Origin of the sequence: Aminobacter sp. SR38, assembly GCF_014843375.1 — a bacterium.
Taxonomy (GTDB): domain Bacteria; phylum Pseudomonadota; class Alphaproteobacteria; order Rhizobiales; family Rhizobiaceae; genus Aminobacter; species Aminobacter ciceronei.
Map to the genome: position 1 here is coordinate 1 of NZ_CP062112.1, position 113,413 is coordinate 113,413.

General features: G+C 63.1%; 110 protein-coding genes, 2 tRNA genes and 1 riboswitch (1 of these 113 cut by a window edge). Of the genes, 63 read left to right on the top strand and 49 right to left on the bottom strand.

Features of this window, described 5'->3' with window-relative positions; genetic code table 11:
- On the top strand, positions 1-1,302 hold the full coding sequence (locus IG197_RS00005; RefSeq protein ID WP_192316216.1) for a peptidoglycan DD-metalloendopeptidase family protein: 1,302 nt from the start codon (positions 1-3) through the stop codon (positions 1,300-1,302).
- 136 nt (positions 1,303-1,438) lie between these two features.
- Here IG197_RS00005 and IG197_RS00010 read toward each other — a convergent pair whose 3' ends face one another.
- Positions 1,439-2,311, bottom strand: coding sequence for an ATP-binding protein (locus IG197_RS00010; protein WP_154384056.1), 873 nt, complete (start codon positions 2,309-2,311; stop codon positions 1,439-1,441).
- 181 nt (positions 2,312-2,492) lie between these two features.
- Between IG197_RS00010 and yajC the strand changes: the two genes are divergently transcribed.
- The 6 genes from yajC to IG197_RS00040 all read left to right on the top strand — a co-directional run bounded on the left by yajC (position 2,493) and on the right by IG197_RS00040 (position 8,135).
- Positions 2,493-2,834, top strand: a complete 342-nt coding sequence (gene yajC, locus IG197_RS00015; protein WP_067961635.1) for a preprotein translocase subunit YajC — start codon at positions 2,493-2,495, stop codon at positions 2,832-2,834.
- Positions 2,835-2,884: 50 nt separating this feature from the next.
- Entirely contained in the window at positions 2,885-5,440 is a 2,556-nt protein-coding gene (secDF, locus tag IG197_RS00020; protein WP_067961636.1) for a protein translocase subunit SecDF, read from the top strand.
- Positions 5,441-5,443: 3 nt separating this feature from the next.
- The gene (locus tag IG197_RS00025; RefSeq protein ID WP_067961638.1) at positions 5,444-5,830 is read left to right on the top strand and encodes an Mth938-like domain-containing protein; all 387 of its coding nucleotides are present in this window, start codon (positions 5,444-5,446) and stop codon (positions 5,828-5,830) included.
- 34 nt (positions 5,831-5,864) lie between these two features.
- Positions 5,865-6,665 (top strand): phytoene/squalene synthase family protein, encoded by an 801-nt coding sequence (locus IG197_RS00030; RefSeq protein ID WP_192316218.1) that lies wholly within the window; start codon positions 5,865-5,867, stop codon positions 6,663-6,665.
- Positions 6,666-6,747: 82 nt separating this feature from the next.
- Positions 6,748-7,185 carry a hypothetical protein gene (locus IG197_RS00035; protein WP_067961640.1) on the top strand — a complete coding sequence of 146 codons (438 nt, stop codon included), beginning with the start codon at positions 6,748-6,750 and terminating at the stop codon, positions 7,183-7,185.
- Positions 7,185-8,135 carry a sterol desaturase family protein gene (locus IG197_RS00040; protein WP_192316220.1) on the top strand — a complete coding sequence of 317 codons (951 nt, stop codon included), beginning with the start codon at positions 7,185-7,187 and terminating at the stop codon, positions 8,133-8,135. Before IG197_RS00035 ends, IG197_RS00040 begins: the two co-directional genes overlap by 1 nt.
- Before the next feature lie 17 nt (positions 8,136-8,152).
- Here the strand turns inward: IG197_RS00040 and IG197_RS00045 are convergent, their stop codons facing one another.
- Both IG197_RS00045 and trmFO read right to left on the bottom strand, forming a co-directional pair.
- Positions 8,153-8,671 (bottom strand): GNAT family N-acetyltransferase, encoded by a 519-nt coding sequence (locus IG197_RS00045; protein WP_192316222.1) that lies wholly within the window; start codon positions 8,669-8,671, stop codon positions 8,153-8,155.
- Positions 8,672-8,681: 10 nt separating this feature from the next.
- A complete protein-coding gene (trmFO, locus tag IG197_RS00050; RefSeq protein ID WP_192316224.1) occupies positions 8,682-10,091 on the bottom strand; it encodes a methylenetetrahydrofolate--tRNA-(uracil(54)-C(5))-methyltransferase (FADH(2)-oxidizing) TrmFO in 1,410 nt (469 codons plus the stop codon).
- A 90-nt stretch (positions 10,092-10,181) separates the two neighbouring features.
- Here trmFO and IG197_RS00055 point away from each other — a divergent pair, with 90 nt between their 5' ends.
- Positions 10,182-10,775, top strand: coding sequence for a hypothetical protein (locus IG197_RS00055; RefSeq protein WP_192316225.1), 594 nt, complete (start codon positions 10,182-10,184; stop codon positions 10,773-10,775).
- A gap of 570 nt (positions 10,776-11,345) precedes the next feature.
- Here the strand turns inward: IG197_RS00055 and IG197_RS00060 are convergent.
- Together IG197_RS00060 and IG197_RS00065 are read right to left on the bottom strand one after the other, a co-directional pair.
- Positions 11,346-11,486 (bottom strand): DUF1127 domain-containing protein, encoded by a 141-nt coding sequence (locus IG197_RS00060; RefSeq protein ID WP_018427695.1) that lies wholly within the window; start codon positions 11,484-11,486, stop codon positions 11,346-11,348.
- Positions 11,487-11,536: 50 nt separating this feature from the next.
- Positions 11,537-11,677 carry a DUF1127 domain-containing protein gene (locus IG197_RS00065; RefSeq protein ID WP_082496386.1) on the bottom strand — a complete coding sequence of 47 codons (141 nt, stop codon included), beginning with the start codon at positions 11,675-11,677 and terminating at the stop codon, positions 11,537-11,539.
- Between the two features lie 222 nt (positions 11,678-11,899).
- On the opposite strand from IG197_RS00065, the gene IG197_RS00070 reads away from it, so the two are divergent.
- Both IG197_RS00070 and IG197_RS00075 read left to right on the top strand, forming a co-directional pair.
- On the top strand, positions 11,900-13,003 hold the full coding sequence (locus tag IG197_RS00070) for a DUF2157 domain-containing protein (RefSeq protein WP_192316227.1): 1,104 nt from the start codon (positions 11,900-11,902) through the stop codon (positions 13,001-13,003).
- The gene (locus tag IG197_RS00075; RefSeq protein ID WP_192316229.1) at positions 13,000-13,611 is read left to right on the top strand and encodes a GDYXXLXY domain-containing protein; all 612 of its coding nucleotides are present in this window, start codon (positions 13,000-13,002) and stop codon (positions 13,609-13,611) included. The genes IG197_RS00070 and IG197_RS00075 overlap by 4 nt, the downstream gene beginning before the upstream one ends.
- Before the next feature lie 30 nt (positions 13,612-13,641).
- On the opposite strand, the gene IG197_RS00080 is transcribed toward IG197_RS00075, so the two are convergent.
- The 3 genes from IG197_RS00080 to IG197_RS00090 form a co-directional block, all read right to left on the bottom strand.
- Complete coding sequence (locus IG197_RS00080; RefSeq protein ID WP_192316231.1) at positions 13,642-15,213, bottom strand: glycosyltransferase; 1,572 nt, start codon at positions 15,211-15,213, stop codon at positions 13,642-13,644.
- Between the two features lie 93 nt (positions 15,214-15,306).
- On the bottom strand, positions 15,307-16,551 hold the full coding sequence (locus tag IG197_RS00085; protein ID WP_192316233.1) for a glycosyltransferase family 4 protein: 1,245 nt from the start codon (positions 16,549-16,551) through the stop codon (positions 15,307-15,309).
- 51 nt (positions 16,552-16,602) lie between these two features.
- A tRNA-Leu gene (locus IG197_RS00090) sits at positions 16,603-16,687 on the bottom strand.
- Between the two features lie 341 nt (positions 16,688-17,028).
- On the opposite strand from IG197_RS00090, the gene tig reads away from it, so the two are divergent.
- The gene (tig, locus tag IG197_RS00095; protein ID WP_182574136.1) at positions 17,029-18,498 is read left to right on the top strand and encodes a trigger factor; all 1,470 of its coding nucleotides are present in this window, start codon (positions 17,029-17,031) and stop codon (positions 18,496-18,498) included.
- A 106-nt stretch (positions 18,499-18,604) separates the two neighbouring features.
- On the opposite strand, the gene radC is transcribed toward tig, so the two are convergent.
- The 6 genes from radC to IG197_RS00125 all read right to left on the bottom strand — a co-directional run bounded on the left by radC (position 18,605) and on the right by IG197_RS00125 (position 22,934).
- The gene (radC, locus tag IG197_RS00100; protein WP_192316234.1) at positions 18,605-19,357 is read right to left on the bottom strand and encodes a DNA repair protein RadC; all 753 of its coding nucleotides are present in this window, start codon (positions 19,355-19,357) and stop codon (positions 18,605-18,607) included.
- A gap of 122 nt (positions 19,358-19,479) precedes the next feature.
- Positions 19,480-20,307 carry a type I methionyl aminopeptidase gene (gene map, locus IG197_RS00105; protein WP_192316236.1) on the bottom strand — a complete coding sequence of 276 codons (828 nt, stop codon included), beginning with the start codon at positions 20,305-20,307 and terminating at the stop codon, positions 19,480-19,482.
- A gap of 140 nt (positions 20,308-20,447) precedes the next feature.
- On the bottom strand, positions 20,448-21,149 hold the full coding sequence (locus IG197_RS00110; protein WP_192316238.1) for an SH3 domain-containing protein: 702 nt from the start codon (positions 21,147-21,149) through the stop codon (positions 20,448-20,450).
- A gap of 72 nt (positions 21,150-21,221) precedes the next feature.
- Positions 21,222-21,494, bottom strand: coding sequence for an alkylphosphonate utilization protein (locus tag IG197_RS00115; RefSeq protein ID WP_256441228.1), 273 nt, complete (start codon positions 21,492-21,494; stop codon positions 21,222-21,224).
- Positions 21,495-21,521: 27 nt separating this feature from the next.
- Positions 21,522-21,698 carry a hypothetical protein gene (locus tag IG197_RS00120; RefSeq protein ID WP_192316240.1) on the bottom strand — a complete coding sequence of 59 codons (177 nt, stop codon included), beginning with the start codon at positions 21,696-21,698 and terminating at the stop codon, positions 21,522-21,524.
- A gap of 204 nt (positions 21,699-21,902) precedes the next feature.
- Entirely contained in the window at positions 21,903-22,934 is a 1,032-nt protein-coding gene (locus IG197_RS00125; protein WP_192316241.1) for a LacI family DNA-binding transcriptional regulator, read from the bottom strand.
- 275 nt (positions 22,935-23,209) lie between these two features.
- Between IG197_RS00125 and IG197_RS00130 the strand changes: the two genes are divergently transcribed.
- From IG197_RS00130 to IG197_RS00205, 16 genes are all read left to right on the top strand, one after another.
- Positions 23,210-24,544: an ABC transporter substrate-binding protein gene (locus IG197_RS00130; RefSeq protein WP_192316243.1), complete on the top strand. Its 1,335-nt coding sequence runs from the start codon at positions 23,210-23,212 to the stop codon at positions 24,542-24,544.
- A gap of 105 nt (positions 24,545-24,649) precedes the next feature.
- Positions 24,650-25,597, top strand: coding sequence for a carbohydrate ABC transporter permease (locus tag IG197_RS00135; RefSeq protein WP_067961667.1), 948 nt, complete (start codon positions 24,650-24,652; stop codon positions 25,595-25,597).
- Entirely contained in the window at positions 25,594-26,535 is a 942-nt protein-coding gene (locus IG197_RS00140) for a carbohydrate ABC transporter permease (RefSeq protein WP_067961669.1), read from the top strand. Before IG197_RS00135 ends, IG197_RS00140 begins: the two co-directional genes overlap by 4 nt.
- Positions 26,532-26,720, top strand: coding sequence for a hypothetical protein (locus tag IG197_RS00145; protein ID WP_067961671.1), 189 nt, complete (start codon positions 26,532-26,534; stop codon positions 26,718-26,720). The genes IG197_RS00140 and IG197_RS00145 overlap by 4 nt, the downstream gene beginning before the upstream one ends.
- 4 nt (positions 26,721-26,724) lie before the next feature.
- A complete protein-coding gene (locus tag IG197_RS00150; RefSeq protein WP_182574075.1) occupies positions 26,725-27,822 on the top strand; it encodes an ABC transporter ATP-binding protein in 1,098 nt (365 codons plus the stop codon).
- A complete protein-coding gene (locus IG197_RS00155; RefSeq protein ID WP_192316245.1) occupies positions 27,815-28,810 on the top strand; it encodes an ABC transporter ATP-binding protein in 996 nt (331 codons plus the stop codon). The genes IG197_RS00150 and IG197_RS00155 overlap by 8 nt, the downstream gene beginning before the upstream one ends.
- Positions 28,811-28,823: 13 nt before the next feature.
- Positions 28,824-30,443, top strand: coding sequence for a dihydroxyacetone kinase subunit DhaK (locus tag IG197_RS00160; protein ID WP_192316247.1), 1,620 nt, complete (start codon positions 28,824-28,826; stop codon positions 30,441-30,443).
- 172 nt (positions 30,444-30,615) lie between these two features.
- A complete protein-coding gene (locus tag IG197_RS00165; RefSeq protein WP_192316248.1) occupies positions 30,616-31,512 on the top strand; it encodes a helix-turn-helix transcriptional regulator in 897 nt (298 codons plus the stop codon).
- Between the two features lie 219 nt (positions 31,513-31,731).
- The gene (locus tag IG197_RS00170; RefSeq protein ID WP_210346891.1) at positions 31,732-32,241 is read left to right on the top strand and encodes a heme-binding protein; all 510 of its coding nucleotides are present in this window, start codon (positions 31,732-31,734) and stop codon (positions 32,239-32,241) included.
- Positions 32,242-32,251: 10 nt separating this feature from the next.
- A complete protein-coding gene (locus tag IG197_RS00175) occupies positions 32,252-33,301 on the top strand; it encodes an alpha/beta fold hydrolase (RefSeq protein ID WP_192316250.1) in 1,050 nt (349 codons plus the stop codon).
- Between the two features lie 81 nt (positions 33,302-33,382).
- Positions 33,383-34,180: an ABC transporter ATP-binding protein gene (locus tag IG197_RS00180; RefSeq protein WP_192316252.1), complete on the top strand. Its 798-nt coding sequence runs from the start codon at positions 33,383-33,385 to the stop codon at positions 34,178-34,180.
- Positions 34,181-34,182: 2 nt separating this feature from the next.
- A complete protein-coding gene (locus tag IG197_RS00185; protein WP_157097081.1) occupies positions 34,183-35,016 on the top strand; it encodes an ABC transporter permease in 834 nt (277 codons plus the stop codon).
- A gap of 70 nt (positions 35,017-35,086) precedes the next feature.
- Positions 35,087-36,250: an ABC transporter substrate-binding protein gene (locus IG197_RS00190; protein ID WP_192316254.1), complete on the top strand. Its 1,164-nt coding sequence runs from the start codon at positions 35,087-35,089 to the stop codon at positions 36,248-36,250.
- A 626-nt stretch (positions 36,251-36,876) separates the two neighbouring features.
- Positions 36,877-37,779 carry an MEDS domain-containing protein gene (locus tag IG197_RS36115; protein WP_246765277.1) on the top strand — a complete coding sequence of 301 codons (903 nt, stop codon included), beginning with the start codon at positions 36,877-36,879 and terminating at the stop codon, positions 37,777-37,779.
- A 21-nt stretch (positions 37,780-37,800) separates the two neighbouring features.
- Complete coding sequence (locus IG197_RS00200; RefSeq protein WP_067961692.1) at positions 37,801-38,100, top strand: DUF982 domain-containing protein; 300 nt, start codon at positions 37,801-37,803, stop codon at positions 38,098-38,100.
- Between the two features lie 56 nt (positions 38,101-38,156).
- Positions 38,157-38,576 (top strand): hypothetical protein, encoded by a 420-nt coding sequence (locus tag IG197_RS00205; protein WP_192316256.1) that lies wholly within the window; start codon positions 38,157-38,159, stop codon positions 38,574-38,576.
- A gap of 760 nt (positions 38,577-39,336) precedes the next feature.
- Here IG197_RS00205 and IG197_RS00210 read toward each other — a convergent pair.
- Both IG197_RS00210 and IG197_RS00215 read right to left on the bottom strand, forming a co-directional pair.
- Positions 39,337-39,411 (bottom strand) — tRNA-Glu (locus tag IG197_RS00210).
- Positions 39,412-39,490: 79 nt separating this feature from the next.
- Positions 39,491-40,486: a YcbK family protein gene (locus IG197_RS00215; RefSeq protein WP_246765278.1), complete on the bottom strand. Its 996-nt coding sequence runs from the start codon at positions 40,484-40,486 to the stop codon at positions 39,491-39,493.
- Here IG197_RS00215 and IG197_RS36125 point away from each other — a divergent pair.
- Positions 40,479-40,823, top strand: a complete 345-nt coding sequence (locus tag IG197_RS36125; RefSeq protein WP_246765279.1) for a hypothetical protein — start codon at positions 40,479-40,481, stop codon at positions 40,821-40,823. The two genes, IG197_RS00215 and IG197_RS36125, sit on opposite strands and share 8 nt — an antisense overlap.
- 93 nt (positions 40,824-40,916) lie before the next feature.
- Here IG197_RS36125 and IG197_RS00220 read toward each other — a convergent pair whose 3' ends face one another.
- Complete coding sequence (locus IG197_RS00220) at positions 40,917-42,746, bottom strand: alpha/beta hydrolase (RefSeq protein WP_067961699.1); 1,830 nt, start codon at positions 42,744-42,746, stop codon at positions 40,917-40,919.
- 144 nt (positions 42,747-42,890) lie between these two features.
- Between IG197_RS00220 and IG197_RS00225 the strand changes: the two genes are divergently transcribed.
- The 5 genes from IG197_RS00225 to recJ all read left to right on the top strand — a co-directional run bounded on the left by IG197_RS00225 (position 42,891) and on the right by recJ (position 48,883).
- On the top strand, positions 42,891-43,235 hold the full coding sequence (locus tag IG197_RS00225) for a hypothetical protein (protein WP_246670701.1): 345 nt from the start codon (positions 42,891-42,893) through the stop codon (positions 43,233-43,235).
- Positions 43,236-43,283: 48 nt separating this feature from the next.
- Entirely contained in the window at positions 43,284-44,501 is a 1,218-nt protein-coding gene (locus IG197_RS00230) for an LL-diaminopimelate aminotransferase (protein WP_067961704.1), read from the top strand.
- A 52-nt stretch (positions 44,502-44,553) separates the two neighbouring features.
- Positions 44,554-45,870 (top strand): homoserine dehydrogenase, encoded by a 1,317-nt coding sequence (locus IG197_RS00235; RefSeq protein ID WP_192316259.1) that lies wholly within the window; start codon positions 44,554-44,556, stop codon positions 45,868-45,870.
- A 191-nt stretch (positions 45,871-46,061) separates the two neighbouring features.
- Positions 46,062-47,036, top strand: coding sequence for a class II fructose-bisphosphatase (gene glpX, locus IG197_RS00240; protein ID WP_067961708.1), 975 nt, complete (start codon positions 46,062-46,064; stop codon positions 47,034-47,036).
- 56 nt (positions 47,037-47,092) lie between these two features.
- Positions 47,093-48,883, top strand: coding sequence for a single-stranded-DNA-specific exonuclease RecJ (gene recJ / locus IG197_RS00245; RefSeq protein ID WP_192316261.1), 1,791 nt, complete (start codon positions 47,093-47,095; stop codon positions 48,881-48,883).
- A 13-nt stretch (positions 48,884-48,896) separates the two neighbouring features.
- Here the strand turns inward: recJ and IG197_RS00250 are convergent, their stop codons facing one another.
- The 3 genes from IG197_RS00250 to folE form a co-directional block, all read right to left on the bottom strand.
- Positions 48,897-49,862: a patatin family protein gene (locus IG197_RS00250; protein WP_154384154.1), complete on the bottom strand. Its 966-nt coding sequence runs from the start codon at positions 49,860-49,862 to the stop codon at positions 48,897-48,899.
- An 84-nt stretch (positions 49,863-49,946) separates the two neighbouring features.
- On the bottom strand, positions 49,947-50,402 hold the full coding sequence (hisI, locus tag IG197_RS00255) for a phosphoribosyl-AMP cyclohydrolase (RefSeq protein WP_192316263.1): 456 nt from the start codon (positions 50,400-50,402) through the stop codon (positions 49,947-49,949).
- A 37-nt stretch (positions 50,403-50,439) separates the two neighbouring features.
- Positions 50,440-51,081, bottom strand: a complete 642-nt coding sequence (folE, locus tag IG197_RS00260; RefSeq protein WP_067961716.1) for a GTP cyclohydrolase I FolE — start codon at positions 51,079-51,081, stop codon at positions 50,440-50,442.
- A gap of 235 nt (positions 51,082-51,316) precedes the next feature.
- Between folE and IG197_RS00265 the strand changes: the two genes are divergently transcribed.
- Positions 51,317-51,745, top strand: coding sequence for an iron-sulfur cluster assembly scaffold protein (locus IG197_RS00265; protein WP_067961718.1), 429 nt, complete (start codon positions 51,317-51,319; stop codon positions 51,743-51,745).
- Here IG197_RS00265 and IG197_RS00270 read toward each other — a convergent pair.
- Positions 51,727-52,668, bottom strand: coding sequence for a LysR substrate-binding domain-containing protein (locus tag IG197_RS00270; RefSeq protein ID WP_192316264.1), 942 nt, complete (start codon positions 52,666-52,668; stop codon positions 51,727-51,729). The two genes, IG197_RS00265 and IG197_RS00270, sit on opposite strands and share 19 nt — an antisense overlap.
- A 355-nt stretch (positions 52,669-53,023) precedes the next feature.
- Here IG197_RS00270 and yidD point away from each other — a divergent pair, with 355 nt between their 5' ends.
- The 3 genes from yidD (at position 53,024) to thrS (ending at position 56,509) form a co-directional block, all read left to right on the top strand.
- Positions 53,024-53,386, top strand: a complete 363-nt coding sequence (yidD, locus tag IG197_RS00275; RefSeq protein ID WP_192316266.1) for a membrane protein insertion efficiency factor YidD — start codon at positions 53,024-53,026, stop codon at positions 53,384-53,386.
- 147 nt (positions 53,387-53,533) lie between these two features.
- Positions 53,534-54,400 carry a class D beta-lactamase gene (gene blaOXA / locus IG197_RS00280; RefSeq protein ID WP_192316268.1) on the top strand — a complete coding sequence of 289 codons (867 nt, stop codon included), beginning with the start codon at positions 53,534-53,536 and terminating at the stop codon, positions 54,398-54,400.
- Positions 54,401-54,532: 132 nt separating this feature from the next.
- Entirely contained in the window at positions 54,533-56,509 is a 1,977-nt protein-coding gene (gene thrS, locus IG197_RS00285; RefSeq protein WP_192316270.1) for a threonine--tRNA ligase, read from the top strand.
- 93 nt (positions 56,510-56,602) lie between these two features.
- On the opposite strand, the gene IG197_RS00290 is transcribed toward thrS, so the two are convergent.
- The gene (locus tag IG197_RS00290; protein WP_067961726.1) at positions 56,603-57,571 is read right to left on the bottom strand and encodes a hypothetical protein; all 969 of its coding nucleotides are present in this window, start codon (positions 57,569-57,571) and stop codon (positions 56,603-56,605) included.
- A gap of 139 nt (positions 57,572-57,710) precedes the next feature.
- On the opposite strand from IG197_RS00290, the gene IG197_RS00295 reads away from it, so the two are divergent.
- Together IG197_RS00295 and IG197_RS00300 are read left to right on the top strand one after the other, a co-directional pair.
- Positions 57,711-58,295, top strand: a complete 585-nt coding sequence (locus tag IG197_RS00295; RefSeq protein ID WP_067961729.1) for a nitroreductase — start codon at positions 57,711-57,713, stop codon at positions 58,293-58,295.
- Positions 58,296-58,300: 5 nt separating this feature from the next.
- Positions 58,301-58,906: a flavin reductase family protein gene (locus IG197_RS00300; RefSeq protein ID WP_192316272.1), complete on the top strand. Its 606-nt coding sequence runs from the start codon at positions 58,301-58,303 to the stop codon at positions 58,904-58,906.
- Between the two features lie 3 nt (positions 58,907-58,909).
- Here IG197_RS00300 and IG197_RS00305 read toward each other — a convergent pair whose 3' ends face one another.
- Positions 58,910-59,791, bottom strand: coding sequence for a CoA ester lyase (locus tag IG197_RS00305; protein ID WP_192316274.1), 882 nt, complete (start codon positions 59,789-59,791; stop codon positions 58,910-58,912).
- On the bottom strand, positions 59,791-60,246 hold the full coding sequence (locus tag IG197_RS00310) for a MaoC family dehydratase (protein WP_192316275.1): 456 nt from the start codon (positions 60,244-60,246) through the stop codon (positions 59,791-59,793). The genes IG197_RS00305 and IG197_RS00310 overlap by 1 nt, the downstream gene beginning before the upstream one ends.
- Positions 60,247-60,392: 146 nt before the next feature.
- Between IG197_RS00310 and IG197_RS00315 the strand changes: the two genes are divergently transcribed.
- Positions 60,393-61,514, top strand: coding sequence for a DUF2336 domain-containing protein (locus tag IG197_RS00315; protein WP_192316277.1), 1,122 nt, complete (start codon positions 60,393-60,395; stop codon positions 61,512-61,514).
- Between the two features lie 31 nt (positions 61,515-61,545).
- Here the strand turns inward: IG197_RS00315 and parE are convergent, their stop codons facing one another.
- Complete coding sequence (gene parE, locus IG197_RS00320) at positions 61,546-63,606, bottom strand: DNA topoisomerase IV subunit B (RefSeq protein WP_067961737.1); 2,061 nt, start codon at positions 63,604-63,606, stop codon at positions 61,546-61,548.
- Here parE and IG197_RS00325 point away from each other — a divergent pair.
- Entirely contained in the window at positions 63,605-65,038 is a 1,434-nt protein-coding gene (locus IG197_RS00325) for a diguanylate cyclase (protein WP_246765419.1), read from the top strand. The genes parE and IG197_RS00325 overlap by 2 nt on opposite strands.
- A 202-nt stretch (positions 65,039-65,240) precedes the next feature.
- The gene (locus tag IG197_RS00330) at positions 65,241-65,561 is read left to right on the top strand and encodes a hypothetical protein (protein WP_192316279.1); all 321 of its coding nucleotides are present in this window, start codon (positions 65,241-65,243) and stop codon (positions 65,559-65,561) included.
- 74 nt (positions 65,562-65,635) lie between these two features.
- Here the strand turns inward: IG197_RS00330 and gcvP are convergent, their stop codons facing one another.
- From gcvP to IG197_RS00370, 8 genes are all read right to left on the bottom strand, one after another.
- Positions 65,636-68,446, bottom strand: coding sequence for an aminomethyl-transferring glycine dehydrogenase (gene gcvP / locus IG197_RS00335; RefSeq protein WP_192316281.1), 2,811 nt, complete (start codon positions 68,444-68,446; stop codon positions 65,636-65,638).
- Between the two features lie 14 nt (positions 68,447-68,460).
- Complete coding sequence (gene gcvH / locus IG197_RS00340; RefSeq protein ID WP_018427756.1) at positions 68,461-68,829, bottom strand: glycine cleavage system protein GcvH; 369 nt, start codon at positions 68,827-68,829, stop codon at positions 68,461-68,463.
- Positions 68,830-68,834: 5 nt separating this feature from the next.
- Positions 68,835-69,935, bottom strand: coding sequence for a glycine cleavage system aminomethyltransferase GcvT (gene gcvT / locus IG197_RS00345; protein WP_192316283.1), 1,101 nt, complete (start codon positions 69,933-69,935; stop codon positions 68,835-68,837).
- 149 nt (positions 69,936-70,084) lie between these two features.
- Positions 70,085-70,171: riboswitch (glycine riboswitch) on the bottom strand.
- A 119-nt stretch (positions 70,172-70,290) separates the two neighbouring features.
- On the bottom strand, positions 70,291-70,671 hold the full coding sequence (locus IG197_RS00350; RefSeq protein WP_192316284.1) for a helix-turn-helix domain-containing protein: 381 nt from the start codon (positions 70,669-70,671) through the stop codon (positions 70,291-70,293).
- Between the two features lie 159 nt (positions 70,672-70,830).
- On the bottom strand, positions 70,831-71,622 hold the full coding sequence (locus IG197_RS00355; RefSeq protein WP_154384167.1) for a molybdopterin-binding protein: 792 nt from the start codon (positions 71,620-71,622) through the stop codon (positions 70,831-70,833).
- Position 71,623: 1 nt separating this feature from the next.
- Positions 71,624-72,499 (bottom strand): cytochrome b/b6 domain-containing protein, encoded by an 876-nt coding sequence (locus IG197_RS00360; protein WP_371746500.1) that lies wholly within the window; start codon positions 72,497-72,499, stop codon positions 71,624-71,626.
- Positions 72,500-72,616: 117 nt separating this feature from the next.
- The gene (locus IG197_RS00365; protein ID WP_067961752.1) at positions 72,617-73,273 is read right to left on the bottom strand and encodes a DUF1345 domain-containing protein; all 657 of its coding nucleotides are present in this window, start codon (positions 73,271-73,273) and stop codon (positions 72,617-72,619) included.
- A complete protein-coding gene (locus tag IG197_RS00370) occupies positions 73,270-73,743 on the bottom strand; it encodes a YaiI/YqxD family protein (RefSeq protein WP_067961755.1) in 474 nt (157 codons plus the stop codon). The genes IG197_RS00365 and IG197_RS00370 overlap by 4 nt, the downstream gene beginning before the upstream one ends.
- Before the next feature lie 65 nt (positions 73,744-73,808).
- Here IG197_RS00370 and IG197_RS00375 point away from each other — a divergent pair, with 65 nt between their 5' ends.
- Complete coding sequence (locus IG197_RS00375; protein ID WP_067966498.1) at positions 73,809-74,153, top strand: cupin domain-containing protein; 345 nt, start codon at positions 73,809-73,811, stop codon at positions 74,151-74,153.
- A gap of 6 nt (positions 74,154-74,159) precedes the next feature.
- Here the strand turns inward: IG197_RS00375 and IG197_RS00380 are convergent, their stop codons facing one another.
- Entirely contained in the window at positions 74,160-74,633 is a 474-nt protein-coding gene (locus IG197_RS00380) for a GNAT family N-acetyltransferase (protein ID WP_192316286.1), read from the bottom strand.
- Positions 74,633-75,760, bottom strand: a complete 1,128-nt coding sequence (locus tag IG197_RS00385) for an S-(hydroxymethyl)glutathione dehydrogenase/class III alcohol dehydrogenase (RefSeq protein ID WP_067957500.1) — start codon at positions 75,758-75,760, stop codon at positions 74,633-74,635. The genes IG197_RS00380 and IG197_RS00385 overlap by 1 nt, the downstream gene beginning before the upstream one ends.
- Positions 75,761-76,062: 302 nt before the next feature.
- On the opposite strand from IG197_RS00385, the gene dnaE reads away from it, so the two are divergent.
- On the top strand, positions 76,063-79,512 hold the full coding sequence (gene dnaE, locus IG197_RS00390) for a DNA polymerase III subunit alpha (protein WP_185910123.1): 3,450 nt from the start codon (positions 76,063-76,065) through the stop codon (positions 79,510-79,512).
- A 24-nt stretch (positions 79,513-79,536) separates the two neighbouring features.
- On the opposite strand, the gene IG197_RS00395 is transcribed toward dnaE, so the two are convergent.
- Both IG197_RS00395 and IG197_RS00400 read right to left on the bottom strand, forming a co-directional pair.
- Positions 79,537-80,829 carry an RNA polymerase sigma factor gene (locus IG197_RS00395; protein ID WP_192316288.1) on the bottom strand — a complete coding sequence of 431 codons (1,293 nt, stop codon included), beginning with the start codon at positions 80,827-80,829 and terminating at the stop codon, positions 79,537-79,539.
- 33 nt (positions 80,830-80,862) lie between these two features.
- Positions 80,863-81,276, bottom strand: coding sequence for a YciI family protein (locus tag IG197_RS00400; protein WP_192316289.1), 414 nt, complete (start codon positions 81,274-81,276; stop codon positions 80,863-80,865).
- 182 nt (positions 81,277-81,458) lie between these two features.
- Between IG197_RS00400 and IG197_RS00405 the strand changes: the two genes are divergently transcribed.
- Together IG197_RS00405 and IG197_RS00410 are read left to right on the top strand one after the other, a co-directional pair.
- Positions 81,459-82,469 (top strand): methyltransferase, encoded by a 1,011-nt coding sequence (locus tag IG197_RS00405; protein ID WP_192316291.1) that lies wholly within the window; start codon positions 81,459-81,461, stop codon positions 82,467-82,469.
- A 212-nt stretch (positions 82,470-82,681) separates the two neighbouring features.
- Entirely contained in the window at positions 82,682-83,017 is a 336-nt protein-coding gene (locus IG197_RS00410; RefSeq protein WP_192316293.1) for a YadA-like family protein, read from the top strand.
- Positions 83,018-83,057: 40 nt separating this feature from the next.
- Here the strand turns inward: IG197_RS00410 and IG197_RS00415 are convergent, their stop codons facing one another.
- Positions 83,058-84,386 (bottom strand): DNA polymerase IV, encoded by a 1,329-nt coding sequence (locus IG197_RS00415; RefSeq protein WP_192316295.1) that lies wholly within the window; start codon positions 84,384-84,386, stop codon positions 83,058-83,060.
- A 67-nt stretch (positions 84,387-84,453) separates the two neighbouring features.
- Here IG197_RS00415 and IG197_RS00420 point away from each other — a divergent pair, with 67 nt between their 5' ends.
- Positions 84,454-85,029: a GNAT family N-acetyltransferase gene (locus tag IG197_RS00420; RefSeq protein WP_192316296.1), complete on the top strand. Its 576-nt coding sequence runs from the start codon at positions 84,454-84,456 to the stop codon at positions 85,027-85,029.
- Positions 85,030-85,052: 23 nt separating this feature from the next.
- On the opposite strand, the gene IG197_RS00425 is transcribed toward IG197_RS00420, so the two are convergent.
- The gene (locus IG197_RS00425; RefSeq protein WP_192316298.1) at positions 85,053-85,598 is read right to left on the bottom strand and encodes a DUF924 family protein; all 546 of its coding nucleotides are present in this window, start codon (positions 85,596-85,598) and stop codon (positions 85,053-85,055) included.
- 66 nt (positions 85,599-85,664) lie between these two features.
- On the bottom strand, positions 85,665-87,512 hold the full coding sequence (locus tag IG197_RS00430) for a monovalent cation:proton antiporter-2 (CPA2) family protein (RefSeq protein ID WP_192316300.1): 1,848 nt from the start codon (positions 87,510-87,512) through the stop codon (positions 85,665-85,667).
- Positions 87,513-87,777: 265 nt separating this feature from the next.
- Here IG197_RS00430 and IG197_RS00435 point away from each other — a divergent pair, with 265 nt between their 5' ends.
- A complete protein-coding gene (locus tag IG197_RS00435) occupies positions 87,778-88,044 on the top strand; it encodes a hypothetical protein (protein WP_192316301.1) in 267 nt (88 codons plus the stop codon).
- Between the two features lie 66 nt (positions 88,045-88,110).
- Here the strand turns inward: IG197_RS00435 and IG197_RS00440 are convergent, their stop codons facing one another.
- From IG197_RS00440 to IG197_RS00455, 4 genes are all read right to left on the bottom strand, one after another.
- Positions 88,111-88,623: a hypothetical protein gene (locus IG197_RS00440; protein WP_246341006.1), complete on the bottom strand. Its 513-nt coding sequence runs from the start codon at positions 88,621-88,623 to the stop codon at positions 88,111-88,113.
- Positions 88,624-88,737: 114 nt separating this feature from the next.
- Complete coding sequence (locus tag IG197_RS00445) at positions 88,738-89,817, bottom strand: YcjF family protein (protein WP_192316303.1); 1,080 nt, start codon at positions 89,815-89,817, stop codon at positions 88,738-88,740.
- Complete coding sequence (locus tag IG197_RS00450) at positions 89,814-91,286, bottom strand: YcjX family protein (protein WP_192316305.1); 1,473 nt, start codon at positions 91,284-91,286, stop codon at positions 89,814-89,816. The genes IG197_RS00445 and IG197_RS00450 overlap by 4 nt, the downstream gene beginning before the upstream one ends.
- Positions 91,287-91,370: 84 nt before the next feature.
- Positions 91,371-91,874, bottom strand: a complete 504-nt coding sequence (locus tag IG197_RS00455; protein WP_067961778.1) for a histidine phosphatase family protein — start codon at positions 91,872-91,874, stop codon at positions 91,371-91,373.
- A gap of 244 nt (positions 91,875-92,118) precedes the next feature.
- Here IG197_RS00455 and dksA point away from each other — a divergent pair, with 244 nt between their 5' ends.
- Positions 92,119-92,535 (top strand): RNA polymerase-binding protein DksA, encoded by a 417-nt coding sequence (dksA, locus tag IG197_RS00460; protein ID WP_067961780.1) that lies wholly within the window; start codon positions 92,119-92,121, stop codon positions 92,533-92,535.
- Between the two features lie 77 nt (positions 92,536-92,612).
- Here the strand turns inward: dksA and IG197_RS00465 are convergent, their stop codons facing one another.
- Complete coding sequence (locus tag IG197_RS00465; protein WP_192316307.1) at positions 92,613-93,350, bottom strand: flagellar biosynthetic protein FliO; 738 nt, start codon at positions 93,348-93,350, stop codon at positions 92,613-92,615.
- A 207-nt stretch (positions 93,351-93,557) separates the two neighbouring features.
- Here IG197_RS00465 and cckA point away from each other — a divergent pair, with 207 nt between their 5' ends.
- From cckA to IG197_RS00490, 5 genes are all read left to right on the top strand, one after another.
- Positions 93,558-96,158, top strand: coding sequence for a cell cycle histidine kinase CckA (gene cckA / locus IG197_RS00470; RefSeq protein WP_067961785.1), 2,601 nt, complete (start codon positions 93,558-93,560; stop codon positions 96,156-96,158).
- 101 nt (positions 96,159-96,259) lie between these two features.
- Positions 96,260-97,006, top strand: coding sequence for a purine-nucleoside phosphorylase (gene deoD / locus IG197_RS00475; RefSeq protein WP_192316308.1), 747 nt, complete (start codon positions 96,260-96,262; stop codon positions 97,004-97,006).
- Positions 97,007-97,194: 188 nt separating this feature from the next.
- The gene (locus tag IG197_RS00480) at positions 97,195-97,371 is read left to right on the top strand and encodes a hypothetical protein (RefSeq protein WP_182585841.1); all 177 of its coding nucleotides are present in this window, start codon (positions 97,195-97,197) and stop codon (positions 97,369-97,371) included.
- Between the two features lie 335 nt (positions 97,372-97,706).
- Entirely contained in the window at positions 97,707-99,095 is a 1,389-nt protein-coding gene (locus tag IG197_RS00485; RefSeq protein ID WP_192316310.1) for a DEAD/DEAH box helicase, read from the top strand.
- Between the two features lie 104 nt (positions 99,096-99,199).
- Positions 99,200-100,429: an MFS transporter gene (locus tag IG197_RS00490; RefSeq protein WP_192316312.1), complete on the top strand. Its 1,230-nt coding sequence runs from the start codon at positions 99,200-99,202 to the stop codon at positions 100,427-100,429.
- Here the strand turns inward: IG197_RS00490 and IG197_RS00495 are convergent.
- Entirely contained in the window at positions 100,402-101,223 is an 822-nt protein-coding gene (locus IG197_RS00495; protein WP_192316314.1) for an SDR family NAD(P)-dependent oxidoreductase, read from the bottom strand. The two genes, IG197_RS00490 and IG197_RS00495, sit on opposite strands and share 28 nt — an antisense overlap.
- A gap of 217 nt (positions 101,224-101,440) precedes the next feature.
- Between IG197_RS00495 and IG197_RS00500 the strand changes: the two genes are divergently transcribed.
- The 7 genes from IG197_RS00500 to IG197_RS00530 all read left to right on the top strand — a co-directional run bounded on the left by IG197_RS00500 (position 101,441) and on the right by IG197_RS00530 (position 106,805).
- The gene (locus IG197_RS00500; protein WP_192316316.1) at positions 101,441-102,472 is read left to right on the top strand and encodes a cysteine synthase A; all 1,032 of its coding nucleotides are present in this window, start codon (positions 101,441-101,443) and stop codon (positions 102,470-102,472) included.
- Positions 102,472-103,215 (top strand): alanyl-tRNA editing protein, encoded by a 744-nt coding sequence (locus tag IG197_RS00505; protein WP_192316318.1) that lies wholly within the window; start codon positions 102,472-102,474, stop codon positions 103,213-103,215. The genes IG197_RS00500 and IG197_RS00505 overlap by 1 nt, the downstream gene beginning before the upstream one ends.
- Before the next feature lie 16 nt (positions 103,216-103,231).
- Positions 103,232-104,083: a 3-mercaptopyruvate sulfurtransferase gene (gene sseA, locus IG197_RS00510; RefSeq protein ID WP_067961799.1), complete on the top strand. Its 852-nt coding sequence runs from the start codon at positions 103,232-103,234 to the stop codon at positions 104,081-104,083.
- 2 nt (positions 104,084-104,085) lie between these two features.
- Positions 104,086-104,649 (top strand): GNAT family N-acetyltransferase, encoded by a 564-nt coding sequence (locus IG197_RS00515; RefSeq protein ID WP_067961801.1) that lies wholly within the window; start codon positions 104,086-104,088, stop codon positions 104,647-104,649.
- A gap of 92 nt (positions 104,650-104,741) precedes the next feature.
- Positions 104,742-105,299, top strand: a complete 558-nt coding sequence (locus IG197_RS00520; RefSeq protein WP_192316320.1) for an OmpA family protein — start codon at positions 104,742-104,744, stop codon at positions 105,297-105,299.
- A 100-nt stretch (positions 105,300-105,399) separates the two neighbouring features.
- Entirely contained in the window at positions 105,400-106,221 is an 822-nt protein-coding gene (dapB, locus tag IG197_RS00525) for a 4-hydroxy-tetrahydrodipicolinate reductase (RefSeq protein ID WP_067961805.1), read from the top strand.
- A gap of 83 nt (positions 106,222-106,304) precedes the next feature.
- Positions 106,305-106,805 (top strand): DUF1203 domain-containing protein, encoded by a 501-nt coding sequence (locus tag IG197_RS00530; protein WP_154384177.1) that lies wholly within the window; start codon positions 106,305-106,307, stop codon positions 106,803-106,805.
- Positions 106,806-106,871: 66 nt separating this feature from the next.
- Here the strand turns inward: IG197_RS00530 and IG197_RS00535 are convergent, their stop codons facing one another.
- Together IG197_RS00535 and ald are read right to left on the bottom strand one after the other, a co-directional pair.
- A complete protein-coding gene (locus IG197_RS00535) occupies positions 106,872-108,185 on the bottom strand; it encodes an outer membrane protein (RefSeq protein WP_192316321.1) in 1,314 nt (437 codons plus the stop codon).
- Positions 108,186-108,630: 445 nt separating this feature from the next.
- Positions 108,631-109,746: an alanine dehydrogenase gene (gene ald, locus IG197_RS00540; protein WP_067961809.1), complete on the bottom strand. Its 1,116-nt coding sequence runs from the start codon at positions 109,744-109,746 to the stop codon at positions 108,631-108,633.
- Positions 109,747-109,900: 154 nt separating this feature from the next.
- On the opposite strand from ald, the gene IG197_RS00545 reads away from it, so the two are divergent.
- Positions 109,901-110,374 carry an Lrp/AsnC family transcriptional regulator gene (locus tag IG197_RS00545; protein ID WP_192316323.1) on the top strand — a complete coding sequence of 158 codons (474 nt, stop codon included), beginning with the start codon at positions 109,901-109,903 and terminating at the stop codon, positions 110,372-110,374.
- A gap of 171 nt (positions 110,375-110,545) precedes the next feature.
- Positions 110,546-112,522, top strand: a complete 1,977-nt coding sequence (locus tag IG197_RS00550) for a bifunctional 2',3'-cyclic-nucleotide 2'-phosphodiesterase/3'-nucleotidase (protein ID WP_192316325.1) — start codon at positions 110,546-110,548, stop codon at positions 112,520-112,522.
- A 68-nt stretch (positions 112,523-112,590) separates the two neighbouring features.
- Here IG197_RS00550 and IG197_RS00555 read toward each other — a convergent pair whose 3' ends face one another.
- On the bottom strand, positions 112,591-113,413 hold the 3' portion of the coding sequence (locus IG197_RS00555; RefSeq protein WP_192316327.1) for a glycerophosphodiester phosphodiesterase family protein. The gene runs 158 nt beyond the window's last position; 823 of the gene's 981 nt are visible here — the last part of the coding sequence; the start codon falls outside the window, past its right edge — the gene reads right to left on this strand; its stop codon occupies positions 112,591-112,593.

Here is a 113,413-nt window from a genome sequence, read left to right on the forward strand (position 1 = left end):
ATGCGTTTCAGTATATTGAAGGCGAATAGACGCTCTCTGGCGCGCGGCGGCGCCGTTCTGCTGGTTGCCGGCATGGCCGCAGGGTGCAGTTCCGGAGTGTCGCGATTTGGCGGCGGTGGTGTCGATGACATCTTCACCGCATCGACGCCGAACCAGCGTTCGATCATCAACCAGCAGCCGCAGCAGCAGCCATTCCCTGGCGATGCCCAGATCGCGACGCCGGTTGCCTCGGCCAGTGCCGGTTCGGTCAGCCGCGGCAGTCTGCAGCCGGTGTCGTCGCAGCCTCTGCCGGCACCAGTCGCCCAGGCGCCAGCGCTTGCTCCGGCTCCGGTTCGTGCCGCCCAGGCTCCGGCTCAAGCCCCGGCATTGGCGCCTGCGCTGGACAATAGGTCGACCGGCACGATAGCCCAGCCGCAGACGGCGCAGGACAATACGCTCAAGGTTCCGGGCAAAAATCCGCAGCCGGCCACCTTGCCGAGCAACAAGGTTGCGGTGCTGCCGCAGCAGCCCAAGACCAAGGAAACCGCAACCGCGCAGCTCGGCTCGCCGACCGACAGCAATGCCAAGCCGGCAGGTGCCGGCGGCGGCTACAAGGTCGTCGAAGGCGATACGCTCAACCGTATCGCCAAGAAGCTCGGCGTGTCGACGGCGGTACTCAAGGAGGCCAACAGCCTGCAGGACGGCCGCATCCGGATCGGCCAGACACTGAAGGTGCCGGCTGGCGGCGCGACCTCGACTGTTGCCAAGGCTGCACCCGCCGTCGACCCGGTCGTGACCGCAACCGCTGCCACAGCCGCTCCGAAGCCGGCCGTTGCCGCGGCCAAGCCTGCGGCCGAAACTCCCGCCGTTGCGGCCTACACGCCGCCGAAGAAGGACAAGCTGGTGCAGCAGGCCGAGGAATCGGCCGAGGCAGCGCCAAATGCCACCGGTATCGACCGCATGCGCTGGCCGGTGCGTGGCCGCGTCGTTTCCAACTACGGCAAGGGCGGCGGCAAGTCGAATGACGGCATCGACATCTCGGTGCCGGAAGGCACGCCGGTGAAGGCTGCCGAAAACGGTGTCGTCATCTATGCCGGCGACGGGCTCAAGGAATTCGGCAACACGGTGCTGGTGCGCCATGAGAACGGCCTCGTCACCGTCTATGGTCACGCAAGCTCGCTCAAGGTCCAGCGCGGCCAGAAGGTCAAACGTGGCGACGAGATCGCGCTGTCAGGCATGAGCGGTTCGACCGATGCCCCGAAGCTGCATTTCGAAGTGCGCAAGAACTCCACGCCGGTCGATCCGAGCGGCTACCTCGAATAGGCACTGGAGCCACGCATCGCTTTCCGAAAATCGTAAGGGGTTTTCGGATCGATGCCGGCGCGGGTCGCCTGACCTCCATCAGTCCCGCCATATCAGCCCGTCCCGACCAGGGGCGGGCATTTTTCGTTTGGAGGGTTCAGTCTTTCAGCGGCTGCCCCAGGCGACCGGCGAGGTCCTGGATGAACTGCCAGGCAACGCGGCCCGAGCGGCTGCCGCGCGTCGTCGCCCACTCCAGCGCCTCGGCGCGCAGGGTCTCCGGATCATTGTCGAAGCCGTGGTAACGGGCATAGCCGTTGACCATCTCGAGATATTCGTCCTGCGAGCATTTGTGGAAGCCGAGCCACAGGCCGAAGCGATCGGAGAGCGAGACCTTTTCCTCGACAGCCTCCGACGGGTTGATCGCCGTCGAGCGCTCATTGTCGATCATGTCGCGCGGCAGGAGATGCCTGCGGTTCGACGTTGCATAGAAAATGACATTGGCGGGCCTGCCCTCGACGCCGCCTTCGAGGGCCGCCTTGAGCGACTTGTACGAGGTGTCGTCATGGTCGAACGACAGGTCGTCGCAGAACAGGATGAAGCGAAAGGGCGCCGCCTTGAGAAGGTTCATCAGCTTGGGCAGGGTGTCGATGTCCTCGCGGTGGATCTCGATCAGCTTGAGCGGCGTTGCCGTCTTGCCCGAGGCGTTGATCGTGGCATGTGCTGCCTTGACCAGCGACGACTTGCCCATGCCGCGCGCACCCCACAAAAGCACGTTGTTGGCAGGCAGGCCGGCGGCGAAGCGCTCGGTGTTGTCGACGAGGATGTCGCGGACGCGGTCGACGCCCTTGATCAGGCCGATGTCGACGCGGTTGACCCGCAATACGGGTTCGAGAAAGCCCGGATCGGCCGCCCAGACATAGCAGTCGGCGGTGGCGATGTCGGTTTCGGGGACGGACGGAGGCGCAAGCCTGGTTACCGCAGCGATCAGAAGATCCAGCTTGGAGTTGAGCGCTTCGATGGTCTTTTCCATGGCCGATCCCGTTAGTCTCTAGACATTACCTGTGCGCGACGCTGTAACACGCTCAAATTGCGCGGAAAAGCGCCACGGCTTGGGCCAAGCGTAGTTGCATTGGTGGCATGAGCGACTATATTCCGCGCACATTTCCGGGGTCCCGATGTGCGGTATCCCGATACTTTCTCAGGAGACATTCATGTTCGTCACGCCGGCATACGCACAGGCCGCCACCGCGGGAGCGCCCGACGTTCTCATCAGCATCTTGCCGTTTGTGCTGATCTTCGTGGTCATGTATTTTCTGATTATCCGCCCGCAGCGCACCCAGCTGAAGAAGCGCGGCGAGATGCTTACGGCGATCCGCCGCGGCGATACGGTCGTCACCGGTGGTGGCTTCGTCGGCAAGGTGAGCAAGGTCATCGACGACCACGAGCTCGAGATCGATCTGGGCAATGGTCTCAAGGTGACGGCGCTGCGTGCGACGATTTCCGACGTTCGGGTCAAGGGCGAGCCGATCGCCAACCAGAACGCCAAGAAGTAATCGTAGGCGGGCGATAAGCACCGCGATCACGCCTTATCGGACGAGGCCAAATGCTCTATTTCTCGCGCTGGAAGACAATCTCGATCTGGGCCGTCGTGCTCCTCGGGGTGCTCTTCACCATCCCGAACATGCTGACCCAGTCTCAGCTCGATTCCCTTCCGGGGTGGTTTCCCAAGCGCGCACTGACGCTTGGCCTCGACCTGCAGGGCGGTTCGCACATCCTGCTATCCATCGACCGGCAGGACCTGGTCGATGAACGCCTGCAGGCGACCCGCGACGACATCCGCACGCTGCTGCGCGACGCTAAGATCGGCTACACCGGCCTGACCGGCACCGGCACCACGGTGCAGGTGCGCATCAGCGATGTGAACGAGATCGATGCGGCCAAGACGGCGCTCGCGCCGTTGGTTGCGCCGTTGTCGTCGAGCATGTTCGGCACCGGTACGGTGAGCGAGCTGTCGCTTGAGGAGCCCGAGGCCGGGCTTCTGCGCTACACGCTGACCGAAGGCGGCATCGACTACCGCGTCAACAATGCCGTGACCCAGTCGATCGAGGTCATCGGCCGCCGCGTCAACGAACTCGGCACCACCGAGCCGATCATCCAGCGCGCCGGCGCCGACCGCATCCTGGTCCAGGTTCCGGGCCTTCAGGATCCGACCCGTCTCAAGGAAATCCTCGGCAAGACCGCCAAGCTGACCTTCCAGATGGTCGACCAGTCGATGTCGCCGCAGGAGGCCCTGCAGGGCCGCCCGCCGGCAGGCTCGACGGTCATGTATTCGCAGGACGATCCGCCCGTTCCCTATCTGATCGAAAACCGCGTCATCGTGTCGGGTGAAAACCTGACCGACGCGCAGGCGACCTTCGACCAGCGCACCTCGGAAGCCGTTGTTTCCTTCCGCTTCGACGGCAAGGGCGCGTCGCGCTTCGGCCAGGCCACCCAGCAGAATGTCGGCCGCCTGTTTGCCATCATCCTCGACAACCAGGTGATCTCGGCACCGCGCATCAACGAGCCGATCCTCGGCGGTTCGGGTCAGATTTCCGGCAGCTTCACCGCTGAAAGCGCCAATGATCTGGCAGTGCTGCTGCGCGCCGGTGCGCTGCCCGCCGACCTCACCATCGTCGAGGAACGCACCGTCGGTCCGAGCCTTGGCGCCGACTCGATCGCCGCCGGCAAGTTCGCCTCGGTCATCGCCGGCATCCTCGTCGTCGGCTTCATGCTGGTCGCCTATGGCACGCTCGGCATCATCGCCAACATTGCGCTTGCCGCCAACGTGGCGCTCATCATCGCGATCCTGTCCATCCTGGGTGCCACGCTGACCATGCCCGGCATTGCCGGCATCGTGCTGACCGTCGGCATGGCGGTCGACTCCAACGTCATCATCTACGAACGCGTGCGCGAAGAGCGGCAACTCGGCCGATCCCTGGTACAGTCGCTGGATTCGGGTTTTGCCCGCGCGCTGGCGACTATCGTCGACGCCAACTTCACCACCTTCATCGCCGCCCTGATCCTGTTCTATCTCGGTTCGGGTCCGGTTCGCGGCTTCGCTGTCACGCTCGCCATCGGCATCTTGACGACCGTTTTCACCGCCTTCACCCTGACCCGCTGGCTGGTTTCGATCTGGCTGCGCCGCGCCAAGCCCAAGGAACTGCCCAAGGGCCTGGTGCGCTTCGTGCCCGACAACACCAGCTATCCGTTCATGTCTTGGCGGCGCCATGCCTTCACCCTGTCCGCAGCGGCGTCGATCCTGGCGGCCGTGCTGTTCTTCTCGATCGAGATGAATTACGGCATCGACTTCCGCGGCGGCACCAGCATCGAGGTGCAGTCCAAGAGCGGTACCGCTGACTCGGCCGCTGTCCGCGCCAGGCTGAGCGAGCTCAACCTCGGCGACGTTCAGGTGCAGGAGTTCGGCGCCAACAACACGCTACTGATCCGCGTCGAGGGGCAGAATGCCGGCGACAATGCCGAGCAGAGCGTGGTCGAGAAGGTGCGCGGCGAGCTTTCCGCCGAGTACGATTTCCGGCGCGTCGAATCGGTTGGACCGACGGTGTCGAGCGAACTGGCCTGGTCGGGAACGATTGGCGTGCTTGCCGCCATGCTGGCGATGCTGATCTATATCTGGTTCCGCTTCGAATGGCAGTTCGCGCTCGGTGCGATCATCGCGACTGTGCACGACGTGACGATGATGGTCGGGCTCTATGTCATAACCGGCATCGAGTTCAATCTGACCAGTATCGCGGCCATCCTGACGATCGTCGGCTATTCGATCAACGATACCGTCGTCGTGTATGACCGCGTCCGAGAAAACCTGCGCAAGTACAAGAAGATGCCGATCGAACAGCTGCTCGACCTGTCGATGAACCAGACGCTGTCGCGTACCGTGCTGACCGGCGTGACGACGCTGTTGGCCCTGGTTTCGCTCTACCTGTTCGGTGGCGAGGTCATTCAGTCGTTCACGCTGGCGATGATCTTCGGCATCCTGGTCGGCACCTACTCGTCGATCTTCGTCGCTGGTCCGCTGCTGATCCTGTTCAGGCTGCGGCCTGAAGGCGCGGACGACATGGGCAAGCCGGCCGTGCCGGCCGGTGCCCAGCCGACCAAGTCGTAAGCCATGGCGGGAATGATCATCCGCGAGGCGCATTTCCCGGGACGGGCGCCCGTCGACGCTTATGGCGACGGCGGCTTCCGTTTCGCCGACATGTCGCATCGCGGATCGATCCTGTGCCTGCCGTCAGGCATCTATGGCTGGCAGCCGGCCGATGCGCAGGCGCTGCAGCCGTCCGATTTCGACAAGCTGTTCGCCGAGGCAGGGGCTGTGGAGATCCTGCTCGTCGGAATGGGTAAGGAGTTGCGCCGCCTGCCGGAAGCGTTGCGCGCCGCGCTGAAGGCCGCCGGGATCTCGGCCGACCCGATGTCGACGGGGGCAGCGGTGCGCACCTACAACGTGCTGCTTGCCGAAGATCGCGCCGTCGCCGCGGCCTTCATTGCTGTCGACTGACGTGCACGGCGCAACCGACCCGGCGAAAGCCCTGATGGATACGGTGCGCGTTGCCGACCGCGACCGCTATCTTGCCGCGCTCTACGCCCCCGAGGACAAGCGGCCGGCGCTTCTGGCGCTCTATGCGTTCAACGCCGAGATTGCAGCCATCCGCGACCGCGTCAGCGAGCCGATGCCCGGTGAGATCAGGCTGCAATGGTGGCGCGACGTCATTGCCTCGGGCAGTCGGGAAGCCGGCGCCGGACATCCGCTCGCCTCAGCCTTGATGGCGGCGATCGAATCCTATCGTCTGCCTGTCACGGCTTTCGACAACTACCTCGAAGCCCGTATCTTCGATCTCTATGACGACCCGATGCCGTCGCGAACCGACCTCGAGGGCTATTGCGGCGAGACTGCCTCGGCGCTGATCCAACTGGCTTCGCTGGTGCTCGATGCCGACGGCGCGCCGAAGCATGCGGAGCTTGCGGGCCATGCTGGTTGCGCCCAGGCGATCGCAGGGTTGCTGCGCCTGCTGCCGATGCACCGGGCGCGCGGCCAATGTTATGTGCCACGGGACATCCTTGCTGCGGCCGGCCTGACGCCGGAAGAGTTCGTCGCTGGCATCGACGACCAAAGATCGACTGTCGCCGTCCAGGCGATGATTGCCTTGGCGCGCGAGCATCTCCGTGCCTTCGAACGCGGCGCCAAGGCGCTGCCGCAGTCATTGCGGCCAGCCTTCCTGCCGATTGCGCTGACGCCTGCCTATCTCGACCGCGTCGAGCGCGGCAAAGATGGCATGTCTGTGCTGCGCAAGCATTTCGCCATGGTCGCGACAGCTTCCCGTGGGTGGCGCTAGACTATCGTTGACGTAAACGTCAACGATGCTAGTCTGCCGCTGAAATCGCCCGGAGAGCGGTTTCGGGAGGACATCTGTTATCATGAGCTTGCCAATTCTGGTGGCGATGGTCGTCGTCGGCATATCAGCGGTAGTGGCTGCCGTGCATCTTAGCGGCGGCAGTGCAAAGGCGCAGCTGGCGGGCACGGACCATGCGCTGCAGCGGTTTGCCACCGACTTTCCTGATGTCGCGTCTCGCGCGGTGCTGCTGACCGAGGACGGCGGCACGGCGTTCCTGCAGCTCGACAACGGCTCCGTCGGTATCGTCCGCGGCATCGGTGACAAGTTTCTCACGCGTATCGTGACCGGGGCCGATGTGGCGGCCGTAACTGTCCGCGATGACAGGACCGTAGCGCTGAGCTTGCTCGACTTCACCTGGAAGGGCGGAGACTTCCGCTTCACGGATGCCGAGGCTGCCGGCGCTGTGGTCGCCGCGCTTTCGGGCAGATCAGGCGCAAGCGGCGAAGGGGATAAGGCGTGATGGAGAACTACGATTTTCCCAAGGTCACGGAGCTTGCGATTCCGTTCTTCGTGATCGCGATCCTGATAGAGCTTTGGCTTGTTCGCACCGGCCGGGCGAAGGGCGCTTTCGAAACGCGTGACACGCTGACGAGCCTGATGATGGGCACAGGAAACGTGGTTGCCGGCCTTTTGCTCGGCGTCGTGTCCTACTGGGCTCTGCTCTGGGTCTGGCAATTCAGGGTCTTCGACCTTGGCCTGTCGCTCTGGGTGTTCATCACAGCCTTCCTGCTCGATGACCTGCGCTACTACTGGTACCATCGCATCGCCCACCGCGTGCGCTGGGTCTGGGCCGAGCATGTGAACCACCATTCGAGCCAGCACTACAATCTGTCGACCGCGCTCAGGCAAAGCTGGACCGGCCTGTTCACCGGCATGTTCATCCTGCAGATGCCATTGGTGCTGCTCGGCTTCCACCCGGCGGTTATCGCCTTCGTCTTCGGCTTCAACCTGGTCTGGCAGTTCTGGATCCACACCGAGGCCATCGGCAGGATGTGGGCGTGGTTCGAGTTCATCTTCAACACGCCGTCACATCATCGGGTGCACCACGCCACCAACCCGCGTTACCTTGACGCCAATTTTGCCGGCACGCTGATCATCTGGGATCGCATGTTCGGCACTTTCGTCGAGGAACGGGAAGAGGACCTGCCGCGCTACGGCATCGTCCACAACATCGGCACCTTCAATCCGGTCCGCGTCGCCTTCCATGAATGGATTGGCATGTTCAAGGACGCATTCGCGCCCGGGCTCAGCCTGCGCCAGCGCCTCGGTTACCTGTTCATGCCGCCGGGCTGGAGCCATGACGGCTCGCGCGAGACCTCGGAAAGCCTGAAAGCCGCCTATGTCAGGCGCAATCCCGGCGAAGCGGGCAAGCCGGGGCTGCCTGAAGCGGGGCCGATACCTGGCGAGTGACCTCGCGCGCGTGAGCGCTAGGACGAGACGTACCGCTCGCGCCGCGTGAAGAACAGGAAACGATCAAGCCCGCGGGCGTTGACGTAGGAGCGGACGTCATGGTGCAGGCGCCGGGCGACGCTGGCCGATGACGCATTGTCGGTGGCGACAATCGAGCCGATCAGGGGCTCGGTGGTCCTGGCGAAACCGAAAGCCATGGCAGCGCGGGCGGCTTCGAGCGCGTAGCCGCGTCCGCGCCATTGCGACGCTATGTGATAGCCGATTTCCAGCACGCGGGTGCCGCCGGCATCCTGCCAGGTCGGGCCGCAGTCGCCGATCAGCGCACCACTGGTCTTGTCGATGATTGCCCACAGGCCAAAACCGTCGCGCTGGTAGCGTTCGCGGTTGCGGTCGATCCACTCGATCGCCGCGGCCTCGTTCGTCATCTCCGGATAGAAACGATGGGCATAATCGTCATTGAAGACGGACTGGATCGCGACGGCGTCGCCGCGTTCCATTTCCCTGAGCGTCAGCCGTTGCGTTTCCGCAAGCGCCATGGCCTGATGCCTACTCCGCGGCCTGTGCCGCTGGGGCAAGGCCGAGCCAGGCGCGGCAGTCGACGAGCGCGCGCGCCGTCATCGCCTTCTTCTTGGCAACGGTCTTTTCCTTGCCGCGCAGGCGCTTGCCTTCGACTTTCGGCGCTTCCATGACCGGGAACAGGCCGAAATTGACGTTCATCGGCTGGAACGAGCGCTTGCCAGGCTCGTCGTCCGAGACGATGTGCCCGCCGGTGATGTGGTTGAGCAGCGCACCGAAGGCGGTGGTCACGGGTGGCGTGCTGGTCTGTTGTCCCAAGCGCTGGGCGGCGGCGAAGCGGCCGGCCAAAAGCCCGATGGCAGCACTTTCGACATAACCCTCGCAACCGGTGATCTGGCCGGCAAAACGCAGGCCCGGTCGCGACGTGAGCTGCAGCGTCGGGTCGAGCAGGGTCGGCGAGTTGAGATAGGTGTTGCGGTGCAGGCCGCCGAGACGCGCAAATTCGGCGTTTTCCAGCCCCGGAATCATGCGCAGCACATTGACCTGCTCGCCATGCTTCAGCTTGGTCTGAAAACCGACCATGTTGTACAGCGTGCCGAGCGCATTGTCCTGGCGCAGCTGCACAACTGCATAGGCCTTCACAGTCGGGTTGTGCGCATTGGTCAGGCCCATCGGCTTCATCGGCCCGTGGCGCAGGGTCTCGCGACCACGCTCGGCCATCACCTCGATCGGCAGGCAGCCGTCGAAATAGGGCGTGCCTTCCCACTCCTTGAACTCGGTCTTCTGTCCATCGAGCAGCGCCTGGACGAAGGCGTCGTACTGCTCCTTGTCCATCGGGCAGTTGATGTAGTCCTTGCCGGTACCGCCGGGGCCGACCTTGTCGTAGCGCGACTGGAACCAGCAGACATTCATGTCGATGCTGTCGAAATGGATGATCGGCGCAATCGCGTCGAAAAAGGCGAGCGCGTCGGCACCGGTGCTGGCGGCGATCGCCTCGGCCAGCGAAGGTGCGGTGAGCGGGCCGGTTGCGATGATCGTCTGGTCCCAGTCCTCGGGCGGGAGGCCGGTGATTTCCTCGCGCACGATTGATATCAACGGATGCGCTTCGAGCCGTGCGGTGACGGCATTGGAGAAACCGTCGCGGTCGACGGCGAGCGCGCCGCCGGCGGGAACCTGGTTGGCGTCGCCGGCGCTCATGATCAGCGAGCCGGCAAGCCGCATCTCGGCGTGCAGCAGGCCGACGGCGTTGGTTTCGGCGTCATCCGAGCGGAACGAATTGGAACAGACAAGCTCAGCCAGGCCGTCGGTCTTGTGCGCGTCGGTGCCGCGCACGCCGCGCATTTCATGCAGGATGACAGGCACGCCGGCCGAAGCCACCTGCCATGCCGCTTCCGATCCGGCGAGACCGCCGCCGATGATGTGAATGGGTTTTGTGCTCATGGCGCCGGAATAATCCCTTGGACGGGGGAATGCAACGATTGGGCGGCTTGCGAGTTGCGCCCGATGCGGGACAGTCACTAGGATATCGCCATGACGAGACGTGCGATCATCCTTTTTGCTGGCCTCATATCGATCATGGCCGGCGGTCCGGTCACGGAGGCCGTGGCCGCGCCAGCAAGAACCATCGACATCTGCCATGGTTATGGCTGCGCGTTTCGTTCGCGCCTCGATCTTGGCACCAGTGACGACCGGAAGTTTGCAGCGATCATGGCCGCCGGCCGAGCCTCGCCGAAAGCCGAGCGCAAGGCGATCGCCCGGGCGGTCGGCTATTTCGAGAAGCGGGCGCAGCAGGTGACCGGCGTGCGCGACCAGCCACAGTCGGAGTTCGGCGCTTCGAAAATTCGCGGACAGATGGATTGCGTCGATGAGTCGACCAATACCGACGCGCTGCTGCGTTATCTCGCGCGTCGCGGCCTGCTCAAGCATCACAAGGTCGAAGCCCGAGATTCCAGGGGCTTCCTGCTCGACGGCCGCTATCCGCACTGGACGGCGGTGATCCGCGCACCCGACGGCGTCAAATGGGTTGTCGATTCCTGGTATGCGCCGATGGGTGGCGCGCCCGACATCATCCGGCTCAACGACTGGAAGCAGCGTGGTGTGCTGGATAGCGGCGCGCTGAACTAGGGCAGTTCTCTCCCGAGATCGAAGGCGCGGCGCCAAAACGACAATACCCGCCGGGGGAGGACCGGCGGGTATTGGTTTTGGTGGTCAGCCTCTGGGAGGAGGAGGAAGCTGACCTATTCGCCTTTGCCGGGGAGGAGGTCGGCGCAGGCTGAATTCTGTTCGCCAATCGAAGAGGGCGACGCTCTCTACAGCGCAGCGCGTCCATTTGGACGCGCAAAGGACGCTGTAGCACTTATGGTGGGTGCATGATCCTTTCCGAAAATCGATTTCGATATTCGGGATCATGCACCAGGTAACAACACCTGCCGGGGGAGGAGGTCCGGCAGGTGTCGTTATTGGTGGTCAGCTCAATGGGAGAAGAAAGCTGACCTATTCGCCTTTGCCGGGGAGGAGGTCGGCGCAGGCTGAATTCTGTTCGCCAATCGAAGAGGGCGAGGCTCTCGGGCTAACGACACCCGCCGGGGGAGGAGGATCCGGCGGGTGTGTTAAGGTGGTCAGCTCAATGGGAGGAGAAAGCTGACCGGATCCATCGGGGTCGGGGAGGAGGTCGACCCGGACGGAAAGCTTGAATTAGATTGCGCGGCGCGCGATCGACTGGATCTCGCCACGATTGATGCCGAGATCGGCAAGCTGGCGGTTCGACAGACGGCCAAGCTCGTTCACCGTCTCGCGATATGCACGCCAGTTGCGGTAAGTGCGGAGCAAGTTCATTTCAGTTCTCTTTTCGGTTCGGACAGGTAGTTTGGGTAGATCGGCTTCGGTTAGATCGCCTTGCGAGCGACGAAGTGGATATCGCTGCGGGTAATGCCGAGGTCGGTCAGTTCACGGTTCGACAGGCGGCTCAGCTCGGAGACAGTGTCACGGTAGCGGCGCCAGTTGCGGTAATTGCGGATCAGGTTCATCTTCGTTTTCCGTTCGTCTTCTTTTCTCTTCTGTGTACGGGGCGTAGATAGGATGCCCTTGCCTAAAATTGAAGCGCTATGCTCGCATGGCAGCAATGCGTTTTGTGCATTGCAACATTAATGAGCATTAAGGCTTCGGTCATAATTGTGACCGAATCTGAAATTCGCCATGATGACAACGGCTTGGCCCTGGTGTGGGCCGTCGGGCAGGGGAAGCGACATATGGCGAGCTATGCCACCAAGGTGAAGAACGACATCGCCCGTTGGGTCGACAGCGGGCTCGTCGACCGCGCGACCGGTGACGCGCTGATCCGCGATGTCGAGACCAATGAGCGCAACGGGCTCAATTTCGGTTCGATCCTCGCCATGATGGCGGCTCTGCTGTTTGCGGCAGCGATCCTGATCCTTGTCGCGGCCAACTGGGAAGCAATACCGCGCCCGGCGCGAGTGGCCTCGCTGTTTGCCGTGATCTTCGCGGGTTATGTCGGCGGAGCCGTGCTCAAGCAGCGGGACCATGGCGGCTTCGCCGAAGCATTGTGGTTGATCGCTGCCGCGGCCTTTGGCGGTTCGATCGCGCTGATCGGCCAGATGTACCATTTCTCCGGTGACGAGGCGGCGGCGATCGTCACCTGGTCGATAGGCACGGCCATAGCCGCGGCCGCACTGCGTTCGAATGCCCTGACTGTCGCCGCCATCGGCATCGCCGACGCATGGCTGGTGACGAAGGGATTTGAGCTGTTCCGCCGCGCGGAGTTTCCGCATCTCTTCATTGTGTTCATGGCCGCATACTGGGCGCTGTCGTTCTGGACGCAGAGCCGCGCTGCGCGCCACCTGATCGCGCTGTCGGTCATTCTCTATGCGGTGCTGCTCGGCTTTCACTACGAGTCGCTGGAGGTCGGGCTGGTGCTTGCGCTGGTCTCGGCAGCGCTTCTCGCCGCTGCAGCGCTGGCACCTGCGGCTTCGGAGCGCATTGCCCAGCTTGGCGGGCGGCTGCCGCTGCACGCGCTGATCGGCTTCCTCTCCGGTATGGGCATGGTCCAGCTCGACCAGATGGATGATGCAGGCTTTGTCATCGCCGCTGCCGTGGCGCTGGCGGTCATCGCGGCCGTGATCGTCTTCCTCGGTCGCGAGAGCCGAGGCTTGCGCTGGATAGCCTATATCGGCTTCGCCTTCGAGTTGGCGATCGTCTACATGGTGACGGTCGGCTCCATGTTGGGCACGGCAGGCTTCTTCTTCGCAGCTGCAATAATCCTCGCCGGCCTAGCTTATGCGATCATCCGCATCGAACGGCGCATGAAATCACAGCCAGCCCAGGGAGCCGCGTGATGACCCGCTACAAGCTCGTTGTCGCCGCCATTGTCGTGGCCCTGGCGCAAATCGGTTTCCTCGGCTGGATGATCGTCGGGCGCGCGGCGATCCTGCGCGACGGCAAGGAAATCCTGCTCAAGGTCGAGCCCGTCGACCCGCGCGACCTGTTGCGCGGCGACTATGTCAGGCTTGGCTACGACATCTCGCGCATTCCTGTCGAAATCGTCGAAAACCTACCACAGGATGAAGCGGCGGCCGTGGAAGGATGGCCGATCGTCGTCCGCTTGAAGAAGGACGCTGATGGGTACTGGCGCGCCAAATCCGCCATGCTCACCACTGACTCGACGATCGCAAGCCCGGATGAGGTCGATCTTAGCGGCCAGGTCACCAATGCCTGGAGCCTGACGCCGGGTTCGACCATTAGCGTCGACTACGGCATCGAGCGCTTCTATGTGCCGGAGGGCGAAGGGTTGGCCATCGAGGAGGAGATGCGCAAGCGCAACTCCGGCGCGGAGCCCGAATTGCGCAGCTTCGGCATCAAGGTGGCGGTCGGCAGCGACGGCACCGGCCAGATCAAGGCACTGATGGACGGCGACACAATGCTGTTTGAGGAACCGCTCTATTAAGGCATCAAGACAGGGCAAGTCCGCTGGCGTTCACCAGGGGACGTGCAGTACTTCTATTTTAGGCAGCCCGAGCGGCACGACGCCGAGATCATTGGCAAGGGCAGCAAAGCCTTCTGTCTCGAGCAGGAACCTGTAGGGGATCTCGGGAAAGTTGAGGCCGCCGCGATGCAGCGCTGCGTCGACGAGCAGCATCGTGCCACCGACGCCGTCGAGGTTTACGCTGTCGAGATGGCGCAGGTCGCTAAGGTAAAGCCTGGTGTTTTCCTTGGCTGGAGGCTGGTAGAGGCCGCCGCGCAGCGCGCGGTAGTATCGGTAATCCCTTGGCTTTCGGAGAGTGGCAAAGCTGTTCATGTCGAAGCTGCCACCACCCGGCGCCACCGCGCAGTTGGGAACGACGATCCTGCCGCCCGAAGCGATCAGGCGCGATATGGCGTCCGAGGGATAACGCCAGACGTCGATATCGATCCACAGAGCCCAGTCGTCACTGGCATCGAGCCCGTGGCTGATGAGATGATTGCGGACGGCGGCAATGGCCGAGCGGCGCTTGCGTTGAAGGCTGGGCTTCCAGCGCTTCGCTCGTTCCATCTTGATGCCAAGGTCCTTCTTGAGCAGCACGATGTCGCGGTAGTTTCCGTTGAGTGCAGCGGTCGCTTCGGTCAGCCTTTCCCAACTGCCGTCGCTGCTGTCGCCTTCGCAGAACACCAGCTTGATGCACTCCTTGGGGTGGCCGAGCCGGGCGAGCGCTGCGAGGAAGGGTTCAATGTGGTCGGCGGCATCGCGCAATGGCACAAGTATCGCGATGTTGTTGCCCGAGGGCGGTCGGCGGTTGAGGGCAGCCGGGTCGACTGCCGCCTGTGCTGCGGCCAGGTCGAGCTGCTCGCCTTTGGTCAAGGCATGCCGCGCCTGATAGTAGCTTTGCCGCAACCGTGCCAGCAAAGACGGTGGTTTGGGTTTGATCCACCAGGTCCCGGCCCAGTGATGAATGGACAGGGTCGCGGTCGTGGCGGCGTCGGCCGAATTGCCACTGCTGCCAGCCGGGCTGAAAAGTTCGTTCGGGTGGATCGCAAAGGCCGACTGATCGGGGAAACTCAGCTGCGCCGCCGTCAGAAGGCATGGGCCCGTGGCATCGAGAACGTCCCGCGCATCCTTGACCAAAGGCAGATAGGCAAACAGGTGGGGCCAGAACGGGTGTCCTTTCGGGCTCGCCATCGTCCCGTTGAAGAGAAGGTGAGGCAGGTTGCGCATGCGCGTCTGCGCATCCGACTGACTTTGGGGTTCCTTGCACAGGACGACGCGGTTCTCGTCCAAAAGCCCGTCGAAGGGCGCCACGCATTCGCAGTCGATGTCGGCATAGACGCCGCCGAAATGGTGCAGCAGCATGTAACGCGCAGCGTCCGCACGCTGGACGCCGACCTTGTAGCTGCAGTAGGTCTCAAGATAATCAGGATAGTGTTCGGCGACAAAGTCGAGCAGCATCCTGTCGCTCCACAAGATGTGCCGCCAGCCTGGATTGTGTTTCTCCCAACTCGTCGACCAGCTGAGGAATTTGTCGGGAATTCTGTCCGTCTTCCAGGTCTGGTGAAGAATTTTTGGAATTGTCATGCAAAGCCGATCAACTTCTTCTTTCAGTCATCCTGCATGTCATGGCATTATTAGACAAGGCTTATCAAGCTGATATCGAGAGTTTCTCGGATATCACGCGAGGCTGGATCTGACGGCCGCCGCGATGGCTTTCGGACCGAAGCGCTGCGTGACTGTTTCACGGGCACGCAGCCGCCGCGCCTGAAGCCAGTCGGTGTCCGTGCACAGCGCCGCCGCGCGCGCGGCGAGGTCGTCGTCGGTCTCGGCAAAGTCGATGTCGACACCGTCGACAAGGCCGAGGCCTTCCGCAGCCAGCCGGGTGGCCACGACCGGGAGGCCCCAGGCCATCGCTTCCAGTATTTTCAGCCGCGTGCCGCCGCCGCTGACCAGCGGTACGACGGCAAGATGCGCGCGGCGATAAAGCTCCGCAAGATCGTCGGGATTGGCTATCAGTTCGACATTGGGCAAGGCAGCCACGTCGCCAAGGCTGCGGTGTGGGTTGCGCCCGGCAATGACGAGCCTTGCGCCGCCGAGCGCGGCGTGCAGCCGCGGCAGGATTTGCGTTGCCAACCGCCGCGCCGCTTCGAGATTCGGCGGGTAGTTGAGGTGGCCGATGAACAGCAGCGTCGGCTGGCCCGTGGCCATTGCGGGCTGGTCGGCCAATTGTTCGGGGATGAGTTCAAACCGGGGAACGCCATTCGGAACGACATCGGCAAGGGCACGCCCGCGGGACAGGTCGCGTAGTCTGTCGCGATCCTGCTCCGAGCAGACCCAGACCTTGTCCACCATGCGCAGCGACTGCAACTCGATGTCGCGCATCCGCCTGACATGGCGGGCCTTCTTTGAGAACAGCCCTCCCAGCCAGCCGGTTTTCGGCATCATCTGCCTGAAAAGGTCGGACTCTATGTTGTGCATGTCGAGCACGATCGTCGACGCCAGTGGGCGCAGATGCTCGAGGAGAGGAAACAGTGGAATACCCTCGACGATGATGGCATCGGGCTTGAAGTCGCGTGCCGCCGCCAGCAGGCGCGAAAGCGCGACTTGCGGGATGCGCGTGTCGATCGGGGTCCGGCGTTTGGCGAGGCGCGGCGAGGTTGCGGCCTCGGCTGCGTTGGCAAGGGCGAGTGTCGTGATCCTGTCGTCGTCGAGCGTCGTAGGTGCAGCTGGTGCGTGGACCGAGGTCGCCAGCACATCACCCAGCCCCGCAAGCGCCTGGACATTCTGCCAGTTGCGTAGATCCCCACCCGAAACGGGCGGCCACACCGCATCGGAGGCAATGAGCAGGCTGCGTCGCGGTCGGACCGGGCGATTGTTGTCGGCAGTGGAGGTGGTAGCTGGGGGATTTGTCGTTGCGTGCACGGCTCGATCACTCGCGATCAGAGGTTTCAGGTCCGCCGGGCAGAGCGTCTATGGTGCGGATGATAGGAGTCGAACCTACACGCCTCTCGGCACTGGAACCTAAATCCAGGGCGTCTACCAGTTCCGCCACATCCGCATGCGACCGCCAATCACATGCCGCCATCATTCTGTCAATCTCGGAGCCGAAATGACCCGGGCCGGGAGAAACCGCGAAGATAGTTGAAAATTGGCCTCGCCTGTGACAAAAGGCCTGTCAAATAGGATGGGACGCAAAGGACCGTCTCTGAAAGATACGATAAGAAGTCGGAAAAACAATAACTTATCGGATTTTCGGAAGATGGCGGAGCCAAACGGGCCGCGATGGCGGGCCAGGATGACGATTTGCGAACTTGAAGCCACCCCCGGCAAACGAATTCCGGCAGGCTGAACGGCAGGACGCCGTTCAAACCGCGCCATACGTAAAACAAAGGTTTGATGATGCAGGTCACCGAAACGCTCAACTCCGGCCTCAAGCGCGAGATCAAGGTCTCGGTTCCTGCCGGCGATATGGAAGCCCGTCTCGAGAAGCGGCTTTCGGCTGCCAAGGACAAGGTCCGCATCAACGGCTTCCGTCCGGGCAAGGTGCCGATGCAGCACATCCGCAAGATGTACGGCAAGTCCTTCATGGCCGAAGTGGTCAACGAGATCCTGACCGACTCGACGCGCACGATCATCGCCGAGCGCGGCGAAAAGGCTGCGATGCAGCCCGACGTCGTGATGACCGAGGACGAGAAGGAAGCCGAGAAGATCCTGGCCGGCGGCGTCGATTTCGAGTTCTCGCTGAGCTATGAAGTCATTCCCGCGATCGAGATCAAGGACTTCACCGACATCAAGGTGTCGCGCCCGGTCTACGACGTTCCGGAAAGCGAGATCGACGAGCAGGTCAACCGCGTTGCCGAATCGGCGCGCTCCTACGAGCCGAAGACCGGCAAGGCCGCCGAAGGCGACCGCGTCACCATCGACTATGTCGGCAAGATCGACGGCGTTGCCTTTGACGGCGGCACGGGCGGCGACCAGCCGCTGGTGCTCGGCTCGAAGGAGTTTATTCCCGGCTTCGAGGACCAGTTGATCGGCGCCAAGGCAGGCGACGAGAAGCTCGTCACCGTGACCTTCCCGGAGAACTACCAGGCCGCGCATCTGGCCGGCAAGGAAGCCACCTTCGACGTCACCGTCAAGGAAGTCGCTGCCCCCGGCAAGCTGGAAGTCAACGACGAGACCGCCAAGAACCTCGGCCTCGAGTCGCTCGAGAAGCTGCGTGACATTGTTCGCGGCCAGATCGAGAACCAGTTCGGCGCCATGACGCGCCAGAAGGTCAAGCGCCAGCTGCTCGACCAGCTCGACGGTGCCTACCAGTTCGAGGCGCCTTCCAAGCTCGTCGAAGCCGAATTCGGCAACATCTGGAGCCAGGTGACCCGCGATCTCGAGATCGCCGGCCGCACCTTTGCCGACGAAGAGACGACGGAAGAAGAAGCCCGTGCCGAGTACCAGCGCCTTGCCGAGCGCCGCGTGCGCCTCGGCCTGGTCCTCGCCGAGATCGGCGAGAAGTCCGGCGTGACGGTTTCCGACGAAGAGTTGCAGCGCGGTCTGTTCGACACCGTTCGCCGCTACCCGGCCAGCCAGCAGCAGGAAGTGTTCGATTTCTACCGCAACAACCCGTCGGCGCTGGTCAACCTGCGCGCGCCGCTGTTCGAGGAGAAGGTCGTCGATCACCTGCTGTCGCAGATCTCCGTCACCGACAAGAAGGTGACCAAGGAAGAGCTGCTCGCCGACGACGAGGACGAGGCTTCGGCAAAGCCGGCCAAGAAGGCTTCGGCCAAGAAGGCAGACAAGGCTGAGAAGGCCGAGGGCGAAGAGCCCAAGAAGAAGGCCGCTCCGAAGAAGAAGGCCAAGGAAGCCGACGCCGAATAAGGCGACGCTCCTGAGTGAAACAGGAAAGGCCGCTGGAGCAATCCGGCGGCCTTTTTTGATTCTGTCTTCGTCGAAAGCTGTTCCGGCCAATGCCTGCTGCGCACGTCTAGATCAGCAGCAGCCCCTTCATGCTGGCAAAGCCCTTCTTGCCGATAATGATGTGGTCGTGCACGGCGATGCCGAGCGGCCTGGCGATGTCGATGATGGTCTTGGTCATGTCGATGTCGGCGCGCGAAGGTGTCGGGTCGCCGGACGGGTGGTTGTGCACGAGGATGACAGCAGTGGCCGACAGCTCAAGCGCGCGCTTGATGACCTCGCGGGGATAAACCGGCGTATGGTCGACGGTGCCCGTTTGTTGCACCTCGTCGGCGATCAGCACGTTTTTCTTGTCGAGGAACAGGATGCGGAACCGCTCGCGCTCTTCGAACGCCATCGCTGCCCGGCAATAGTCGAGCACCTGGTTCCACGACGACAACACCTCGCGGCCGCTGATTTCGCCGCGCGCCATGCGCGTGGCCGAGGCGGCGATGATCTTGAGGTCGAGAGCCACTGCCGGCCCGACGCCCTTGACCTCTTGCAGCAGGTTGACTGGTGCGCCCAGCACTTCGGCGAGTGTGCCGAAGCGGGCGAGCAGGGCTTTGGCGATAGGCTTGGTGTCGGCGCGCGGGATCAGCCTGAACAGCAAGAGTTCGAGCAGTTCATAGTCGGCGAGGGCGTCGCCGCCGCTTGCCGAGAAACGCGCGCGCAGACGCTCGCGATGGCCGAGATAGTGGGGTTTCTCCGGCTCAGTGTCGCGCTTGGGCTGCGGCAGCGACCGCTCGCCAAAGAAACCGCGCTCGTCGTGATCGTCGCTCGCCATGCCCAGTATGTCGCCCCCGCCGGCGCGGTCGCCTGTGCGTTCGAACGAACGCAGCTAGGACGCTCTCCCCAAGTTGACACATCGTGCTTGTGCGGGCCGATGCGCTTGCCGGCGAGGTGATCTTATGCGGGCAGGCCCGGTCGGTCGAGCCCTTTGGGCGACAGCGTGAAGATCTCGCAGCCTGTGGCCGTAACGCCGACCGTATGCTCGTACTGGGCCGAAAGCGAGCGGTCGCGGGTGACCGCCGTCCAGCCGTCCGACAACACCTTCACATGCGGCCGGCCGAGATTGATCATCGGCTCGATGGTGAAGATCATGCCCTGGCGCATCTCGACGCCTTCATTGGCATTGCCGTAGTGCAGGATGTTCGGTGCGTCGTGGAACAACGCGCCGACGCCATGGCCGCAGAAATCGCGCACCACCGAGCAGCGCTCAGCTTCGGCATAGGTCTGGATGGCAGCACCGATCGCGCCGGTACGGACACCTGGACGGACAGCCGCGATGCCGCGCATCAGGCATTCGTGGGTGACTTCGAGCAACCGCTCGGCGGCGCGCTTGATGGTGCCGACCGGGTACATCCGGCTCGAATCGCCGTGCCAGCCGTCGAGGATGTAGGTGACGTCGATGTTGACGACGTCGCCGTCCTTGAGCGGTTTGGTGTCGGGGATGCCGTGGCAGACGACATGATTGATCGAGGTGCAGGACGACTTGGTGTAGCCGCGATAGTTCAGCGTCGCCGGCAGCGCGCCGTGATCCATGCCGTATTCGAAGACGAAACGGTCGATGGCGTCGGTTGTAACCCCTGGAGCAACGCGGTCGACCAGCTCATCAAGGCAGCTGGCGGTGAGCTGGCACGCCTTGCGCATGCCTTCAAAAGCCTCGGCGCCGTAAAGGCGGATCTGGCCGGTGTTCCTGAGGGGCGCCGTGGCGGCGTCGAGATAGCTGACCATTGACCTCTACCGGGTAACCATTTGGGTGCTCGCAGCACCTGCGAGACGCGCCGCAGATTTGGCACCGGATGCGTCCGGTTTCAACCCACAATGCCCGATCAGGCATGATATCGGCTGTTTCAGAGGCGAATTTAGGCGGCTCAGCCCGGCGTGGCGGTGTTGGCGGCGTGGCCGAGCGTCTGTTTCGGGCGAGGGGCGGCAGGATCCGCCGGTCGCAGCAGGTCGCCATGCAACCAACCCTTGCGTCCCGAGGCCGACACAAGCGTCCATTTGCCGTCACGGGCGAACACCCTGACACTCTCGCCCTGCTTGAGACTTGACGTGACGGGGGCGGAAACGCTTGGGCGCTGGCGCAGATAGACCGTGGTGCTGGTATAGAGCACGTTGAGCGCGGCAGCGCCGGTGCTCGTCGATTTCGGCGCCGGCTCCTTTGCTGTCGATTTCGGCCGCGGCAATGGCGTGGGCGGGCGTGTGATCGAGGCCGTCTCGATGTCGGCGGCAGGCTTGCGCGGCGTCCTTTCTCTGGCCGCAGGCGCCGTGGCTGCCGCCTTCTTGGTTGGAACCTCTGCTTTGGGCTTCGGCGCGGCAGTCAGCTTGCGCGGTTCGACATCCACCTTGGGGCGCGCCACGTCAGCTTGTGGCCGTGGCGCGACATTGACCTTCGGCCTGGTGACGGTGACGTCCTTGCGCTCGGCGGTTTCCGCCCTGGACTTGTTGGCTGCCCTGGCCGGGCCATCGTCGAAGCGCGCCTTGCTGGGCAAGTCCTGTGTCATCGCCCAGCCGCCGGCAGCAAGTGCGCCGAGCACCAACCATCTCAACTTGGGAAGGGCGAATCCAGACATGCGCTGAGTCTGGACTTCAGAGCTTAAAACCGCGTTGACGCTGGTCCATCGGCGCGGCGCAGCGTTGGCGGCTCAGGCCTTCTTCACAAACTCGGTTTTCAGCACCAGCCCCTTGACCTGCTTGGTGTTGCATTCGATCTCGCCGTGATTGCCGTTCAAGCGAATGTTCTTGACGAGCGTGCCGCGCTTGATCGTCTCGGAGGTCCCCTTGACCTTAAGGTCCTTGATCAGCGTAACGGAATCGCCCTCATTCAGCTGAGTGCCGTTGCTGTCTTTGACGATGATCTCGGACATGTCTTTTCCTTCCGCTGCAGCTCGATATGTCCGTCTGCAGTAGGTCGTCAAAGCGGTGACGTAAAGGGGGCACGCCTGTTATGGACCAGACGCGGCAGCTTCAGCCGGTTCGCAAGGCGGCTGGCTTTTGAAGTCGCGCGCCATGCAGCCGTATTTGTCGAATGTCTGGCCGCCGGTCCTCGCCGCTTTCGCCATGCCGCAGGCCGACAAGGTCAGGCAGGCGAGCAGGGCGACCGTTATTTTCGTGGCATGCATCGCGCTTCTTCCGGTTTGGCGGTCAGGTGAATCGCAAGTCGCGGCTGGACGGCGTCAAGATATGGCAAAGGCTTTGCCGTCGCCACATGCGCGACTTGCAGTTGAACTGTAAGTGATTGGAGGCACCCGACAGGATTGCGCCTCAGCGCCGGAGATGAGCCGCCTTTACCTTCGACAGTTGGGGTACGCGCTGTGCTCTCCCGGTCAATCGAACTGCAGATTCTCCTTGAGCAGCACTTCGATGCGGATGCGCTCCTGGGAGGCGAGGGGTTCGCGGTGGTCGGAACGGGCGCGCAGGATGCGCAGCGCGCTGCGGACGGCGTGGCCGGGGTCCTGGGCGATGACGGCGTCGATGCGTTCGTCCATCAGCGCCTGCTCGCTGAACGGGGTTCGCTCATGGGCGACGACGGTGAGCGCGCGGGCGCCTTGCGTGTTCCACACCGCCGTCAGCGGGATGCGGGCCTCGGAGCTCAGGACATAGACGGCGACCGTGTCGGGGTTGTGCTCCAAGGTGCGCCGGATGATCAGGTCGGCGCGCTTTTCGTCGCCATATGTCTCCAGCGACGGCAGGCTTTCGAGATGCGGGAACTGGGCGTTGATGATGCTGTCGAAGCCGAGGCGGCGCTGGATGCTGTCGAGGGCCATCATGGTTTCGGCAACGACCATGATCTTGCCCGGACGTTCGCAGAGGAAACGGCCGGTGATCTTGCCGGCGGTGGCGCCAGCGGCAAAATTGTCGACGCCGACATAGTCGGCGCTCTCAAGTCGCTCCTGGCCCGACAGGAACTGCACCACCCGAACACCGCGCTCGACCAGCCGCAGCATCGCGTCGCGCACTTGCGGTGACTCGGGCGCCATGACGGCAACGCCGTCGACCGTGTCGTGGTCAATGGCCGTGAGGTATTTGGCGACATGGTGTGGGTCGCTCATGGCGATCTGCACGGCTTCCACGTCGGTCGAATCGGCGCGGAGTGCCTCCGTCGCTTCGCCGGCGCGGGCGATGAGTTCGGCGAGATACTGGTCACCTGACGTCGGCAGGACGAAGCGGAAGCGGTATGTCTTGTTGCGGGCCAACGCCACTGCGGCGGGGTTGCGCATGAAGCCGATGCGCTCGATCGCCTCGGCCACGCTCCTAGCCGCCTTTGGACTGACATTCGGTCGCTCATTGAGGACGCGGTCGACGGTCGCGAGGCTGACGCCCGCGGCTTCTGCCAGGTCTCTCGCGGTTGGCCGCATCCTCGACTCTCTTCCCGATCATGTCGTCTCGGGGCGATTCCTCCAACAAAACCAGATGAAAATCAAGTTTTGAGGTGCGTACCTCAAAATTCGCTTGCATTGAGGTGCGCACCTCAACTAAGACTCTCATCGTGGTCGCCGGGAGGACTGAGCGAGCCACGCAGGCGGCGCGGAGGAGACTGGCCCGCCAGGAAGATCGTTTCCGCGTCAGGTGCCCCAAGCGGGCGTTTTCGCCTTCCGATGGAGGTCGGAAGGATGGGAGGGAGGTCCCAGCCATGACAATTCGCCATGTGAGATCATTGGCCGCTTTCGGCGCCGTTTTGGCTGCCGGCGTGGCGGGAACAAGCCAGGCCAGCGCAAAGGACCTGACGCTGTGCTGGGCCGCCTGGGACCCGGCCAACGCGCTGGTCGAGCTGAGCAAGGATTTCGAGGCCAAGAGCGGCGTCAAGATGAAGTTCGAGTTCGTGCCGTGGCCGAACTTCGCAGACCGCATGCTCAACGAGCTGAACTCGGGCGGCAAGCTCTGCGACCTGATGATCGGCGACAGCCAGTGGATCGGTGGCGCGGCAGAGAACGGCCAATATGTGAAGCTCAACGATTTCTTCGAAAAGGAAGGAATCAAGATGGACGACTTCATTCCGGCGACCGTCGTCGGTTATGCCGAATGGCCGAAGAATTCGCCGAACTACTGGGCGCTGCCGGCCTTCGGCGATGTCGTCGGCTGGAGCTATCGCAAGGACTGGTTCGCGCGGCCCGAGCTGCAGACCGAGTTCAAGAAGAAATACGGCCGTGACCTCGTCGTGCCAAAAACCTTCGCCGAGCTCAAGGACATCGCCGAGTTCTTCCAGAAGCGCGAGATCGACGGCAAGACTGTCTATGGTGCTGCGATCTACACCGAGCGCGGGTCCGAAGGCATCACCATGGGCGCGATGGACGTGCTCTACAGCTTCGGCTTCCAGTACGAGAACCCCGACAAGCCTTACGAGCTCGATGGGTTCGTCAATTCGGCCAAGGCGGTGCAGGGGTTGGAATTCTACAAGCAGCTCTATGATTGCTGTACGCCTCCCGGCCATTCCGACGCCTACATGTCCGAGGACATTGACGCCTACAAGTCGGGCCAGGTGGCGCTGCACATGAACTTCGCCTTCACCTGGCCCGGCATCAATGCCGATGCCAATGTCGGTGGCGACAAGTCGGGCTATTTCCCGAACCCGGCGGGTCCGGACGGGGTGGCCTTCGCCCAGCTCGGCGGCCAGGGCATCTCGGTGGTCTCGGCTTCGGAGAAGAAGGACGACGCGCTCGCCTACATCAAGTGGTTCGCCCAGCCCGAGGTCCAGCAGAAATGGTGGCAGATGGGCGGCTATTCGGCACTGCGCAAGGTCGTCGAGGATCCGGGCTTCGCCACCAGCCAACCCTATGCCCAGACCTTCCTCGACTCGATGGCCATCGTGAAGGATTTCTGGGCGGAGCCGGCCTACGCCTCGCTGCTGCAGGCGACGCAGAAGCGCTTCCACGATTATGTCGTTGCCGGCCAGGGCTCCGCCCAGGATGCGCTCGACGGTCTCGCCAAGGACTGGACGCAGATCTTCGACGACGAAGGCAAGTACTGATCGCTGTAAAGCCCTGTCCCGCATCCTCCCAGCGGGCCATGCTACGGTGCGGGGCCGGCGCTTGCCGGCTCCGTCGCCGCACAGTTGATAATCAGGGGAATATCAATGCTGCATTCACCGGTGGATCGCGTCGCCGAAGCGACGCCGCACGCCATTGCCAAGCGTTTCCGGGGTCTGTCTGACCGTTCGCTCGCCTGGCTCTTCGTTGCTCCCTCAATCGTGCTCCTGCTCGCGGTCAACATCTTTCCGCTGATCTGGACGATCCGGCTGAGCTTCACCAATTTCCGCGTCAATCGACCCAATGCCGAGGTCGAGTTCGTCGGCCTGAAGAACTACATCAGCATCCTGTCCGACAAGGACATCTGGCTGACCATGCAGGCAACGGCCCACTTCCTGATCTGGACGCTGGTGCTGCAGGTGCTGATCGGCTTCTCGCTCGCCTATCTGATCAACAAGAAGTTCCGCGGCAATGATCTCTGGACGACGATCATCGTGCTGCCGATGATGCTGAGCCCGGCGGTCGTCGGAAATTTCTGGACCTTCCTCTACCAGCCGCAGATCGGCCTGTTCAATTATGCCATAGGCTTCCTGACGGGTGCCGATCCCTCCAGCTTCTCGATGATCGGCGACGTGGCGCTGGCGCCCTGGGCGATCGTCATCGTCGACACCTGGATGTGGACGCCCTTCGTCATGCTGATCTGCCTGGCGGGGCTGCGTTCCATTCCCGACAGCATCTATGAAGCCGCCGAATGCGACCGCGCCAGCAAATGGCGGCAGTTCTGGACCATCACCATCCCGCTGGTGCTGCCGTTCCTGATGCTCGCCGTTCTGTTCCGCGGCATCGAGAATTTCAAGATGTTCGACCTCGTCGTCCAACTGACTGGCGGCGGCCCGGGTTCGATCACCGAGCTCACCTCGATCAACCTCAAGCGCGAAGCCTTCGAGAAGTGGCGCACCGGTTATGCCTCGGCCTATGCCGTCATCCTTTTCGTGACCGTCTTCGGTCTGGCTTCGATCTACGTCAAAGCCCTGAACAAGGTGAAAGAGCGATGAGCAGCTATTCCATCACCGAGCCGTCGCGCCGGCAGAAGTGGTTCGCCGGGGTACTTGTCGTCCTTTATGCGCTGATCACCATCCTGCCGCTGGTCTGGATCATCGGTACCAGCTTCAAGACCCCGTCGGATGCCATCGCCTATCCGCCCAAAACCTTCTTCACGCCGACGGTTGAAGGCTATGTCAATGTCTTCACCACCCGCACCCGGTTGACCGAGGAACAGTTGCAGGCAGTCGGCGAGCCCCAGACCTGGTACGACAGGCTTGTGCGCAAGGACGGGCTGGTCATCTCGGGACCGTCGCGCTTTGCCGAACGCTTCACCAATTCCGTCATCATCGGCTTCGGCTCGACCGTGCTCTGCATCGTGCTGGGGACAGCAGCCGCCTACGCCTTTTCGCGCTTCAAGGTGCCGCTGAAGGACGACCTTTTGTTCTTCATCCTGTCGACGCGGATGATGCCGCCGATCGCGGTCGCCATCCCGATCTTCCTGATGTTCCGTTCTCTCGGGCTGAGCGACACCCATGCCGGCATGATCCTGCTCTACACGGCGGTCAACCTGTCGCTGTCGGTCTGGCTGCTCAAGGGTTTCATCGACGAGATCCCGGTCGAATATGAGGAGGCGGCGCTGATCGACGGCTACACGCGCTTCCAGGCTTTCTACAAGGTCGTGCTGCCGCAGGCGGCGACCGGTATCGCCTCGACCGCGATCTTCTGCCTGATCTTCGCCTGGAACGAATACGCCTTTGCTGTGCTGCTGACCTCGGGCAATGCCCAGACCGCGCCGCCCTTCATTCCGACCATCATCGGCGTCAGCGGCCAGGATTGGCCGGCGGTCGCCGCGGGCGCGACGCTGTTCCTCGTGCCGGTCATGGTCTTCACCATTCTCCTGCGCAAGCACCTGTTGCGCGGCATCACCTTCGGAGCGGTACGCAAATGACCAGGTTCCTCGACGGATTGCTTCATTTCCGGCGCGGCGCCTGGGAGATGCTGGCCTCGGTGCTGATTGCCGCCGGCGTCGTCATGCTCATGCAGCCATTCGCCCTGGTCCTCTATTCCTGGTCCTTCCTCGTAACCCTGCTGGGCACGGTGATGTTCATCATCGTCAGCCATTTCCCGGAGTAGGCCCGTGGCACAGATCAGAATCCAGAATGTGCGCAAGGAGTTCGGCGCCTTCACCGCCGTGCGCTCATCGACCTTCACCATCGAGGACGGCGAGTTCTTCATGCTGCTCGGCCCCTCCGGCTGCGGCAAGACGACGACGCTCAGGATGATGGCGGGCCTCGAGCTGCCGACCTCGGGCGAGATCTTCATCGATGGCGAAGAGGTCGGCATGAAGCCGGCCAGCAAGCGCGACATCGCGTTCGTCTTCCAGATGTTCGCGCTCTACCCGCACATGAACGTGCGCAAGAACATCTCCTATCCGCTGGTCAGCCAGGGCATGAAGCGCGAGGAAGTGAAGACGCGTGTTCAGGAGGTCGCCCGCATCCTCAAGATCGAGAACATCCTCGATCGGCCGGTCGGCGGGCTGTCGGGCGGCGACCGTCAGCGAGTGGCGCTTGGCCGGGCTATCGTGAGGCAGCCAAAAGCCTTTTTCATGGATGAGCCGCTCGGCGCGCTCGATGCCGAATTTCGCGAGCACATGGCTGAGGAACTGCGCGCGCTGCACGACCGCATGGGCGCAACGACGGTCTATGTCACGCATGACCAGCTGGAGGCCATGCAGATGGGCGACAAGATCGTCGTCATGAACCATGGCGTCGTCGAGCAGTTCGGCAAGCCGCAGCAGATCTACGACTGGCCGGCGACCAAGTTCGTCGCCCAGTTCATCGGCTCGCCATCCATGAACTTCCTCGATTTCGAAGGCATGATCGGCATTGGCGGCAAGTCGGTCGATCTCGGCGAGGCGAAGATCGAAGTGCCGGCCGCGCGGGAGGGGCGGGCCGGCAAGCTGACGCTCGGCGTTCGGCCCGAGCATGTCAGGTTCGCCACCGAGTCGGCATACAGGGGGCGAGTCACAGCGGTCGAATATCTAGGCACCACCCAGATCGTGACGCTGCGATCGAGCCACGGCGACCTCAAGGCGCGTATTCCCTCGGACCGGCCGGTCCGCGAGGGCGAGCTGGTCGGCCTCGCCTTCGACGCAAGGACGTTGTCACTGTTCGACGCCGAAACCGGCAAGGCGCTGCGATCGGACGCCAATGACGGAGTGCTGGGACATGGCTGAAGTGGTCCTTGAAAACGTGACCAAGAGCTTCGGTGGCACGGTCGCGCTCGACAATGTGTCACTGACCATCCCCGACGGCTCCTTCGTCGTGCTGCTCGGCCCGACGGGCGCCGGCAAGACGACGACTTTGCGCATGGTTTCGGGGCTCGATGTGCCCGACAGCGGCAAGGTCCATATCGGCGGACGCCTGATGAAGGGGCTGTCGCCGGCGGAGCGCAACGTGGCGATGGTGTTCCAGCAATATTCGCTCTATCCGCATCTGACGGTGCGGCAGAACCTTGAGTTTCCGCTGAAATCACCGCTGCTCAACACGCCACGCGATCTCATCGACCGGACCGTGAGGGAGGTCGCCGAGGTTCTGCAGATCGGCCACAAGCTCGACAACAAGGCGACCGCATTGTCGGGCGGCGAGATGCAGCGCGTCTCCATAGGCCGTGCGCTGGTGCGCAATCCGCAGATATTCCTGATGGACGAGCCGCTGAGTTCGCTCGACGCCAAGCTGCGCGCCGACCTGCGCATCGAACTGAAGCGCATCCAGGCCAAGCTGGGGGCGACGCTGCTCTATGTCACCCACGACCAGATCGAGGCGATGACGATGGCGACCCATGTCGGCGTGCTGAACGAAGGCAAACTTGTGCAGTTCGGCTCGCCGCGCGAGGTCTACGAGCAGCCGGTCAGTGTCTATGCCGCAACCCGGCTCGGCCAGCCGCGCATCAACGTCCTGCCGGCCGACATCTTTGCCGGAGCGCCGTCGGGGGCGAAAAGCATTGGCCTGCGCCCCGAGCACATCGTTCAGGGCGAGGGCGAGGAGGCATTGGTCAAGCGCGTCGAGCATCTCGGCGACCAGACGCGGCTGCATCTCAATCTGAAGCGGCACGACCTCGTCACCGTCACCGATGCCCATACGCCGCTCAAGGGCGGCGAAACAATCCGGATCCAGCCGTCGCGGCCGCTCTACTTCGATGCGGCGGGCATGCGTTTAGCTTGAGGAGCAAGATTTCATGGCGCAATTCATAAACAGGCGCGAAGACGTCGTCACCGAGGCCATTGATGGGGTGCTGGCGCTGTCGGGCGGCGCGCTGACCCGCCTCGACGGCTATCCGCATATCCGCGTCGTGCTGCGCAGCGACTGGGACAGGTCCAAGGTGGCGATCGTCTCCGGCGGCGGCTCCGGCCATGAGCCGGCCCACGTCGGCTTCGTCGGCAAGGGCATGCTGACGGCCGCGGTCTGCGGCGACGTCTTTGCCTCGCCCAGCGTCGACGCCGTGCTCGCCGGCATCCTGGCGGTAACCGGTCCGGCTGGGTGCCTTTTGATCGTCAAGAACTACACCGGCGACAGGCTGAATTTCGGCCTCGCTGCCGAGCGCGCACGGGCCTTCGGCCTCAACGTTTCGATGGTCATCGTCGGCGACGACATCGCCTTGCCCGACCTGCCGCAGGCGCGCGGCGTCGCCGGCACGCTGTTTGTGCATAAGATTGCCGGTGCGCTCGCCGAACGTGGTGCTGACCTGGAGACGGTGACGGCGGCGGCGAAGCATGTGATTGCGGGCACCCGCTCGATCGGCATGTCGCTCGACACCTGCAGCGTTCCTGGCTCGCCCAAGGAGGATCGCATTCCGCTCGGCAAGGCCGAACTCGGCCTCGGCATCCACGGCGAGGCCGGCGTCGAGCAGATCGACTTCGCCGGCGCGCGCTCCTCCGTCGCCACAATGGTCGAGCGGCTGGCGGCACTTATGGGCGAGGGACCACATGTCGTGCTCGTCAACAATCTCGGCGGTACCTCGGTGCTCGAAATGTCGGTGCTGGCGCATGACCTGCTGCAGTCGTCCATCGGTGACAGGATCACTCATGCCATCGGGCCGTCGCCGCTGATGACTTCGCTCGACATGCAGGGTATTTCCATTTCGGTATTTCCCGCCGACGCGACGGAACTGGAACTGCTGAAGGCGCCCGTCGCGATCCCGGCATGGCCCGGCGTCTCGCAGGTCAGGTCGCTCGTGGTCGCGCCCATGCCCGACGGGCTGACGCCGATCACGCCGATGCCGTCCAACCACGCGGGCACGCGCGCCTTCCTGGTCAATTGCTGCAGCGTGCTGATCGCGGCCGAGCAGGACCTCAACGCGCTCGATGCCAAGTCGGGCGACGGTGACACAGGGTCGACGCTGGCCGGGGCTGCCCGCGCCCTGATCAGCGCCATCGACCGGCTGCCTTTGTCCGACCACACACAGCTTCTGCGCGCTATCGGCCAGGAACTGAGCCAGACCATGGGCGGCTCATCTGGCGTGCTGCTCGCCATCTTCTTCGCCGCAGCCGGCGACGGCGCCTCCAGCGGCCTGCCGATGCGTGAGGCGCTGCGGGCAGGGCTGGCGCGCATGCAGGAGATCGGCGGCGCGAAGATCGGCGATCGCACAATGGTCGACGCCCTGGCACCCGCCCTCGACGCCCTTGGCGACAGCCTGTCCGCCGCTGCCACGGCCGCCCGCAAGGGTGCCAACTACACTGCCACACTCACCCGCGCCAAAGCCGGTCGCGCCGCCTACATCAACGCCAGGCAGCTCGAGGGCCACATCGATCCCGGCGCGGAGGCTGTGGCACGGCTGTTTGAACATCTGGCAACCTAAAGAGCGTTGGCTGGTTTGGTGGGTTGGCGCGGAGAGGTGTCTGCGCTTGCCGATCAGGCCATCCAGGATTTGACTCATTGATGGGGCGGCTTAGAGTCTGAATGAACGTCGTGTCGCCCTGTCCTTCAGCCGAACTTTTGGCCAGACACAGCGCGTCAGAGGGGAAGGGTTGGTGGACGGGCGAAACCAGGACACGTATCCAGCCTTTGCGGAAGACTTCCGCGGGGGCATCCTTGCCGCGCAGCGACAGCTGCGAAACCGCCTCCTCGATCGCAGCACCATTCGCTATCGCCATGCGCGCGACCTGGCCGCGCATATGCTGCTTCGTCTCGACGATTTGCCGGGGTGCTGGTCGGTCGCCACCAATTGGCTGCGGGCCGAGCTCGGATGCCAGCGTGTCGATACCGGTTTCGGGATGTGTGAGGCGAAGGACTATTTCCCGGGCTTTGCGGAAGCAAAGGACGCGAACTTTGACGTTCCCTCGTTCGGATGCGGCAAGGCTGTCGACAACCGCGACGTCGCCATGCAGGCGATGTGGCTTGACCCTCGCCCGCTGATCTTTGCCGACATCAAGCAGGACCGCCGGGTCACCATGCGGCTGCGGCAAAGGATGTCCGGGGCGCGGACGAAATCGAAACTCGCCTGGGCGCTTCGCACCGAGCGCGGCGGCTACGGCCTGATCTGTGCCGACTGGACCGAACACCTGGTGCCCTGGGAATCCGGTCTCTACGATTGCTTCGAGCAGACCGTGACGGATGTCCTGGGCCCGATCATCGCCGTATCCAAGCAGATTGCCGACCAAGGCTCTCGCGATGAGGTTGGGAAACCACAGGGATCCCTGGCCGCATATGCGGGCGTTTCGGACACTGCCTCACTTGCGACACTGACGGCGTCCGAACTGGAGATTGCACGGCTGGTTGCGAAGGGGATGAGCTACAAGGAGATCGCGCGGGTTCGCGACCGCTCACTTTCCACGATCGATCATCAGCTCAGGAGCATCCGGCAGAAGACCGGTGCCTCCAGTACATCGGCTTTGGTCAGTCTGCTTGCCCGGTCTGACTTGTCCTAGCCGGTAGCACTGCCGCACGCGCGGTCGTCGGTTCTCGCTATTCTGCCGCCGGCCATCGTAAAGTAAGCATTATCAATATGATATGCCGATGAACTGAAGTTTCGGCGAACTGTGGTCGGCATCGCGAATGTTCGCGATAGATGGTCACCAAGCATTCTTCGTAAGCTCCTTCGATGCTGAAGCCCCCAGACAGATGGCTTGGCCGAGGGAGGAGACGAGATGAGCAAACGATTGCTTGTGACAACGGCGCTGGTGGCATGGCTGCCGACGCTCAGTGCGGCCGAGGGGCTGGCCAAGCCCGTACTTGGTTATGAGGCGGCCGGACGGATGATCGCAGCCTGCTTCGCGGCACAGGCAGCCGCAGGACACGCCAAGGTCAATGTCGTCGTGGTCGACGATGGCGGACGGCTCATTGCCGCCGCGCGACAGGACGGGGCCTGCAAGGCCTGCACCGACATCGCGGAGAACAAGGCAACCACATCCGCGCTCTACGCCGCTCCGACCCGGGCCATGGCTGACCTGTCCTTTGGCGTGAAGCGCGATGGCGTGGGCGCGGGATTGCCGGGTGCGGCTTTTGTCCCGGGCCTTGTCGCCTTTGCCGGCGGTCTGCCCGTCAAGTCAGCCTCTGGTGACGTCATTGGCGGGATCGGTGTCAGCGGCGCCAGCGAAGACCAGGACGAAAGCTGCGCGCAGGCCGGCCTCGACGCTGTCTCGAAGAGCCTCGACTGAGGGCCTCACGATGATCGACAATCCGTATTACGGTCGTGAAACGCAGGGCGAGTTCAAGCTTTACGATCTCGGAAACCTGGTCCTTGAAGATGGTGAAACGCTGCGTGGCGCAAAACTCGCCTATCGCACCTTCGGTCGCCTCAACGCCGAGAAGTCCAACGCCATCCTGGTGACAACCTGGTTCTCCGGGACGGGCAAGGTGATGGCGGATGTCTATGTCGGTCGCGATCACGCGCTGAACCCCGACGAGTACTTCATCATTGTCGTCGACCAGATTGGCGGCGGGGTGTCGTCGTCGCCGCAGAACTCGCCGGCACCGCAATCCATGGCAAGGTTTCCGAAGCTGCGCATTGGGGACGATGTCAGGGCCCAACACAGGCTCGTGACAGAGCATTTCGGCATCGAACGGCTGGCACTGGTCGTCGGTGGGTCGATGGGTGGGCAGCAGGTCTATGAATGGGCTGTGCGCTATCCCGACATGGTCGTGCGCGCAGCACCGATCGCGGCAACTGCCCGCATCTCGCATCACCAGGCCATCTTCGTCGATGTTTGCGCCGACGCGCTGATGTCCGATCCCGGCTGGAATGGCGGCTGGTACAAGAGCGGCCATGACGTGCGCGACGGTATGGATCGCCTGGCGAGGATCGTGGCAACCCTGGGGTGGTCGCCGCAGTTCTACCAGGAGGAACGCTGGCGGAACGTGCTCGGCATGTCGTCGCCCGACGACTTCATCAACGGGGTGATGAAAGCCTACTTCGAACCCATGGATCCCAACGTGCTGCTCTGCGAAATGTGGAAGTGGCAGCGGGCCGATGTTTCCCGCCACACGGGCGGAGACCTCCCGATGGCACTGAAACGGATCACCGCCAAAACCTATGTCATGCCGATCAGTCACGACATGTTTTTCCCGCCGCATGAGTGCGAAGCGGACTGTGCCCTGATCGAGCGTGCGGAACTGAAGCTCATCCACACCCCGGAAGGCCATATGGGCCTCAACGGATTTGAACCCGGCTACATCAGCCAGGTGGATGAGCATTTGAGGGCTCTTCTCAACAACTGAGACCAACAACAGGGACGCAACTCTTGGTCGGCGCCGATGGCGCTGGAACGGGAGAAGCATGTCCCGGACAGGGAGGATGGGATGGGAGACCATACCCACGAGGCGCTGCGCATAAGCGGCGCAACCAAGACATATGCAGCGCACTCAGGCGTGGTCCACGCGCTGCAGGACGTGGACATGATCGTCGAGGCTGGCGAGTTCATCTCTGTCGTCGGACCATCCGGCTGCGGCAAGACCACCTTGCTCTGGTCCATTGCTGGCCTCCACCAGCTGAGCGGCGGCCGGATCCACCTGGGCGAGGATGAGATCAAGCAGCCGCATCCCAGCATCGGCATGATGTTCCAGGAAGCGAACCTGCTGCCCTGGCGCACCATCGAGCAAAACATCTCGTTGCCGTTCGAATTGCGCCGGATCAGGCCGGATAGGGACAGGGTCGAGGCCTTACTCGAACGTGTTGGCCTTGGCGGCTTCGGCGAGAAGATGCCGCGCGAGCTCTCCGGCGGCATGCAACAGCGCGCCTCGATCGTGCGCGCACTCGCCAGTAACCCTGACGTCCTCTTGATGGACGAGCCCTTCGGCGCGCTGGATGCCTTCACACGCGATGAGATGAACAAGCTTGTCGAGGAGATCTGGATCGAGGCGCGCAAGACAGTGATCCTGATCACCCACTCCATCGCCGAGGCCGTCTTTCTCTCCGACAAGGTCTACGTGATGAGCGCCCGTCCGGGCCGCATCTCCAGGGTCGTCGACGTGCCGTTCGAACGGCCGCGTCCGCTGGAACTCATGGAAACCCGTGAGTTCTTCGACCTCGTCAACGACATCAAATCCGACATCAAGCATCAGGTGCCGCCGGCAAGGCGCACGACCTCCGCGGGGTAACCATGACCGACATGACCCACAATTCAGACTTGCCGACCGGAGGCTCTGGCCTTGCCAGTGCCACGGGAATCGTCAGCGGCATGGGCGGCCAGGGTGCGCGTGAGATCATTGCGATCCTTGCCGTTGCCGTCCTCGTCATCGGCGGCGGTGAATTCCTGCTGCGCTTCTTCGATGTCCCTCAGTTCATCCTGCCGGCACCGTCGACCATTGCCGCCGTCTTCGCCTCGCCGGAGATTACGACAATCTCGCAGCACTATGGCTACACGCTGTTCGAGCTGTTTGCCGGTTACGCCATCGGCGCCTCGATCGGGCTGGTGCTGGCGGCCGTTATCACCCAGTTCCCCTTCGTCGAGAAGGTGATCACGCCATACATCCTGCTTCTGGTGACCACGCCGATGTTGGCGCTGGTGCCGTTGCTGATCCTGAATTTCGGCTTCGGCTACACGCCGCGTGTCATTGCCGTCGCCCTGGCCTCCGGCCCGATGGTGATGGTCAACGCGGCGACCGGCTTCAGGCGCGTCGATGCGGGCAAGATCGCGCTTGCGCGGTCATATGGCGCCAGCACCTTGCAGATATTCACCAAGATCCGCATCCCCATGGCGATGCCGATGGTCATCGTCGGACTGATGATCGGCGCAATCTTCGGAATGATCACCGCAGTGGGTGCCGAGATGTCGGGAGGCGGGTTCGGCATAGGCAGCCGACTGACGACCTATTCGTCGACGCTGCGCATGCCCGAATTCTTCGCCTGCATCCTGATCCTCGCGGTTACGGGCATCGCGATCTACGCCTTCTTCTTCTGGCTCGGCAAGAAACTCGCCGGCTGGGAGAGCTGATTGGCCGGGCGGGGAATGACCGCGCCCGCCTGCGCCACCTGACCGCGGTCTTCTGTATCGAGGACATGCAATGACAACGACCAACATTTCACGCCGCAGGCTGCTCCAGGTGGGAGCGGGAGGCCTGGTGACGAGCACGGTAGTCGGAGGCAGCCTGTTCAAGCCGGGCATCGCATTCGCAAAGCCCTACGCCTCGCCATTCAACTGGATCTCGCCGCGCGGGACCATCGAGGTAATGGACGACTACCCCTATTGGGTGGCGAAGGAGATGGGCTATTTCGGCGATCTGGGTGTCGAGACGGCAATGCAGCCGGGGCCGTCGGATGGCACTGCCGTGGTCAAATTCCTGGCCGTCGAACAGGCCGACATTGGCTTCCCATCACCAGGCGTGCTGTCTTATGCCGTCAACAGCGGGATGGATCTGGTTTCGGTCTTCGGCAGCGGCAATCTCGACCTCTTCAATTTTGCCTTCCGCAAAGGCGAGGGCGTGCAGGATCTTGCCAAGCTCGAGGGCAAGACTGTGCTGCTCGGGTCGGCCGCCTGGCAGTCGATCTGCGATCCGATGTTTGCAGCTGCCGGCGTTGACCCGAAGTCGATCAAATATGTCGAGGCCGGCTGGCCGACCTGGACCACGGCACTCGCGGGCGGGCAGGGGGATGCCTGCCTGGCCTGGGAAGGGTTGCGCGCCGACCTCTCGGCCAAAGGGCTCGACTTCGACTACTGGCTCGGCATGCGCGGCTCGCCGCTGCCGTCCAATTCGCTGGTCGTACGACGTGCCGACATCGAGGACCAGGACCGCCGCCACTTCCTCGCCCAATATCTCAAGGGTTGGGCCATGGGCAGCGCATTTGCCGACCGCAATCCACGGGCCGCGGCCGACATCGTCTTCAAGGCACTGCCGACGACGAAAGCGAATTACGGCCCGCGCTATGGCACGGAGAGCCTCATGCAGATCCATCGCACCTTCAAGGGCGACATGGCGAAGCGGAAAGGTTGGGGCGAGCACGACATCCAGGGCTGGGACAGCTTCTTCAAGATCCTGAAGAAGATCGGCCAGTCGTCGATCGACATCGACACGGAGCGGTTCGTGACCAACGCCTTCATCGCCGATGCGAACAAATTCGACGTCGCGGCGGTGCATGCCGATGCCGACAAATATGCCCTGCCTGAGGATCTGGCCGCGATCGACATGGCCAAGGTCGAGGCCGGCTTCTACGGCAACGTCATCAACTGATCTCGACTGAGTACCGCGGTGGGCCCCGACCCGTCCAAGGCAGGGCCCGCCGCGCCGCCAAGCGATTCGAAGTCCACATCGACCCCGGCGTTGATGCGCTCGGCGCCGTCAGCGCGCCAGATCCTCGAGCAGTAGCGCCGCCGCCTCTGCATCATCGGGATGCGCTATCCGCGTCCCGATGACGATCGCGATGCTATGGCCACTCGCTCCCTGTTCCGGTCTTGCGTGTGCCCGGATTTTCCTGCCGCGCCCATGGGGCCGGATACGCCTTTGCAAAATCCTCGAGATCGCGGCGGCCATCTGGCTTCCGGTCGGAATCCGCGAGCCATACGGCTGTTCATCGCAGTTCTTGGGGAGGCTTGTCAGCAATGGCCGAGGAGTTAGCGGGGAACCCTCTTCGCCGACGTGCGTTACAGTTCGAGCGGCTCCGAGTGCTACGAACCCGCGTCTTGCGCACAACAATTAGTTGAAATGGCCTTTAAATGCAGCCGCCTGTTTATGGCCTAGGAGTACGAACGATAAGCGGTCGGCGAATATTGTACTGTTGATATTGTCAGGTTTACGCGTCTGGAAATGGTCGTTTACGTGGGGGTCCCCAATCTCGGCCGGACCCACTGGTGAGCCATATGAAATCTTCTGCTGCGCGCAGGGTTCAAGACGATCTGAAAGACACTGCTGGCCCGGCCCAAGCGCCACGCAATTCCGGCATCAGCTCCATAAGCGAAATCGCTTGGGGCACGCACATATGTGTTTTTTACGAGACAAAGCAGGACCTTCTGGACGCCAATTTCCTGTATCTAAAGGCAGGTTTGGAAGGCAACGAGTTCTGCGTTTGGGCGATCTCTGATCCGATCACGGAGGCGGACGCAAGGAATGCGCTGCGCCGGTCAGTCCCCGACCTTGATGAGCGCCTCGATGCGGGACAAATCGAGTTTATTGCAGGCACGGACTGGTATCTGCGCGGCGGCGAGTTCGATTTGCAGCGGATTACCGGGGGGTGGCACAACAAGCTGCGGCTCGCATTGGCCAAGGGCTACGAGGGGATGCGTGTGAGTGGAAACGCATTCTGGATTGGCACCAACCATTTTCAGGAGTTCACGGAGTACGAGCGCGAACTGGACCGATCGCTCGCTGGCCAGAAGATGGTTGTTCTCTGCACGTATTCCCTTTCGGAAAGTCGGATCGTCGACCTGCTTGATGTAGCCCGCGCCCATCAGTTTACCATCGCCAGGAGGTGTGGCGAATGGGAGTTCCTGGAGACTCCTGGACGCAAGTACACCAGGCAAACAAAACAGGAAGTAGCGGAGGTTAATGGCGATATCTGCTCCAAGTCCTTTCCGGGGCACGACACGCTCACATCGAGGGAGCGAAACGTCTTGGGCGAACTCGTGAGGGGTTGCTCCAGCAAGGAAATTGCTCGCCAGCTAGGTATCGTTCCTCGCACCGTTGAGTTCCATCGAGCCAATCTGCTCAAGAAGGTAGGTGCGAGGAGTACAATTGACCTCGTCCGGATTGTCCTCGGGGAATAGCGCATTCCAGCATTGATCATAATGGGAACTGGAGCCTGCGGGCTCCACAGAAGGCGAGGTTGTGAGTTGGAGGATGAACCGTTCGATACTCCGGTCTTGGTTCAGCTTGGCGCCGTAGACGAGATACGCTCTGTAGCCTCCACTCAAGAAGCAGCCGAGTACCTGCTCTTCCGGTGGCCACGAGCAACTGGACCTAATTTCGTCACCGCGACCGAGGCTTGTCTCGCTGTCCTGCAAGGGACCAAAGAGACGTCCCATGCCAGGTCTGCATTCGAGGAGGCTGCAAGAGAAGTTGGTATTCTGATCGTCAGCAAGATGTAGTGAAAAACTCTACTCGTTCGCTCGTGATTGCCTTGTAAATTGTAGGAATTGCGTACATGCCTTCAAAGGATGTAAATAAATGCCAAAGTTGGGTGTGGAGAGAAGTCAATTGTGAGGTAGAGTTGCTTTTCCCAGCGCGTGGCGTGCGCGAAATACACGGAGCGAAGTTTCGACTCATACGACTCTCTGAAGGGGGTGCATCCGTTCGTGTCGGCGGCATGAGAACCATCCCGGATTTCTTCTACCTGAGATTCAATAATGATGAGGGGACCTCTGGCTGCCACATCGTTGGAAGGTCTATCGATACCATCCACTGTGAATTCTTTCGCGAAAAGACTCGAAGCGAGGTCGATCGCATCATAGCTGAGGGAGAGTTCATCTCCGTTCTTGGCTCATTGTCGGGGGACAATGGTGATCAGGCGCAGCAAGAAGACTTGCCGTTCGACGTCTGGCAACTTTTTGACAAGCTGTATTAGTCACCATCAGCTGCATTCGAGTTCCTGCTCGAGTTATGTTGAACGCCCGCCCAAGTCTCCGACGGATGGCGGCCGGGCCTGTGTGTGAACTGAGCTTGTCTATTATCGCGATGTAGCCGGGACCAGCCGGGGTTCTGAGCAACAAATTGCTCATTAGGCGGCGCCACAAGAGCGTGCTGTCAACGCGCCTGCCCAACATTGGTGGCTTGGTCACGATCCAAAAAAGGTCCGCGTTAACTTAAGCCTTCGGCCGTCAGTGCTGCTCGCCTCGTTCGTCTTCGCCGCCGCCGGAGACAGCGGCTCGACCGGCCTGCCGATGCGGGAGGCGCTGCGGGCAGAGCTCACACGGATGCAGAGATCGGTGGCGCAAAGATCGGCGATCAGGCGATGGTCGATGCCCTTTCCCCCGTTCTCGTGGCTTTCGACGTTAGCCTCGCCGCCGCGGCCTCGGCGGCCCGCAAGGGCGCGAACTTCACCACAACCCAACCCGCGCCAAGGCCGGCCGCGCCGCCTGGCAGATCGAAGGGCACGTCGATCCAGCCATGACGGCTTTGCGCCTCAGCCATTATGAGGCGAGGGAGAGGCCATAGCCGTTCGTGGCTCTGCTTCTCGTTCGGTAGCGGCGTGCATTGACAGGCGGTCAGTTGGACCTGCCTTGAATACAGACATGTGCCGTCGGGCATTACCGAGAGCGAGACGATGCGTGCAAGAATTGCAGCTGCCGCGTATTCCGAAATGCTCAAAAAATGTGGAGAAAACCTGGTACGCCCAAGGGGAATCGAACCCCTGTTACCGCCGTGAAAGGGCGGTGTCCTAACCGCTAGACGATGGGCGCGCTCAGGTGAGGCGGTGTATAGTTGGCTTGTTCGCGACAGGCAACCCGTCTTTTTGCTGCGCCGCGAAATTTTTTCGACTTATCCACGGCGACGGCCGCAACGCCAGTTCCAGTCGCGTTCCGGGCCGACGTCGATGTGGACGGAATTGGTGTGGCAATAGGTGCCGACACCGCCGCGGCCAGGCATGGCGCGCAGATACGTCGCCAGTTCCCACTTGCCGACGCCGGGAATCTGGATGTCGGCTGCCGCGCAATACATGTGCTGCGAATTCTTGGCGCCGCGGGCGCGACGGTTGCGTTCCGGGTTGCGATAGCCCGATGTCACGATCATCTTCTTGCCGTAGTGCTGCTCGGCGGCCTTGAGGATGCGCACCAGCGACGGCTTCAGGCAGGCGACATCGACGCTTTCATGCTGCTTGAGCAGCCCGTTAGGCGCAAGGCGCGCCATGCCGGCAGCCGATGCCGTCTGGTACAGTTCTGGATCCTCGTCCTCGTGCAGGTCGACGTCGCTGTCGTCGCTGAGGCCGGACTTGCGCTTGATTTCGAACAGATCGGTGGTGCGCACGCCCGGCAGCGCCCAGTTCGAATCGCCGCCCGACGAGCCGCCCAGCGACGCAAGCTCCACCGGCTTTGCTTCAGTTTTTGCCGAGGCCAGCGTGATGATCGGCTTGGCCTTTTCCTCGGGTGCCTTCGGCTTGGTTTCAGACGATTCGTCGCCCATCGCGATCAGCGGCCTTGCCTTCTGTTCGGCGGGCGCAGGTGCTGCCTTGGCAGATGACGAGCCGAACAACGAGGCGAACAGCCCCTTCTTCTTGGGCGCCTCTGGTTCGGCTGCCGGACCATTGGTCAGGATGAAGCCGGTATCCTGCTGCACCGGCGGCTTGGCCGGTTTTGCGTCCGCAGCCTGGGAAGCGACAGCTGCTGTCTTCTGCTGCTCCGCTGTGGCTGCCGTCGCGACCTGCTGCGGCTGTTCGGCACTGGCGATGGCGACTTCCGCTGCGTTTTCGCTTCCCGGCTTGATCAGTGGGACATAACCGACCTGGTCGGGCAGGGCAGTGTCGCCTGCCGTGCTCATCGTTGCCTGGGCCACCGATGTGGCTGGGGCGCCTGCTGCGGTCACGGATTGGGCAGTGGTTGTTTCGGTGGTCGTTGCGGCGTTGGCCGCAGGATTTGTCAGCTCGAAATTCGGCTCGCCCGTCGAGGAGCAGGACACGCTCATGAGCGAAACCAGCACGGTCAGCGCAACGCCGCAGCGCCGGTCTGCGAATCGCAGTCGTCCTGACGTCAAACCGGATCCCCTCTCATGCACTGCAGGCCAACGATTACGCTTGGCGATTGAAATCGAACATCTACGCAACCACGCTTCCGCAGAAGAAGCGGCACTCAAACTTGTGGCAATGATCCCCCAGTAAGCGGGCTAGGCGCCAATTAAGGCGAGATCATGATAGGCGCCATGTTTTCGCCCTCTTGGTAAAGGGCGTCAATTCAATGCCTGTGACAGCTGGTTACACGCGTACCTTCACATAGCTGCCGGGCGCATCCTCTAGCACCCGCCCGCTTATGCCAGGCTTGCGTGCCGCAACGCGGGTGTCGTCCTTGGCTTCGATCCAGCGCTGCCAGTGCGGCCACCACGAGCCAGGCGTCTCGGCAGCACCCTTGAGCCATTCGTCGAAATCGCCTGATGGCTTGCCTCCCGACCAAAACTGGTACTTGCCGGCGGCGGGCGGATTGACCACGCCGGCGATGTGCCCAGAGCCGCCGACGACATAGTCGACATCGCCACCGAAATACTGGCAGCCGAGGAAGACCGAGCGGGCAGGGGCGATGTGATCCTCGCGCGCAGCGAGGTTGTAGACCGGAATGGTGACGTCGGCGAGCGAGATGGTTCGGCCGGCCAGCTCCATCCTGCCTTGCGACAGGTTGTTCTCGAGATAGCAGTTGCGCAGGTAGAAGGAGTGATTGGCCGCTGCCATGCGCGTCGAATCGGCATTCCAGTAGAGCAGGTCGAACGGCGTCGGCTCCTTGCCGCGCATGTAGTTGTTGATGACATAGGGCCAGATCAGGTCGCCCGAGCGCAGCATGTTGAAGGCCGTCGCCATCTTGGTGCCGTCGAGATAGCCCTTGTCCTTCATCGCTCCTTCGAGAGCCTTGATCTGATCCTCGTCGACGAACACCTTGAGGTCACCGGCATAGGTGAAATCGACCTGCGTCGTGAAGAAGGTGACCGATTGGATGCGGTGGTCACCTTCCTGTGCCAGCAGCGCCAATGCTGCCGCCAGCAACGTGCCGCCGACGCAGTAGCCGATGGCGTTGACCTTGGTTTCTCCCGTCGCCTGCTCGACGATGTCGAGTCCATATTGCAGGCCTTCGCGGATATAGGCTTCCCAATCCTTCAGGCCGTGGCGCTGGTCTGGATTGATCCAGGAGATGACAAAGACCGTGTGGCCCTGCTCGACCGCCCACCGGATGAAGGATTTCTGCGGGTTGAGGTCGAGGATGTAGAACTTGTTGATCCATGGCGGGCAGATCAGCAGCGGCCGCTTCAGCACCTTGTCGGTGGTCGGCGTGTACTGGATGATTTCCGCGACGTCGCTGCGGCCGACGACCTTGCCCGGCGTGGTGGCGATGTTCTTGCCGATCTCGAAGCCGCTGTAGTCGGCCTGCCGGAGCTTGAGGTCGCCCTTGCCGGCCGAAATGTCCTCGGCAAACATCTTCATGCCGCGCACCAGGTTCTCGCCGTTGCTGGCGACGGTTTCGCGAAACAGCTCCGGATTTGTGAGGATGAAATTGGACGGCGAAATCGCGTTGGCGACCTGCTTGACGTAGAAGCCGGCCTTGTGGCGGGTGTGCTCGTCGAGACCGTCGGCATGGTCGACGAGGTCGCCGGCCCAGCGCGCAGTCACCAGATAGGCCTGCTTGAGGAAATCGAAGAAGGCGTTGCGGCCCCATTCGGGATCGAGGAAGCGCTTGTCGCCGCGTTCTGGCTTGACGGCGTCGTCGACCTCGTCGCCCCCCATGCGCTGGATCGACTTGCTCCACACGTCGAGATAGCCGGAGAACAATCGGGTCTGCGCTTCCAGCGCGCGTTGCGGGTCGGACAGCCAGTATTCGCTAAGCTTGGAGAAGGTCTTGACCATGTCGGCCATCGGCTCGGCGACGGTGTCGCGCACCTCGCCCTTCTCGCGCGGTTCGGCCCAGGCGGAGGCTGCCTTCCCGGCCTGCTCGATCATGCGGGCCATGTTGAGCGCAAAACGTTCCGGATCTTTGACGAGGTATTGCTCGACGGAGGAGGGGGTATCGCCACTCTGCTTGTCCGAATCGTCTACCTTCGCCATGGTTCTTGCTGGTCCTCCCAAAGCGCCCATTGTTGACATAGTATCATGTGACGTCTTACCGGGTCCAACGCGCTCTACCGCGCCTGTCGGGGAAACTTTATGACATATAGTGTTGGTCGGAATGTTTTTTTCTGCTCCCGCGTGATGTTGTCCGCGGGCGTGCTGGCATTGGCCATTGCCGCTGCCGGCTGCACCAGCACGACCAGCGCCGACAGCAGCGCTGCACCGGCAACCGGACGTGGCGCGCAGGATACCGGCACCTACCCCAATCTCAACATTGCGCCTGAGGTGGCCGCCGCCCAGTTCACCGAGGACCAGAAGGCCGCCAAGCTGGCCGAACTCCAGGCTGCCAGACAGCGCCAGGGCGCCAAGGCCGGCGCAGGCGGTGGCAATTCGGCGGCGATGACCACGCTTGCCAGAAAGCACGGCGACGACACGCTGAAGGCCATCGAAGGCAAGTGCGAGACTATCGACCCCGCCTGCAATTGAGTGTATATCGCGCACGCATCGCCGAGCCCCCGTTTACCTGGAACTGACATGGAAGAATTTCACAAGGTCCGCCGCCTTCCGCCCTATGTCTTCGAGCAGGTCAACCGGCTGAAGGCCAGCGCCCGTTCGCGGGGCGCCGACATCATCGATCTTGGCATGGGCAATCCGGACCTGCCGACGCCGACCGCCATCGTCGACAAGCTCTGCGAAGTGGTGCGCGACCCGCGCACCCACCGCTATTCGTCGTCGCGCGGCATTCCCGGCCTGCGCCGCGCCCAGGCCAACTATTATGCCCGCCGCTTTGGCGTGAAGCTCAATCCCGATACCCAGGTCGTTGCGACGCTGGGCTCGAAGGAGGGCTTCGCCAACATGGCACAGGCGATCACCGCGCCTGGCGACGTCGTGCTGTGCCCGGATCCGACCTATCCGATCCACGCTTTCGGTTTCATCATGTCGGGCGGCGTCATCCGCTCACTCCAGGCCAAGCCGGATGATGGCTTCATTCCGGCGCTCGAGCGCGGCGTCCGCCACTCTATCCCCAAGCCGCTGGCGTTGATCCTCAATTATCCGTCGAACCCGACGGCCTTCGTCGCCTCGCTCGACTTCTACAAGGACGTCGTGGCGTTTGCGAAGAAGCACGACATCATCATCCTGTCGGATCTTGCCTATTCGGAGATTTATTTCGATGGCAATCCGCCGCCCTCGGTGCTGCAGGTGCCGGGCGCGATCGACGTCACCGTCGAGTTCACCTCGATGTCGAAAACGTTTTCGATGCCGGGCTGGCGCATGGGCTTTGCCGTCGGCAACGAGCGCCTGATCGCCGCACTGACCCGCGTGAAGTCTTACCTCGATTATGGCGCGTTCACGCCGATCCAGGTGGCGGCAACTGCCGCGCTCAATGGCGACGGTGCCGACATAGCCGAGGTGCGCGAAGTCTATCACAAGCGCCGCGACGTGATGGTTGACTCGTTCACCCGTGCCGGCTGGGAAATCCCGGCGCCGGCGGCGACGATGTTTGCCTGGGCACCGATCCCGGAGCCGTTCAAGCATCTTGGTTCGCTCGAATTCTCCAAGCTGCTGATCGAACATGCGGACGTGGCTGTCGCTCCCGGCGTCGGCTTCGGCGAGCACGGCGACGACTATGTGCGTCTGGCGCTGGTCGAAAACGAGCACCGCATCCGCCAGGCAGCACGAAGCATCAAGCGCTTCCTGCAGACCACAGCCAAACACCCCAACAACGTGGTTCCGCTCGCAGCCCATCGCTGAGCGGCACCGCGCCACATTCCCAGAACGATTGAAATAAAGAGGCGCCGCGACCATGGCTGAAGCATTGCGTGTTGGAATTGCCGGTCTCGGCACGGTCGGTGCTTCGGTGGCGCGTGTGCTGCGCGACAAGGGCGCCGAGCTCACCCGGCAATGCGGTCGCGAAATCGTCGTGACGGCCGTTTCCGCCCGCGACCGCAGCCGCGATCGCGGTGTCGACCTGAGCGGCGCGCAATGGTACGACGATCCAATCGAGCTGGCCGAGAAGGCCGACATCGACGTCTTCGTTGAATTGATCGGCGGCGACGAAGGTGCTGCGCGCGCCTGTGTGCGTGCCGCGCTCGATGCCGGCCGCCATGTCGTGACCGCCAACAAGGCGCTGCTCGCCAAGCATGGCGTGGCGCTGGCCGAGGTCGCCGAGAAGAAGGGTGTGCTTCTCAACTATGAAGCGGCGGTTGCCGGCGGTATCCCGGTCATCAAGACGATGCGCGAGGCGATGGCCGGTAACAGCGTCAATCGCGTGTTCGGCATTCTCAACGGCACCTGCAACTACATACTGACGCGCATGGAAGCCGAAGGCCTGACCTTCGAGGCATGCCTCGCCGACGCGCAGCGCCTGGGCTATGCTGAGGCCGATCCGACCTTCGACATCGAGGGCAACGACACCGCCCACAAACTCGCCATCCTGACCAGCCTGGCGTTCGGTTCGAAGATTGCGGCCGACGACATCTATCTCGAAGGCATTTCCAACATCACCCAGGCCGACATTCGTGCGGCAGCTGAACTGGGCTATCGCATCAAGCTGCTCGGCGTCGCCCAGCGCACCGAAAGCGGCATCGAGCAGCGCGTGCACCCGACAATGGTGCCGACGGCATCCGTCATCGCCCAGGTCCACGGCGTCACCAATGCGGTGGCGATCGAAACCGACATTTTGGGCGAGCTACTTCTGTCGGGCCCCGGCGCCGGCGGCAATGCGACCGCCTCGGCCGTCGTCGGCGACATCGCCGACATCGCCAAGAGCCGTCCCGGCTTCCAGCATGGTCCGGTGTTCGGCCGCCCTGCCAAGGAACTGAAGCCCTACAAAAAGGCGCAGATGCGCAGCCACGCCGGCGGCTACTTCATCCGCCTGACCGTACATGATCGCATCGGCGTCTTCGCAGCGATCGCCAAGCGCATGGCCGACAACGACATTTCGCTGGAATCGATCGTTCAGCACGCCAATGGCACCGAAGGTGGCATCGCCCAGAAGACCGTCATCCTGGTGACCCACGAGACCACGGAGGCTGCCGTGCGCAAGGCCGTCGACGGCGTGACCAAGGACGGCCACCTGACCGACAAGCCGCAGGTCATCCGCATCGAGCGTGCCGGCTGAGCAGGCGTCTAGGCCAGGGGCGCAATTGTGCCCCCGGCCAGGCAGTCAAGCCGCAATTCCCTTTCAATCGATTGATATTGTTTCGCTTTCGATAAAGCGGGCAACAGGTCTTGCCGTTGTCATGCGGGTTTGACAATAAGAGCCGGCCCGGTTTGGGCGCTCCGAATTCATCGACTTCAGGACCCAGTATTATGGCGAAAAGCGTTGTAGCCGGCCTCGACCGGATTCTCACCATGGAACTCGTGCGCGTCACCGAGCGGGCCGCCGTGGCTGCAGCCAGGCTGCGCGGACGCGGTGACGAGAAGGCCGCCGACCAGGTTGCGGTCGACGCCATGCGCCAGGAACTGAACCGCCTTGCCATCAACGGCACGGTCGTCATCGGCGAAGGCGAACGCGACGAAGCTCCGATGCTCTACATAGGCGAGGAAGTCGGTTCCGGCGGCCCAGATGTGGACATCGCGCTCGATCCGCTCGAAGGCACCACCATTTGCGCCAAGAACCTGCCCAACGCGCTTGCCGTCATCGCCATTGCCGAAAAGGGCAGCCTGCTGTTTGCGCCTGACGTCTATATGGACAAGATCGCCGTCGGCCCGGGTTATCCCGAGGGCGTCATCGACATCGACGCCTCGCCGGCCGACAACATCGCCAGCGTCGCCAAGGCCAAGGGCGTGCCGGTCGAAGAAATCACCGCCTGCATCCTCGACCGTCCGCGCCATTCCAAGCTGATCGAAGCCGTGCGCGAGACCGGTGCTGCCATCCGTCTGATCGGCGACGGCGACGTTGCCGGTGTCATCCACACCACCGATCCCGAGGAAACCGGCATCGACATCTATCTCGGCACCGGCGGCGCGCCCGAAGGCGTGCTGGCTGCTGCAGCGCTGCGCTGCACCGGCGGCCAGATGCTTGGTCGCCTTATGCTCGACACCCCTGAGAAAGTTGCGCGCGCCGCCACCATGGGCATCACCGACCCCAAAAAGGTCTACCGCGTCGAGGAGATGGCGCGTGGCGACGTGCTGTTCGCTGCCACCGGCGTCACCGACGGCAACATGCTTGCCGGCGTCAAGTTCGGTCGTGACTCGATCACCACCCACACGATCGTGCTGCGCTCGTCATCCAAGACCGTGCGTGAGATCAAGGCACGCCATCAGGATCTGGAAAAATTCTGATTACGCGCCTGTTGTGGTCGCCTATGGTCGATCCGAAGCGGGTGGACCTCAACTGAATGGCGACTGAAAAGCGTAACTTTCTCGGCGTAAGGCGTTCGGCCACCGGTGTTTCCTGGGAACATCGCCTGACCGAACGCCAGGACATGCTGGCGCTAGCCATCGCCCAGGGGCATGGCGTGCCCGACATCGTCGCCCGTGTGCTTGCCGGCCGCGGCGTGCTGCCCGAGGACACCGAGCGTTTCCTCGATCCCACCATCCGCGACCTGTTGCCCGATCCGGCCTCGCTGACCGACATGGACAAGGCGGCATCGCGCCTTGCCGACGCGGTGCTGCGCAGGGAAAAGGTCGCGATCTTCGGCGACTATGACGTCGACGGTGCCTGTTCGTCGGCGCTGGTGAAGCGATTTCTCACCCATTTCGGCATCGAGTCCGAGATCTACATTCCCGACCGCATCTTCGAAGGTTACGGCCCGAACCCGGATGCGATGCGTGAGCTTATCGGGCGCGGCGCGAGCCTGATCGTCACCGTCGACTGTGGTACCAACAGCGCCGCCTCCATCGACGCGGCCAACGAGGCCGGCGCCGATGTCGTGGTGCTCGATCATCACCAGGTCGGCGGCGCGCTGCCGAATGCCGTGGCCGTGGTCAATCCGAACCGCGACGATGATCTCTCCGGCCAAGGCCATCTCTGCGCTGCCGGCGTCACCTTCCTGGCCTTGGTGCAGACGGCAAAGGTGATGCGCGCGCGACTGCCTGACGCGCCGCGTCCCGATCTGCTCAAGCTGCTCGACCTTGTGGCACTTGCGACGGTCGCCGACGTCGTGCCGTTGACCGGCGTGAACAGGGCCTTCGTCGTCAAGGGGCTGCAGGCCATGCGCCAGCAGAACAATGTCGGGCTGACGGCACTCGCCCGCGTCGCGCGCATCGGCGAGCCGCTCAACACCTTCCACCTGTCCTTCCTGCTCGGCCCGCGCATCAATGCCGGCGGGCGCATCGGCGACGCGGCGCTCGGCAGCAAGCTGCTTGCCACCGACGATCCGGTCGAAGCCGGAACCATCGCCGAAACGCTCGACCGCCTGAACCAGGAGCGCCAGGCGATGGAAACGGAGATGCTGGCCGAGGCACGCGCCGAGGCCGATGCCGAAATCGGCGCCGGACCGGGCCCGGCCGTGTTGGTCACCGCGAGCACCACATGGCACCCCGGCATCGTTGGCTTGCTGGCATCGCGTCTCAAGGATCACGCGCGCCGCCCGGCTTTTGCGATTGCCTTCAACCCGAATGGCGTTGGCACAGGGTCAGGCCGTTCCGTGTCCGGTTTCGACCTTGGCCGGCTGGTGCGCGAAGCGGTCGAAGCCGGACTGCTGGTCAAGGGTGGCGGGCACGCCATGGCGGCCGGCATCACCATTGAGCGCGCCAAGCTGGGCGAGTTGCGCGCCTTCTTCGAGCAGCGCGCCGCAGCCGACGTGTTCCGCCTGCAGGATGAGGAAAGCCTGAAGATTGACGGTGCGCTGGCCGCTGAAGGCGCGACGCTGAACCTCGTCGACGCGCTGGAGAAGGCAGGACCGTTCGGGGCAGGGCATGTGCCGCCCGTTTTCGTCCTGCCAAGGCATCGCATCGCCGATGCCAGGCTGGTCGGCACCGCACATATCCGCATCGACCTGCGTTCGGAAAGCGGCGGCAAGGTCCAGGCGATGGCGTTCAGGGCGGCGGAGACGCCACTTGGCGATTTCCTGTTCCGGAACCGCGACCGTGCAATACACGTCGCCGGCTCGATTTCGGTCAATCATTGGAATGGCAGCCGCACGGCCCAGTTCAGGATCGTCGACGCGTCGCTGGCCGGTCCTTGACCGAGAATTGGTCTTAGCCGAGAACCGCCTGAAGCCTCAGGATCTCTTCCATCTGCGCCTTTGTCGCCTCGTAGCCGAGCCGGATGGCCTCGTCGGCGCGGTGGAATTCGGACAGGCCGATCAGGCCGAGCTTGGGCTGGATCGACAGATCTGGCGGATCGCCGGCCAGCCGCGCGCGGGAAATGCGATCCTGGATGATGTTGAACGCTTCGACCATGACACCGGTGATGCCGAGTCGTGCCTCGCGCTCGCTTTGAGCGGAGTTCTCTCCCGGTGCAGCCGGACGCTCGACCACCAGTTCGCCAGCGCTATGCTTGATCACTGCCGCGCGGCCGAACAGGTCGTAGTGCAGGTTGACCGCAACGACCAAGGGCTGCTCGTTGGCGCGGCAGACCGAAACCGGCACCGGATTGACGAGCGCGCCGTCGACCAGCACGCGGCCGTTGCAGGTGACCGGCTCGAACACGCCGGGCAGGGCGTAGGACGCCCGCATCGCCTTGATCAGCGAACCGCTCGACAGCCAGATCTCGTGGCCGGTGCGGATTTCGGTCGCAACGCAGACGAAGGGTTTCGGCAGATCCTCGAAGGTGATGCTGCCCATGTGCTGCTGCATGCGAGAATCGAGCTTCATGCCGCCGAACAGTCCGCTGCCGCCGAGCTTGAAGTCGAACAGGCCGAAGATACGGCGCTTGGTCAGGCTACGGGCGAATTCCTCGAGCTGATCGAGCTTTCCGGCGAGATAGCAGCCGCCGACGAGGGCACCGATCGAAGTGCCGGCGATCATGTTGATGCGGATGCCGGCTTCATCAAGCGCGCGCAGCACGCCGATATGGGCCCAGCCGCGTGCAGCACCGCCGCCGAGCGCCAGTGAAATGCCGTTCTGTCTTGCTGTTTCGGGAACGTTCGAACTTGTGCCGGAAGAAAAGCCATTGGCTTCCCGGACGTTCTGGCGCGCATAGAATGACGCCCATTCGAGCATCGCACACTCCTTGTTCCCAAATACAGACTACTCCCGACCCGTATTAAAATCGTGAATCTCTGTGTTCTGGAACAGGTAGGCGGTTCACGTTTTCTTGCGGTAGGTCTCGTCGACATCGAACAGCGGATCGCTGCCGTCCGCGCTGAGCGTCGCGACACTGCCTTGTCGTCCCACCGTCCGATAGAAACAAGAACGCCGGCCGGTGTGACAGGTTGCGTCGTGGCCGCTCACTTTTACCTTGAGCCACACCGCGTCCTGGTCGCAGTCGGTGCGAATCTCCTGGACGTGCTGGAAATTGCCCGAGGTTTCGCCCTTCTTCCAAAGCGCGTTGCGCGAGCGCGACCAATAGTGGGCGATGCCGGTCTCGATCGTCAGAGCCAGCGCTTCGGCATTCATGTGCGCGACCATCAAGAGCATGCCGTCGGCGGCGTCGGTCACCACGGCGGTGACCAGACCGTTGACGTCGAAACGTGGCGAGAACAGCTCGCCCTCTTCGAGGGCGCGCTTGTCGTTGGAAGCTTCGGGAAACTGCAAGGTCATCGCCGGGGTCCTAAGTCGGGGCTCCGGCGAAGCGGGATCAGATCCCGCCGCCGCCGGCTCGTACCATGGTCACGAACCGGACCTGTTCTTCGGGGGTATCCCGGAAAACGCCGGTGAATGTGGAGGTCAGGGTCGTCGAACCCTGCTTGCGGATGCCGCGCATGGCCATGCACATATGCTCGGCCTCGATCATCACGGCGACGCCGCGCGGATTTAGCACGTCCTGGATGACACCGGCAATCTGCGCCGTCATCGCTTCCTGCGTCTGCAGGCGGTGGGCGAAGATATCGACGACGCGGGCGATCTTGGAGAGACCGACGACCTTGCCATCCGGCAGATAGCCGACATGAGCCTTGCCGATGATCGGCACCATATGGTGCTCGCAATGCGAATGGAACTTGATGTCACGAACGATGACCAGGTCGTCGTAGCCGGCGACTTCCTCGAATGTGCGGCCAAGCTCGTCGGCCGGGCACATGTCGTAGCCATTGAACATTTCACGGAAAGCCTTGGTCACGCGCTTGGGTGTGTCGATCAGGCCTTCGCGCTGTGGATCGTCGCCGGTCCAGCGCAGGAGCACCTTCACAGCGGCTTCGACCTCCGCCTCGGTCGGGCGGTCGGTTGCAGGCTTGTCCATATAGGCTGATTGCGGCATCAGCTTCTTCGCTACGGCATCCATATCAGGCGTCTCCAGTAGTCCCTGTCAGAGCAGGGACGAGTTGAACGGACACAGCCACTTTAGGGACCACCGGAACGAGTGCCGTACCCAAAGCTGCTTATCTTGCTCAAATCCCGATGCCTTTTCAGCTCCTTGTCGGGAGGCGAGCGCCACCATTATATATGGGTGAAGACGACGATTGGAAGATGCGTCAGCGACAAGAGTTGTTCATGACACGCACTCAGAGTGAAAAAAGTTGATCGACGACATCTATAACACGAAAATTCTCGGTTTCGCCGGCAATATCGGCCGGCTCGGCCGGCTCGATCACCCCGACGCGACGGCAACAGCACATTCCAAGCTGTGCGGGTCGACGGTCACGATCGATCTGGCGATGAAGGACGGTATCGTTACCGACTTCGCCCATGAGGTGAAAGCCTGCGCGCTGGGCCAGGCGTCGTCATCGATCATGGCCGAGCATGTCGTCGGCGCCAGCGCCGATGAATTGCGCGCCGTGCGCGACACGATGCTGCGCATGCTCAAGGAAGGCGGTACGCCGCCGGAGGGCAGATTCGGCGACCTGAAATATCTCGAGCCGGTGCGCGACTATAAGGCGCGGCACGCCTCGACGATGCTGACCTTCGACGCCGTGGTCGACGCCATCGGTCAGATCGAGCGCAGGTAGGCTGACGCCAGGCAGTTGTCGAGAATCTCGAGGCTTTCGGCGAATTCGGTCTTGATCCACTCGGCGAAGCACTGTGCCGGCTCGGACAGCTTGGCCAGGTTCTTCGCCACCAGCCAGTAGCCGCCGCAGACGACGTTGGTCTCGAACGGCTTGAGCAGCGTTCCTGCCTGAAGCTCCTCGTAGACCAGCAAAAGGTCGCCAAGGGCGACACCGTGGCCGAGCATCGCCGCCTGTTTCGACAGTGCCGCGTCGGCCAGCAACGGCCCGCGCTCCGGGACGGATGCCTCGTCGGCACCCGCCGCCTCGAACCAGCGTGCCCAGCCCTGGCGGTTTTCCTCATGCAACAGCGTGTAGCGGCGCAGGTCGGCAGGGGAGTCCAGTGGCGGGCCGGACGCCAGCAGCGCCGGCGACAGGATTGGCGAATCGACGACCATCCCCAAAAGTTCCGACTCGCTGCGCGGCCACGAGCTGTTGTGCGCGCTGAAGCGCAAGGCGAGCTCGGCCTGGTCGTTGCGGAAATCGATCAGGCGCGGGTCGACATCGAGCGCGATCTCGATGTCGGGGCGCATCTCGCGAAACTTGTTGAGGCGCGGCAGGAGCCAGCTGGCAGCCAGCGCCGGCTCGGCACTGACGCTGACCACTGAAAGGGAAGGCCGTGTCGCCAGTTCAGAAAGCCGGCGGTCGATGTCGTCGAAGCTCTTGACCAGCTGCTGCAGCAATTTCTGGCCCGGCTCGGTCAGTTCGACACGACGGTGATAGCGCACAAACAGCGGCTGGCGCAGGAAACTCTCCAGCTCGCGGATCTGGCGGCTGATGGCCGCCTGGGTGACAAACAGCTCGTCGGCTGCACGGCTGAAACTCAGGTGCCGCCCGGCTGCCTCGAAACTTCTCAATGCCGTCAGCGGAAGCCGCCCGCGGTTCATTCGCATAATCTCAAGTTATCCAAGCTGGACGTTATACTCGTTTGAAGAGCACGGCTAGAGGCCGTCTAATCCTCCGACACAAGGAGGAAGAACCATGCCAACGCTCTTCAACGCCTACGCAGAGATGTTCCGCATCGCGACCTTTCAGTGCGACCATGCCATCCAAAGAACGAAGTGCTGCGACGCCGACCGGCTTCAACTCGACGCTCCGCAACGGCGGTGCCCCCACCGCGGGGCGAAGCTTGGCTGGAATGCGTGACACGGCGCCGCAGCGGCGAGGTGGTAGATGCCGAACATTGCGTCTGCATGGCGGAATGGACATCTATAGCGAATAGATTCCGATCCGGCGGAGACGATGGACCACGGACATGACCAATCACGCGGCACCGCCGCGCGCGGCCGCAACTGGGCCGGGCCGTGGCGCAAGACGCCCGGCCGGGTGCTCGGCACCTCGTTGGTCCGGCTTTACCAGCTGACGCTCTCGGGCTTTATCGGCAACTCATGCCGGCATCTGCCGACCTGTTCGGAATATGCGCATGAGGCGATTGCGCGCCACGGCTTGTGGGCCGGCGGCTGGATGGGCCTGTCTCGCGTCCTGCGTTGCGGCCCCTGGGGCACCCATGGCATCGACCGGGTGCCGGAGAGCCTTGCCGCGCCCTATGCCTGGTACCTGCCGTGGCGCTATTGGCTGATTGGTCGACGTCCATCGGGGCATTGAAGTGGATGCAGCGCGCGCCGCATATCAGTTAACGCCGATATTTTCCGGTTTACCGTTTGATCAGGCTAAGACAGTTCCGTCCACGTTGAGCCATATTCGAGACAATTGCCGTCCATAGTCCTTTGGCGCCAACCGACAGAGGATGTCATGACAGTGCTTGCTTCGTTTCGTCGATCTTCGATCTTCGCTTTCTTTTCTCTGCTTGCAGTGCCTATTGCCGCGGCGCAGGCGGCCGCCAATGATCCGGCGCTCAAGCCGGTGTTCGAATGCACGCTGATCGTCGATGCCCAAAGCGGCGCCACCTTGCGCCGCGACGGTACCTGTGACCGGCGCGTGAGCGCGGCATCGACGTTCAAGGTGCCGCTGGCGCTTATGGGCTACGATGCTGGCATCCTCACCGACGCGCATACGCCGCGCTGGGACTACAAGCCCGAGTTCAATGCCATCAAACGCGATCACAGGCCTGTCGATCCGACGATCTGGGAAAAGGATTCCGTCGTCTGGTACTCGCAGCAGATCACCCGCAAGCTCGGCAACGAGCGCTTTGCCGGCTATGTCCAGAGCTTCAACTATGGCAATGGCGACATCACGGGCGATCCGGGCAAGAAGGATGGCCTGACCCACTCGTGGCTGAGCTCGTCGCTGCAGATTTCGCCAGATGAGCAGGCGGCATTCATCAGGCGTATTCTCGATCGTAAGCTTTCGGTCTCGGCCAAGGCATACGACATGACCGGCCAGATACTGCCTGCCTTCGACGCCGGCGACTGGAAGGTCCAGGGCAAGACCGGCACCGGCTGGCTGACCAACAAGGCAGGCGCCCAAAATCGCACCAGGCCGTTTGGCTGGTTCGTCGGTTGGGCCGAAAAGGATGGCCGGAAGGTCGTCTTTGCCAGGCTGTTCGTCAACGAAGGCAAGAGCCCGGTACTCATGGGACCAAAGGTGCGCGCCGACTTCCTCACGAACCTGCCAGGGTTGATGAAGTCGGCCAACCAGTTTCAGGCTCCTCCGAAATGACGCAGCGGCGCTCGAAGCGCCGCTGTTTGGCTTTACGAGCCAGAAAACTCCCCCTAAAAGACCCCTCGCTGCCGGACGCATCCGGTTTTTTACCACCCGCGCTCGTTTGCGGGACTGGATAGGAGAAGAGCCTTGTCGAATTCCGTTTCCCTTACATTCCCCGATGGTTCCGTCCGCGACTACGACGCGGCAATGACTGGTGCTGCACTGGCCGAGTCGATCTCGAAGTCGCTGGCCAAGAAGGCCGTGGCTTACGCCGTTGACGGCACCGTGCGCGATCTCTCCGACCCGCTCGGCAAGTCCGGCAAGGTCGAGATCGTCACCCGCGACGACCCGCGCGCGCTCGAGCTGATCCGCCACGACACCGCGCATGTGCTGGCGGAAGCCGTGCAGGAACTGTGGCCCGGAACCCAGGTCACCATCGGCCCTGTCATCGACAACGGCTTCTATTATGATTTCGCCCGCAACCAGCCTTTCACGCCCGAGGATTTCCCGGCGATCGAAAAGAAGATGCGCGAGATCATCGGCCGCAACAAGCCGTTCACCAAGCAGGTCTGGTCCCGCGACAAGGCCAAGCAGGTGTTCCGCGACAAGGGCGAGGCCTACAAGCTCGAGCTGATAGACGCGATCCCCGAGGACCAGAACCTCAACATCTACGCCCAGGGCGAGTGGTTCGACCTGTGCCGTGGTCCGCACATGGCCTCGACCGGCCAGATCGGCAGTGCCTTCAAGCTGATGAAGGTCGCCGGTGCCTATTGGCGTGGTGACAGCAACAACCCGATGCTGACGCGCATCTATGGCACGGCTTGGGCTGACCAGGCCCAGCTCGACCAGTATCTGCACATGCTGGAAGAGGCAGAGAAACGCGACCACCGCCGCCTCGGCCGCGAGATGGATCTGTTCCACTTCCAGGAGGAAGGTCCGGGTGTCGTGTTCTGGCATGCCAAGGGCTGGAAGATGTTCCAGAACCTGGTCAGCTACATGCGCCGCCGCCTCGACCAGCAGGGCTACCAGGAAGTCAACGCGCCCCAGGTGCTCGACAAGAGCCTGTGGGAGACCTCGGGCCACTGGGGCTGGTATCGCGACGCGATGTTCAAGGTGACGGTTGCTGGTGACGACACCGACGACGACCGCGTCTTTGCGCTGAAGCCGATGAACTGCCCGGGCCACGTGCAGATCTTCAAGCACGGCTTGAAGTCGTATCGCGACCTGCCGGTGAAGCTCGCCGAGTTCGGCAACGTCCACCGCTACGAGCCGTCGGGCGCGCTGCACGGACTGATGCGCGTGCGCGGCTTCACCCAGGACGATGCGCATATCTTCTGCACCGAAGAACAACTCGCCGCTGAGTGCCTGCGCATCAACGACCTGATCCTGTCGACCTATGCCGACTTCGGTTTCAACGAGATTTCGGTGAAGCTGTCGACAAGGCCCGACAAACGCGTCGGCTCCGACGAGGCATGGGATCACGCCGAAGAGATCATGGGCAATGTGCTCAAGACCATCGAGGCGCAGTCCGGCAACCGCATCAAGACGTCGATCAATCCGGGCGAGGGTGCCTTCTACGGCCCCAAGTTCGAATACGTCCTGCGTGATGCGATCGGCCGCGAATGGCAGTGCGGAACGACCCAGGTCGATTTCAACCTGCCCGAACGCTTCGGCGCCTTCTACATCGGCTCGGATTCCGAGAAGAAGCAGCCGGTCATGGTCCACCGCGCCATCTGTGGTTCGATGGAACGTTTCCTCGGCATCCTGATCGAGAACTATTCGGGCCATTTCCCGCTGTGGTTCGCGCCGCAGCAGGTGGTGGTGACGACGATCACCTCGGACGCTGATGACTATGCGCGTTCGGTCGCTGCCAAGCTCAAGGCCGCCGGCCTGTCGGCCGAAGTCGACCTGCGCAATGAGAAGATCAACTACAAGGTTCGCGAGCACTCGCTGGCCAAGGTTCCGGTCATTCTCGTCTGTGGCAAGCGCGAGGCGGAAGAAGCGACCGTCAATGTTCGCCGTCTCGGTTCGCGCGACCAGGTGTCTATGGGTCTCGACGAGGCGATCGCAGCCCTCGTTGACGAAGCGATGACGCCGGACAGGCGTCGCGCCCTTACCGCCTGAGACAAGGCTTTACAGCCTGAGACAAACAAGAAGGGCGGCTCGATGCCGTCCTTTTCGGCTCAGAGGTCCGGAAGTCAGACGACTTGCTGAAGCCTAGTCCGCGCCTTCGTTGGGGTCGATCGCGGCGTCTTCCGAGGCGACGACTTCGACGTCCTGGTTGCGGCCGGCAACGACGGTGAAGTCGCGCTGGTAGATGCGGTCGCGGTTCTTGGCGATGATGGTGTAGTCACCTTCCGACAACACCATCGAGGCGAAGGCGCCGACGGCCTCGCGCAGCGGGTCGCCTGACTCCGTCAGCACCGACCAGGACGTGTCGGCGATGGCTTCGCCGCCGGCTTCGCGCACCAACTTGAAGGTGACGTCGGCGGCGCGGTGCTCGACGGTCGCTTCAGTCAGCTTGCCGGCTTCGACGCGGATGTCGGAGCGGATGACGGCGTTGACGCTGCCATAGGTCGAGACGACGTGATAGGTGCCGGAATTGAGCCGGACCACCGAATTGGGTGCGACATTGGGGATAATCAGCGCGCGTTCGCCATCGCTGGTGGAATCGCCTTCGAAGATCGAGAATTTGAGCTTGGCCGGCGGGATGCGGACGCCGCCGGAAAGCACGGCGTCGAGCTTCAGGCCACCGGCGTCGAGCACCAGGCTCTCACGCTTGCCCTGCTTACCGACGGTGATGCGCTTGGTGGCACCGGCGCGACCATAGGAGGCATGGACGAGGTAACTGCCGGGCGGCAACTGGAACATGCTGGTGCCGCCCTGGGCCGAGGCGACCAGCGGAAGCTTGCCGTCGGGTCCGGCCTCGGGGCGGAAGACGCGCCAGACCAGGCCGCGGCCGATGTCGCTGCCCTTGTCGGTCAGCTGCGCGGTCAGCGTGATCTCGCCAAGGGCGCCCGTCGCCAGCGGTTCGTCGCCGCGCGGCGAGGCAAAACTGGAAATGCCGGGAAGGCTCAACCCGTCGATTGCCGCGGCACCGTCCTGCGCGAAAACGGCCGCAGGCTGCACGGCGAACAGCGCGACAGCCAGAATCGGCGCGAAAAGTCGGAAGGATCCCCTCAGCATCCCTTGTTTGAAGCGCAAGGCGGTGGCAATTTCAAGGCTATTCCGGCGCGATGGATTCTCAACCGCACTGCGCCGATGCCAGAGCAGCCACCATTTACGGACAGGCGCTTCAGCCCAACATCCAAGGAGTGCCCGCGCCGTGACATCGCCGATTATCGACTTCCTGCTGACCCGCAACTCCGCGCCGATCCCCGAACTCCGGGCGCCGGCACCGTCCGACGCCGAGATCGCCACCATTCTGGCGGCGGCAAGCCGCGTGCCTGATCACGGCCGGCTGGAGCCCTGGCGCTTCATCCTCTATCGCGGCGACGTGCGTGTCGAGATCGGCCAGAAGCTGGCTGACTTGGCTGAACGCCGGGAAGGACCGCTGCCGGAAGGCCGACGCAACCAGGAGCTTGCCCGATTCTCGCGCGCGCCGCTGGTCATCGGCGTGGTGTCCAGCCCCAAGGACCACCCCAAGATCCCCGAATGGGAAATGTTCCTGTCGGGCGGCATGGCGGCGATGAACCTGATTACCGCAGCCAATGCGCTCGGTTACGGCACCAACATGATCACCAACTGGTACTCGGATTGCGAAGAGGGCCGCGCACTGCTTGGCCTTGCGCCGCATGAACGTGTTGTCGGCTTCGTCCATATCGGCTCCTATGATGGCGCCGGACAGGAGCGCCAGCGTCCAGACGTGGCAAAGCTCTATGCTGACTATGCCGGGCCTTGGGAGGGCTAGCACAGGTGTTCTACGAGCCGTCGAAAGGCCACGGACTACCGCATGACCCATTCAAGTCGCTGGTGTCGCCGCGGCCGATCGGCTGGATCTCGTCCGTCGGCAAGGATGGTGCGGTCAATCTCGCGCCCTATTCGTTCTTCAACGCGCTGTCCGGCAAGCCGCCGCTGGTGTGGTTTTCCTCCGAGGGTCAGAAGGACAGCGCCACCTTCGCCAGCGAAACCAGGGAGTTCGTTGCCAATCTCGTCGGGCGCGACCTGGCCGAGAAGATGAACAAGAGTTCGGTCAATGCGCCGCGCGGTGTCAGCGAGTTCGCTTATGCCGGGCTGACGCCGGTGCCTTCGCGGCTGGTGGCCCCGCCACGCGTCGCCGAGGCACCCGCTGCGCTGGAATGCAAGGTCACCGAGATCTTCCGCCCCAGAGGTCTGAGCGGGCAGGAGACCGGCGCCATCGTCGTCATCGGCGAGGTCGTCGGCATCCACATCGACGAGGCCTATCTGGCCGATGGGTTGTTCGACGTCGTCAAGGCCGGCAACGTCTCGCGCCTCGGCTACATGGATTATTCGACCATCGATGCCATCTTCTCGATGCGGCGGCCGCGCTGGGAGGACTGAACCTCAGCCGGCGACGCCGGCAGCACGCGCCCGGGCCAGCAGGCGCTGGGCGAGCCTCAGATGCGGCCGGTCATACATCTTGCCGTTGATGCCGACCACGCCCGGATTGCCTGCCTCCTCGAAGGCGGTGACGATGGAGGCCGCGTGTGCCACCGCATCAGTGGTCGGTGTGAACGCCTCGTTGATGATGGCGACCTGGTCCGGATGGATCGCCATCTTGGCGGTGAAGCCGTCACGTTCGGCTTCGATGCACTCGGCGCGCAGGCCCTCGCCATCCCGGAAGTTGACGAAGACGGTGTCCACAGCGGCAACGTCGGCTGCCGCTGCACCCAGCACCGTCATGGCCCGCGCCAGGCGGAACACGTCGGTGTAGCGGCCGTCACTGTCGCGTGCGACGCGTGCGCCGATGGCCGCCGAAAGGTCTTCCGCCCCCCATGTCAGCCCGGCAAGCCGGGCACTTGCGCCGGCATAGCTGCCGGTCGCCAGCACGCCGGCCGGGGTTTCCGTGATGATCGGGATGATGCGGATGGCGCCGTCCGGCAGGCCGTTTTCCGCCTCATGCACACGCAGCTTGGTAGAGAGATGCTGGACGTCGGCGCCGGAATTCGACTTGGGCAGCATGATGCCGTCTGGCGCGATCGGCACGATCGCCCTGAGGTCGTCGTCGGTGAGCCCGGTCGAAAGGTCATTGACGCGCACATAGATCGACGCGCGGGTGTCGTTGCGCTTGCTGGCGATGAAGTCGGCGGCGACGCCGCGCGCATGCGCCTTGTTGTCAGGTGAGACCGAATCCTCGAGATCGACGATGACGACGTCGGCGCCGGACGAAAAACCGCGTTCGAGCTTCTTTTCGGAATCGCCTGGAACGAACAGCAGCGAGCGCATCAGGTCGCCTTCTTCTTCATCATCATCGCCTGGCGCTGGCATTTGGCAACGAGCGCGCCGTTCTGATTATAGGCGCAATGCAGGAACTCGACGATGCCGCGATCGGTTTTCGATTTCGATTCGCGCACCGAAAGCACCTCCGTCTCGACACGAATCGTGTCGCCATGAAAGACCGGATGCGGGAAGGTGGTCTCGGTCATGCCGAGATTGCCGATGGTGGTTCCGAGCGTCGTCTCGTGCACCGAAATGCCGATCATCAGGCCGAGCGTGAACAGCGAATTGACCAGTGGCTTGCCCCATTCGCTCTTTGCGGCGAAATCGAAGTCGATGTGCAGCGGTTGCGGGTTGAGCGTCATCGTCGAGAAAAACATGTTGTCGCTCTCGGTGACGGTCTTGGTGAGCTGATGCTGGATCACCTGGCCGACGACGAATTCCTCAAGATACAGTCCAGCCATCGGCAACTCCTCCTGTTGTGCGGATTTGATAGGCGCTGCCTCGCTGCCCGGCAAGGGTTAACGGATATGGTGAACCGTTCGTAAACCTTTTCTTTCTAGGGTCGTTCTTGGGTTTGGGCGCTGCTGCCAGGGGCGAAGAAGAGCGGATGGTCGTTTCGCATTTTCTGAAATGGATGGACACAGCCAAGGTGGGCGAACGGGCCGCCGCGGCGGCCGCGCTGGCGAGCGCCTATGTCAATCGCGAGATGCCGTTCGAGGATCGCTGCGCAGCTGAAGCGGCGCTCACGCTGCTGCTCGACGACCCGTCTTCGAAAGTGCGCCAGGCGCTGGCCGAGGCGCTTTCGATGAGCGTCCACGCACCGCTCCAGATCATCGCAGCCCTTGCCGCCGACCAGCCCGACGTTGCGGCGATGGTGCTGGCGCGTTCTCCCTTGCTGACCGACGCCGATCTCATCGACCGCGTCGCATCGGGCTCGAGCGCCATCCAGAAACTTGTTGCCGACCGGCCGGTCGTCTCGATGTCGCTGTCTGCCGCGATCGCCGAAGTCGGCGAAGCTGAAGCCTGTGTCGTGCTGCTTCAGAATTATGGCGCCGACATCGCCTCGCTGAGCTTCCGTCGTATGGCTGAGCGTTTTGGCCATGATGCGAACGTGCGCGAGGCACTTGTCGCCGATACGCGCCTGCCGTCCGATTGCCGGCACCTGCTGCTGGTCAAGCTCGGCGAGGCCCTGAAGGCTTCGCCCTTCGTCATGGCATTGATGGGTGCCGCGCGTGCCGAAAAGGTGACGCGCGATGCCTGCATCAAGTCGTCGCTGACGTTGATCGAGGGCACCCGCGCCAACGAACATATGGCGCTTGTCGAACATCTCAGGTTGCGCGGCGACCTGACCGCAAGCTTCATCATCCGCATCCTTGCCCATGGCAAGGTCGATTTCTTCGGCGCTGCCCTTGTCGTCCTGACCGGTCGCGACGAACCACGGGTGAGGGCGCTGCTTTCTGCTGGGCAAGACGTCGCGCTGACCGCGCTGTTGCGCTCCGCCGGCCTCGCCGATGCGACACACGCGATCATCCTGCGGGCGCTGAAGATCTGGCGCGAAGTTGCCAATGGCCGTCGTGTCGCCGGTGCCCAGGAAGTCAGCTGGCTGATGCTCAAGGAACTGGGTGGCCAGGCAGCCGAAGGCGAATTGGCCTCTTTGGTGAAGTCGATCCACCTCGAAGCCCTGCGTGAAAACGCCCGCGGCCACGCTCTGGCGATAGCGGCCGCCTGACGGCGGGCCGCTTTCTTCATTCAAATCCGGATCAGATATCCAGCGCGTCCGCTGCGGCGAACTCGGCGCGTTCCTGGATAAAGCGGAAACGCAGCTCCGGCTTGGTGCCCATCAGCGCGTCGACGGCGCTCTTGGTGTCGTCTTCGCTCTCATTGACCTCGACACGCAGCAGCGTGCGCTTCTTCGGGTCCATCGTCGTTTCCTTGAGCTGCGAGGCCATCATCTCGCCGAGGCCCTTGAATCGACCGATCTCGATCTTGCCGCGCCCGGTGAACTCGGTCTTCAGCAACTCCTCCTTGTGGGCGTCGTCGCGGGCATAGGCGACCTTGCCACCCTGGCGGATCGAGTAGAGTGGCGGCACCGCCATGTAGAGGTGTCCACCACGGACGAGCTCTGGCATCTCCTGGTAGAAGAAGGTGATCAAAAGCGAGGCGATGTGCGCGCCGTCGACGTCGGCGTCGGTCATGATGATGACGCGGTCGTAGCGCAGGTCCTCTTCGCGGTATTTCGAGCGCGTGCCGCAGCCCAAAGCCTGAATAAGGTCGCCGATCAGCTGGTTCGACGCCAGCTTGTCATTGCCGGCGCTGGCGACGTTGAGGATCTTGCCGCGCAGCGGCAGGATCGCCTGCATCGAGCGGTCGCGTGCCTGCTTGGCCGAGCCGCCTGCCGAGTCGCCCTCGACGATGAACAGTTCGGCACCTGCAGCCGCATTCTGCGTGCAGTCGGCCAGCTTGCCGGGCAGGCGCAGCTTGCGCACAGCGCTCTTGCGCGACACTTCCTTTTCCTGGCGGCGGCGCACGCGTTCGTCGGCGCGCGCAATCACCCAGTCGAGCAATTTCGACGCTTCCTGCGGATTGTCGGCGAGCCAGTGGTCGAACGGGTCGCGGATCGCCGTCTCGACGATGCGCATCGCCTCGACGGTCGCCAGCTTGTCCTTGGTCTGGCCGACGAACTCCGGTTCGCGGATGAACACCGACAGCATGCCGGCGGCCGAGATCATCACGTCTTCGCTGGTGACGATCGAGGCCCGCTTGTTGCCGACAAGGTCGGCATAAGCACGCAGGCCGCGTGTCAGAATGTTGCGGAAGCCCATTTCGTGGGTGCCGCCATCGCCGGTCGGGATGGTGTTGCAGTAGGAATTGATGAAGCCGTCGCCGCCGAACCAGGTGACGGCCCATTCGACCGAGCCGTGGCCGCTCTGCTTCTCGCTCTTGCCCGAGAAGATTTCACGGGTGACCTGCATCTCACTGCCGAGCGAGGCCTTGAGATAGTCGCCGAGACCGCCGGGGAAGTGGAACACGGCCTTGGCAGGCGTCTCGTCCTTTTCCTTGATCAGCGTGGGATCGCAGCTCCAGCGGATTTCGACGCCGCCGAACAGATAGGCCTTGGAGCGCGCCATCTTGTAGATGCGTGCCGGTTCGAAATGCGCGCCCTTGCCGAAGATGTCCGGGTCGGGGTGGAAGCGCACCTTGGTGCCGCGCCTGTTCTGGACGTCGCCAAGGCTTTCCAGCCCGCCCTGCGGGACGCCGCGCGAAAAACGCTGACGGAACAGTTTGCGGTTGCGCGCCACCTCGACTTCAAGCTGGTCGGAGAGCGCGTTGACGACCGAAACGCCGACACCGTGCAGGCCGCCCGAGGTCTCATAAACCTTGGAGTCGAACTTACCACCGGCATGCAGCGTGGTCATGATGACCTCGAGCGCCGACTTGTTCTTGAACTTGGGGTGCGGATCGACCGGGATGCCGCGACCGTTATCGGTGACGGTGAGGAACCCCTCGGCGTCGAGCTCGACCTCGATGAAGGTCGCATGGCCAGCCACTGCCTCGTCCATCGAGTTGTCGATGACTTCGGCAAAGAGATGGTGCAGCGCCTTTTCGTCGGTGCCGCCGATATACATACCGGGGCGACGGCGGACGGGCTCCAGGCCTTCGAGAACTTCGATATCGGCAGCACTGTAGCTGTCGCTGGCGTCCTTTGCCGGAGCAGGGCGTTTCGCCGCCGCGGCCGCCGCGACCAGCGGGTCAACCGGACGGGAAACGGGGCGTGCAGGCTGGTTGCCGAGATTGCCGAAAAGGTCGCTGTTGTCGTCCATGCTCAATACGGTTGTTCCGCGCTGCGAATCACTTGTCGAGTTTGCCAGTTTTGCCGGTCCGGCAACAGTTCCTGATCTGTTCGTCCCCCGCCCGTTCGATATGCCCGAATTGGCAGGGCCGGCGCAACCTTTCGTAAACGCTAACCGAAGTCGCAGCACTCAGCTGACGATGGCGCGGCAATGTAAGGTTGCGGCTGACCCGGAATGTCCAATAACTGCTGCCCGAACATTCGGACATCAGGAAGGCCGCGCCCCCGTGCTTGACTTTGGTTCCCTGTTGCTCGCCACGGCCCTGTCGGGTGCGTGTCTGAGCGGAACACTCGTCGCGATCTGGCTGACGGCGCGTCAGTCCCGTTTCGTTCTCACGATGGCGGTGGGAATACTACTTCTTGTCACCCATGTCATCGCCTTTTGGCTTTATGGTCGCCATGCCTCCTCATGGCTCGGGCAGGGCATGTTGGCGCTGCTTGTCGCCGGCTTCTTCGTCGTCTTCACCTCCGCCGACCAGTATATCGAGCGGGGCTGGTCGAAACCGGCAACCCTGCCAATTATCGCGATCATCGCCCTGACAGTCGTGGTCACCGCCGCCGGGTTTGACGGCGTCGGCTTCGTCATCGCCTATTTGGCTGTAACCGGCATCCTGGTCATGACGGCAACGGCCTTCTGGACGAGCACGGAGGTCGACCGTCGCGTGCTGGCCCCGGTCTCGCTGCTCACCGGCAGCAGCGCCATCTCCTTCGCGCTCTGTGCCTTCGTCATCATTCAGCAGAAGCAGTGGGTGCTCGACAGCGTACCCAGGAACTGGGCCGAGGACGTCAACACCGTTGTCGTCGTCGCCTGCATGACCGCGCTTGGGGCGCTCACCATTTCGTTCCACCATCTGCGCACCCAAAGCCGGTTGACCGAGGAAACGTTGACCGATCCGCTGACCGGGCTGATGAACCGGCGCGCGCTCAACTCCCTGCATGCAAATACAAGCTTCGGGCAACGCATGGCCTTGGCCATGGTCGATCTCGATCACTTCAAGCGCACAAACGATGTCTTCGGCCATGCGGTGGGCGACCGTGTCCTGCAACGCTTCGCGGACATTGTGAGGCGGCAGTCCCGGCAAGGCGTCGAGGGCTTTCGGCTCGGCGGCGAGGAGTTCGCCATCGTCATTTCGGGAATGAGCACGCTGGAGATCTATGAAGTCCTGCGCAAGATCGGCGCCTCCTTTGGGGCGGAGGTCGTCGCAACCAAACTCGGCCCGCTCAGGAGCACGGTTAGTGCCGGCGTCTGTTTCGGCAGCGACGAAGCGAGGAGCCTGGAACAGATGCTTCTGGGCGCCGACGTAGCGCTCTATGCGGCCAAGCGCGCGGGCCGCAACCGTGTCGCCACGGCTGGGCCCGCGGACTGCGACGGATATCGGGAGCCGCAGCTTCTGTTCGCCTGAACGGTGAGTTGCCGTCACAAGCAGCCCGCGTTTTGCCGAATCTGCCGGCAGGGGTTCGGTTTCATGTTGCTGGCACGGGGGGTGGCGATGCAATTGTGGCGAATTGGGATGGCCATTGTGCTGGCGCCAGCGGCCGTGCCCCTTTATGTACTGCCTCGGTATGCTTCTGGGATCGGGATATCCCTATTCCGGTCCGGGGCACATGGAAAAGCATCTTCTCAGCATCGTCTGGTTGATGGCCCTGAGCTACGCCGTGAGCATTGGCCCCGGCGTGCCGATCGTTGCTTCGCTCCACTTCAGCCGAAAGCTGACCAGGCTGAACTGTATCGCTTGGGCATTGGTGGCCGGGGCTGCGGTTGGTATTGCTTTTTGCCTGTTCACCATTCCTCCGGACTACGAAGCCGCGTTGTCGCAGCGCGTCTTTCTCTCTGCAGGCTTTGCCGCCGTTGCCGCGTTGACCGCGTTGGCCATTTTGTCTGATCGCCGGTCGCGGCTGAGGAACTCTCCGAGTAGAGACGCGTAAGAGCGGCGCCCATCCAAAAGCAAATCGGCGGCGCCCGTGAGGTACGCCGCCGATTGATGTGTTTGCCGTTCAGATTACTCGGCGGCGCCGAGATACTCGCTCAGCGGCGGGCAGGCGCAGACCAGGTTGCGGTCGCCGGCGACGTTGTCGATACGCGACACCGGTGGCCAGTACTTGGCGACAGTGTCGGGATCGCCGCCGGGATAGGCCGCTTCGAGGCGCGAGTAGGGATGCTTCCACTCGCCGGCCAGCGTTTCGGTCGCCGTGTGTGGCGCATTGACCAGCGGATTGTCATCCCTAGGCCATTCGCCCTTTTCGACCTTTGCTGCTTCGTTGGCGATCGCAATCATCGCATCGCAGAAACGGTCGATTTCGTGCTTCGGCTCGGACTCGGTCGGCTCGACCATCAGCGTGCCGGCAACCGGCCACGACATGGTCGGTGCATGGAAGCCGTAGTCGATCAGCCGCTTGGCAATGTCTTCGACCGATATGCCGGCCCGCTCCTTGAGCACGCGGGTGTCGAGGATGCACTCATGTGCCACGCGGCCGTTCTTGCCCTTGAACAGCACTGGATAGTGCCCCTCGAGCTTGCTGACGATGTAGTTGGCATTGAGGATCGCCGTTTCCGTCGCGTGCTTGAGGCCCGAAGCGCCCATCATCCGGATGTACATCCAGGTGATCGGCAGGATCGAGGCGCTGCCGAAGGGGGCAGCCGACACCGCATGCGCGCTGCCGATTTCGACATGGCCGGGAAGGAACGGCGCCAGATGCGACTTGACGCCGATCGGGCCGATGCCGGGGCCGCCGCCGCCATGCGGAATGCAGAAGGTCTTGTGCAGGTTCATGTGGCAGACGTCGGCACCGATGTCGGCCGGCCGCGAAAGCGCAACCATCGCGTTCAGGTTGGCACCGTCGAAATAGACCTGGCCGCCATGGGCATGGACGATCTCGCAGATGTCGCGTGCGCCTTCCTCGAACACGCCATGCGTCGACGGGTAGGTGAACATCAGCGCAGCCAGCTTGTCGGCGTGCTGCTCGGCCTTCACCTTGAGGTCGGTGACGTCGATGTCGCCGTCTTCGAGGCAGTGCACGACAACCACGTCCATGCCGGCCATCGCCGCACTGGCCGGGTTGGTGCCATGCGCCGAAGACGGGATCAGGCAGATGTTGCGCTGCGTCTCGCCACGCGAATGGTGATAGCGGCGGATCGCCAGAAGACCGGCATATTCACCCTGGCTACCGGCATTCGGCTGAAGGCTGACGGCGTCGAAGCCGGTGATTTCGCACAGCCATGCTTCGAGGTCGTCGGTCATCGCGCGATAACCGAGGGAATGGCTGGTCGGCGCGAACGGATGCAGGTTGGCGACCGACGGCCAGCTGACCGGCATCATCTCGGCGGCGGCATTGAGCTTCATGGTGCAGGAGCCGAGCGGGATCATGGCGCGGTCGAGCGCCAGGTCCTTGTCGGCCAGCCTGCGCAGGAAGCGCATCATGTCGGTTTCCGAGCGGTTCTGGTGGAACACCGGCTGGGTCAGGAACTCCTTGCCGCGCGGCTGGCCCGGCAGCGAACGCTTGGCTTCGGCCACGACCTTTGCGCCAAACAGGGCAGCGATCGCTTCGAGATCGGCAGCTGTCGAGGTCTCGTCGAAGGCGACCGAGACATGGTCGGCGTCGATGACACGCAGCAGGCGGCCGGTCTTCTCGGCCTCGGCGGCAATAGCCTCGGCCTTGCCCTTGGCCTCGATGGTGACGGTGTCGAAACGTTTGTCGCCAAGCACCGGCAGGCCGGCAGCTTTCAGGCTCTCGGCAAGACGGCTGGCCAGCGCGTGGACCCGCTCGGCGATCGCCTGCAGGCCGACCGAGCCGTGCCAGATGGCATAAGATGCCGCCATGTTGGCGAGCAAGGCCTGTGCGGTGCAGATGTTCGACGTCGCCTTGTCGCGGCGGATGTGCTGTTCGCGGGTCTGCAGTGCGAGGCGGTAACCGGGGCGGCCCTTGCTGTCGACCGACTGGCCAACGAGGCGGCCAGGCATCAGGCGGGTCAGCTTGTCGGAGACGGCGCAGTATGCTGCGTGCGGACCGCCAAAGCCCATCGGCACGCCAAAGCGCTGCATCGACCCTGCGGCGATGTCGGCGCCAAGGCTGGCAGGCGTATCGGTTACGGTCAGGCTGAGCGGATCCGAGACGAAGATGACGATGGCGCCGACGGCCTTGGCCTTCTCGATCGCCGCCTTGTGGTCGCCATAGACGCCGTTGGTGTCGGGCCAGGAAACGATCAGCGCTGCCGTGTTGTCGTCGATGGTCTCGCCGTCGATCTCGGTGCCCAGCGGCTCGGCGCGGGTACGAACGACGTCGAGGACCTGCGGGTGCGCTGCACCGGCAATGGCGACGCGGCTGCGCTTGTCGCGGTGATGGCGCAGCGCGATGCCGACCGCTTCGGCAACGGCGGTTGCTTCGTCGAGCAGCGAGGCGGAGGCGACCGGCAGGCCGGTCAGTTCGGCGACCAGCGTCTGGAAGTGGAACAGGAGCTCCAGGCGGCCCTGGCTGATTTCGGCCTGGTAAGGCGTGTAGGCGGTGTACCAGGCCGGGTTCTCGAACAGGTTGCGCTGGATGACCGGAGGCACGTTGACGCCGTGATAGCCGGCACCAATGAAGCTCTTCAGCACCTTGTTGCGGCCCATCTTCTCGCCAAGCTCGGCAAGCGCTTCATGTTCGCTCGCCGGGGCCGGCAGGTTGAGCGCGCGGTCGAGCCGGATCGACTTCGGCACGGCCTGCGAAATCAGGGTTTCCACGGAGGGTACGCCGATGGCGGTGAGCATGGCGCGGGTTTGTTTTGGGCCGGGCCCGATGTGGCGGGCCGAAAAGGGATAGGGTGCGGTGGTCATCTCAGGCGATCCTGTCAACCGATATGGGCTTTGTAGCCCGCTTCATCCATCAGGCCGTCGAGCTGGCCCGCATTGGCGATCTTCATCTTCCACAGCCAACCGTCGCCTGATGCAGCCGAATTGACGAGCGCCGGGTCGGACGAGAGCGTTGCATTGGCTTCGGTGATGTCGCCGTCGATCGGTGCATAGACGTCCGATGCGGCCTTGACCGACTCGACGACCACGGCGACGTCGCCCTTGGCGAGCTTGCGGCCGGCTTCCGGCAGGTCGACGAAGACCAGGTCGCCAAGCTGTTCCTGGGCGTAGTCGGTAATGCCGACGGTAGCGATGTCGCCTTCAACGCGGATCCACTCGTGGTCTTCGGTGAAATAGGTCTTGGTCATGGAAATTATCCTTTGCGGTAGCGATGCTGCGTGAAGGGAAGAGAATGAACGTCGACGGGCACCTTGGTGCCGCGGACGTCAGCGAAGACACGGGTGCCGGCCTTGGCCAGCGACGCGGAGACATAGCCCATGGCGACCGGGAATCCGGCCGACGGGCCAAAGCCGCCCGAGGTGACGCGGCCGATCAGCTTGCCGTCGGCATCGAACAGCTCGGCGCCGGAGCGCACCGGCTGGCGGCCTTCAGGCTTCAGGCCGACGCGCTTTTCCTTGGCGCCGTCGGCGAGGATCGCAGCAAGTGCCGCGCGGCCGATAAAGCCGCCGTCTGCACGCAGGTCCTTGGGGATCGCCCACATCAGGCCGGCACTTGCAGGGTCGTTGTCGGGGGTGATGTCGTTGCCATGCAGGCAGAGCCCGGCTTCGAGGCGCAGGCTGTCGCGTGCGGCAAGGCCGATCCACATGGCGCGCTCGTCGGCCAGAAGCTTGGCAAGCAATTCGCGCGCGTCTGCCTCCGGCAGGCCGATCTCGAAACCATCCTCGCCGGTATAGCCGGAGCGGCTCATGAACCAGTTGGCGCGCGGCTCGAAGCCCTGCATGAAGAACAGCGCGTCGGTGGCAATGCCGGCCTTGCCGAGCACTGTGGCCGCCTCGGGGCCCTGGATCGCGATGAAGACGCGGTCGAGCGGCTCGATCGTGGCGTCGAAGTCCTTGGCCAGCGCACGCAGATGCGCTTCGTCGGTCGCTGCGTTGCCGGCATTGGCCACCACCATGAAACGCTCGTCGCCGAGACGGGTAATGATCAGGTCGTCGATGATGCCGGCGGTCTCGGTCAGGAAGAAGGTGTATTTCGACTGCCTGGTCTCAAGCGCGCGCGCATCGAGCGGGCAGGCGCGGTTGATGAGGTCGGCGGCCCCCGGGCCGGTGACCAGGAACAGCTTCATGTGGGAGATGTCGAACAGGCCGACATGCTCCCGGGTGTGAAGGTGTTCCTTCATCACGCCGGCAGGATAGGTCAGCGGCATGTTCCATCCGGCAAAGGCGCCAAAGCGCGCACCAGCGGCTGCATGCAGATCTGCAAGTGGGAGTTGGTTGGTGGCTTCGCCTGTCATGTCTTCTCCAGAGTCGCACGTGTCCAGCCGCTTGTGGCAGCCATTCCGTGCCCCTCTGTCTGAAGCCTGAGAGACTCGCGCTCCGGAACTCTGTCGGCAGCGCTTACACCTTCGGCGCGGGACCAAGGTCCCGACTTTCCAGAGTGTCCTTCCTGTTTACGGTTCTTTTGCCTGAGAGATTTCGGGCGATTTCCCCTTCGGCGTCAGCTTTCGCTGCTCTCTCCCGCAAACAGGTGGAGCCCGCAAAGGCTCCAGACGAGTCGTCAATATCCCACCGACGACACTTTGTCACCTGTCCGCGCAGTGCTTATTCACCGGATGGATAGTCCCAACCAATACTTCCGGGTGGTCCGGGTCAGGTCCCGGCACTTTCCAGCTTGCGCAGGTCGCGCTCGAGCTGGCCAATCAGGTTGCCGGTCTGGCGGTGCAGTCGTAGCAGCCGTTCCATCTGCAACGAAACCGAGGCGGCGGACAGGTCGTCTTCGCGCGGCGCAGGACCGATGCCGTGCAGGATCCAGGAAATGCTGGAGCCGAGCAGGCCGGCCAGCTTGGCGATGCGATGGGCCCCGGGCTGCGAGCGGTCGCGCTCCCAGGCATTGATGGTGGCGGTCTTGACCCCGAGGCGCCAGGCAAGTTCCGAAGCACTCAGGCCGCTTGCTTCGCGCGCACGCGACAGGCGTCCGCCAATGGTGTCGAGATCGGGTGTCTGCTCATAGATGTTCGTGGTGTCGGACACCAGAAGGGCCTCCTGTCGTATGTTGGATTTGGACCGCCTAATGTCTGGGCGGCATGCCGCGAGCATCGGCCAGCGAGCCCGGATGCGCAACCGCAAGATACGAAAAATCGGTCAAGCTATTGAATAAGCGTGACTATCAATGGCGCTTGCGATCGTCCGTCAGATGCCGCCGTACCAGTCGTAGCCACGGTCTTCCCAATAGCCGCCCTTACCAAGGCCCATGGCGCCGAAGCCGTCGACCAGCTCGATCTTGTGGATGTATTTCGGCATCTTGTAGCCGAGCTGTCGTTCGACACGCACCCTAAGCGGTGCGCCGTTTTCGACCGGCAGCGGCATGCCGTTCATGCCATAGGCGAGGATTGTCTGCGGGTGCCGCGCGTCGACCAGATCGATCGAGCCGTAATATTTGACTTCGCCCGAGAGGCTTCGTTCGATGGTGTCGAGGCAGTGGAAGACGACGTAGCGGGCATTGGGCTTGACCGCGGCGGCATCGAGTACGAGCGCCATCGGCACGCCTGTCCATTTGGCAATACAGCTCCATCCCTCGACGCAGTCATGCCTGGTGATCTGGGTACGCGAGGGCATGTTCATCAGTTGCTGGCGCGTAAGCGATAGCGGCTTTTCGACCAGGCCCGTCACCTCCAGCCGCCAGTCGGCGAAGTCGCCCGACTGAAGGGATTTGTAGACACTGTCGTCGGGTGCAGTGATGCCGTTGGGGCGTTGCGGCTGCCGAATGTCGGCCTCGGTGAACTCCTGGGCCAGCGACTCGCGGCCGGCGAGCAGCCGCTGGACGCGGTATGTCAGGTCGTTGGCACCCTCGAGGACATTGCGCACGCCGTTGTCGCGATCGGCGAGAAAATCGAAGGCGTCGCAACCGGAGAGTGCAAGTGTCGATGCACCGAGCGTAGCTGTCGTGAGGAAGCGCCGGCGGTTGAGCTGGAACTTGGGCATCTCAGGCGCTCCCTTCGCGACGGTCGCGTTGCGGTGGGTCGGTGCGATACCAGCCGGTGACGATCGAGCGCAGTTCGTTGATCGGTCCCGCCGCCAGGATCATCAGCATGTGGACAACGAAGAAGCCGACGAGCAGCGCCATGGTGACGAAGTGGATGGTGCGCGCGGTCTGGCGTCCGCCCAACAGGTCGACGAGGAACGGCACGGCTGCATTCATGCTCGGCGACATGGCAAGCCCGGTGACGATCATCAGCGGCAGAAGCACGAACAGCACGCCACCATAGGCGAGCTTCTGCAAGGTGTTGTAGTTGCGGCTATGGTGGAACCTCAGCCTGGCGTGGTCGGCGACGTCCTTCGGCAGGTTGCGCAGATCGTTGACGCTTGGCGCAAGATCGCGACGCAGATGGCCGTTGATGGCGCTGGCGACGAGCCAGACGAGCAACGTGCCTGAGAGCACCCAGGCGAAGAAGAAATGCACGACGCGGCCGGTGGCGAGATCCTGGCCGGACGGAATCGTCGCCCATGCCGGAAACGCGCGCCCGTTTGGATTGGCGGCCGATCCCGACAGGCCAAGCACACCCGTCGTGTTGAATCTGTTTCCCAGGATCGTCGTGTAACCGACTGGTCCCGTTGGGCTATTTTCAGCACCGATGACCAGCACGTCGTTGCTGAAAGCAAAGCCTGACTGCTTGCCGATGTAGAGCGCGGGGTGGGCGTTGAAGATCTGCAGACCACTCAGCAGCAGGAAAAACAGCGACACTGCCCAGATCCAATGGGTGAGGCGTGTCCAGCGTGTCTGCCGATAGACGAGTTCGCCGCGGGTGCCTGACGCTTTCGCGTCATTCGCCTGCTGCAGCATGTGCGCCTGGCTTTCCATAACACCCGATCTCCCGTGGCATCGGCGATTGCGGGGGCGTCATCTTACGCCCTTTCGCAGAGGATTACGCTTTGGCGTCGGGAATTGTTTCGCTGCGGCGGTGACTTCGGCGTGAAATCAGCTTGCGAGTGAGACCACCAGGTTGACGGCCGCGGCGACGATAATGGTGTTGAAGAAGAACGACAGGACCGAATGGACAAGCGCTGCCTGGCGCATGTGCGTCGACGAAATGTTGGTGTCGGCGGTCTGCGCCGTCATGCCGATGACCACGGCGAAGTAGAGAAAATCCCAGCCACAGGGGCGTTCTGTGCCGGGAAAGATCAGGCCGCCGACCGGCTTGCGGCTGCGTGTCGACGCGGCATCGGCCTTGGTGTCGCCTTTCCAGTAGAGGCGGGCGTAGTGCAGGGCCGCCATGGCGTGGATGGTCAGCCAGCCGAGCGGCAGCGACAGCAGCGAAAACGCCAGCCAGGAGGGATGCGGAACCTGCTTGGCATTCATCAGCACGAATAGCGAGCCGACGGCGACCACGACGATACCGATGGTCACCAAGAAGATGATCCAGATCGGCTCGTCGGCCTGCTGGGCGCGCCGGCTGAGGAAGTCCGCCGTCAGTCGCGGCATTTCACGCAGGACAAGCAGTATGTAAGTGGCGAAAAACGTATTAGCGGCGATGCTGTAGCTGAGCGGATGCTGGAGCAGCATTGCCACGGCGAGCGCCGCCACCCCGATGCCGGCGCTTGCCAGGAAAATGAAATGGCGGCCGAACGGCTTCATTGTGCCTGCACCGACTTCACAGCCCTTCGCGCCATCTGGTCGAGCGCGCCGAGAAAGCGCGAGCGGTCCTGGGCGGAGAAGGAGGCATTGTAGCCCTTGCTTTCACCGGTTTCGCGCAGGTGCTGTTTCAGATCACGCATGGCGACCGCCATGCCGATGGTCTCCGGAGTGAACGGCTTGCCGGTCGGGCCGAGCACATGGGCGCCAAGCGCCACGGTGCGCGCGGCGAGCGGGATGTCGGCGGTGATGACGATGTCGTTGGCGCGCGCGTTTTCGACGATCCAGTCGTCGGCGGCGTCGGCGCCCTTTGAGACCACGACGTTGCGGATCATCGGATCGCGCGACGGGCGCAAGCCGCCGTTTGACACGAAGGTGACGACGAGGTCCAGCCGTTCGGCGACCTTCACCACCTCGTCCTTCACCGGGCAGGCGTCGGCATCGACATAGATCACAGGGGCATTTTCAGTCATTTCAGGCACGGTTCCGGGAAGGTAGTTCTTTGATTATGGTCTGGCGCGTCGAACGGAGACCGAGCATGGCACATCTGATCAATCGCGAACAATGGGCCGAAAAGCCCGATTCCTGGCACGGCGAGTTCCAGGGCGGCGCTTTCGGCGCCGATGTCTCGGTGGTGTTCTTCAGCAGCGACAAGGTCGGCGGCGGGCCGAAGCTGCACACCCATCCTTATCCGGAGGTGTTCATCGTCCGTGTCGGGCGGGCGTTGTTCACCGTCGGCGACGAGACGATCGAAGCGGAGGCCGGGCAGATCCTGGTGGCGCCGGCGAACACGCCGCACAAATTCGCCAATCTCGGGCCTGGACGGCTGGAGACGACCGACCTGCATGTAGCCGGTGCCTTCGACACGACCTGGCTGGAGTAAGCCCCGTCAGGCGCTTGCGCGCGGGACAGGCCTGAGCATGTCGACATGCGGGATGTCGTCCTCGAGATATTCGTCCGACACTGTGTCGAAGCCGAAGGACGCGTAGAATTTCTCGAGATGGCTTTGGGCCGAAAGCGCAATTGGCCGGTCCGGAAAGAGCCTTTCGCAGGCGGCTATGGATTCGGCCATCAGCTTGTCGCCGAGGCGCTTGCCGCGATGATCAGGAGAGACCACCACCCGGCCGATATAGGCCGGATCGTCATGGCCCGATGGGGCGATGATGCGCGTGCTCGCCACCAGTTCCTTGCCGGCAAGCAGCCTGAGATGCAACGCCTCGGGATCCTTGCCGTCCATTTCGGGGAAGGCGCATTTCTGCTCGACGACAAAGACGTCGAGCCGCATCTTCAGCATGGCATAGAGGTCACGTGGCGAGAGCTCATCGAGCGATCTTACGTCGACCTCATATGCGATTCCGCTCATCAGTAGACGACCACGCTGCGGATGCTTTCGCCTGCATGCATCAGGTCGAAACCCTTGTTGATGTCTTCTAGCTTCAGCGTATGGGTGATCATCGGGTCGATCTGGATCTTGCCCTCCATGTACCAGTCGACGATCTTCGGCACGTCGGTGCGGCCGCGTGCGCCGCCAAAGGCGGTGCCTTTCCAGGTCCGGCCGGTGACCAACTGGAACGGCCGCGTCGCAATCTCCTGGCCGGCACCGGCGACACCGATGACGATCGACTCGCCCCAGCCGCGATGGCTGGCTTCCAGTGCCTGGCGCATCACCTTGACGTTGCCGGTGCAGTCGAAGGTGTAGTCGGCGCCGCCGATCTGGTCGGCACCACGCTTGGTCATGTTGACCAGATAAGGAACGATGTCGCCCTCGACCTCCTTCGGATTGACGAAATGCGTCATGCCGAACTTCTCGCCCCAGGCCTTGCGCTCATTGTTGATGTCGACGCCGATGATCATGTCGGCACCGGCAAGCCTGAGGCCCTGCAGCACGTTGAGGCCGATGCCGCCGAGGCCGAAGACGATGGCCGTCGAACCGATCTCGACGCGCGCGGTGTTGATGACCGCACCGATGCCTGTCGTCACGCCGCAGCCGATGTAGCAGATCTTGTCGAAGGGGGCGTCCGGATTGACCTTGGCGAGTGCGATCTCGGGCAGCACGGTGAAGTTCGAGAAGGTCGAGCAGCCCATATAATGGAAGATCTTGTCCTTGCCGATCGAGAAGCGCGAGGTGCCGTCAGGCATCAGCCCCTGGCCTTGCGTCGAGCGGATCGCGGTGCACAGGTTGGTCTTGCGGCTGAGGCAGGACGGACAGGAGCGGCATTCCGGCGTGTAGAGCGGGATGACGTGGTCGCCCTTCTTGAGCGAGGTGACACCCTTGCCGACATCGACGACGACGCCGGCACCCTCATGGCCGAGAATGGCCGGGAAGATGCCTTCGGGATCGGCGCCTGACAGCGTGAACTCGTCGGTGTGGCAGATGCCGGTCGCCTTGATCTCGACCAGCACCTCGCCCTCGCGCGGCCCCTCGAGGTCCACCTCCATGATCTCGAGCGGCTTTCCGGCTCCAACGGCAACGGCGGCGCGGGTTTTCATGGCGATCGTCCCTATATCTACTCAGAGGAAAAATTGTTGTCGGCAAGGTTTCAGGTTTTGCCGCCGCAGGCAACCGGCAAGGCGACACCTGAACGTCGCAGGACGACGGTTGGCATGATACTCCACAAGCGGTTTCCGACGCGACCCCTTGCGGGATGGACATGGTGGCTGGCGTGGCCGAACATATCAGCGGAATTTCCAGGTAAATGGCAGACGATTCGATGTCGAGTGACAGGCTCCCACGCGATCCCCTGAAGCGTGAAGCGCTCATAAGGGCAGAAAAACCAGAGACTTCCGACCGGATGTTCATTCATCTGCGCGTTCACTCGGCCTATTCGCTGCTCGAAGGTGCCCTGAAGCTCGACAAGGTCGTCGGACACGCTGCCAAGGACGAGGCGCCCGCCATCGCGGTTGCCGACACCAACAACCTATTCGGCGCGCTGGAGTTTGCCCAGAAGGCCACCAAGGATGGTGTGCAGCCATTGATCGCTTGCCAGGTCGACGTTGACTTTGCAGACGGTGGCGACAGCACCCAACGCGGCCAGGGCTGGAAGCAGGCACTCGATCTGTTTCCGGTGGTTCTGATTGCCGCGACCGAGACCGGCTACGCCAACCTTGTCAGGCTGGTCAGCCGTCTCTATCTCGAAACCCCGAACGGCGAACCGGTGCACGCCAAGCTCGATTGGCTCGCCACCGCAGCGGACGGCATTATCTGCCTGACCGGTGGTCCACGCGGGCCGGTCGGTGCCGCGATCAAGAGCGACCACACCGCAATTGCCGAAAGCCGCCTGCTGACCCTGAAGCAGATGTTCGGCGATCGGCTTTACGTCGAACTCGAGCGTCTGGCCGGCTATGACCGCATGATCGAGGCGGCAACGATCGAACTCGCCTATCGCCACTATCTGCCGCTGGTCGCCACCAATGAGGCGTTCTTCGCCAAGCGTGCCGACTTCGAGGCCCACGACGCGCTCATTGCCATCGCCGAGGGTTCGGTCGTCGCCGAGGACAATCGCCGCAGGCTGACGCCGGACAATTTCCTCAAGTCGCAGAAGGAGATGGCAGAGCTTTTTGCCGATCTGCCTGAGGCGATCGACAACACCGTCGAGATCGCCAGGCGCTGTTCCTACTATCCCAAGAACCGCAATCCGATCCTGCCGCGATTCACCGGTGGCGACATCGCCGATGCCGACGCGGCGGTTGCCGCCGAAGCGGCGGAACTGTCCCGCCAGGCTCGCGAAGGTCTTGCGATGCGCCTGGAAACGCGTGGCCTGTCGACCGGCTACACGCCCGAACAGTACCAGGAACGGCTCGAATATGAGCTTGGCATCATCGAGCGAATGAAATTCCCGGGCTACTTCCTGATCGTTGCCGACTTCATCAAATGGGGCAAGCAACAGGGCATCCCGGTCGGCCCCGGCCGTGGTTCAGGTGCAGGCTCACTGGTTGCCTATGCGCTGACCATCACCGATGTCGATCCGCTGCGTTTCTCGCTGCTGTTCGAGCGCTTCCTCAACCCCGACCGCGTCTCGATGCCCGACTTCGACATCGACTTCTGCCAGGACCGCCGCGAAGAGGTGATCCGTTATGTGGTCGGCAAGTATGGTCGCGACCAGGTCGGTCAGATCATCACCTTCGGTACGCTGCAGGCGCGCGCCGTGCTGCGCGACGTTGGCCGCGTTCTGCAGATGCCCTATGGCCAGGTCGACAAGCTCACCAAGATGGTGCCGCAGAACCCGGCCAATCCGGTGACGCTGGCCCAGGCGATCGAGGGCGAGCCGCGCTTTGCCGAGGAGGCAGAACGCGAGCCGATCGTGCAGACGCTGCTCGACATGGCACAGAAGCTCGAGGGTCTCTACCGCCACGCCTCGACGCACGCCGCCGGCATCGTCATCGGTGACCGCCCGTTGTCCGAACTGGTGCCGATGTATCGAGACCCGCGCTCGGACATGCCGGTCACCCAGTTCAACATGAAATATGTCGAGCAGGCCGGACTGGTGAAGTTCGACTTCCTCGGTCTGAAGACGCTGACGGTGCTGCAAAAGGCGGTGCATTTCATCAGCCGCAAGGGCGTCGACATCGACCTCGCGCTGATCCCGCTCGACGATCCGCTGACCTACGCCATGCTGTCGCGCGGCGAGACCGTCGGCATCTTTCAGGTTGAAAGTGCCGGCATGCGCAAGGCGCTGATCGGCATGAAGCCCGACCAGGTCGAGGACATCATCGCGCTGGTGGCACTCTACCGCCCCGGCCCGATGGAGAACATCCCGACCTACAACGCCCGCAAGCATGGTGACGAGGAGATCGCCTCGATCCATCCGATGATCGACTATCTGGTGAAGGAGACGCAAGGCGTCATCGTTTACCAGGAGCAGGTCATGCAGATCGCGCAGGTGCTGTCGGGCTATTCGCTCGGCGAAGCCGATCTGCTGCGCCGCGCCATGGGCAAGAAGATCCGCGCCGAGATGGACAAGCAGCGCGAGCGCTTCGTCACCGGTGCCATGGACAAGAAGGTCAGCAAACCGCAGGCCAACGCCATCTTCGACCTGCTCGCCAAGTTTGCCGACTACGGCTTCAACAAGTCGCACGCCGCAGCCTACGCCATCGTCTCCTACCAGACGGCGTATCTGAAAGCACACTATCCGGTCGAGTTCCTCGCGGCCTCGATGACCTACGATATGTCCAACACGGACAAGCTGAACGACTTCCGCCAGGATGCGATGCGGCTCGGCATCGACGTCGTGCCGCCATCGGTTATGACCAGCTTCCGCGACTTCGAGGTCGGCGAGAAGAAGATCTTCTACTCGCTCGCCGCGATCAAAGGCGTGGGTGAGGCGGCGGTGCACCACATCGTTGCCAAGCGCCAGGAAAAGCCCTTCGCCAGCCTCGCCGACTTCTGCGAGCGCATCGACCCCAAGCTGGTCGGCAAGCGTGTCTTTGAAAGCCTGATCATGGCCGGCGCGCTCGACTGTTTCGGCCACGAGCGCGCGGCGATGATGGCGGGCATCGAGCGCATGATGGGCCTTGCCTCCCGCGCCCACGAAAATGCCACCCTTGGCCAGTCCGACATCTTCGGCAGTGCTGCCTCAGGGCAGGCGCCGTCGCTGCACCTGCCGGTCGCCGACGCCTGGCTTGCCGCCGATCGCCTGCATCGCGAATTCCAGGTCGTCGGCTTCTACCTCTCGGCGCATCCGCTCGACGAATACAAGGCCGCACTTGAGAAGATGCGCGTCCAGAACTGGGCCGACTTTGCCGCTGCCGTGAAGCGTGGTGCGACTGCAGGGCGTCTGGCCGGTACCGTCACCACCAAGCAGGAACGCAAGACCAAGACCGGCAACAAGATGGGCATCGTCCAGTTCTCTGACGTTTCGGGCCAGTATGAAGCGGTGATGTTCTCGGAGACGCTGGCGCAGTATCGCGACCTGTGTGAACCCGGCAAATCGGTGGTCGTCACCGTTGCCGCCGAGGATCGCCCCGAAGGCGTCAACCTGCGCATCCAGACTGTGCAGTCGCTCGAGGACGAAGCGAGCCGGGTGCAGAAGACGCTGCGCATCTTCGTGCGCGACGCGGCTCCGCTCAACATGCTGTCCAACCAGCTGACGGTGCGCGGCGAAGGCGAGGTAAGCTTCATCGTGCTCAAGGGCGAGGCCGAGGGCGAGATCGAAATCGAGCTACGCGAACGCTACCGCATCACGCCGTCGATCGCTTCGGCGATGCGCGCCGTGCCGGGAGTTGTCGAGGTCGAGCTGGTCTAGCCGGTTAGGTTGTCTCCGGCGACGTCACTTCGCCTTGCCGGCCAGCTCGGCCCGGCAGGCCTGCGCCCGTTCCACAAGCATGGCCCGCTCGCGCTCGTTTTGGGTTAGTGCAGCCGCCCGTTCGAACTCGCCAAGCGCCTCGCCAAGGCGACCGAGCTTCATCAGCAGGTCTGCGCGCACGCTTGGCAGCAGGTGATAGTTGCGCAGCGCCGGCTCCAGCATCAGCTGGTCGGCGAGCTCCAGTCCGGCTGCCGGACCGAATGCCATCGCCAGTGCCATGGCCCGGTTCAGCTCGATCACGGGCGAGGGCGCAAGCGCGGCCAGCGCCGCGTAGAGAGCGGCGATGCGCGGCCAGTTGGTCTGTTCGGCCGCGTGCGCCCGGGCGTGGCAGGCCGCGATCGCCGCCTGCAGCGTGTATGGGCCTGGTTGCTGCAAGGCTTCGGCCTTGGCGAGTGCCGCAAGGCCGCGATTGATTAGCAGATGGTCCCAACGGGATCTGATCTGGTCGAGCAGCAGGATCGGCTTGCCGTCGGCATCGGTGCGGGCCGGCAAGCGCGATGCCTGGATTTCCATCAACGCGACCAGGCCGTGAACTTCAGTGTCATTGGGTGCAAGCAGCGCCAGCATCCGCCCCAGCCGCATCGCCTCCTGACAGAGTTGTGGCCGCATCCAATCGTCGCCGCGGGTGGCGGAATAGCCTTCGTTGAAGACGAGATAGAGCACTTCGAGCACCGAGCTCAGCCGGTCGGCGCGATCCTGGCCGGCAGGCACCTCGAACGGCACGCAAGCGTCCGACAGAGTGCGCTTGGCCCTGATGATGCGCTGCGCCATCGCTGCTTCGGAAACCAGGTAGGCGCGGGCGATCTCTTCCGTGGTCAGGCCACCGACCAACCGCAAGGTGAGTGCCGCCCGTGCGTCGGCCGAAAGCACCGGATGGCAGGACACGAACATCAGTCCGAGCATGTCGTCGCCCATCCCGTCCTCTGGCTCGGCCATTGCCTCGACGTCGGCATCGATACCCAGCAGTGCGAGTTTGCCGTTTGCCATCTTGGCACGCCGAAAATGGTCGATGGCCCGGCGCCTGGCCGAAGTGATCAGCCAGGCGCCAGGCTTGTCCGGGATGCCTGAAACGGGCCAGTTGCGCAGTGCCGCGATGAGGGCATCCTGGGCCAACTCTTCCGCCAGGTCGACGCTGCGGGTGAACCGGGTGAGTGCCGCCACGATCCGCGCCCGCTCCATGCGGAACACTGTCTCGATGGCCCTGTGCGTCGCGCGGCTTCTGGCGACGCTGTCATCAGAAACAAAGTCGGTCGGCATCGTTGGCTGCGGAGGGCCATGGTTTGCGGCCATCTATGGCCTGTCTTGCGCGATGCCCATTTCGCGAAAGCGATCGATGCCTTCGCTGGGCTCGAAATCCTCGAGATCGAACATCTGGCGCACCTCGATCTGGCCGTTCTCGATCTGCGGGTTGGGAAAGCGGTTGGCCCATTCCATCGCTTCCTCGCGCGTCTTCACCTGGATGATCGTGTAGCCGGCGATCAGTTCCTTGGTCTCGGCAAAGGGGCCATCAGTGATGGTCTTCTTGCCGCCAGACCATGTGATGCGCCAACCCTTGGAGCTCGGCTGCAGGCCGCTGCCGTCGAGCAGCACACCGGCCTTGGCCAGTTCTCCGTGATAGTCGGCCATGGCTGAGATCATTTCCGCCGGGGGCATGACGCCCGCTTCGGAGTCCTTGCTGGCCTTGATCACGAACATGAAACGCATTGGTTTGCTCCCGCACAATGAGGCCCGACACCATTGTCTGAGCCTAGTCTGCCAACACGACGAGCAGAAGGCAGCAGGATCGACAAAGCCGTTGGCGATTTCTTGCCGCGTGCAATACTTTGCTTCGTTGCGGCGCTTCATCACTGCTGGTACTTTGCCTCGGCCAGTGAGAGGGCGCCGTCATGGACGAGAAAGCCGCCGCAGCAGACCTCATGCAGATGGTGAATGGGTATCAGGTGTCCCAGGCGATCTGCGTCGCCGCAACCCTTGGCATTGCCGATGAACTGACGAACGGACCGCGTTCCAGCGACGATCTCGCCGCTGCGACCGGGTCTCACCCGCAGGCGCTCTACCGCCTGTTGCGTGCGCTTGCTTCGGTCGGTGTGCTCCATGAAGGGGCGACCAGGCAGTTTTCCCTGACGATGCTTGGGTCGGGGCTGCGTTCGGATGCCGAGCAATCCGTCGCACCCTGGGCGCGCATGGTTGGCCGAGCCTACTACCGCGACGCCTGGGGTAAGCTGTTGCACAGCGTGCGCACCGGCGAGAACGCGTTCGAGCATGCCCATGGCACCGGTGTCTGGCAGTACCGCATCGATCATCCAGAGGAGTCGCTGATTTTCGACCGGGCGATGTCGTCGTTCGTGCCGGCAGTCGCTGCGGCGGTGCTTGCGGCCTACGACTTCGGCCGCTTCGACGTCATCATGGATGTCGGCGGCGGCCAGGGCGCCTTGCTGGCGGCGATCCTTGCCCGCAATCCGCCGCAGCGCGGCATCCTGTTTGACCAGCCGATGGTGGTCGAGGGCGCCGGTGCCGTTCTTAGTGCGGCGTCGGTCGCCGATCGCTGCGAGGTGGTCGGCGGCGACTTCTTCGCTGCCGTGCCGGAGGGTGCCGATGCGCATGTCATGAAATGGATATTGCACGACTGGGACGACGAGCGCTCGATCGCCGTGCTGAAAAGCTGCCGGCGGGCAATCCGGCCGGACGGGACGCTGGTCGTACTCGAAGCTGTTCTCGCGCCACCGAACGAAGGCGCGCGCGCCAAATTCGCCGACCTCAACATGCTGGCGGTACCCGGCGGACAGGAAAGAACCAGGGACGAGTTCGCGGCGCTGTTCGAAGCATCCGGCTTCCGGCTGACCAAGGTGATCGACGCCGGGCCGCGTATCAGCATTGTCGAAGGCGAGCTGGCGTGACCTGTATCCGTTGAAGCAACTGCGGGAGCGCCCCTGACTGGCATCGGCGATGGTGCCGGTGAAAACACCAAAAATACTCGGCTCGAGCACCCGCTGAATCTGCTGCGAAGCAGATTTCATCCGGCATCTGCCGGATGTGCGATTCCCAGACTTGTGTTTGATTTGCCCCTCCTGTGCGCGCTCTTGGGGAAGATCAGCATGGCAGCAGCAGAATGGGGGCCGGCGGCAATCTGGCGATGTCGAACTTCGGGCCGAACACGATCGCTTCGCTCGACGGCCGCGTCGCCGCGCTCGAGGGCAGCTTCTCCGGCAGCATCGGCAAGGCCTATGAAGGCAGCGCCATTGCCTTGGCGATGGTGGGCGGCACGTTGCCTTCCGACAAGGACTTCGCGATGTCGATCAACTGGGGCAACTTCGAGGGCGAGAACGGCTTTGCCGGAACCGCAGCCATGCGCATCAACGACAATCTGCACCTGCATGGTGGCATCGGTGTCGGCGCGCGCCACGGCACGGTGGGCAGCCGCGCCGGCCTGACATTCGCCTGGTAGCGAGACACTGGTCCAGCAGACGTGCTTGCCGCGTTGCGTTTCAGTCGTCCAGCGCCTCGGGCGGATGCGCATTGCGGCCTTTGCCGAAGGTGTAGCCGGTCTCGACGGCGTTCTTGCCGAACTTGCCGCGCAGCACGTCGATGGCGCCTTCGGCCAGCGCCCGCTTGCGCGACTGGACGTCGACGAGATCGGGCGGGTCGGCGCGTTCGTCATCGGAGAGGTCGCTGACACCGATGCCGAGCAGGCGGTACTTTGTGCCGTCGGTTTCCTTCGACAAAAGCTGCATGCCGGTCTGGAAGATGCGGTCGGCAAGCCGTGTCGGGTCGGTCAGCTGGCGGTTGCGCGTCCGGAGCTTGAAGTCCTGGGTCTTGAGCTTGAGCACGACGGTGCGGCCGGCAATGTTTGCCTTCTTCAGCCGCGCCGAGACCTTTTCCGACAGCGCACGCAGCACAGGCACCAGCTCCGCCGACGACGCGAGATCGGTATCGAAGGTGGTTTCCGCCGAAACGCTCTTGGCTTCCTGGTCGGGCGACACCTGGCGATCGTCCTGGCCGCGCGACAGGTGATAGAGCCGGCTCCCCATCGTGCCGTAGCGCCGCATCAGGTCGCCGCGGTCCATGCGCTGCAACTGGCCGATGCTGCGGATGCCGTCGCTTTCGAGCGTCGCGGCAAAGGCTTTTCCGACGCCCCAAATCATCGTCACCGGCTGTGGCGCGAGGAAGGCGAGCGCCTCGGCCTCGCCGATGACGGTAAAGCCGCGCGGCTTGCGCAGGTCGGAAGCGACCTTGGCGAGGAACTTGCAGTAGGACAGGCCGGCGGAGACGGTGATGCCGATCTCCTTCTCGACGGCAACCGCAAAGCGGGCGAGCACAAGTGCCGGCGGCAGGCCATGCAGGCGCTCGGTGCCGTCGAGGTCGAGAAAGGCCTCGTCGATCGACAGCGGCTCCACCAGCGGCGTCAGCGCCTGCATCATCGAGCGCACCTCACGCCCGACACGGACGTATTTTTCCATGTCGGGGCTGATCACGACCGCCTCTGGACAGGCCTCCAGCGCCTTGAACATCGGCATTGCCGAGCGCACGCCATGGATACGGGCAATGTAGCAGGCCGTGGAGACCACGCCGCGCTTGCCGCCGCCGATGATGACCGGCTTGTCCTTGAGCTCGGGATTGTCGCGTTTTTCCACTGCCGCATAGAAGGCATCGCAGTCGATGTGGGCGAGGTGCAGCTTGTAAAGCTCGGGATGGCGCAACAGGCGCGGGCTGCCGCAGCCGTGGCAGCGCGGTCCCGACCCACGCTGAAGGGCAAGGCAGTCGCGGCAAAAACCGTGGCTGGGATCGTTGACAGGCATCGCCTTCGCTGCGAACATAAAGAGAACAAGCGCGATTTTATGTCAGCTGCCCCGTCGGGACAAGGCTGCGCTCTGGAGCCATGCCATGACTGATGCCATTTCGCCGCTGACACCGGATCTGTGGCCACATTTTGAGGATTTGTTCGGCAAGCAGGGTGCCTGCTATGGCTGCTGGTGCACCTATTTCAGGCTGCCGCCGGCGGTCAGGCGGAACAGCAAACGCGAGAGCAACAAGGATCACATCAAGACGCGAATCGCAGCCGGCCCGCCGCCGGGCCTGCTGGCATTCTCGGATGGCCAGGCGGTCGGCTGGATGCAGATCGGCCCGCGCGCCGACGTGCCCGAATTCAACAACAAGGGCAGGGGCTCCGCGCCGTTGTCACCAGAGGATGCCGGCGATCCAGCCGTCTGGGCCATTTCCTGCTTCTTCATCCGCGGCAAGGCACGCGGCCAGGGTGTGACGCACCGGCTTGTCGACGCCGGTGTCGCATTCGCGCGCCAGGCGGGTGCCCGCGTGCTTGAAGCCTGCCCAATCGACCAATCGAACGGCAAACACCCGGTCAGCCTGTTTGTCGGCTCGACGCGGGTGTTCGAAAAGGCGGGGTTTACGCGCGCAATCGAGCGGAAGCCGGGCCGGCCGCTGATGCGTCTTGAACTCTGAGGCGTGACTACGGCGGAAGCAATTTAGCCTGAAAAGCCGCCGGCTTCGAGAAACGCCAGCTCCTGCTCGGTCGATTCGCGGCCGAGGATGAAGTTGCGGTGCGGGAAGCGGCCAAAACGGGCGACGATGTCGCGATGACCGATGGCGTGCTTGAGGTAGTCGCCGCCAAGCGCCGTCGAGCGTGCGAGCGGGGTGTCGTGATCGGCCAGCGTCTCGGAATGCGAGAACGGCAGATAGAAAAACACCCGGATTGGCGCATCCGTCGCCATGTCGTGGCCGTCGGCCACCGCCCGGCGCGCGAAATGGCGGGCGAGCGGATCGGTGGCATACATGTGGCCGCTGCCACGGAAGCAATTGCGCGGAAACTGGTCGAGCAGGATCATCAGCGCCAGCGCCCCCTCGGCATCGTCTGCCCAGTGGTCGCACTGGCGCTTGGCGGCGGCCATGTGCAGGTCGCCGAAGCGGCTGCGGAAGCTGTCGTCGAACATCTCGTCCTTGCGGAACCAGCTTTCCGGCCCGGATTCGCGCCAAAAGGCGACCACTTCGGTTGCACGCTGCCTGTCGATCATCTTCGGCTCCTCGTTGCTTTCACTGTGGCATCGCGCGTAGCCCATCGACGCGCGACGGCAAATCCATCATTCGCCAGGCACGACCCTCTTGGCGATCGCATCCGCTGCTTCCTCGTTGAGGGCCTTGGCGGTACGGCGCGGCGGTGTCAGCGGTGTCGGCACCGGCCCGGCGATATTGCCTTGCAGGAAGTCGCCGCCGGCGTGGATGTCGCCGGCGAACTGCATCTCCAGCCGTGCGGCGTCACGGCGGCGCACTTCCTCGATCACCTCGGCGACGTCGTCCGGATCCTCGCCGAGCTTTTCGAGCGTGGCGCCGCCAAAGACGATCGCCGATTCGAATGTCTCGCGCAGTTGATAGTCGACGCCGGCGCGAATGAGCTTCATCGCCGTGCCGCGGTCATAGGCACGCGCCAGAACCGGCACCAACGGGAACTCGGCGGCGAGGTTTTGTGCGATGCGGACAGCAACGTCTTCCTTGTCGACGCAGATCAGCACGGCGCGTGCCCGTCCGGCGCCTGCCGCATGCAGGATATCGAGCCGGGTGCCGTCGCCATAATAGATCTTGAAGCCGAAATCAGCGGCCGCCTGGATCATCTCGACGTCGTTGTCGATGATCGACACGTCGACGCCGCGCAGCAGCAAAGGCTGGCTGGCGATCTGTCCGAAGCGACCGAAGCCGATCACCAGCACCGTGCCACTGAGTTCCGCTGCGACATCAACGTCTTCGAGCGATTGTTCGACCTGCGGCGTGAAGCGGCGCAGCACCATGATCGCCAACGGGGTCAGCACCATCGAGATGATGATGATGGCAGTCAGGATCGCATTGGCCTCGCCGTCGATGATGCCGACGGCCAGCGCCGAGGAGTAGAGCACGAAGGCGAATTCGCCGCCTTGCGCCATGATGACGGCACGTTCCAGCGCCTCGCGATGACCCGACTTCCGGAAGCGCGCAACCCCATAGATGCCGATGCCTTTCATCAGCATGTAGACGACGACGTAGAAGGCGATCATCTGCCAGTTGGCCAGCACGACCGTCAGGTCGAGTGACATGCCGACCGCGATGAAGAACATGCCGAGCAGGATACCGCGGAAGGGTTCAACGTCGGCTTCGAGCTGATGGCGGAAGGTCGATTCGGACAGCAGCACGCCGGCGAGAAACGCACCCATCGCCATGGAAAGACCGCCAAGTTGCATGGCGAGTGCTGCACCCAGCACAACGAGCAAGGCAGCTGCTGTCATCACTTCGCGAGCGCGCGAGTCGGCAAGGACCCGGAACAACGGATTGAGCAGATAGCGGCCGGCGATGACCAGTCCGGTGATCGACGCGACGCCGATGCCGATGTCGGTCAGCCGCCCGGCCCAGCCCGTACCAGTGTCGGAGGCTGCGACCGGCGCCAGGAAGGCCACCAGCGCCAGCAAAGGCACGATGGCGAGGTCCTCGAGCAGCAGGATCGAAACCATGCGCTGCCCCTTTGGCGTCGACATCTCGCCACGCTCGTCGAGCAACTGCATGACGATTGCGGTGGACGTCAGCACAAAGCCGGCACCGGCGACAAAGGATTGGGAGACCAGGAAACCTCCGGCGAGGCCAACCATGGTCAACAGAGCCGCGCAGATGCCGACCTGCAGTGCGCCCAGCCCGAAGATTTCGCGCCGCAGACCCCACAGCCGCGACGGCTGCATTTCGAGGCCGATGATGAACAGGAACATCACCACGCCGAGTTCGGCGACATGCAGGATGGTGGAGGATTCGGTGAAGATGCCGATGCCGAATGGGCCAATGACCACACCGGCGCTGAGGTAGCCGAGGATGGAGCCGAGGCCGAGTCGCTTGAAGATGGGGACGGCCACGACGCCTGCAGCCAGCAGCGCCACCACCGGAACCAGATCGACACCCGCTGTCTCTGCTGCCATGCGCCTTTTCGATCCTTGGCTGTGCGGCTGATACCGCTTTGGTGGGAAAGCGCCAAGATAGGTGCTTCGGGCGCTTCAGAACAGCCCGGCCAGCCTATCGAATTGTCCTGCCACAACATTGTCGCCGAATCGGTATGGCATGGCTCTGGCCCCACAACCTGCCATTGCGTGTGACATGGCTTGACGCTAAGGCGGGCTCGGTTTCGACCAGTGTGGGGTTGAACTGCCGCCGGCGTTTGTTGCCGGCTACGAGGAGAGGACTGACATGAGAAATATGCTGTTTGCCGTGCTCGGCGTTGCCGCGCTTGGCCTTTCGGCCTGCTCGAAGGCGCCCGAATGCACCGCCGAGGTTCTGACCAAGAAGGGCCAGGAAGTGACGACCGCGCTTCAGGAAGCCATCACCAAGGACCCGGCCAAGGCTGCCGAGCTGTCCGCCAAGGTGCAGGAAGTTGCCACGAAGTACACCGGTGCGACGACGTCGGAAGAGGCCTGCAAGGCCTATGACGACCTGCTGACCGCCATCAAGGGCTGATTCTTCGGCCTGAAACGAAAAGGGCGGTACCACGGGTGCCGCCCTTTCTCTTTGCGATTTGAAGAATCAGTTCTTGGCGATGGCTCCGACGGCGGTTCCGTCGACGCGCGACAGCTTCATGCCGATCACCGGCACCAGTTGCTTGTCGACGCGTACCGAGACGGTGACATGCATCAGGTTGTCGTCGGGCATGCGTGCCTGCATGACGCCGTTGAGCTGGTTGCGGTTGAGCGACAGGATCACCTTCCGGCCGTCGACAACACTGCCGGAGATGATGTCGAGGCCCTTGCCTTCGGAGCCGTCCAGGAACTTGCCGCGATAGCCGCTGCGGCCCTTCTGTTCGATGGTTGCCGACATCTTCTGCGTGAACACGCCGACGCGGCATCCGCCGTCGAGAGACATGCCGACTGTGCCGTCAGGGGTCGAACCGGTGAAGTTGCAGGTGAATTTGGTACCCTTGTATTTGCCGGCGACGATCTCGCCCGGCCCGACCCATTCGCCTTCCACCGTCTTGAAGAACTTCTTGTCGCGCTCGGCGCCCTTGACCGTGTCGGCATGCGCGACGGACGGCAGCGCCATAGCCACGGCAGGCAGGACAGCGGACAACAACAAGCGCTTCATGGGCACACCCGACAGCAGGAAACTGGAACGATTAGCTGGGAGGACCATGACCAAGAATGGTTAATGCTTCGTCTATTTGACCTTTTCGGCGCCCTTGTCCTTGGTCGCGAAGGTGGTCAGCGCAGCCAGGACATCGCCTATGCCGGGGCGCTTGACCGCGGCAAAGGGCAGGGGCCGTGCCGTTTCCATCGCGGCGATGCCGATGCGGGCCGTCATCATGCCGTTGACCACGCCTTCGCCGAGCTTGGCCGACACCTTGGCGGCAAGGCCGTGGCCGACAAGCTGCTGGACGAAACTGTCGCCGACGGCAATCGAGCCGGTGACGGCGAGATGGGCAACGGCCGAACGGGCAAGCCGGAAGAAGCCGAGCGTGCCGGGCCTGCCGCCATAGAGTTCAGACAGGCGCCGGATCAGACGTCCGGCCTCGAACACGACATAGGCGATATCGACCAGCGCACGCGGGCTGACCGCGGTTACCAGCGACACACGCTTGGCTGCGTCGAGGATGAGAATCTTCGCTTGCGCGTCGAGCGGTGTCAGTATCTCGGCTTCGGCGAGCCGCACGAGATCGGCGCCGTCGATCACTTCGCCGCGCAGGTCGGCGAGCGCGCGCCGGCCCGCCGCCGTTTCAGGCTTCGACGACAAAAGGTTCGACAATTCGTCGACGACGTTGCGAGCTGCGGCCGGATCGTTGCGCGCAATGGCGTCAGTCGCCCGGTTGCGCAGGCGCTCGACAGAGGCCAGCCGGAACACTGCCAGAAGCTCGCGGGCGAGGATCACCACAAGCGCCGATGCCGCGATGCCTGCGGCGGCCACCGCCAGCCAGCCGAGCCAGTCGGCGCGCGAGAACAGGTCGCGGATCAGCCTGTCGGTCCAGAGCCCGACGCCGAGCGAGATCAGGATGCCGAAGGCGGTAAGGAAGATCGCGCCGATGCGGGACCTGCGCCTTGGGGCGGTTGCGGGCGGTGGTTCGGCCGCAGCAATGTCCGCCTCGTCGAAGACATCGAACTCGGCTGGCGTCACCACAGCGGCTTCGGCTGCCAGCGCGCGCGGCTTGCGCGGTGCCGCCACCGACGGCGCACGGACGGCTGTCTCTTCCGTTACCGGTTCCGGCTCGATGCGAAAGGCCGCGGGTTTTCGGGGAGCGCTCATGCGAGATGGTCTCCGATGAGGAATTGCAGCGCGCGGTCGAGTCGGATGTGCGGCAGCGACAGCGTCACGCCTTCGGCCGTGCGCTCCAGCCGGGGCGGACGGAAGCGCACGAAACGGATCGTCGGATCATTCGCATCCTGGCGGTGATTGGTGCCGAAATCCTGGAACACGACATCAGCCTTGTCAGGTAAGTCACCGGGAAATATGGCAGTTTCACTGTTGCCGTCGAAGCGTTCCTTGCCGATCGTCTCGCCTTCGATCGGGGTGCCGATGATGACGGGCAGTGTCTCGCGACCTTGCTTGACGGTGCCTTCGCGGGTGGCGCGGACGGCGGCAAGCGCCAGCACGTCGACCTCGGCACCGGAGAGGTTGGCGCGTGCCACGGCGCGGTCGGTGAGCCGACGCACGATCGACTGCAACCGGTCGTGGCTCTCGTGATGCAGGTGATCCGCCTTGGTCGCTGCAACCAGGATGCGGTCGATGCGTCGCGAGAACAGGTCGGTCAGGATATTGCCCCGGCCCGGCCGGAAGCAGGCGAGGATTTCGGTCACCGCGCGCTCGAGGTCGGCGATGGCGCCGGGGCCGGCGTTCAGTGCCTGCATCGCGTCGATCAGCACGATCTGGCGGTCGAGCCGCGCGATATGTTCGCGGAAGAACGGCTTCACCACATGCGTCTTGTAGGCCTCGTAGCGCCTTTCCATCATCGCGTGCAGCGAGCCGGGCCGCGCCCGCTGGCCGAGGCCGGGAAGCGGGGCGAAGGTCAGCGCTGGTGATCCCTCGAGGTCGCCGGGCATCAGGAACCGGCCGGGCGGCAGCGTCGACAGCGCGCGCTCGTCGTCCTTGCAGGCCTTGAGATAGGCGGCAAAACTCTCGAACAGCCGCCGGGCCGTCATCTCGTCGGCATCCGCCTCGGGCTTCACCGTGGCGGCAAGCTCACGCCAGGCTTCCGACAGGTCGGCACGAACCGGCAGGCGTGCGAGCTCGAATGCCTCCCGGGAGAAATCGTCGTAGCTCTTGCCGAGCAGCGGCAGGTCGAGCAGCCATTCGCCCGGATAGTCGACGAGGTCCACCGACAGTTTTCCAGCTGAAAACATGCGGTTCCAGCCGGAAGCCGACTCGAATTCTATGGTCAGCCTGAGTTCCGAAATCGCGCGGGTCGAATCCGGCCAGATGCGCTGGTCGACGAGGGCCGAAACATGATCCTCATACTGGAAGCGAGGCACGGCGTCGTCAGGCTGTTCTTCGAGGAAAGCGCGTGAAATGCGCCCCGATTTCTGTGCCTCGAACAGCGGCAGCCGGCCGCCATGGATCAGATTGTGGACGAAGGACGTGATGAAAACGGTCTTGCCGGCCCGCGACAACCCGGTCACTCCGAGCCGCAGAGACGGCAAGAAAAGTCCCGCGGCACGGCCGGAAAACGTGTCGAGCGCAATGCGCGCCTCATCGGTGAAGGTGGTCAGAGACGCCAATCGTCGATCCCCATGCGGTCGCGCCGGATATAGGTGCCGCTGCAGGGATTTGAAATGGCGGCCGGTTTCAAAGATCGGACGGTTTCAAAGATCGGCAGGCGTCAGAAACGCCTCGAGATAGCCATTGCCGAGTTCGGCTCCGGAAAGCTCGCCTTCGAAGCGGATCACGGCCAGGCCCGAGGTCGGGAAACCGGTCTGCAGCGTATGCAGCGCCGCTTGGTCGCCATCGCCTGAAACAGCCATGGCGAGGTCTTCCATCATCGGGTTGTGGCCGATGACCAGGATCGAGCCGTGCCTGCCATTTTCGCGGATCTTGTCGAAATAGCCCGCGGCGTCGGCGCTGTAGAGGTCGTCGGTGAAGACGACCCGGCCGGTGTCCGCGTGGCCGGCGAGGCCCTCCAGGGTTTCGCGGGCGCGCCGGGCGTTGGAGCAGAGTGTGAGTTCCGGCACATAGCCGTTGGCGCGCATTGCCGTGCCGGTGGCTTCGGCGTCCGCGATGCCGGTGGCGTCGAGCGGCCGGTCGAAATCCCTGACGCCGGGCAGGGCCCAGCCGGCCTTGGCGTGTCGGAGAAGGTAGAGCTTTCCCAAATGTTGCTCCTGGAAGCCCGATCTCGCGACGAGCCTGCGCCAACTTGTCATCTCTGGATGTAGCCAAGCGTCAGGCCGCTTGCAACCGGACGATGCCATTGCGCGTTTCTTAGGTGGAGAGTTGCGCTCTTGCCACGTCCGAATCACGACATTGTGGGCGGCGCAAACTTTTCGATGAATACGCTTGTGTGGGGCTTGGCCCGCGAATATATAGGCGCCAAAACGGGGTTGTCGGGTGAGTCGAATGAACGATACCGTTACTCTTGGCTACGTGCCCTCCGATGAGGAGCCGTTCATGAACGAACGGCAAAAGTCTTACTTCAGAGCTAAGTTGGTTGCCTGGAAGAACGACATCCTCCGCGAAGCTCGCGAAACCCTCGAAATACTTCAGCAGGAAAATGCCAACCATCCGGATCTTGCCGACCGCGCATCGTCCGAGACCGACCGTGCCATTGAACTCAGGGCACGCGACCGGCAACGCAAGTTGATCTCCAAGATCGACTCTGCCCTGCAGAGGATTGACGAGGGTACCTACGGCTATTGCGAGGAGACAGGTGAACCGATTTCGCTTAAGCGACTGGACGCACGTCCGATCGCTACGCTGTCGATTGAGGCTCAGGAGCGTCACGAGCGCCGCGAAAAAGTCTATCGCGACGACTGATCGCGGAATGGCAGAAACGAAAAAGGCGGCTTCGGCCGCCTTTTTTCTTGTCCGCATTACAAGATCGTCGGTCAAGCTTACCGCTTGTGACTGGTAAGTTCGCCAAGCAGCTTGGCCATTTCGTCATCGAGCGATGGATCCACAAGCTTTGCCGGTTTGGCTTGCGGCTTGTCGTCGAGCGACACTTCGAGCTCCTTCATCAGCGTGTCGTCGATGAGGTCGCGCGGCGATGGTGCCGCCACGGGCGCAGGTGCAGGTCGCGCCAGAGCCGAGTAGGTTGGCGCAACATAGGTTTTGGGATCCGGGCTGTTCGTGACCAGCGGTGCCGAAGCCAAGGGCATCTTTGGCGGTGCCGGGCGTGACTGGACCGGCGCTGGTGCCTGCTGCTGCTGTTGCGGCCTGGCAGTCGCCGGCGTTGCCGGGCGAGGGGCTGGCTGCTGCGGGCTCTGCTGGGGACGAGGCGCCTGGGGCGCTTGTTGCGCACCTTCGGTGCCGGTCAGTGCCGGGCGCCGCGGCGCGGTCATGCGGATATCGGTTTCGACCACCACGTCGGTCGGCCCGCCGATCAGCAGCAGGTGTTCGATGTCGTCGCGGCGCACCAGAACGAGCCGCCGCTGGCTGTCGATGGCGGTCGCGTCCATGACGGCGAGGCGCGTCTTCCTGTTCCTGCCGCCGGCAACGAAGGTGCCGAAAGTCAGGCTGCGGACCAGCTTGACGATGACGAGCACGATGACCAGCAGCACGAGGGCGGCGAAGGTCCACAGCACCGCCGCCGTGTATCCAGGTCCTGCTACGCTATCGAGCCATTCAAACATGTCTTACCCCCGTCGCCGCCCCGCGCGACACTAAACCTTAGCTGTCGCGCCCGGCAAGTTGCCATCACGCATTACAGGCACGATTGACGCTAAGCGCATGATCTTGCCCCGGGCTTGCACCGCCTTTTTGTGGCTAGGCCTTTTCCCGGTAAGGAGAATGTGATTCAACCGCTCCAATACGAAGGAGCCGGAGAGACTCGCAGGGGCATGGCCAAGGAAACGCGCAACGACTTCTATCCGGTTCCGATTGTGGATCAGGCAGCGCGCCCCGATGCCATCACCCGGCTGATCATCTTTATCGTCGTGTTGACGGTGGCGGCAATCGTCTTCGGCATCTTTCGCGAGAGGCTCGGCGACCCGTTCCTGATGGGCATGCTCGGCGTGCTTGCGATGGTCGGCGTCGGCTACCTCTTCGCGACCGCCATCGGCTTCGTCCAGATCGCACCGCGTTCGCCGGCCGACGGGCTTTCCAAGGCATTTGTCGACTCGATGTCGCAAGGCCTGGTGCTTACCGACGCCAAGGGCCGCGTCGTCTACGCCAACCGCGCTTATGCCGATATGACCGGGGCTACGACCGCCACGGACCTGAAGACTGTCGAGGGCCTGCTGTCGGACGTGCCCGAAGCGTCATCGACGATCTCGCAGCTCGCGTCCGGCCTGCGTGACGGCGAGGCCAACGATGGCGAGTTCCGCCTCGCACAATCCATTCGCCCAGGTGCGGCGCCCGGCGCGCGCTGGTACCGCGTGCGGGCACGCGCTTTCACGGTGCCCAGCCAGCGCCAGCCGCTAAACGCCTGGCAACTGGCCGACATTTCTCCAGAAAGAGCCGAGCAGGAGCGTTTCTTTCTCGATCTGCAGCAGGCCATCGATCACCTCGACCATGCCCCGGCAGGGTTTTTCTCGGCCGACCAGGACGGCCGCATCACCTATGTCAACGCGACGCTGGCCGAATGGCTGGGCATCGACCTGGCAAGCTTCACGCCCGGTGCCGTCACGCTCGACGAGGTCGTCGCCGGTGATGGCATGGCGCTCGTCCGCTCGGTCAAGGCCGATCCGGGAACCACGCGCAACGCTGTCATCGATCTTGATCTTGCGACCATCGCTGGCGAGGCATTGCCGGTGCGATTCATGCATCGCGTCTCGGCGAGCCGCGAAGGCGTCAACGGGCCGACGCGCACCATCGTGCTCAATCGCACGCAGGGCGAGGACTCTTCCGCACAGTTGCGTGCTTCGGAGGTGCGCTTCACACGCTTCTTCAATTCGACGCCGATGGCGATCGCCGGCGTTGATCACAATGGCCGCATTCTGCGCACCAACGCACCGTTCCTGTCGCTGTTTTCGTCTGTCGTCGATCGGGATGCCGTCGACCGCAAGGTCCGTCTCGACACCGTCATCCACGATCGCGACCGAGCAGCTTTCGCGGCCGCTCTCGAGAAGGCTCATCAGCGGCAGGCCGATATTGCGCCCATCGACACCGTGATGCCCGACAATGAGGAGCGCCATATGCGCTTCTACGTCAATGCAGTTGCCGACGGATCGGATGCCGAGGGCGCCGAAGAGGCGGCGATCGTCTATGCGGTCGAGACCACCGAGCAGAAAGCGCTCGAAAACCAGATGGCGCAGAGCCAGAAGATGCAGGCGGTGGGACAACTCGCCGGCGGCATTGCGCATGACTTCAACAACGTGCTGACCGCCATCATCATGGCGTCGGACCTGTTGCTGACCAACCATCGTCCGTCGGATCCGTCTTTCCCCGACATCATGAACATCAAGCAGAATGCCAACCGCGCCGCTTCGCTGGTCAGGCAGTTGCTGGCGTTCTCGCGCAAGCAGACGCTGCGCCCCGAAGTGCTGAGCCTTACCGACGTGCTCGCCGACCTGCGCACGCTGGTGGCGCGCCTGGTCGGCAACAGCATCAAACTCAAGATCGATCATGGCCGCGATCTGTGGCCGGTCCGCGCCGATATCGGCCAGTTCGAGCAGGTGGTGGTCAACCTCGCCGTCAATGCGCGCGACGCGATGCCCGACGGCGGCGACCTGATGATCCGCACCAAGAACGTGCCTGCCGACGAGTGCAAGGCCTATGGCTATCGTGAGATGGTGCCTGCCGACTATGTCGTGGTCGAGGTCGAGGACACCGGCAGCGGCATCGCGCCCGAGGTTCTGAAGAAGATTTTCGAGCCGTTCTTCACCACCAAGGAAGTCGGCAAGGGCACCGGCCTGGGCCTGTCGATGGTCTACGGCATCATCAAGCAGACCGGCGGTTTCATCTACTGCGATTCCGAGGTCGGCAAGGGAACCGTGTTTCGCATCTTCCTGCCGCGCCATGTCGCCAAGCCAATGCCGGTCGAGGAGCCAAAGGCGGACGGCGAGATTGCCGTGACTGCGGCCCCGAAACAGCCGGAAGCAGCACAGGCCAATGGCGCCAAGGACCTTTCCGGTTCGGCAACCGTCCTTCTGGTCGAGGACGAGGATGCCGTGCGCATGGGCGGGGTGAGGGCGCTGACGTCGCGCGGCTACACCGTGCATGAGGCGTCATCGGGCGTCGAGGCGCTCGAGATTTTCGACGAGCTCAAGGGCCAGATCGACATCGTCGTCTCGGACGTTGTGATGCCCGAGATGGACGGGCCGACACTGCTTGGCGAACTGCGCAAGCGTCAGCCCGACATCCGCTTCGTATTTGTATCAGGTTATGCCGAAGACGCCTTTGCCAAGAACCTGCCGGCGGATGCGCAGTTCGGCTTCCTGCCCAAGCCGTTCTCTCTCAAGCAACTGGCGACCGTCGTCAAAGAGGTGCTAGAAGGCTAGGCATCGTGTAGAGCCAGTGTCAGTCCTGCCCGACTTTCTATTAGCTTTCCCGTATGTGCTGATCATGCCATCATGCGGGGAAGCGTCGTCGGGGGTGACAGATGCAGACCACGCCGCATAATGAGGCGAAACGAGGCGACTACGCCGAAACCGTTCTACTGCCGGGCGATCCCCAGCGTACCGAATGGATCGCTTCCACCTTCCTTGAGGATGTCCGCTGCATAAACCGGGTGCGTGGCGCACTCGCCTATACCGGCCGCTATCGCGGCAGTCCAATCAGCCTGCACACGACAGGCATAGGTGCGCCTTCGCTCGCCATCTATGCTCATGAGCTGCTTGAAACCTATGGCGCACGGACACTGATCCGCGTCGGCACCTGCGGCAGCCTAGCCGAGCACGTCAAGCTGCGCAGCCTGGTCATTTCACAATCGTCGAGCAGCGACAGCGCCATCAATCGCCAGCTTTTCGGTGTCTACGACTACGCGCCGAGCGCCGACTTCGAGCTGTTGTGCCGGGCTGCCCGGCGGGCAGTCGAAATGGGCATCATCCATTATGTCGGCCAGACGGCCTCGAGCGACGTGTTTTATCATCCCGATGTGCTCGGGCGTTTTGCCGGAGTGCGTGCCCATGGCGCGCTGGCGGTCGATATGGAGACAAACGCGCTGTACACGATCGCCGCGCGCTTCAGAGCCAAGGCGCTGTCGATCTGCACGGTTGTCGACAGCCTCGTCAATGGCGAGGATACGGATGCGTCCGAGCGCCAGGAGCTGTTCTCCGACATGGTCCGGCTTGCCCTCGACGTTGCGATCGGCACATCAAGGGTCGAGGCGGAGCCTGATCGTCCCTGAGGTAGCATGGATATGCGGCTGTGCTAACCTGATGATGGCCTTGTGAGTCGACCGTTTCCCGCGTTCCCGATCGATGAGTGGTTGTCCGGCGGTGCCGGCAAGTTCCGCGCAAGCTGCGATCCATACCTCTTATCGAGCGTTCTGGTCTGTGTTCGTTGCGTCTGGGCAATCGACAAGGGAACAGCCAGTTGGAACAGTTTGTCGAGGAAAGCATGAAGAGGCGTCTGACCGAGCCGGTCGACATACTCACCGCGGTCAGCATCCTGAAGTCATATGGATACCTGGGGGACGAGCTGATCATCGCCATTACCCGGATTTTCTACGTCGATCTGGACGCGCTCAACGAAGTTGTCGCCAACGCCTGAGGCCGGAGCCGTCATTACGCTGCCAAGCTGGAATGTTGCGATGCAGCATTGGCGGCTTGCATTTTCCTCCCAAATCATCCATATGCGGCGTCATAGGCGCTTGGGCCGGGCTTACGGCTTTCTCACTAGAGAGACTGGTTGCGTCTGTTTTCACCCTTGCCGGTAACGGCAGGCGGCGGAATAGACCCGCGGCATGAGGCCAGCGGGCACGACAGCGCAGCCGAGCGGACAGTCGTCCGCCGCCTTGTCGTTTCACGAGAGATTCAGGCCGGCAGGTTGCGCCCTGCCGCCATGTTGTTTGTGGCGGAATAGCCGTCGCACGAAAGAAGAAGATATTGACGAATGAAAACAATGCGGAGCTGAACGGCTTCGCCAAACTCGGCATTACCGGCGCGCTGCTCAAGGCGACCCAGTTGGCCGGGTTCAACGAGCCGAAGCCGATCCAGATCGAGTCGATCCCGGCGCAGCTGGCTGGCCGCGACATCCTCGGCATCGCCCAGACCGGTTCAGGCAAGACTGCGGCCTTCTCGCTGCCGATCCTGTCCAAGATCATGGCGCTCGGCACCAAGCGTCGACCCAAGACGGCGCGTGCGCTGATCCTTGCGCCGACGCGTGAACTCGCCGTGCAGATCGAAGACACCATCAAGGTGCTCGCCAAGGGCGCGCACGTCTCGACCGCGCTGGTCCTCGGCGGCGTGTCGCGTTTCTCGCAGGTCAAGAAGATCGCGCCGGGCGTCGACGTGCTGATTGCCACGCCGGGCCGCCTGACCGACCTCGTCCGCGAAGGCGACCTCGTTCTGGCCGACACCGAATGGCTTGTCCTCGACGAGGCCGACCGCATGCTCGACATGGGCTTCATCAATGACGTCAAGCGCATCGCCAAGGCAACGTCGCGCAACCGTCAGACAGCCCTGTTTTCGGCAACCATGCCTCAGGAGATCGCCGAACTCGCCCAGGGCCTGCTCAAGGATCCGATCCGCGTCGAGGTTGCCCCGCAGAGCACCACCGCCGCCGAGATCCGCCAGAGCATCATCCTCGCCCGCACCAAGCAGAAGCGCCAGATCCTGGCAAAGATGCTCGCCGACGAGGCCATGACTTCGGTTCTGGTCTTTGCCCGCACCAAGCATGGCGCCGACCGCGTCGTGAAGGATCTGGACCGCGACGGTTTCCCCGCCGCCGTCATCCACGGCAACAAGTCGCAGAACGCACGTCAGGCTGCACTGAACGGTTTCCGCGCCGGCAAGGTTCGCATTCTGGTCGCCACCGATATCGCGGCACGCGGTATCGACGTGCCGGGTATCAGCCACGTCGTGAACTTCGATCTGCCTGATGAAGCCGAAAGCTACGTCCACCGTATCGGTCGTACTGGCCGCAACGGTGCCAATGGCATCGCGGTCACGCTGGTTGATCCTTCGGAAAACTCCAAGCTGCGTCAGGTCGAGCGCATCATCCGCATGAAGCTGACCATCGACGCCGATCACCTCGGCGAACCTGATCCGGTGCGTCCGGCTGGCGAACCGCGCGGCTTCACGCCGGCCAACGATCGCGGCGAGCGCGACGAGCGTCGACCCAGCGGTCAGCGCCCGCGTGGCAACAATGGCGGCAAGCCCAAGGGCGGCCATGGCGGCGGCGACCGCAAGCCTGACGGCGCTCCGAAGGGTGCTGCGCCCAAGGGCGGCAAGCGCCGCTTCGGTGCGCGCAAGCCGAACACGCGCGCAGCGTGATCTGTGCAGCAGATCGGGCCTGACTGGTCCATTTGCTGCATTGTATGAATAGGTTAGGGCGGTCGGGGCGGTGCTTCGGCCGCCCTTTCGTTTGAGGGGACGGAATGGCCGGAATAGCGACGCTCGCAATCGCTTATGTGCTGTCCCAGTTCTATCGCTCCTTCCTGGCGGTGCTGACCCCGGCACTCACCGCCGAGCTCGGTGCCACCAAGGCGCAACTCTCCGTCGCCTCCGGCGCCTTCTTCATCACCTTTGCCCTGGCGCAATTTTTCATCGGGGTGTCACTCGACCGGTTTGGCCCGCGCCGCACCGCTTCGACACTGCTCTTGCTCGGCGGCGGGGGTGGCGCCTTTGTCTTTGCCTTGGCAACTGCTCCCTGGTTGGTGACGGCGGCCATGGCGCTGATCGGCATCGGTTGCGCGCCGGTGCTCATGTCATCGCTGTTCATATTTGCGCGCACTTTCTCCACTGCCCGCTTTGCCGTGCTCGCCTCGTGGATGGTCGCTTTTGGCACCGCCGGAAACGTCATTGGCGCCGCCCCGCTGGCGCAGGCTGCGGAGGCGTTCGGCTGGCGACCGGTTATGGCCGGGCTGGGTGTCATTACCATTGCCGCGGCACTTGCCGTGCTGGTCGCCGTGCGTGATCCGAAATCGCCGGAGGACATGAAAGAGGGCAATATCGGTTTCGGCGGTTATCTCGAACTGCTGCGAATGCGTGTCCTTTGGCCGATCATCCCACTGACCGCGATCAATTATGCGCCGACGACCGGCATCAGGGGGCTCTGGTCCGGTCCCTATCTCGTCGATGTCTACGGCGCCGACGCGCTGCTGATCGGGCAGGTGACGTTCTTCATGGCGCTCGCCATGGTCGCCGGCGCCTTTGTCTATGGCCCGCTCGACACGATGTTCCGCACCCGCAAGTGGGTGGCTGTCATCGGCAACACCATCGGCCTCATAGCGATCCTCTATCTCGCGCTGAACGTCGTCACCGACGTCACCACCGTCACGCTCATCTTCGTGATCATCGGCGTGTCTGGTGGTGCCTACGGCCTGCTGATGGCGCATGCGCGCGCATTCCTGCCGCCGCACCTGATCGGGCGGGGCGTAACGCTGATGAACTTCTTCTCCATCGGCGGCGTGGGACTGATGCAATTCGCGACAGGCGCAGTGGTCACCGCCAATCTGCTGCCGGGTCAGCCGACGGCAGCCTATTCGGCGCTGTTCTGGTTCTATGTGCTGATGTTGGGGGCGGCGATCGTCATCTACCTCTGGGCACGTGACGCAAAGCCCGAGGTCGTGGTCGAGGATCAGTCGAAGCTCGAGCGCCTGAGATAGATCAAGGGCTCCATCTTCCAGCGGGTGGCAACGCGCAGCGCCTTTTCGCGCAATGGTCGCGGCAGCAGGAACAACAGCTTCATTGCCCATGTCAGGCGGCGTGGGAAGGTGACCTCGAAACCGCTCTTGCGTATCGCCTTGCAGATCCGTTCGGCGGCCGCCTCGACCGGCATCATCGCAGGCATGTAATAGGCGCTCTTTTCGGTCAGCGGCGTGTCGATGAAACCGGGGTTCATCACCTGGGTGCGGATGTTCATCTTGTCGAAGTCGAACTTCAGCGCTTCGGCGATGATGTTGACGGCTGCCTTTGTGGCGCCGTAGGCGGCAGTCGTCGGCCAGCCGAAATAACAACTGATCGAGCCCATGAAGACGATATGTCCGCGGCCACGATTGCGCATCCGCTCGATCACAGGAACCAGGCCGTTGATGACGCCGAAGACGTTGACGGCGAAACTCTGGCGGAAGGCTTCCATGCGCAGGTTTTCGCCGGTTACCGGCATGTAGGACCCGGCATTGAAGATCGCGAGCACGATCGGCCCGGCCTGCGCTTCGATGGCGGCGACGGCGGCAGCCATTCCAGCCTCGTCGGTGACGTCGGAGGGAAAGGCCAGCACCTTTCCGGCCATGCCGCGTGTTTCCTCGATCAGAGTATCGAGCGGGTCGTTGGCCCGGACGGTGACGGCAACCGTGTAGCCTTGTTTTGCCAACAAGCGGGCCACGCTGCGGCCAATACCGGTGCTGCCGCCGGTAATCCACGCGACCCCGTGTTCCGGGTCGGCCCGGTATGTGCTCACTTCTAACCTCTGGGCAGTAGCTATTGCGTAGCTCTAGCGGGGCGGCATGCATATGGAAAGGCTGTTTTAGGAAGCACCGTGATGATGGTGCCTTGACTGGTCAGGGAGGGAGCTTGCGCGCGTTGACGTCGGGATGCGACTGGTCCAGAGAATTTCATCCCTTGAAAGCGCGAGCTCACATTTCTAGGGTTCTCAGGCGAATTAGGAAGGAATCTTCATGCGCTCGGTGATCGATGCCATCGGCAATACGCCTCTCATCCGGCTCAAGCGGGCCTCGGAGGAAACCGGCTGCGAGATACTCGGCAAGGCGGAGTTCATGAACCCGGGGCAATCGGTCAAGGATCGCGCCGGCCTGTTCATCATCCGCGACGCCGAAAAACGCGGGCTGCTGCGGCCCGGCGGTGTCATCGTCGAAGGCACGGCCGGCAATACCGGCATCGGCCTGACCGTCGTTGCCAAGGCGCTCGGCTACCGCACTGTGATCGTCATTCCCGACACGCAGAGCCAGGAAAAGAAGGATGCGCTTCGCCTGCTCGGTGCCGAGCTGATCGAGGTTCCGGCCGTTCCCTACAAGAACCCGAACAACTACGTGAAGGTTTCCGGTCGCCTGGCCGAGCAACTGGCGAAAACCGAGCCGAACGGCGCCATCTGGGCCAATCAGTTCGATAACGTCGCCAATCGAGAAGGCCATATCCGCACCACGGCCGAGGAGATCTGGCACCAGACCGGCGGCAAGGTCGACGGTTTCGTTTCGGCTGTCGGCACCGGCGGCACACTTGCCGGCGTTGCGATGGGGCTCAAGGCAAAGAACGCTGCGGTGAAGATCGCCATCGCCGATCCCCTGGGTGCTGCGCTCTACAGCTACTACACCTCGGGCGAATTGAAAGCCGAAGGCAGTTCGATCACCGAAGGCATCGGCCAGGGCCGGATCACCGCCAATCTGGAAGATTTTACACCGGATTTTTCGTACCAGATCCCCGATGAGGAAGCATTGCCGATCGTCTTCGGGCTGATCCAGGAAGAGGGTATCTGCGTTGGCGGCTCGACCGGCATCAACATTGCCGGCGCGATCCGGCTGGCAAGACAGCTCGGCCCTGGGCACACCATCGTGACGGTCCTTGCCGATTTCGGCACGCGCTACCAGTCCAAGCTGTTCAACCCTGATTTCCTGCGTAGCAAGAGCCTGCCTGTGCCCGATTGGATGGAGACCGAGCCCAGCATTTCGGTGCCGTTCGAGCAGGTGGCGTGATGGCATTTTCGACCGAGGCGGTGTTTCGCGAGGATTCTTATCTCCGCGAGACCGAGGCCAGTGTCGTCGGCGTCAATGAGCGCGGCGGCATTATCCTCGACCGGACGATCTTCTATGCGACCTCGGGCGGCCAGCCCGGCGACACCGGCATCCTGGTGCGCGAGGACGGCAGCCGGATCGCTGTGGCGGCCACGATCACGGGTGAAAGCAAGGACGAGATCATCCATGTGCCCGCTCTGGAACAGGGAGTACCCGAGGTTGGCGAGCGGTTGAGGCTGGCGATCGACTGGCCGCGGCGGCTTCTGTTGATGCGCATGCACGCGGCCTGCCATCTGTTGACTGTGGTCTGTCCGTACCCGATCACCGGAGCGTCGGTCAGCGAGGAGGATTCGCGCGTCGATTTCGACATCCCCGACGCCGGCTTCACGAGGGAAGATGTGACCGCCAGGTTGATGGAGCTCGTCCGCGCCAACCATCCGATCTACACCAGCTGGATTTCCGACGCCGAGCTTGCCGCCAATCCGACGTTGGTGAAGTCCAAGAATGTGCGCCCGCCATCCGGCACCGGCAAGATCAGGCTCGTCTGCATCGGCGACAATGCCTCGGTCGACAGCCAGCCCTGCGGCGGAACCCATGTCGCCAGCACTGCCGAAATCGGCGAGATCCATATCGGCAAGATCGAAAAGAAGGGGCGGGAAAACCGCCGCTTCCGCATCCGCTTCGGCGCGATGCCTGCCAATTGAACCTGGAGACGTTGCCATGAGTGACAAGAGCGCCTTCGTCATCGATGCGGACTGGCTGGAAATGCGGCTAGGTACGCCCGGCCTGTCGATCGTCGACGCTTCCTGGTACATGCCGGCGCAGAAACGCGACCCGCGCGCCGAATATGACGCCGCCCACATCCCGGGTGCGGTGTTCTTCGACCAGGACCTGATCGTCGATCCGGATTCTGCACTGCCGCACACGCTGCCGTCACCCTCTCTGTTTGCACGTTTCGCAGGCTCGATGGGGATTTCGGCGGACGACACCATCGTCATCTATGACGGCCCGGGGTTCCAGACGGCACCGCGGGTCTGGTGGATGTTCCGGATCATGGGCGTGTTCCAGGTCTACATTCTCGACGGTGGCTTCGACCGCTGGAAGGCGGCTGGTAGACCGGTGACCGCCGAGCCGACTAAGACCGCGCCCGGCGTGTTCCACGTCGACTATGACGCTTCGAAGGTCGTTTCGCTGGCCGAGATGCGCAAGATCGTCGACACGGGCAGTGCCCAGATCGCCGACGCGCGTTCTGCCGGACGCTTCGAGGGCACCGATCCAGAACCGCGTCCTGGCCTGCGCTCCGGCCACATGCCGGGTGCGCACAGCGTGCCGTCGGTGACGTTGTCGGAGAATGGCGAGCTTCTGCCGCTCGACCGGCTGAAGGCAACGCTCGAGGCGGCGGGGCTCGATCTCACGAAGCCTGTCGTCACCTCCTGTGGTTCGGGCGTTACCGCTGCCGTCATCACGCTTGCGCTTCAGTCGCTCGGGCACGGCGACGTCAGGCTTTACGATGGTTCCTGGACCGAATGGGGCGGCATGTCCGACACGCCTGTCGTGACGGGGAAAGCATGAGCATGGCCGTCGACCGCAGCGAGAACATCGAGGTGACGGTCACCTTTCTGGAAATGCACACGCCACCTGTTTACACGCCGCCGCTGCCGGTCAATCGCCAGATCGCGCTTCTGAGGACGCGTGACATTCCGCTGCACTACTACCGCTATCTCGCCGACCGCGTCGGCCGCAAATGGCATTGGGTCAACAGCCTGAGGCTCAATGACGAAGAACTTGCCGCCGGTCTGCATCGCGAGGACCGCGACATCAGGGTGCTTTATCTCGATGGCGCGCCGGCGGGCTTCATGGACATCAAGCCGCATCTGCCCGAAGAGGTTGAACTCGCCTATTTCGGCATGATGGAACACGCCACCGGGCAGGGTATCGGCCGCTGGTTCCTGGGGGCTGCGATCGCAGCGGCGTGGACCTACAGGCCGCACAAGGTGACGGTTCAGACCTGCACCCTCGACCATCCCGCGGCCTTGCCGCTCTACCAGAAGATGGGTTTTTCGCCGGTTGCTCAGAAAACCGAAACGGTTCGCACCATGAGCTTTGCCGAACGTTCGGCAAGCGTGATGCGGCCGTAATGGCGCACAACCCAGCCTGAACCGCCCGTTCATCGCTGCTTCATGTCGGTTCTGGCATTTTTCCACGCAACAAATATGCAAGGAGAATGAGGATGTTGAACCGCCGTACGCTTGCCGCAGCGCTGATCGCCGTGCTTGCCGCGCCTTCGCTCGCTGCCGCGCAGGCGACGACGCCTTCGGCGTCGCAGATCGAGCGCCAGCTTCAGGCCGCACCGACAATGAAGCTCAGGCCCAACCAGCGCGTCACCGTTCGTGAATTCAAGCGCCGGCCCGACCTGCGCCGCATGGCGCCGTCGATCGACATCCAGTCGATCAATTTCGCCTTCGGCTCGGCCGAGGTGCCTTATTCGCAATATGGCAAGGTCGAGAACATCGCCAACGCTCTGGACCGCATCCTGCGCCGCGACCCGGATGCGCGTGTGCTGATCGAAGGCCATACCGATGCCGTCGGCTCGTTTTCGTCGAACCAGGCCTTGTCGGAGCGCCGCGCCGCCGCGCTGAAGCAGACCCTTGTGCGCGAGTTCGGCATCCCTCGCTATGCGCTGGAAACCGTGGGTTATGGCGAGGAGTTCCTGCTGGTGCCGACCCAGAACGAGAACTGGCGCAACCGCCGCGTCACGCTGCGCCGCTACGACGCGTTCATCCGCTAGCATCGAGCGATTTTCAGCGCCAACAAGCCCGGCTTGCGAGAGCCGGGCTTTATTTGCGTCCCCCAATGTAGTATACAGTATACCAAATTGGAGGCAAAAGATGACGATCAGAGTGGTGATGGCCGGTGCCACCGGCTGGGTTGGCAAGGCGCTTGTCCCGGCAATAGAGGGGCAAGGCGACATGCGGCTTGTCGGCGCAGTCGCACGCAGGGCTGCCGGCCACGACGTTGGCGTGGCGACAGGTGGTCAGCCAAGCGGCCAGAGGATCAGTGCCACGCTTGCCGAGGCCCTGGCCGCGCCCTGTGATGTCGTCGTCGACTACACCAAGCCGGTTGCCGTGCGCGACCATGCCATGCTCGCCATTTCGCGCGGCTGCCATGTCGTCATCGGCACATCAGGACTGAGGGCTGCTGATTACCGCGAGATCAACGCGGCGGCCCGCGCCAACAACGTCGGTGTCGTTGCCGCCGGCAACTATTCGATCACCGCGACCCTGATGAAGAAGTTTGCGCTGATGGCGGCGCAATATGTGCCCGACGTCGAAATCATCGACTATGCCAGCGCAAGAAAGGCCGACGCCCCCTCTGGCACCGCGCTCGAGCTGGCCGAGACGCTGTCCGAGATTCGCGGTGCGCCGACGGCCTTGCCGACCTCGGAAGTTTACGGGCATCCGGAAGCCCGTGGCGCCAAGCTGGGCGAGGGTACGGCGGTGCAGGTCCATTCACTGCGCCTGCCATCCTATCAGCTGTCCTGCGAAGCCGTTTTCGGTCTGCCTGAGGAGCGACTGACCATTCGCCACGATGCCGGCACCTCGGCAGTGCCTTACGTCGCCGGCACCCTGCTTGCCGTTCGTCGGGTGCGCGAATTCACCGGCCTGGTCAGGGTGCTCGACGCGCTGATGGACGAAACGCTGTCTGTTTAGGAAACAGGTGGTGCAGGAAATCGGGTGGGCGCATGCCTGCGCTCGCCATAGCTTGCGACAATCGATCAACGAGGATTGTCGTTATGAGCATCATTTTCCATGGCCTGCCCACAGAGGCGGTGCGGGCACTCCAGCAGGGCGGGCCTGACGCCTATGGCATGACACCGGAGCGCAGGGTCTCCGATGGCGACGGCGTGCCGTGCCGCCATTGCCTGACCAATGTCGGTGCCGGCGAGGGTTATCTCATTCTTGCCTACAGGCCGTTTCCGGCAGTTCAGCCTTATGCCGAAACCGGGCCGATCTTTCTGCATGCCGATGAATGCCCGCGCGCGCCAGAAGCGGCAGAATTGCCTGAACTGTTCACCCGAACCAAGGACTACATCCTGCGCGGTTACAGCGCCGACGATCGTATCGTCTATGGCACGGGGGCGGTGACGCCGACGCCCGAAATCCGTGAGCGCGCCGAAATGCTGCTCCAGCGACCCGAAGTGGCCTACGTGCACATGCGCTCGGCAAAGAACAATTGCTACCAGTGCCGGATCGAACTGGACCAAGAAGGCAAATCAAACGGCGTTGCTATCTAACTGAACCGCAAACAAAAAACCCGCCGCATCGCTGCGGCGGGTTGGGGCCGTTTGCCTGAAACGGTCTCAGTTGAACTTGTACTTCGCACCGACGCGGACGGTGTGGAAGGCGGGAACCGTTTCCCACATGCCGCCGCTGTCGTAGTCCTGGCCTTCAAACTTCGAGTAGCGATACTCGAGGTTGACGGACATGTTGTTGGTCACAGCCGTTTCGAGACCGCCACCGACCGAGAAGCCGCCGACGCTCCAGTCCCTGCTCTCCGAGAGGCCGCCGAAGCTGACTTCTTCCTTCACATGCTGCCAGCTGTAGCCGCCCAGCACATAGGCAAGCGTCGACTCGTTCAGCTTGGCACCGACACGGGCCAGAATGTCGAAACCATAATCTGCCTTGCCTTCGTACTTGGGGCCGCCAAGAGCCGACATGTCGAACAGCTGCGTGGTCATTCCGGAGTAACGACCGTCGACCATGATGCCGACGACCCAGTTGCCGTTCAGTTCGTGGTCGTAACCGACGCTCAGCTCGCCGAAGGCGCCTTCGCCGCCGATGCCATTGAACGAGGCCGCACCGCCGCCAAGGTTGATCTCATCGGTAATGGCGCCCGCGCCGAGCGCGCCGCCGACGTAAAAGCCGGTCCAGCTATAGGCGGGCGCTGCAAAGGACGTGCCGCCGCCATTCTGACCGCCGAAGCGGTAGTTGGCGCCGACATGGAACGTGTGGGTGGTCGGTGCGACGTTGAGCAGGCCGGTGCCGCCCAGGTCGACGACGGTGTCATTGCCATAGTTGGCGTAGCGATATTCGGACTTGAGGGTCCAGTTGCCGCTGACCACTGTTTCGAGGCCGACGCCGAGCACATAGCCGCTTCGGCTTTCGTCGAACTCGAAAGGCGTGCCGACGATCGTGCCGTCGAGCTTGAACTGCTGCCAGCTGTATCCGCCGAGGACATAGCCGAGCGTCGTCGGCGTCAGAAGATAGCCTGCGCGAGCTGCGACATCGAAGCCGTAGGTGTTGTTGAGTGTTGCGTCGGCAAAGCCGCCGGCAGCCTCGAGCGAAAGGCCGATATTGCCGAAATGGCCATCGGCAAATGCGCCGAGCAGGAACCGGTCCGACACCATGTAGTCATAGCCGACGGTCACTTCGCCAAAGACGCCGCCGCCACCGAGGTCAGGCAGGCCCATGGTTTCCGGACCGTTCGGATTTGCAATTTCCAGGCCGTGCTTGACCGCACCGACGCCACCACCGAAGCCGACATAGAGACCGCTCCAGTTGAAGCCTGCCGCTGGCGCTTCCGCGACTGAATCAGCCGCAAGGGCTGCCGAGTTGATCGCAACAGCCGACACAGCGCCAAGCAACAGCGCCTGCAAAGTCTTGCCAAATTTCATAATTTACTACCCCAACCTCACCCAATGTCGCCTTGCTAGCACGCCTAGGTTGCTTACGGTGCAACTAAAATGTCACACTCGCAGGCAATTTAGCTTCCCGGCATGAACGTCTGGACCACGAAATATCCTCAAGCACCAATGGCTTGGCGGCAAATCCTGCTGCTCTTCAGCGGAATCTGCCGACGTGCCATCGCAACTGCCCCGATTGCCCGGGGGGGAAGCATTTCGAAGGTCTTGCCCACGCCCAATGTCGCAACCCCATGCAGTCATGGCACGCCTGCGTTGCGTTTGATGCAGCTAAGATGTCACGGGTGGGCAAATCCGTGCCGAAGCGCAAACTATTTTTGGTAGTATCTTGCCGAAGCCGAGCCGGCGAGGGATCGACAGACAAGAAAATGCCCGCCGCATCGCTGCGGCGGGCGCTTGATCGCAACTCCAAAGAGAATCAGGCGGCCAGTGCCGACTTTGCTTCCGTCATCTCATAGCCGAGCGCTTCGGCGACCGCGCGATTGGTGATCCGACCGCGGTGGACATTGAGGCCGTTGCGTAGGTGGGGTTCGTCGGCGAGGGCCTTGAGGCCGCGGTCGGCGAGCGCCAGGCCGTAGTGCAGCGTTGCGTTGTTGAGCGCATGCGCCGAGGTGACCGGCACAGCACCCGGCATGTTGGCGACGCAATAGTGGATGATGCCATCGACTTCGTAGGTCGGGTCGGCATGGGTGGTGGCGTGCGAAGTCTCGAAGCAGCCGCCCTGGTCGATGGCGACATCAACGAGCACCGCACCCTTCTTCATGCCCGACAGCATTTCACGGCTGACCAGCTTGGGCGCGGCAGCGCCGGGGATAAGCACAGCGCCGATGATGAGATCTGCCGAGAAACACTCTTCCTCGAGCGCCTCGACTGTCGAGTAGCGCGTGTGTACACGGCCGGCGAACAGGTCGTCGAGCTGCCGAAGGCGCGGGATCGAGCGGTCGATGATGCTGACGTCGGCGCCGAGCCCGGCGGCCATGCGCGCCGCATGCAGGCCGACGACGCCGCCGCCGATGACTGCGACCTTGCCAGGCAGCACACCCGGCACACCGCCGAGCAAAACGCCACGGCCGCCATGGGCCTTCTGTAGCGCGGTGGCCCCCGCCTGGATCGCCAGGCGACCGGCAACTTCGGACATCGGCGCCAGCAGCGGCAGGCCGCCGCGATCGTCGGTCACCGTCTCATAGGCGACGGCAGTCACGCCAGAGGCGACGAGCCCCTTTGTCTGTTCGGGATCGGGCGCAAGATGCAGGTAGGTATAGAGAATCTGGCCGTCTCGCAGTTGCGCCCATTCCTTGGGCTGCGGCTCCTTGACTTTCACGATCATGTCGGAGCGGGTGAACACCTCCTCGGCGGTCTTGGCGATCTGGGCGCCGGCCGCGCGGTAGGCATTGTCGTCGGCGCCGATGCCTGAGCCGGCGCCGGTCTCGACCAGAACCTCGTGGCCGTGGGCGACATATTCGCGAACCGAACCGGGCGTCAGCCCGACACGGTACTCATGATTCTTGATTTCCTTGGGACAACCTACGCGCATCTTCCTGCTCCTCCGCAGCCATTTTGGCCTTCTCTCCCGATGACGAAGTCAATCACGAATCGTTCCGAATATGTTTGCGAAAACGGTTGCGCTACCATGGGTTGTTCGGTAATTTTTGCGCATATCCTCTGGATTATCGAAGGAAATTCGAAGAATGCCGTTGGACAGGATCGATATCGCCATTCTGGACGCGCTGCAGAAGGATGGGCGGATGCCCAATGCGGCATTGGCCGAAAAGATCGGGCTGTCGCAATCGGCCTGCTCGCGCCGGCTCGACAACCTGGAGAAATCGGGCATCATCAGCGGCTACCACGCCCGGCTTTCGAATGTCGCGCTGGGTCACCAGATGACCGTCATCGTGCATATCTCGCTGTCGGGCCAGTTCGAGAAGACGCTTTCGGACTTCGAGGTCGCGGTGAAGCGCTGCCCCAACGTCCTGTCCTGCCATCTCATGTCGGGCGAATACGACTACATCCTGCGCATTGCCGCCCGTGATCTGCCCGACTACGAGCGCATCCACAAGGAATGGCTGTCGGCGATGCCGCACGTCACCAAGATCAATTCATCCTTCGCCCTGCGCGAGATCGTCGACCGCACCGTGATGGGGATCAGGCCTGACCTGGTCTGACGCAGGAACAAAACAGCCTGCGATCGCCAGCATCGCGCTGGACCAATCCATTCCCCGAGTAATGTCGCGAGGCTGTCACACGAGTCGGCTGGACTCGCGTGAATTTTGGCGCGACATTTGATCTTTGGGACGCCGGCTAAATACTGTCAGTTCATTTCCTGGAGAATGAAAATGTCCAACGTGAATCAACCTGTTTCTCGTCGTTCTTTCCTGGCGGGATCGGCTGCAGCGGGTGCACTTGTGATGCTCCATCCCTTTTCGGCACGCGCCCAGGCAAATCAGGCGCATCTCCGCATCATGGAAACCACCGACCTGCATGTCCACGTGTTTCCCTATGACTACTATGCCGACAAGCCGAACGACACGATGGGCGTTGCCCGCACCGCTTCGATCATCGACGCCATCCGCGCTGAAGCCGCCAACTCGATCCTGGTCGACAATGGCGATTTCCTGCAGGGCAACCCGATGGGCGACTACATGGCTTATCAGCGCGGCATGAAGGATGGCGACGTCCATCCGATCATCAAGGCGATGAACACGCTGGGCTATGATTGCTCGACGCTGGGCAACCACGAGTTCAACTACGGCCTCGACTACATGTTCAAGGTGCTCGCCGGCGCGAACTTCCCGGTCGTCTGCTCCAACCTGACAAAGGGCGCGCTCGCCGCAGACGCGACCAAGGACGAGTTGTTCCTCAAGCCCTATGTGATCCTCGACAGGAAGGTGAAAGATGGCTCGGGTGCAGAGCATCCGATCCGCATCGGCCTGATCGGCTTCGTGCCGCCCCAGGTGATGACCTGGGATTCGCGCCATTTGCACGGCAAGGCGATGACCCGCGACATCGTCAAGGCAGCCCAGGCCTGGGTGCCCGAGATCCGCGAGCAGGGCGCCGACATCGTCATCGCGCTCTCGCACTCCGGCATGGGCACGCCGCAGGCAGCCGAAAATCTCGAAAACGCCTCCATCCTGCTGGCCGGCGTCGATGGCATAGATGCGATCGTCACCGGCCACAGCCATCTCGATTTCCCTGGACCAAAATTCGACAAGGTCGAGGGGCTCGATAACGCCAAGGGCACGATCAATGGCAAGCCGGGCGTGATGGGCGGCTTCTGGGGCTCGCATCTTGGCCTGATCGACCTTTTGCTGGAACGCGACGGCAACAGTTGGAAGGTGGTCAGCTCGACCAGCGAGGCGCGTCCGATCTCCAAGCGTGTCGACAAGAAGGTGGTGCCGACGGTCGAGAGCAAGGCCGCGGTCGAGGCTGCCGCGAAGGAGGAGCATGAGGCGACACTCGCCTATGTGCGCACGCCCGTCGGCAAGACGTCGGCGCCGCTCTATTCCTATTTCGCCCTGGTTGCCGACGATCCTTCGGTCCAGATCGTGAGCCAGGCGCAGATCTGGTACATCAAGGACATGCTCAAGGACACCGAGCACAAGGACCTGCCGGTGCTCTCGGCCGCGGCACCCTTCAAGTCGGGCGGACGTGGCGGGCCGGATTATTACACCGATGTCCCGGCCGGCGCCGTCGCGATCAAGAACGTCGCCGACCTTTACCTCTATCCCAACACGGTGCAGGCGGTTGCGGTGACCGGCGCCCAAGTCAAGGAGTGGCTGGAGATGTCGGCCGGCATCTTCAACAGGATCGAGCCTGGCAAGGCCGACCAGGTGCTGATCAATCCAGACTTCCCGTCCTACAATTTCGACGTCATTGACGGCGTGACCTACAGAATCGACCTGGCGCAGCCGCCGAAGTACGATCCGAAGGGTGTGGTCCTGGATGCGAACTCCAATCGCATCGTCGATCTGATGTTCGAGGGCAAGCCGATCGATCCCGCAGCGAAATTCGTTGTGGCGTCGAACAACTATCGCGCCGGCGGCGGCGGCAACTTCCCCGAGATCAACGCGTCGAAGCTTGTCTTCGAGGCACCCGACACCAACCGCGACGTGATCGTGCGCTACATCGTCGACCAGGGCACGATCAATCCGTCTGCCGACTCCAACTGGTCGTTCGCGCCGGTTGCGGGGGCCTCGGTAATCTTCGAGACCGGCCCCAAGGCCAAGGACCACATATCAGAGGTCAAGGCGGTCAAGATCGAGCCGGCGGGCGAAGGTGCCGAAGGTTTTGCCAAGTACCGCATCACGCTCTGAGATCAGGAACCTGATTGGGGAGGGCGGCTGGAGCAATCCGGCCGCCCTTTCATCTGCGCAAAGGTTGGTCAGTTGCTCCGGCGTTTGAGTGCCGGCATGACCAGCTCGAGTGCGTCGGTCGAAATGCCGCCCGAATAGCCGGCTGGTAGCGTTTCGATGATGGCGGGGTCGTCGATGCCATCGGAGAAGCCGCCGCCGTGATAAGGGCCGAACAGGTAGACGTTGGTGCCGGCACTTTCCATCCGGTCGAGGAAGCGGTCCGGCCAGCCCCACAGCCACGGTGCAAAGTTGATCGGTACGCCAAGCGTCGTGCCGCGGCAGTCTTCCGGCACGTAGCCGCTCCAGCCGAGCCCCGCGTAGCGCAGCAGGCAGCGGGTCAGCGACTTTTTGCTGAGGGTCCGCATGTCGGGCAGGGCGGCCTTGACCGCCTGCAACGGCCTGTCGCCACCAACGATGGCCAGGGCGGCCTGGCGTTCCCTGGGCAGGGCCGACAGGAAGGCCGCCAATGCCTCACCCTCCTTGGCGTCGTTGCTTTTGACGTTGATGTGGAAGCGCCGATCGGGGAACCGCTCCATCACTTCGTCGAGCGATGGCATCAGGCCGACACCCTGGCCACGAAAGGGATACGTCTTGCCACCGTCTGCGGTGTAGCCATAGCCGACATCGAGCTTCTTGAGATCTGCCATCGAATGGCTGCGCGTCTCGCCGTTGCCTTCGGTGCGGCAATCTACGGTCCAGTCGTGGAAGACCGCGAACTTGCCGTCGGTGGTGGGGTGCACGTCGAGTTCCAGCACGTCGGCGCCACGCCTGAAGGCTGCGTCCATCGAACGTACGGTGTTTTCGAGATAGTCGTGCCGAGGCGGAAGCATGCGCTCGGCAGTGCAGGTGTCG

Bases quoted from the DNA above. Each gene is read 5' to 3' on its own strand.
- IG197_RS00005 (WP_192316216.1), top strand. From the start codon at position 1: ATGCGTTTCAGTATATTGAAGGCGAATAGACGCTCTCTGGCGCGCGGC.
- IG197_RS00010 (WP_154384056.1), bottom strand. From the start codon at position 2,311: ATGGAAAAGACCATCGAAGCGCTCAACTCCAAGCTGGATCTTCTGATC.
- yajC (WP_067961635.1), top strand. From the start codon at position 2,493: ATGTTCGTCACGCCGGCATACGCACAGGCCGCCACCGCGGGAGCGCCC.
- secDF (WP_067961636.1), top strand. From the start codon at position 2,885: ATGCTCTATTTCTCGCGCTGGAAGACAATCTCGATCTGGGCCGTCGTG.
- IG197_RS00025 (WP_067961638.1), top strand. From the start codon at position 5,444: ATGGCGGGAATGATCATCCGCGAGGCGCATTTCCCGGGACGGGCGCCC.
- IG197_RS00030 (WP_192316218.1), top strand. From the start codon at position 5,865: ATGGATACGGTGCGCGTTGCCGACCGCGACCGCTATCTTGCCGCGCTC.
- IG197_RS00035 (WP_067961640.1), top strand. From the start codon at position 6,748: ATGAGCTTGCCAATTCTGGTGGCGATGGTCGTCGTCGGCATATCAGCG.
- IG197_RS00040 (WP_192316220.1), top strand. From the start codon at position 7,185: ATGGAGAACTACGATTTTCCCAAGGTCACGGAGCTTGCGATTCCGTTC.
- IG197_RS00045 (WP_192316222.1), bottom strand. From the start codon at position 8,671: ATGGCGCTTGCGGAAACGCAACGGCTGACGCTCAGGGAAATGGAACGC.
- trmFO (WP_192316224.1), bottom strand. From the start codon at position 10,091: ATGAGCACAAAACCCATTCACATCATCGGCGGCGGTCTCGCCGGATCG.
- IG197_RS00055 (WP_192316225.1), top strand. From the start codon at position 10,182: ATGACGAGACGTGCGATCATCCTTTTTGCTGGCCTCATATCGATCATG.
- IG197_RS00060 (WP_018427695.1), bottom strand. From the start codon at position 11,486: ATGAACTTGCTCCGCACTTACCGCAACTGGCGTGCATATCGCGAGACG.
- IG197_RS00065 (WP_082496386.1), bottom strand. From the start codon at position 11,677: ATGAACCTGATCCGCAATTACCGCAACTGGCGCCGCTACCGTGACACT.
- IG197_RS00070 (WP_192316227.1), top strand. From the start codon at position 11,900: ATGGCGAGCTATGCCACCAAGGTGAAGAACGACATCGCCCGTTGGGTC.
- IG197_RS00080 (WP_192316231.1), bottom strand. From the start codon at position 15,213: ATGACAATTCCAAAAATTCTTCACCAGACCTGGAAGACGGACAGAATT.
- tig (WP_182574136.1), top strand. From the start codon at position 17,029: ATGCAGGTCACCGAAACGCTCAACTCCGGCCTCAAGCGCGAGATCAAG.
- radC (WP_192316234.1), bottom strand. From the start codon at position 19,357: ATGGCGAGCGACGATCACGACGAGCGCGGTTTCTTTGGCGAGCGGTCG.
- map (WP_192316236.1), bottom strand. From the start codon at position 20,307: ATGGTCAGCTATCTCGACGCCGCCACGGCGCCCCTCAGGAACACCGGC.
- IG197_RS00110 (WP_192316238.1), bottom strand. From the start codon at position 21,149: ATGTCTGGATTCGCCCTTCCCAAGTTGAGATGGTTGGTGCTCGGCGCA.
- IG197_RS00120 (WP_192316240.1), bottom strand. From the start codon at position 21,698: ATGCATGCCACGAAAATAACGGTCGCCCTGCTCGCCTGCCTGACCTTG.
- IG197_RS00125 (WP_192316241.1), bottom strand. From the start codon at position 22,934: ATGCGGCCAACCGCGAGAGACCTGGCAGAAGCCGCGGGCGTCAGCCTC.
- IG197_RS00130 (WP_192316243.1), top strand. From the start codon at position 23,210: ATGACAATTCGCCATGTGAGATCATTGGCCGCTTTCGGCGCCGTTTTG.
- IG197_RS00135 (WP_067961667.1), top strand. From the start codon at position 24,650: ATGCTGCATTCACCGGTGGATCGCGTCGCCGAAGCGACGCCGCACGCC.
- IG197_RS00140 (WP_067961669.1), top strand. From the start codon at position 25,594: ATGAGCAGCTATTCCATCACCGAGCCGTCGCGCCGGCAGAAGTGGTTC.
- IG197_RS00145 (WP_067961671.1), top strand. From the start codon at position 26,532: ATGACCAGGTTCCTCGACGGATTGCTTCATTTCCGGCGCGGCGCCTGG.
- IG197_RS00155 (WP_192316245.1), top strand. From the start codon at position 27,815: ATGGCTGAAGTGGTCCTTGAAAACGTGACCAAGAGCTTCGGTGGCACG.
- IG197_RS00160 (WP_192316247.1), top strand. From the start codon at position 28,824: ATGGCGCAATTCATAAACAGGCGCGAAGACGTCGTCACCGAGGCCATT.
- IG197_RS00170 (WP_210346891.1), top strand. From the start codon at position 31,732: ATGAGCAAACGATTGCTTGTGACAACGGCGCTGGTGGCATGGCTGCCG.
- IG197_RS00175 (WP_192316250.1), top strand. From the start codon at position 32,252: ATGATCGACAATCCGTATTACGGTCGTGAAACGCAGGGCGAGTTCAAG.
- IG197_RS00180 (WP_192316252.1), top strand. From the start codon at position 33,383: ATGGGAGACCATACCCACGAGGCGCTGCGCATAAGCGGCGCAACCAAG.
- IG197_RS00185 (WP_157097081.1), top strand. From the start codon at position 34,183: ATGACCGACATGACCCACAATTCAGACTTGCCGACCGGAGGCTCTGGC.
- IG197_RS00190 (WP_192316254.1), top strand. From the start codon at position 35,087: ATGACAACGACCAACATTTCACGCCGCAGGCTGCTCCAGGTGGGAGCG.
- IG197_RS36115 (WP_246765277.1), top strand. From the start codon at position 36,877: ATGAAATCTTCTGCTGCGCGCAGGGTTCAAGACGATCTGAAAGACACT.
- IG197_RS00200 (WP_067961692.1), top strand. From the start codon at position 37,801: ATGGGAACTGGAGCCTGCGGGCTCCACAGAAGGCGAGGTTGTGAGTTG.
- IG197_RS00205 (WP_192316256.1), top strand. From the start codon at position 38,157: ATGCCTTCAAAGGATGTAAATAAATGCCAAAGTTGGGTGTGGAGAGAA.
- IG197_RS00215 (WP_246765278.1), bottom strand. From the start codon at position 40,486: ATGAGCACGGCAGGCGACACTGCCCTGCCCGACCAGGTCGGTTATGTC.
- IG197_RS00220 (WP_067961699.1), bottom strand. From the start codon at position 42,746: ATGGCGAAGGTAGACGATTCGGACAAGCAGAGTGGCGATACCCCCTCC.
- IG197_RS00225 (WP_246670701.1), top strand. From the start codon at position 42,891: ATGTTGTCCGCGGGCGTGCTGGCATTGGCCATTGCCGCTGCCGGCTGC.
- IG197_RS00230 (WP_067961704.1), top strand. From the start codon at position 43,284: ATGGAAGAATTTCACAAGGTCCGCCGCCTTCCGCCCTATGTCTTCGAG.
- IG197_RS00235 (WP_192316259.1), top strand. From the start codon at position 44,554: ATGGCTGAAGCATTGCGTGTTGGAATTGCCGGTCTCGGCACGGTCGGT.
- glpX (WP_067961708.1), top strand. From the start codon at position 46,062: ATGGCGAAAAGCGTTGTAGCCGGCCTCGACCGGATTCTCACCATGGAA.
- recJ (WP_192316261.1), top strand. From the start codon at position 47,093: ATGGCGACTGAAAAGCGTAACTTTCTCGGCGTAAGGCGTTCGGCCACC.
- IG197_RS00250 (WP_154384154.1), bottom strand. From the start codon at position 49,862: ATGCTCGAATGGGCGTCATTCTATGCGCGCCAGAACGTCCGGGAAGCC.
- hisI (WP_192316263.1), bottom strand. From the start codon at position 50,402: ATGACCTTGCAGTTTCCCGAAGCTTCCAACGACAAGCGCGCCCTCGAA.
- folE (WP_067961716.1), bottom strand. From the start codon at position 51,081: ATGGATGCCGTAGCGAAGAAGCTGATGCCGCAATCAGCCTATATGGAC.
- IG197_RS00270 (WP_192316264.1), bottom strand. From the start codon at position 52,668: ATGAACCGCGGGCGGCTTCCGCTGACGGCATTGAGAAGTTTCGAGGCA.
- yidD (WP_192316266.1), top strand. From the start codon at position 53,024: ATGGACCACGGACATGACCAATCACGCGGCACCGCCGCGCGCGGCCGC.
- blaOXA (WP_192316268.1), top strand. From the start codon at position 53,534: ATGACAGTGCTTGCTTCGTTTCGTCGATCTTCGATCTTCGCTTTCTTT.
- IG197_RS00290 (WP_067961726.1), bottom strand. From the start codon at position 57,571: ATGCTGAGGGGATCCTTCCGACTTTTCGCGCCGATTCTGGCTGTCGCG.
- IG197_RS00305 (WP_192316274.1), bottom strand. From the start codon at position 59,791: ATGCGCTCGCTGCTGTTCGTTCCAGGCGATTCCGAAAAGAAGCTCGAA.
- IG197_RS00310 (WP_192316275.1), bottom strand. From the start codon at position 60,246: ATGGCTGGACTGTATCTTGAGGAATTCGTCGTCGGCCAGGTGATCCAG.
- IG197_RS00315 (WP_192316277.1), top strand. From the start codon at position 60,393: ATGGTCGTTTCGCATTTTCTGAAATGGATGGACACAGCCAAGGTGGGC.
- IG197_RS00325 (WP_246765419.1), top strand. From the start codon at position 63,605: ATGCTCAATACGGTTGTTCCGCGCTGCGAATCACTTGTCGAGTTTGCC.
- parE (WP_067961737.1), bottom strand. From the start codon at position 63,606: ATGGACGACAACAGCGACCTTTTCGGCAATCTCGGCAACCAGCCTGCA.
- IG197_RS00330 (WP_192316279.1), top strand. From the start codon at position 65,241: ATGGAAAAGCATCTTCTCAGCATCGTCTGGTTGATGGCCCTGAGCTAC.
- gcvP (WP_192316281.1), bottom strand. From the start codon at position 68,446: ATGACCACCGCACCCTATCCCTTTTCGGCCCGCCACATCGGGCCCGGC.
- gcvH (WP_018427756.1), bottom strand. From the start codon at position 68,829: ATGACCAAGACCTATTTCACCGAAGACCACGAGTGGATCCGCGTTGAA.
- gcvT (WP_192316283.1), bottom strand. From the start codon at position 69,935: ATGACAGGCGAAGCCACCAACCAACTCCCACTTGCAGATCTGCATGCA.
- IG197_RS00355 (WP_154384167.1), bottom strand. From the start codon at position 71,622: ATGCCCAAGTTCCAGCTCAACCGCCGGCGCTTCCTCACGACAGCTACG.
- IG197_RS00360 (WP_371746500.1), bottom strand. From the start codon at position 72,499: ATGGAAAGCCAGGCGCACATGCTGCAGCAGGCGAATGACGCGAAAGCG.
- IG197_RS00365 (WP_067961752.1), bottom strand. From the start codon at position 73,273: ATGAAGCCGTTCGGCCGCCATTTCATTTTCCTGGCAAGCGCCGGCATC.
- IG197_RS00370 (WP_067961755.1), bottom strand. From the start codon at position 73,743: ATGACTGAAAATGCCCCTGTGATCTATGTCGATGCCGACGCCTGCCCG.
- IG197_RS00375 (WP_067966498.1), top strand. From the start codon at position 73,809: ATGGCACATCTGATCAATCGCGAACAATGGGCCGAAAAGCCCGATTCC.
- IG197_RS00380 (WP_192316286.1), bottom strand. From the start codon at position 74,633: ATGAGCGGAATCGCATATGAGGTCGACGTAAGATCGCTCGATGAGCTC.
- IG197_RS00385 (WP_067957500.1), bottom strand. From the start codon at position 75,760: ATGAAAACCCGCGCCGCCGTTGCCGTTGGAGCCGGAAAGCCGCTCGAG.
- dnaE (WP_185910123.1), top strand. From the start codon at position 76,063: ATGTTCATTCATCTGCGCGTTCACTCGGCCTATTCGCTGCTCGAAGGT.
- IG197_RS00395 (WP_192316288.1), bottom strand. From the start codon at position 80,829: ATGCCGACCGACTTTGTTTCTGATGACAGCGTCGCCAGAAGCCGCGCG.
- IG197_RS00400 (WP_192316289.1), bottom strand. From the start codon at position 81,276: ATGCGTTTCATGTTCGTGATCAAGGCCAGCAAGGACTCCGAAGCGGGC.
- IG197_RS00405 (WP_192316291.1), top strand. From the start codon at position 81,459: ATGGACGAGAAAGCCGCCGCAGCAGACCTCATGCAGATGGTGAATGGG.
- IG197_RS00410 (WP_192316293.1), top strand. From the start codon at position 82,682: ATGGGGGCCGGCGGCAATCTGGCGATGTCGAACTTCGGGCCGAACACG.
- IG197_RS00415 (WP_192316295.1), bottom strand. From the start codon at position 84,386: ATGTTCGCAGCGAAGGCGATGCCTGTCAACGATCCCAGCCACGGTTTT.
- IG197_RS00420 (WP_192316296.1), top strand. From the start codon at position 84,454: ATGACTGATGCCATTTCGCCGCTGACACCGGATCTGTGGCCACATTTT.
- IG197_RS00425 (WP_192316298.1), bottom strand. From the start codon at position 85,598: ATGATCGACAGGCAGCGTGCAACCGAAGTGGTCGCCTTTTGGCGCGAA.
- IG197_RS00430 (WP_192316300.1), bottom strand. From the start codon at position 87,512: ATGGCAGCAGAGACAGCGGGTGTCGATCTGGTTCCGGTGGTGGCGCTG.
- IG197_RS00435 (WP_192316301.1), top strand. From the start codon at position 87,778: ATGAGAAATATGCTGTTTGCCGTGCTCGGCGTTGCCGCGCTTGGCCTT.
- IG197_RS00440 (WP_246341006.1), bottom strand. From the start codon at position 88,623: ATGGCGCTGCCGTCCGTCGCGCATGCCGACACGGTCAAGGGCGCCGAG.
- IG197_RS00445 (WP_192316303.1), bottom strand. From the start codon at position 89,817: ATGAGCGCTCCCCGAAAACCCGCGGCCTTTCGCATCGAGCCGGAACCG.
- dksA (WP_067961780.1), top strand. From the start codon at position 92,119: ATGAACGATACCGTTACTCTTGGCTACGTGCCCTCCGATGAGGAGCCG.
- IG197_RS00465 (WP_192316307.1), bottom strand. From the start codon at position 93,350: ATGTTTGAATGGCTCGATAGCGTAGCAGGACCTGGATACACGGCGGCG.
- cckA (WP_067961785.1), top strand. From the start codon at position 93,558: ATGGCCAAGGAAACGCGCAACGACTTCTATCCGGTTCCGATTGTGGAT.
- deoD (WP_192316308.1), top strand. From the start codon at position 96,260: ATGCAGACCACGCCGCATAATGAGGCGAAACGAGGCGACTACGCCGAA.
- IG197_RS00490 (WP_192316312.1), top strand. From the start codon at position 99,200: ATGGCCGGAATAGCGACGCTCGCAATCGCTTATGTGCTGTCCCAGTTC.
- IG197_RS00500 (WP_192316316.1), top strand. From the start codon at position 101,441: ATGCGCTCGGTGATCGATGCCATCGGCAATACGCCTCTCATCCGGCTC.
- IG197_RS00505 (WP_192316318.1), top strand. From the start codon at position 102,472: ATGGCATTTTCGACCGAGGCGGTGTTTCGCGAGGATTCTTATCTCCGC.
- sseA (WP_067961799.1), top strand. From the start codon at position 103,232: ATGAGTGACAAGAGCGCCTTCGTCATCGATGCGGACTGGCTGGAAATG.
- IG197_RS00515 (WP_067961801.1), top strand. From the start codon at position 104,086: ATGGCCGTCGACCGCAGCGAGAACATCGAGGTGACGGTCACCTTTCTG.
- IG197_RS00520 (WP_192316320.1), top strand. From the start codon at position 104,742: ATGTTGAACCGCCGTACGCTTGCCGCAGCGCTGATCGCCGTGCTTGCC.
- dapB (WP_067961805.1), top strand. From the start codon at position 105,400: ATGACGATCAGAGTGGTGATGGCCGGTGCCACCGGCTGGGTTGGCAAG.
- IG197_RS00530 (WP_154384177.1), top strand. From the start codon at position 106,305: ATGAGCATCATTTTCCATGGCCTGCCCACAGAGGCGGTGCGGGCACTC.
- IG197_RS00535 (WP_192316321.1), bottom strand. From the start codon at position 108,185: ATGAAATTTGGCAAGACTTTGCAGGCGCTGTTGCTTGGCGCTGTGTCG.
- ald (WP_067961809.1), bottom strand. From the start codon at position 109,746: ATGCGCGTAGGTTGTCCCAAGGAAATCAAGAATCATGAGTACCGTGTC.
- IG197_RS00545 (WP_192316323.1), top strand. From the start codon at position 109,901: ATGCCGTTGGACAGGATCGATATCGCCATTCTGGACGCGCTGCAGAAG.
- IG197_RS00550 (WP_192316325.1), top strand. From the start codon at position 110,546: ATGTCCAACGTGAATCAACCTGTTTCTCGTCGTTCTTTCCTGGCGGGA.